Origin of the sequence: Rhizobium sp. B230/85 (genome assembly GCF_019355735.1) — a bacterium.
Classification (GTDB): Bacteria; Pseudomonadota; Alphaproteobacteria; order Rhizobiales; family Rhizobiaceae; genus Rhizobium; species Rhizobium rhododendri.
This window is the reverse complement of the sequence record NZ_CP072157.1, coordinates 519,042-634,384: the sequence shown is the minus strand read 5'-3', so window position 1 is coordinate 634,384 and position 115,343 is coordinate 519,042. Positions and strand designations below refer to the sequence as shown.

The window sequence follows — 115,343 nt, the reverse complement described above, 5'->3', positions numbered from 1 at the left end:
CAGCGCTCTACCGACGTTTTCTGGCGCCCTGAACGACAACGAACCCAAGCCATGGGACGATCTCCGCCTGCCATGGACGCGCTGCCGGTGCAGTTGAACCGCCGTCACCGGACGGCGGTCCGCAGACGGTAGCTCAAAACGCGCTGTCGTCTCCCGCCTCGGCGAGCTTCATCAGGTACTTTCCATAAGTGCTCTTACCGAGGGCGATTGCGAGCTTTGTCAGTTGAGCGTCGTCGATGTGGCCCATCCGGTAGGCAACTTCCTCCGGGCAGGCGACTTTAAAGCCCTGGCGCTTTTCGAGAGTACTGACGAACTCTGCGGCTTCGAGCAGACTGTCGGGTGTCCCGGTGTCGAGCCATGCGTAACCGCGACCCATCAGTTCCACCGAAAGCTGACCGCGTTCCAAATAGATGCGATTGACGTCGGTTATCTCCAACTCTCCGCGCGCAGACGGCTTCAGGTTAGCGGCAATGTCGACCACCTGCTCGTCGTAAAAATAGAGACCTGTCACCGCCCAGTTGCTTTTCGGCTTCTCAGGCTTTTCTTCGATTGAAAGAGCCTTCATGGAGTGGTCAAACTCGACCACGCCGTATCGTTCAGGATCTGTGACATGATAGGCAAAGACGCGAGCGCCGCGGGTGGTGTCTGCGCCCGACTTTAACAGTTGTGGCAGGCCGTGGCCGTAATAGATATTGTCGCCGAGAATAAGCGCCGAGGGATTGCTGCCGACAAAGTCCGCACCGATCACGAAAGCTTGGGCGAGACCATCGGGGCTAGGCTGCACGGCGTAATCGATGGAGATGCCCCAGTTGCTGCCATCGCCTAGCAGGCGCTTGAACGCCTCGTTGTCATGGGGCGTTGTGATGATCAAAATTTCCCTGATACCGGCAAGCATCAGCGTTGTCAGCGGGTAATAGATCATAGGCTTATCGTAGACCGGCATCAGCTGCTTGGACACGGCCATGGTGATCGGATAAAGGCGAGAGCCGGAGCCGCCCGCAAGAATGATGCCCTTCATGCTTCTTTCCTTGTGTCATGAGACGATGGGAGCGTCTTTGTGGAAGCGTTCTCCCAGCCAGCCGCTTGGCAGCAGCCGGAACGCTCCCTATGTCTTAGTTTGTTAAAAGTCTCTCACAAACCGCTCTCGTGGACTGTCGCCAGTCCGGAAGCACTATTGCGTAGACATCATTGAGCTTGCCGTTCGATAGCCGTGAATTGGCCGGTCGGCTGGCTGGCGTCGGATAGTCCGCGGTGGTGATGCGCCCGACGGTTACCGCCTTGCCGGTTTTCTGATGCAGATTGGCAAAAATCTCTTCGGCGAACTCCGCCCAGGTCGCCTCGCCGCTGCCGGTCAGATGAAAGACACCGCGCAACTTCGGATCGGCATCCTTGACCAGCCGCTGAGCGATGGCGATCACCGCATCAGCGATGTCGAGAGCGCTGGTCGGCGTACCCTGCTGATCGGCAACGACGTTTATGGCGTCGCGCGTTTCAGCCAGCCGTAGCATCGTCTTGACGAAATTGGCACCGTAAGGCGAATAGACCCAGGCGGTTCGAAGGATTGCGTGGTTTGCGGTCGCTGCTGCAATCGCCTGCTCGCCTGCCAGCTTGGATTTGCCGTAGACAGAGGTAGGCCCTGTCTCGTCTGTCTCGACATAGAAACCGTTCTTGTCGCCGGGAAACACGTAGTCGGTCGACAGATGCACGACTGGAATGCCGAGTTCCTCGGCGATGGCTGCGATCGCTGCCGGACCGTCAGCATTGATGGCAAAGGCCGCCGCTGCCTCGCTCTCGGCCTTGTCAACCGCCGTGTAGGCGGCGGCCGAAACGATCGCATCGGGTTTAAGGCCGACGAGAGCCGTTCGGATCGAGTCCTTGTCGGCCAAATCCAGTTCCGGGCGGCCGACAGCGACAATCTCGACACTGGCAAACGGCCCGCGCTCGATCAGCGCGCTCACCACCTGTCCACGTTTTCCTGTGACGGCTATCCGCATGTTTCTGTTCCCGAACCTATTTCAGTACGCCGAGACGCTCGCCAGAATAAACACCCTGACGCAGCGGCTGCCACCACCATTCATTGTCAAGATACCAGCGCACGGTGCGCTCGATACCGCTGTCGAAATTCTCTTGCGCTTTCCAGCCCAACTCTCTCTCCAGCTTGGTGGCGTCGATGGCGTAGCGCGCGTCATGGCCGGGGCGGTCGGTAACATACGTGATCAGCTCGGCATGAGGCCTTGCCTTGGGACGCAGCTGGTCCATCAGTTCGCAGACACGGGTGACGACGTCGATGTTGCGGCGCTCGTTGCGACCGCCGACGTTATACTTCTCGCCCAGCCGGCCATGCCCTGCGATCAGATCGAGGGCGCGCGCGTGGTCCTCGACATAAAGCCAGTCGCGAATATTGACGCCCTTTCCATAGACCGGGAGCGGCTTGCCATCCATGGCATTGAGGATGATGAGCGGGATCAGCTTTTCCGGAAAGTGATAGGGACCGTAATTGTTGGAGCAGTTTGACACCACGACGGGCAGGCCATAGGTGCGGTGCCATGCGACCGCCAAGTGGTCGCTTGCTGCCTTCGAAGCGGAATAGGGTGAGGACGGATCGTAAGGCGTGATCTCTTCGAACAAGCCTTCTTCGCCGAGCGAGCCGTAGACCTCATCGGTCGAAACATGGAGGAAACGGAAGGACGCTTTTCGGTCGGCCGGAAGGTCGTTCCAATAATGCCGTGCCGCTTCCAGAAGGCTGAAGGTCCCCATGACATTGGTCTGCACGAAGTCGGCGGCGCCACTGATCGAACGATCGACATGGCTTTCGGCGGCCAGATGCATGATACGATCCGGCTGGAAGGAGGCCATGGCCTCCGACATCTTCTGCAGGTCGCAGATATCGGCCCGAAGGAACCTGTAATTCTGGGCGCCGTCGAAATCCCTGAGCGATGCAAGATTGCCGGCATAGGTCAGTTTGTCGACGTTCAAAACCTCGGCACCGACGTTTTTCACGAGATGCCGGACGAGTGCCGACCCGATAAACCCTGCTCCGCCTGTGACAAGAATGCGCATGTTGTTCTGTCTCCGTGGCTTTATTCGTTGATCATCTGAAAGTACGCGGGCAGCTCCGCCAAAGTCGGTTGTTCCTTGTCCTTGTTGGACAGGATGGCGTCTTGGAGCGGCAGCGGCCACGCGATACCGATGCTTGGATCGTTCCACAGAAGGCCGCGGTCGTTCTGCGCGCTGTAGGGCGCTGTCACCTTGTATGAGATCACGCAATCGGGAACCAGGGTCGCAAAGCCGTGGGCAAATCCTGCCGGGATCCAGAGCTGCTCGCCGTTTTCCGTTGAGAGTTCGAGCCCGTACCATTGTCCGTAGGTTGCCGATCCCACGCGGATATCGACAGCGACATCGAAGATCCTTCCTGCGATACACCGCACCAATTTACCTTGCGCAAATGGCTCCAGCTGGAAGTGCAACCCACGCACCGTTCCGACCGAAGCCGACAGAGACTCGTTTTCCTGTACAAATGTGACGTCGGCCACATTCTCGCGGAACCAACCCTCCTTGAACGTCTCGGAAAAGTACCCGCGATGATCACCAAGTCTGTTAGGGGTAATTTTTGTGAGGCCAGCAAGCGGCAATCGGTCGATCTTCATCATACACCCATCTGTTCCACTCGATCCTTTGTAATTTCCGAGACCGGTTTGCAAGCGACTTCTATCGAATCACAAATCTCCGGTCATCCTTTTTAGACTCAAGGACCGTTCAACACTTAAAAGAGCCGGGTGGAGGAGATACGCCATTGCCAGCTCTAACTGACAGTGAAAGGTTTTCGCAGGCCGGCTCGACAAAAACCCTCCATTCGCCGAGTTTCTATAGCCTGCAGTTCCGCGTCGGCCGCCTTGGTCGGCGCCGGCAGTCTGACGTCGCAGGGCAAGCCACCGCCGCAGCTGACAGTGCGACGATCGACTAAGCTGCATGCGGCGCAGGCAGGTGGCGGGCGCAGTCACCGACACCAATGTCACCAGCCAGGATCCGGCAAGGCCCATCAGGCGCGACCAAATGGACGAGCGTCTCAGCGGGCGGCTGGACTGGACGCTGTCTTCATGCCGAGCGATGAGACGCTGATGCCCGACGCTGCCGAGTCCTGCCCGCCCGTCCGGCCCAGACTGTAGGGCGTGTCCTCATCCTGCGCATGATGTCGGCGTTGTCAGACCATAGTCTACCCGGACAGCGGGTGCCGTGAAGGAGACGCCAGCGCCAACGAGGATTGTTGTCTTATCCCGTGCCGACAATTCCGTGAACGCCCAGAGAGTGACGAAACGCACCGTGAGCGCTTTGAACCAAAAACCTCGCTATTTCTCGCCAGGCGCTGCCTTCCCGCCAAGATCGAATTTCCGGACCGGTCGATCAGGGTTGCAGGACAATTTCTCTCCTCAAACAGCTCGTCGGTTTTCGCATGGCTGCGCTGCAACAAAGTCTATTTAATGTGCGGCGAGATCGGCTATCTTCGTGTTCATGGAAGCGATGCTCCTCCTCCTCCCGCAAAGCTTCGAATTCAGGCGGCCCACTCCTCCTTCCGGGGACGCCTGTCGGAACAACGGCGCTCCTCCTCCCAAGCCGTTGTTCGGTTCTTTTCGAAAAGCCTGCCGCACCTCCTCCCGCGGCAGGCTTTTTCGTTTCAGGACCATCGCGTCAGAGGCCAAGAGCGAGTTGCGGTTCTTGAGCGCGGTCCTCCGTGTTCAGCGATGACAGGGTCACGCCCAGGAGCCGCACAGGACGTTTGAGCGGGAACACCGAGGCAAGCAGGATCTCTGCGGCCTCCAGCACCGTGTCGACATCCGAGACAGGCCCGGACAGGGTTTTGCTGCGGGTCGCCTGGCTGAAGTCCGAATATTTGATTTTCACAGTCACCGTCTTTCCCGTGATGGCATTGGCCTCACAATGGCGCCAGACCTTTTCCGCCAACGGCCTGAGCTCCGCCTTGGCCAGATCGAGATCGTCAATGTCCTCGACGAAGGTATCCTCGGCGCCAACGGATTTTCGGATCCGGTCGGGCCTGACCCGGCGTTCGTCGATGCCGCGAGCGATACCGTAGAAATAGGGCCCGGACTTGCCAAAATTCTGCTGGAGAAAGGCAAGCGACTTCGATTTGAGGTCAAGGCCGGTCTCGATGCCGTGCCGTTTCATGCGCTCGGCAGTTGCCGGCCCGACGCCATGGAATTTCTTGACGGGGAGGGTCTCGACAAAGCCCGGGCCATTCTTCGGGGTTATCACCGCCTGGCCATTGGGCTTGTTCAGGTCGCTTGCCATCTTGGCCAGAAACTTGTTGTAGGAGATGCCGGCAGATGCATTGAGGCCGGTGACAGCCTTGATCTTCGCGCGGATCTCCAGCGCAATGTCGGTGGCAATCTCCATGCCTTTCAGGTTCTCGGTCACGTCGAGATAGGCCTCGTCGAGCGACAGGGGTTCGATAAGGGCTGTGTACTCAGCAAAGATGTCCCGGATCTGCTGCGACACCTGCCGATAGACCTCGAAGCGTGGCGGCACGAAGATCAGCTCCGGACATTTCCGCTTGGCGGTCACCGAAGGCATGGCTGAGTGGACACCGAAGGTTCGCGCTTCGTAGCTTGCCGCCGCCACGACACCCCGGGCAGCCGATCCGCCAACGGCCAGCGGCCGTCCGCGCAGGTCGGGATTGTCGCGCTGCTCGACCGAGGCATAGAAGGCATCCATGTCGACATGAATGATTTTGCGGGTTGGGGATAACGTCACGTCGTTCATGGCGGCCATCTGGGATTGTCGGCGAAACAAAAAGAGAACATAGCAGTGTTTCGACCGATATCCAAGGCGATTGACGGTGACTTGCCCGCTTGAGGCAACCTGTGGGCCTAAGGGACGTTGAGCCAGGTGACATCAGCAACAGGAGATAGCCGCATGGCCGACGACAGCACCCTGAAGATCCGAGCCACCTTCGCGACCCGGGCCGCAGCCGATCTTGCAGTCGAGCATTTGGTTCAGCAGCACGGCATCGCAAGGCCTGACATCTTCATCCAATCGACCACCAATGAAAACACCGTCGGCACGTCGCCATCGGGCGGAGACCTTTCACACAACGAGGGCGCGCGAGACGATGCGCCGCTTGGCGGCGAAATCGAGGTGTCCGCCAATATCGCCTCCAGCCAAGTTGCGGTTGTCCAGCGCAGTCTGGGCGAGGCGGGTGCCATTCGCGTCTCGGGCCAATAGGCGCCCAAGCCTTTGCATGACCGTGGCGAGTGGCTCTTCGAATGGGGAGCGGGCCACATCGAGCCTTTCCCCCGAAAGATCAACCGCCTCCCGGTCGCATCCATGCCGCGACCGGCCGCGCCCGGCGTTTCGTCCAGGCACGCACCCACTGATTTTTTTCCTGAGGCCAAACACGGCGCAAAAGGGGGGTACGGCGCTGATTTGGCTCAAGAATCTTCTCCTTTGCTAAAATTGGAGGAGGATATTCCTATTTTGTACCGGCTTGACTCTCGCCGTTCGCCGGAACAGAACATGAACTTCAATCGATAAAACGGCATGACGTCGTTCTGATGACCCACGAACCGAGAGGATTGCGTGAACGATGACGGCTGCACGCGAGCACGTCATAGCCGATCTGCGCAGCCGCATCGCCGCCCTTGGGCGTGGCCCGGCGAAGCCATTGGAAAGCCTGCCCTTCGGTGTCGGCGAGATCGACGCCGTGCTGCCGGGAGGCGGTCTTGCGCGCGGCGCTCTTCACGAGTTTGCAGGCGGTGGCGCCGGGGCCGTCGATGGCGCAGCCGCCGCCCTGTTCGTTGCCGGGATTGCGGCCCGCACCAAAGGCAAGATCGTCTGGTGTCTGACGCGTCCAGACCTGTTCTTCCCGGCGCTGGCCCAAGCGGGCCTCGATGCCAACCGGGTCATCTTCGTCGAGGGCGATCGGCAGGAGGACGTGCTTGCGTCCATGGAGGAGGCCTTGTCCTATGGCGGCCTCGGCGCGGTCGTGGGGGAGCTCGTTCGGCTGCCGATGCTGGAAAGCCGGCGCCTGCAGCTGGCCGCCGAACAGAAGGGGAGCTTGGCCCTCGTCGTTCGCAGATGGCGCCGGCAGACGGAAGCCAACGACTTCGGTCAGCCGACCGCGTCGACCACGCGGTGGCGCGTCAGCGTGCTGCCGTCGGCGGCCTTGCCGGTACCCGGCGTCGGGCGGGCAACCTGGTTGCTGGAGCTGATGCGATCGCGGGCCGGCGCCTGTGCCGAATTTGTCGTTGGAGCGTGTGATGACCAGGGTCGTATCGATCTACCTTCCGGATCTGTCGACGGATCGCATTCGTCGCGCGGCCGATCCCGCCATTCCGGTTGACCAGGCCATTGCCGTGATTGCAAAAAGCGGATCGAAACGCTGGGTGTCGGCCGCCGACGATCCGGCAAGACGGGCAGGTGTGCGCATCGGCATGGCGGCCGCAAAGGCCCAGGCCCTGTTCCGGGGACTGCTGACGATCGAGGCCGACCCGCGGGCCGGCGCTGCGGCTCTCGAGCGGATCGCGTTGTGGGCATTGACCCAATATTCGCCCATCGTCGCCGTCGATGCCGAAGACGGTATCGTCATGGACACGGAGGGTGCCGACCATCTGAAGGGTGGAGAGCGTGCCATGCTGACGGGCATCGCCAATCGGTTCGCCGCCAGGGGTCTGACGACGCGTGTCGCCATAGCCGACACATGGGGTGCCGCGCACGCCTGCGCACGGGCGATCAAAAGGGAGACGGTCATCATACCCAGAGGCGAGACCCTGCGCGCCGTCGAGCGCTTGCCCGTCTGCCTGTTGCGGCTCCCGGACAAGATCATCGGGGATCTCAGGACCCTCGGCTTTCGCACGATCGGGGAGCTCTCCATGACGCCGCGCGCGCCGCTGACGCTTCGCTTCGGGCCCGAGATCGGGCGACGCCTTGACCAGATGTTCGGTCGTGTCCGCGAGCCGATCGAGCCCATCAGGAGCCCTGGACAGATTGCGGTCGCGCGCTCTTTCCAGGACCCGATCGGTGCGGCAGAGACGATAGACAAATATGTCGGGCGCCTGGTCGTCGAGCTCTGCGCCGAACTTCAAAGACAAGGGCTGGGGGTCCGGCGCGCCGACCTGATCGTCGACACGGTCGACAATGCCCGCCAGGCCATTCGTGCCGGAACGGCAAAGCCCGCAAGGAACGTGGCCTGGCTGACCAAGCTGTTCAAGGACCGCACCGAAAGGATCGATCCCGGTTTTGGCATCGAGAGGCTGACCCTGGTCGCCGTCATGGCGCAGCCGCTCGAGGAGACCCAGACGGCATCGTCGTTTGTCGAGGACGGTGACGGCGATATCACGCCGCTTGTGGACATCTTCGGCAATCGCGGCCAGCGGGTCTACCGTCTGGCACCGGTCGCATCCGACGTCCCGGAGCGCAGCGTCCGGCGTATTGCTGCGACCGCTGACGATATCGACGTCTTCTGGTCGCATCAGTGGCCGCGTCCGGTCCTCTTGCTTGCCCATCCGGAAGAGGTCGAGGTGATCGCGCTGCTGCCCGACCATCCGCCGGTATCGGTGACGTGGCGGGGCAAGCGACGGCGGGTCAAACGCGCCGACGGGCCCGAGCGCATCTTCGGCGAATGGTGGCAGCGCACGTCCGAATGGGCGGCGGTTCGCGACTACTTCACCGTCGAGGACGACGCCGGCGAGCGTCTCTGGATTTTCCGATCCGGCGACGGTGTCGATGGCGGGACCGGATCCCACGCATGGTATGTCCACGGAATTTTCGCATGAGATATGCCGAGCTGCAGGTGACCACGCATTTCAGTTTTCTAAGGGGCGCCAGTTCGGCCCACGAGTTGTTTGCAACCGCCAAGGACCTGGGCATCGATGCGATCGGGGTCGTCGATCGCAACTCGCTTGCCGGCATCGTCCGTGCACTCATAGCCTCGCGCGAAACAGGCGTGCGGCTGGTTGTCGGATGTCGCCTCGATCTGGCGGACGGCATGTCGATCCTCGTCTATCCGACCGACCGCGCCGCCTATGCCCGGCTGACGCGGCTCATCACCCTGGGAAAGGCAAGGGGCGGAAAGAACAACTGCGTTCTGCATCTGGACGACGTCGCGATGTATGCCGATGGCCTGCTCGGTATCCTGGTCCCGGACCTTGCCGACGAGACGTGCGCCGTCCAGCTGCGCAAGATGGGCGACGTCTTTGGGGATGGCGCTTACCTCTCCCTGTCGCTGAGGCGCCGCCCCAACGACCAGCTGCGCCTGCATGAGCTGTCCAACATGGCCGAACGCCTCAAGGTCAAGACCGTCGTTACCAATGACGTGCTGTTCCACGAGCCGGGCAGGCGGCAACTGCAGGATATCGTTACCTGCATCCGCAACAACACCACCATCGACGCGGTCTGGTTCGAGCGGGAGCGTCATGCCGACAGGTTCCTCAAGCCGCCGGAAGAGATGGCGCGTCTGTTCCCGCGCTACCCGCAAGCGCTGCGGCGAACCATGGAGATCGTCGAGCGCTGTCGATTTTCGCTGGAGGAATTGACCTACCAGTATCCGCTGGAAGCCATCGTTCCTGGAAAGTCGGCGCAGCAATCCCTCGAGCACTATGTCTGGCAATGCGTGCCGGATCGCTATCCGGAAGGCCTGCCGCCAAAGACGCTGCAGATCGTCCGCCATGAGCTCGATCTTATTCAGAAGATGGAATACGCGCCGTATTTCCTGACGGTCTTCTCGATCGTGCGGTTTGCACGAAGCAAGGGCATCCTTTGTCAGGGGCGCGGCTCGGCTGCGAATTCGGCCGTCTGCTACATTCTTGGCGTCACCTCCATCGATCCCGAAACCAACGATCTGCTGTTTGAGCGCTTCGTCAGCCAGGAGCGGGACGAACCGCCGGACATCGATGTCGATTTCGAGCACGAGCGGCGCGAGGAGGTCATCCAATGGATCTACAGGACCTATGGCCGGGAGAAGGCGGCCCTCTGCGCGACCGTGACACGCTACCGCGCCAAGGGGGCGATCCGCGATGTCGGCAAGGCGCTGGGCCTGCCGGAAGATCTGATCAAGGCGCTGTCGTCCGGCATGTGGTCGTGGTCGCAAGAGGTGAGCGGCCGAAACGTGAAAGAGCTCAATCTCAATCCGGACGATCGCCGGCTGGTGCTGACCCTGCAGCTGGCTCAGCAGTTGATGGGAGCGCCCCGCCACCTCGGACAGCATCCCGGCGGCTTCGTGCTGACGCGTGACCGCCTCGACGATCTCGTCCCCATCGAGCCGGCCAGCATGAAAGACCGGCAGATCATCGAATGGGACAAGGACGATGTCGAAGCCTTGAAGATGATGAAGGTCGACGTCCTGGCGCTCGGCATGCTGACCTGCATGAGCAAGGCCTTCGATCTCATCCGCAAGCACAAGGACGAAGACCTGGATCTGTCGACGATCCGCCAGGAGGATCCGGCGACCTATGCGATGATCCGCAAGGCCGACACGCTCGGGACGTTTCAGATTGAGTCCAGGGCCCAGATGGCGATGCTGCCGCGTCTGAAGCCGAGGACATTTTACGATTTGGTCGTCCAGGTTGCCATCGTGCGCCCGGGGCCGATCCAGGGCGATATGGTCCATCCCTATCTGCGCCGTCGCGAAGGCAAGGAAAAGGTCGAATATCCCACCCCGGAACTGGAAGCCGTGCTCGGCAAAACGCTGGGCGTGCCGCTGTTTCAAGAATCGGCGATGCGGGTCGCGATGGTCTGTGCCGGGTTTACCGGCGGGGAGGCCGACCAATTGCGCAAGAGCATGGCGACCTTCAAGTTCACCGGGGGCGTGTCGAGGTTCAAGGACAAACTGGTCTCGGGCATGGTGCGAAACGGCTACACCGCCGCGTTCGCCGAAAAGACCTTCAGCCAGCTCGAGGGGTTCGGATCCTATGGCTTTCCGGAATCGCATGCGGCTTCCTTCGCGCTGATCGCCTATGCGTCCAATTTTGTGAAGTGCCACTTCCCGGACGTTTTTTGCGCGGCCCTTTTGAACAGTCAGCCCATGGGCTTTTATGCGCCCGCCCAGATCGTCGGCTGTGCGCGTGCCCATGGCGTCGAGATCCGCCCCGTCTGCATCAACCAGTCGCGCTGGGACTGCACGCTGGAACGGATTGGCGATACGGGTCGCCATGCTGTCCGGCTGGGCATGCGGATCGTGAGAGGCCTGGCTGTCGCCGACGCCGCCCGGATCGTTGCCGCGCGCATGAACGCAGAGTTCGGTTCCGTCGATGACCTGTGGCGCCGGTCTGGCGTACCCGCCGCCTCGCTGGTCGAGCTTGCGCAGGCCGATGCGTTCCGGCCGGCCCTGAAGCTCGAGAGACGCGATGCGCTCTGGGCGATAAAGGCGCTGCGCGACGAGCCGCTACCCTTGTTTGCCGCTGCCGCTGCACGCGACATGCAGGCCATCGCTGAGCAGCGCGAGCCCGAGGTCGCGCTCAGGCAGATGACCGAAGGCCATAACGTGGTGGAGGACTACGGCCATACCGGGCTCACGCTTCGCGACCACCCAATCGCCTTTCTCAGAAACGATCTGGCAAAGCGCAGCATCGTGACCTGCGAGGAGGCCATGACCGCCCGGGACGGACGATGGGTCATGACGGCGGGCCTGGTGCTGGTGCGGCAAAAACCGGGCTCGGCCAAAGGCGTGATGTTCATCACGATCGAGGACGAGACCGGTCCCGCCAACATCGTCGTCTGGCCGAAGCTGTTCGAAAAGCGGCGTCGAGTGGTGCTGGGAGGCTCGATGATGGCGATCAACGGGCGAATCCAGCGGGAAGGCGATGTCGTCCATCTGGTTGCCCAGCAATTGTTCGACCTGACGGGGGATCTTTCCGGCCTTGCAGACCGGGAGATCGAGTTCAAATTGCCGGCGGGTCGTGGAGACGAGTTTGCCCATGGTTCTGCTGGCGGTGGAGATTCACGCGATCGGGCACCGCCACCGAAACCGCGGGACATTTTTGTACGCCCCTTCCGAATTCCGCATGGCCCGGTCCATGCCGAGCCCGATCCTCAGCCGAGCCAAATCCCCAAAGCCCGCATGGAAGGCAAATGACCCGTCCCGGATCGATCCGGTAAGGTGAAGTGTTGGTGTGCGCCCTTGTCCGCCATGCAGGAACGAGGATCTGATCGGTCGATATGATGCGGCGCACCATCACAGATATATGATCGGGGACGATAGCGGCATGCGACGACGTCCCCTATTTGTCGCCGCCCATAGCCCTAGCTTGGAAAGACAAGGGGCGCTGTGTGAGCACTTTTGCGCCCCGATCTTTTCCAACGAAGCGGAGCCGACCATGCCAAGCCCAATCGATCTGGAACTGTCCCGCCGCGACCTCCTCATCTCATCTGCCGCGACCGTGGTGGTGTCCGGGATAGCGGGCAAGGCGGTGGCGACTGAACCGGCGGGGAGCGAAGCGACCTTCACCTCCAAGGTCTCGCTGAGCGTAAACGGAGGCCGTCGCGAACTGGACGTCGACAACAGGACGACCCTCCTCGACGCCCTGCGGGAGCATCTTCATCTGACCGGCACGAAGAAAGGCTGCGACCACGGCCAGTGCGGCGCTTGTACCGTCATCGTCGACGGGCGCAGGATCAATTCCTGCCTGACGCTCGCCCTGATGCACGAGGGCGACCAGGTCGTCACGATCGAAGGCCTCGGCAAGCCCGGCGATCTCCATCCCATGCAGGCCGCCTTTGTCAAGCATGACGGGTTCCAGTGCGGCTACTGCACGCCGGGACAAATCTGTTCCTCCGTGGCGATGTTGGAGGAGATCAAGGCGAATGTCCCGAGCCATGTCACGGGCGATCTGACGGCGGACGGAAAGGCGACGCTCGCCGAGATCCGCGAACGCATGAGCGGCAATATCTGTCGCTGCGGCGCTTACTCCAACATCGTCGATGCCATCAGGGACGTTGCGGGGACAGAAGCATGAGACCCTTTACCTTCGAACGCGCCAACTCTGTCGAGGCCGCCGCCAAGGCTGCAGCCAGCAATCCGAACGCCAAGTTCATCGCCGGTGGCACCAATCTTCTCGACCTGATGAAGCTGCAGATCGAGACACCGGGCCACCTGATCGACGTCAACGGTCTCGGTCTCGATAAAATCGAAGCCACGGGCGAGGGCGGCTTGCGCATAGGGGCGCTTGTGCGCAACACGGACCTTGCCGCCGACCAGACCGTGCGGCGCGACTACGGACTTCTATCCCGCGCGCTGCTGGCCGGTGCCTCCGGGCAATTGCGAAATAAGGCCACGACCGCAGGAAACCTCCTTCAGCGGACACGCTGTCCCTACTTCTATGACACCAACCAGCCCTGCAACAAACGCCAGCCGGGCAGCGGATGCTCGGCCATCGGCGGCGTCACCCGCCAACTGGCGATTGTCGGCGCCAGCGACGCCTGCATCGCCACGCATCCAAGCGACATGGCAATCGCCATGCGCGCCCTGGATGCGGTCGTCGAGACCGTGAAGGAGAGCGGGCAGACCCGCGCCATTCCGATCGCCGATTTCCATCGTCTGCCGGGCGACACGCCCCATATCGAGACCGTGCTCGAGCCCGGCGAGTTCGTCACGGCCGTCACCTTGCCCGCGCCGATCGGGGGTAAGCACATCTACCGCAAGGTTCGCGACCGCGCCTCCTATGCCTTCGCGCTGATCTCCGTCGGAGCGATTATTCAGCCCGATGGGACCGGGCGCGTCGCCGTCGGCGGTGTCGCCCACAAGCCGTGGCGGATGGACACCGCCGAGGTGCAATTGCCGAACGGCGCGCGGGCCACCACTGCGGTCCTCCTCGCAGACGCCCGCCCGTCCGACCAGAACCGTTTCAAGGTGAACCTCGTCGAGCGCGCGCTCGGTGCTGTCATCACCGAAGCCAGGGGTTGAGCCATGCAGTTCGATACGCCAGCAACGACCAATCCAATCGACCAGTTGAAGGTGGTGGGCCAGCCGATCCCGCGCATCGACGGCCAGCTCAAGACCACCGGTCGTGCGATCTATGCCTATGAGTGGCACGATCCCGCGATCCGCTATGCCTATGGCTATCCGGTGGGCGCGGCCATCGCCATGGGTCGCATCAAATCGGTGGACGCGGACGCCGCGAAGGCCGCGCCGGGCGTCATCGCCGTCGTCACTGCGCTTGACGTCGGCAAACGCAAGAAAGGCAAATTCAACATCGCCAATCTATTTGGCGGCGAGGAAATCCAGCATTACCATCAGGCGGTCGCGGTCGTGGTTGCCGAGACCTTCGAACAGGCGCGGTCAGCGGCCGCCTTGATCAAGGTCGATTACACCGAAGGGAAGGGTTCCTTCGACCTGAAGGACGCTATGGCCGGCGCGGTCGAGCCGAAGGAGTCCAAGGACGAGCAGGATACGGCGGTCGGGGACTTCGAGGGGGCCTTCAAGGCGGCCGCCGTCAGTCTCGACGAACGCTATACGACGCCCGACCAGTCGCATTCGATGATGGAGCCATTCGCTTCGATCGCCGCATGGAATGGCGACGAGCTGACGGTCTGGACCTCAAGCCAGATGATCAACTGGTGGCGCACCGACCTTGCAACCACTCTCGGTGTCGACAAGGAGAAAATTCACCTCATGTCGCCCTTCATCGGCGGCGGTTTCGGGGGCAAGCTGTTCCTGCGCGCCGATACCGTTCTTGCGGCTTTTGCAGCGAAGGCTGCGAAGCGCCCGGTGAAGGTGACGTTGCCGAGGCCAATGATGGCCAACAATGCCACGCATCGTCCGGCGACCATCCAGCGCATCCGGATCGGGGCCGGGCGCGACGGCAAGATCACGGCCATCGGCCATGAAAGCTGGTCCGGAAACCTTAAAGATGGGAAGCCGGAGACGGCCGTGATGCAGTCCCGGCTTCTCTACGCCGGCGCCAATCGTATGACTGCCATGCGGCTGGCAACGCTGGACCTGCCGGAAGGCAACGCCATGCGTGCGCCGGGAGAAGCGCCTGGACTGATGGCGCTCGAGATCGCCATCGACGAGATTGCCGAGAAGGTTGGCATGGACCCGATAAACTTTCGGATCGTCAACGACACCCAAGTCGACCCGGAAAAACCCGAACGACCCTTTTCGCACCGCAATCTGATCGGCTGCCTGAAACGGGGGGCAGAACGCTTCGGCTGGGATGCCCGCGCAAGGCCGGGATCGAGGCGCGACGGCAATTGGCTGGTCGGCATGGGCGTTGCTGCGGCATTTCGCAACAACCAGACAGTTCCGTCTGGAGCGAGGGTCCGCCTCGACAAGGACGGGATCGTGACGGTCGAAACGGACATGACCGACATCGGCACCGGCAGCTATACGATCATCGCCCAGACTGCCGCCGAGATGATGGGCGTGACGATGGACAAGGTGGGCGTCCATCTCGGTGACAGCCGTTTTCCCGTCTCGGCCGGTTCGGGCGGTCAGTTCGGGGCCAATTCCGCCACGTCCGGCGTCTATGCGGCCTGCATCAAGCTGCGTGAGGCGATTGCCCAGAAGCTCGGGCTGAATGCCAATGACGTCGCCTTCGAAAACGGTATGGTGCGCTCTGGCGACAGATCGGTTTCGCTGGCCGAGGCCGCAGGCTCCGACGGACTTGTCGGGGAAGACACGATGACGTGGGGCGATCTGTCGAAAACGCATCAGCAATCGACGTTCGGCGCGCATTTTGTCGAAGTCGGCGTCGATGTCGCGACGGGGGAGACCCGTATCCGGCGCATGCTCGCCGTCTGTGCTGCGGGCCGCATCCTCAATCCCATCACCGCACGCAGCCAGGTCATCGGCGCAATGACGATGGGCGCAGGCGGCGCGCTGTCGGAAGAACTGGCTGTGGACACCCGCAAAGGGTTCTTCGTCAATCATGATCTGGCCGGCTACGAAGTGCCGGTCCATGCCGACATCCCGCACCAGGAGGTGATCTTCATGGATGAGACGGATCCTATGTCTTCGCCGATGAAGGCTAAGGGCGTTGGCGAGCTTGGTCTCTGTGGCGTGTCCGCTGCCATCGCCAACGCCGTCTACAACGCAACTGGCATCCGGGTCCGGGACTATCCAATCACGCTCGACAGACTGATCGGCGGTCTTCCGGAGGTCGCCTGACATGCTGGTGGTGGTCGACTGGAGCCGTGGACCTGCGGAGTATAGGTCCTGGGTGAATGTCGCCGAGCTTCAGATGCCGCTGCCTGTAAGCGCGGCACGCACGGATGATCCCGGACAAGCCCTGCGCCTCGCCGAACAGTGGTTCCATGAGGCCGGTGGCGCTGGCAACCCTCCTTGAAATCGGCGGCGGGGCGGCAAAACGATGGTGGTGAGCACGGTGGTCAGATAGGCCAGCCTTAGGCAAGCGTTAAAACCTGGGCGAATGGCCCGCAGCCCAAGGAGAGCCGGCCATGATCGCTGAGCTGCGAACCACGCGCCAAGCGATTTACCAAGGGTCTCAGCCGGCCGGTTGGAACAGGCTGCAAGCGTTCGCGCATCGACAGCGACCTATGTTCCGCGTGCCTGAATGGCGAGCGGTGAAAAAACGGACCACGAGCGGACCCGTCTCGGCATTCTTTTCACTGTGGAAACCTAAGGCTGGGGCATTGAGGTGTCGTGAAGTCCTATCATTCTGTTCAATTCGGACAAGAGCTGACCGTTTGACATCGGGATTTCGTTGGTCTTTCCAGTTGCTGATATCTCGGATTTCAGAACAACGTTCCGCCCGCTTGGTGACGACCGCGCTGCCACGTCAGACATCTCGATGCTGCCTTCTATCCACTGCGAAATGAGGGCGACAAAGACCGGGTCGCGGTCGATCGGCGTCCCCCGAGCACGATACCTGTCGACAACACGCTCATAGGCAGCGCGACGTCTTTCCGTTAGCGAAGGTTCATTTTCCTCGTTCAAACCCATGGCCTTCCCTATGCGATCGTCAACTCGTTCGATAAGTGCCAATAATGGATTTCTCCTAACAGGACATTGCCGACGGCTATCGACGATCACATGCTTTCCGTCTGAACTAAAAAAAGGCGCGCCTCGAGAATTGGTGGCTTCCGAGTGGCGCGTGAATCGTTCCCTAACCTCTCCATCTAGGAGTGGTGCGTATTCTGATACGCCTGGCGAAAGGGTGGTAATGGCAATCGCTGTTCGTCAAGGGCGAGGCATTGTAAACGGCCCAGAATGACCGTGGCAGCGGGCCTGCGCAAATTCACGATGCATCGATGCGGCTTCCGCCGGGGCACTGAGTGTGAAGATCAGGCAGGCCGACTGCTTCACATTCTCCTACGCGATGGTTAGCTCGGTCTGGAGATCGATCCCGACGACCGCTCCTCCCGGAGACTTCGAAGGCGGGCCGACTTCGCCTGTGCTTCCCGTCGCCGCCTTTCCTCCTCCGCGAAGGCAATTTCCGTGGATTTCTCGGCAAGCCTTCGCTTCTGCTCTTTCGTCAATTGAACCCGGCGCTTCTTCTCTTCCATCGTATGTCTCCGCTCGAATAATGGACCGAGGAAAATGCGAAAGGCAGATTATGGTTTCGTCCCTTTTCTGTCTGTCCGGAACTGGACAAAACTCCCTGCGCCGCGCCTCGACAGACTTCCATTTAGCGACTTAGGTTCAAATGCAGCCAAAGCAGAGTTCAGGATAAAATCTTCGTAAAGGTCGATTTTAACGATCGAAGTTTTGTGCCGGAGCTCCCAGGTCTGCTTTCGGACCCGCGTCATTGGAGGAACTGGGATCGAATAGTTGCGCCTTGCGCAGATGATACTTCATCTTCCAAAGTACGAGATCGCGCGGTGACCCAAGCGACACAAGCAGCCATGTAAGTGCAACCGAGCCGACCGTCAGCTTCACCAGCGTCAGGTCTATCGAAGAGAACTCGGAAAGTGCTGCGTCGATATGCGCAGTGAGCTCCAGGTCTGGAACGGCCTCATAGGCGAAAAAGAAGTCCGAAGCCGACATTCGTGTCAGGACGTCGCGAAGATGTCCCGACGAGAAAAGCGCCGATGCGGGATCCGGGCCGACGTGATGGGGCTGTGTCTGCTCGTAGCGCCAGCTTAAAGACTGTGACCGCTGTCTTCCGTTCTCAGCTTGCGACGATCGGGTCTGTACCGCCAGCGATGAACTCCCTCGCAGGATGTCGCAGATTACCGTGGTAGCTGACTTCCAATCGGTTTCGTTTTCGAACATCGCGCACCTAGGTGATGGTTGCTGGATAGGGCAACAGTCTGCGTCCGGATTTGTTCCCGAAGCCTTCCGCCCAATCGAGCAGCTGTCTCAGCCCTCGGAGAATTCCGAACTTAGTTAACAACTGCCACCAGACTCGATGCAATCAACGGGCGAAAACCTCACGGATGGTAATGGACCTTATCTTCGGGAGAGAGTTACAGCGAGAGCATCCAAGGGACACCCCGCTTCTTAATCATGGACAACACTCCATTATATCTTCTTGGCACGATCGAAGCGCTGAACTGGCTCTTCGAGCCGGGATGCGAGGTGATGATCACCGACATGGTGATTGCCGAAGCCATTCGTGAGCCAGGCGAAGGCTGGGATCAGAGACGAAACGCTTGAGCTTACGTGGTTGAGTGGCTGCAAAGCAAGCGAGACAAAATTACGGTTCTCAAAACAGTCGGAGGCCAGCGACACGAACGCGAGATGCTCCTTTGGGAAATGGCTGGGAGGCCGGATGACCTACACCCCGACTGGAGCGACCGCGGGGAACGAAGTGTCTTTTCCGCCGTCCAAGATCTCAAAGCTGAGTTAGCGCAAACGGAGGAAATCGTCGTGACCATGGACGATCGTGACGGTCGTGACGCTGTGAGAGCGATCCGAGCCGATATCGCACTGATGGGCACAAGAACGTTCATCCGTTGGATGGAAGAAGACTTTGGCATCGAGTCAGCGGCGACAGCTTGGCAAGGCATACGTATGGCAATGGCGGGCACCGCCGACGAGGGCGAGGGAGAGGACCCTGTCTACATAAGACGGAGATGATTTGCGTCGCCCAGGAACTTCAAGGAAAGTGGTGGCATCTGCTACCTAATTCCGCGAAACAGGCCCAATCGGCACGCCTCGAACTCGAGATGACCGAAACCTCTCTTATGACAGACAAGAACGCGCGCGTGACGCGCTGCGCCAGATCAAGCAACGCAGCGTCCCGATTGCCATGGCCGATTTTGGCACAGGTAACCAAGGCGAAGGGGCTCAGCGCACCGCTGACCGGGAATGCCGGAACATTCCAGTGAACGTGATCCGCTTGTCTGTCATTGGGTCTCACCCTATCGTGCTGCCATGATAACCGATCCGCCACACGATGCCTTCTGGCACGCCCTAGAGCGATTTGCCGATGGCTATACGGAAGGCATGTTCGAGGGGCGACGATGGGGGGTGACCGTCAACCGCTCCGCCGATCGCAAACGCGTCTGGCTCTATGCCGAAGACCTGGCCGGATCCGACATGGTCAGTTTCAATCTCTATCGTCTGAATGACGCAGGGCTGACACTGAAGCCGTGCGAGATGTCATCCGACAAGGTCGTGATCTTCGTGCTCGGCTTTGTCACGGGACCATCGGCATCGACGGCAGCAGTCTCGTAGCGGATCGCGCCCTGAACCTGCCATTCGACCGGGAGCGACCTCTTCAGTTGCAGGAAGCGGCCCACCAGTCGGCATAGGGTGTGTTCTTGGCGAGCTTGCGATTGTAATCCGGCGCGCCATCCTCCCACCAGACGGGCCCTCGCTCTCCAAGGGCGATTTTGGCCTCATCGACCAGACTGCGCGCGGCAGTCGTTGCGTCCTTTTCCCCTTTGGCATCCCGAACGGCCCGACGGGCCGCCATCAGCTCGCCCAAAAGTTGCACGCGTCTTGTCTCCTCCAGACCCGGATTGCTTTTGCGCCAGAGCCTGCCCCGCACCACGAAATACCGACCATCCGGCGTGTCTGGATAGGCGCGCTCGTTTTTCGCCATTCAAAGGGGCGCCGGCAACAGGTCTGCGGTTTGGCCGGGATGCCCGCCCAGTCCGCCGACTGCCGTGTATCGCGGCAGGACCGTCATTCTCTCTTCCGGAAGCGGTCGCTGGAGTTTCTTGGCCTCTTTCCAGTCTGCCGTCATCCAAATCTCGCATTCTTCTCGTGTCGTCAAAAGCACGGGCATGGCTTTGGGATGGATCGGTTTGACGATATCGTTGGGGTCGGTCGTCAGAAACGCAAAGATGTCGTGCTCGCCTTCGCGCGGCGCTTTGATCGGACCACGGGCACCGGTCCATCGCGTATGAATGCCTGCAAGGGCGAACACCGGCTGGGCCTCGTTCACGGCGAACCAACGCAAGCACTTCCTGCCCGTTTCCGGATCGGCGAGCTGTTCATATTCGCTGAACGCGGTTGCAAGAACAAGACAACGGTTTTCAACGCCAAGCCACTGCTGCCAATGCGGGATCCATGTCTTGCGAACATTGGTCACCCCCTTGTCCGGCTTGCCGCCAAGGTGGACGTCCGGGGTTGGCATGCCCCAGACTGACATGACCAGCTCCCGTTTGCCGTCGGGATCGACACGGATGATCGGGCCGGGACGGTCTGGGTGGACGTTGAGGGACGGAGGCAAATTGCCCTCGCGATATCGGGTGACATCGATAAAATCGCGGATGGCTTGCTGGTTGCTCGTCAGATTGTACAGATTGCACATTATGCTACCCCGGTGTCATCCTGAAGATAGTCCAAGAGTTATGTTCGGCAACCAAGGATGAACAAGCGCGATCCTCTCGTTTTGCCGTCAGCAGATAGGCCCTCCCGTGCTGAGCTTAAATGTCCTTGAGCCGTTTTGGTTCGGCGAGGTTCAATCGGCTCGCTTCCAGATCTTTCTCGGCACTACGGTTTCCATTGACCAATCCGACGGTCATTCCGCTCATCACAGCCGCCCCGCATAGGCAGTGAAATTGCTGGGTCGCCGTTCGCATCCCGTCAAGAGCGTTCGGCCGAAGGCGGATCCGTACTCCTACTTAGGGGTTTGGTCAGGCTTCGGCAGCGAGTTCGCATAATGCGCAGCTTCTCCCGAATAGGGAAAATCGTCACCAACTTGACGGTTGCCGTCATAAATTTTGAAGGACGGTCCGGCGACCTCAACGATCTTATAGCCGTTCACATATTCGATTTCTGGCGTTTTCCAACCCACGGCAAACTCTCCTGACTGGGCACGCTGATCTCCGCAAATCAAGAGGAGCTTGAAGCAGCGTCCACACGCCGCGTTAGGCCCAGCGGGCGTGCACGCCACGACCACAACCTAGGCGCTGTCGCGCTCATTGACAACATCCGCTGGGCAGTGGATTTGCCCCCCTGCCGCCTGGCCGGTCGAACGTATTTCGGACGAACATTCCAGGGGAGGCCGGCGGTCACCTCGAATGGTCTCGAGCAGTTGTGCGAGATGCCATCCACGCTCTGCCTGGCTGGCGACGTGACGATTGAGCGTCTGATCTAGCAACCGGACCGGGACCGCAGTTGCGGTCTATTCCGCCTGCTCCTTGGCTTTGATGCGTTTTGCCATGCGCGCGATCGTCGAACTCGAACAGTGGGTCTTGTGGCGGATGCTTTCCCAACTCTTGCCACCCCGAAGCATCGCCATGATTTCCTCGTTCCTGCGAGTGTTTTCGGGCCTGCCAGGGTATCGTCCTGCAGTCTTTGCATTCACAATGCCCTGCTGCTGCCGCAACCGCCTATGTTCATGCCTCGTGCGGGCGGTCGTGGCCAGAGCATCCAGAACAGTGCTGTTGATAGCGTGGACTACCAGTCCGTGCATTTCGTCCCGCTCTGTCGACACCATCTTCCAAGAGGTCGGCAGGTCGACAGACACGATCAGCACGTCACGGGCGGTAATCTCGGCACGCAAACGATCCCATACCCCCATGTTTAAGCGCGTAAGACTATCGATTTCGCCGATAAGAAGAATGTCGCCCGGCTCGCAACCTGACAAAAGTCGGAAGAGCTCGGGCCGCTGATGTGACACCCCACTTCCATTCTCGATGGATGTGGATGCTATCTTCCATTTTTTTCGGGATGCAAATTCCGTCAGACGTTTGCAGGCGCGCTTTGCATCCTCATCCGTGGTGCTTGCTTGCAGATAGGCGTGAATGACCATGGGAAGCCGCTCGTGAAACTGTGTTGCGACTGGAAATACAGCTTTTCTCGCCTAAGTAAAAGGTGCTGATCAGCCCGTCCAAGCGTGAATGATGTCTATTCCTGAGGCTTTAAAAGCTCTGGTCTCGTGCTCGATGAAGCCAGATTATGAGCAACAGGTAGACATGGATTTTACACGCAAGGACAGCGCCAGATCCAGACACTGTTATCGATGTCCGGAAAGCATGAAAAGCCACTCTTAGGTGTCTAGCAGCACTTTCTTCTCTGAAATAAACTTCTCGATGTCAGACTTGCCTTTGACCGTCCAGAAAGATGCCTCGGCCTCGTAGTTGTAGCCCATAACTTCAGGGGGCATATCAAAGACTTTGAACGCCTCGTTATAGTCAGGCGCAAACGAGCAGGCGTAATAGGGAATGAGCTGATCGATATGATACGAAGGCTTCAGAAGCAGAGTGGACGTGAGGCTGCGAGCGATGGCCGAAGCCAGGCGGCGAGAGCCAGCGTCCGCGCTGTAGAAAACGGCAGATGCCAGCACTCGGTACCAAGGTCTCTTCTTCTGAGGGCGGAAAATAAAGCCACCGTCGCATAGTCTCGAGGAAGAGGTGAACATATCCCATGGAGACTTGTTCATCACCGCATCAACGTCTATCACCAGAAGCCTCTCAATTCCTCTATCAAGAATTAAGGGGGCAACCAAAAACCGAGCCGCTGTGTAGTAGACTTGGCGATGTTGCAGGCCTGCAGCCAGTTCGCAACGGTCTATCGTCACAGTCAGTCTGACCCATTTGAGGCTTGCCCGCAGCTTTTCCGCAGCCGCAATGACGCTTTTAGGGGGCTCGAGGAGATGGATATGAAGAGCCTGGCGTACGCCCAACCTTTCCATTGATCCAATTAAATCGACTGCGAATAAATTGAAGTAATTGCCGTCGCAGGCTGCAAGGATCACGTCCTTGCCCATCGCAGGGTCGGGTAGGTCGCCGTCCACGGCGTCACTGAATCTCGACAAGCTCCCAGCTCCATAATTCGGCAAGCGGAGCGCCTTCCTAACTATCCTGCGTGCTCTGAACTGAAAAATGGCACCATGACTTTTTTCCAATGAAGTAACCAATTGCCTCTGCCTTGCAAATATCGACCTATCTATTCATACGGGTAGGTAGTCCTAGCTTAGGAGAATGTCACCCCTCTCTTCGCAGATGTCAGCCTCAAACCTCGAAGACGGCACGTCGTTGGGGAGGTCAATGGCGCCTGTGCACCGGTGTCGTCATGTGCTTGCCGTTACCACTCGAGCGCCTTTGGGCTGCCATCCGTTCGCCCTTTTAGAATATCTCGAGTCTGTAGGCAGTGATCCATGCTCCAACCTGCTCACGGGCAAAACGGTAGGGCACGAAGTAAAAGTGCTTGTCGATATCGACATGATAATCGAGGCCAGCCCGGCTTATCTACCACTTAGCGAAGACATATCGTTCGACCGGAGCGGTCGCAGGACGGGATAGCCAAACTCTTCAAAGAACTGGCGTCTTGGCCGCCAAGGAGTGGTCCCGGGCATCATCGGTGCGTCCAAGTTATACGCGCCCTCGCTGAGTTCGACTCTTGGGCTTCCCAAAAGGCGATGAATCTGAATCTCTGGCACAAACTGGAGGTTTGCGATGGGAGCGGCGATTTCATTACGTGCAGATTTTGACGCGGAAGGTCTTCGGCGTCTGGCCCGCCAAAGCAAGCATGCGGCTCAAGCACGTCGTCTTTTGGCACTTGCCGCGATCTATGAGGGAGGCTCACGCTCGGATGCGGCGCGGCTGGGCAATGTGACGCTGCAGATCGTGCGCGATTGGGTCTTGCGGTTCAATGCCAATGGCCCCGAGGGGCTGATCGATGGCAAGGCTCCAGGACCCCGGTCACGGTTGAACGATGTTCAGCGGGCCGCACTGGCAAAGGCCATTGAGCGGGGTCCGACGCCCTATCTCGACGGGGTCGTGCGCTGGCGGCTGTGTGATCTGGCCCAATGGCTCTGGGAAGATTTTCGTGTCTCGGTGAGCCAACAGACGCTGAGCCGGGAGGTGCGTGCCCTTGGTTATCGCAAGCTGGCTGCGCGACCGAAACATCATGAGCAGGACCCTCAAGCCATTGAGGAGTTTAAAAAAACTTCCCCGCCGCAGTGGCAGAGATTGCGAGCGGAGTGGCACAAGGAAAACGAATAGAAATTTGGTACCAAGACGAGGCCCGGATAGGGCAAAAGAACAAGATCACCCGTCGCTGGGCAAAGCGAGGCTCAAGGCCGTTCGCGCCGCATGACCAGCGAACCCGCTCCGCCTACATCTTCGGTGCCATCTGCCCCAAGCTCGGCAAGGCCGCCGCTCTCGTCATGCCGTGGTGTGATACCCACGCAATGACCCAGCATCTGGCAGAAATATCCCGTCACATCGCCGATGGCGCACATGCCATCCTCATCATGGACCAGGCCGGTTGGCATATGTCCAACGCACTCGTTGTCCCCACCAACATCACTATTCTGCCGCTGCCGCCGAAATCGCCAGAGCTGAACCCGGTTGAAAATCTCTGGCTCTTCATGCGCGAGAACTGGCTTTCCAACCGCATCTTCAAATCCTACGACGATATCGTTGCCCATTGCTGCGACGCCTGGCGCAAACTCGAGAGCCAGCCTTGGCGGATCATGTCCATCGGACGCAGAGAATGGGCCGATGGGTTCTGATCAATGAGGACGCGTATTACACTACGCGAGCAAGTTTCCGTCTATAATGACATACAGACAAATGAAACGCCGACATCTGACGCTTATGCTTTAGTCTGCCGGCAAGACGCAAGGCTGGTCTCGGTTACCGACCGGATCAATCCGCGAGTCAAGGTGTTTGGCTGCAACTTCGTCGACGCCGCGGTTAGCAGCTTCCGCATTGTTGCCGAACTTCTTAAACCAGAAGCCGGTTAGAATTGGCACGACGATGGACGTCACGATAATGCAGATCGCAACAAGTGCAGTCGCGCTTGGCGCAGCCGGCGCAAATTGCGGCGCGACGGCAACGATTGCGATCGGGTTGGCTGCGGCAGCACCGGCAGTGGAAGAGGCAGCAAGGCCGGCGGTGCCGTTTCCACCCCCTAAATATCTATCTGCGAGGATAAGCGGGATCCCGGTTAGGACAATGACGGCGAGCGCGAGAGCGATACCGAGTCCAGCTAGTGGCGACAGCAGGGTGTGCAAATCAATGGTGTTGCCCAGAGTAAAGGCAAAAAACGGAATCATCAAGACGCTGCCCGGCGCAAACAGCACCCTGAGCTTTGCATCCAGATTGCCCAAAGCGAAACCGACGACAAACGGCAAGATGGCACCGATAAATATCTGCGGCTCAAAGTGTGCGACGCCGGATGCACCGAGAATGATCATGCTCATGAGCGGTCCGGATTCGATGGACGTCAAGACGAAGGCTCCTGCTTCTTCCTTGGTACCGTAGGTCTGCATCAACGAGGCATAAAGACCGCCATTGGTCATATCCATGGCGCAAACAATGGCAAGCACGGACAGTCCCGCAAATATGCCGCTCTGAATACCCCCGGGGGGAAGAATCAGGGATGCGATGAAGGTGACGATCGCCGCGGCAACGAATTTGGTCAGCACGATCGTGCCCGACTTGCGCAAGACCGTTCCGGTCGAGCTTAATTTGATCGATGCCCCCATGCAGAAAAACCAGACCGCCAGAATCGGGATGACACCGGTCATGATGCCTTGCGTAAAGCCCTTGAAATAGCCGGCTGCCTCGGGCGCAAAGGTTTTGCATACCGCGCCCAGCAGCAGGGGTACGAGCATCAGACCGCCGGGTATGCGGTCAACCGCGTCTTTGATCTTCATTTCATCTCCTCCCAGCAGGCGCTGCTCGCCCCGGCCCGATTTTAGTAGCGCGACCTGTCGCGCAGTCTCCTCCCGCGCGATCCGAGTCAATTCGGTAGTACACTACTTTTTCAAGCGCCTCTACCAGTCAGTGAGATCCAACCAGGTGCGAAGACCATCATTGCATCAAATTCGATCTGAGGTTCGGCGGTTGCAGAATTTTTTCTTTCGGATTCAGCATTATAACGCATCTGTCCCAAGTCTTTGAGCGCTCGCGATTGTCGTCACTTTGCCCTCGTCAAGTTCAAGTGTGGCGTATTGGTGGTTTTGGCCACGATGAACGAGAAAAAACGTCGAGGCTCTGGCCGCAAAGTGGAAGCGCCGATCGCGCAAGAAAAGCTGAACCTGCGGTCCTCGGCGAATGCTTCCAATTTCGGTGAACCCTTCATCGATCTACGGTAGCGCGGCGAGCCTCTATACCGGCTCTCCCACGACGGGTGCCTCTTCCGAGATCTTCTTTTTCGGCCTTGGGGCCCCCCGACACCAAGTCGAGCTGTGCTTTGGAAAGTCCAAGTAAGCTACTATACGTTAGAGGTCGACGGTCAGAAAAATGTAGACGCGGCCTGGTTCTATGCGGAACCAAAACCGGCCGGGAAGGAGATCAAACCGCGTGGACTTTTGGAAAAGTGGGAAGATCGGAGCCTGATTCACTTTTCGTCACGACCAAGATCGTCCCTATTGCTCAAGAGTAGGGTAGGGGAAGCGACACAGCTCGCATCCAAAAGCCTGTCTAGCTGAGACCAAATCGGGGAAAATTTACGCTGCGACGCGCAACGTCATCCATTCCATGAGGCTATCGATCGCCATCGGCCTGGCGAATAAATAGCCTTGAAATGTATCGCACCCGATGCCGCGCAGGATGTCAAGCTGGCGAGTGTCTTCGACACCTTCCGCGATACATAGCATCTTCATCGATCGGCATAGCGCAACGACCGCCGCCAGTATTTCGCATCCCGACTCGCTCGCTGTCCCAATCACAAAGCTTCGGTCGATCTTCACCTTATCGATCGGCAGCCTGTGAAGATAGCTCAGGCTGGATTGACCCGTACCGAAGTCGTCGAGCGCGATTTTGATGCCGAGGCCGCGAAGAAGGCGGATTGATTGCTCTGCAGCATCGAAGTCACGCATGACGGCGGTTTCCGTCAGTTCCATGGTGATGCGGGAGGGTTCAGCGCCAGCTTCGAGGATCAATGCGATGATGCCAACCACGGTCTCCGAGGAAGTGAGGTCATGGGCAGACAGGTTGAACGATAACGTTATTCCGGCGGGAAGCCGTGTGAGATGCGCGAGCGCCTTGCGCAGGAGTGTCAAGGTTAGCCGGTGGATGATGCCCGCCCGCTCGGCAAGTGGGATGAAGATATCAGGGGGGATACGGCCAAGGGTGGGACTGGTCCACCTGGCAAGCGCCTCCACGGCCCTCATCTCGAAATTCGGCCCACTGACGATTGGCTGAAGGTTGATCTCCATTTCGGTCTCGAGATCAGCGGCCTGCAGTGCCGCTTCCACGGCGCGTTCCGACCGAATGAGCCGCTCGTGCTCGCTTGAATATAGCACGGCAAAGCCGCGTCGCTCGCTCTTCGCTCTGTAGAGTGCATAATCAGCCCGGTCGTAAAGTGTCATGGCGCTCACGACCTCGGACGTCGATGTAGAAAGACCACAAGATGCTCCGATAGAGATTGCGATATCACCAAGCTTGAAAGGCCTCAACAGAGCTGCGCACGTCTGGTTCGCAAATACCGTCGCTGCTTCGCCGTCCATTTCAAGGAGGAAGGCAAATTCATCGCCTCCAAGACGTGCGACCATTGCTTCAGATCCGAAAGCCACGCGAAGTCGCTCTCCGGCGGCCTCAAGCAATTGGTCTCCGACAATGTGGCCATAGGTGTCATTGACCGCTTTAAAGCGGTCAAGATCAATAATTCCCACGCATATTTTGCCGCCCCTTTTAGCATCTAGTCCGATACGGCCCGACACCTCTGAGAAGAACAGCCGACGGTTTGGAAGTCGAGTAAGAGGATCCGTATGCGCGAGAACCGTCACCTCACGGTTTAACCGTTGCGTCTCGGCCTCCGAGCGGACCAGTCGAACGAAGCCGCGATGACTGTTAAGTAGGACGCGGATCATCACGATGGTCACAAGTAAGATATTCAGGGCGATGGCGATGTACACCGCATCGCCAAGCGAAAAATAGTAAATGAGATAGGGAATAGTCACGATGGCAGTCACGGCCAGAGCTGCCTGGGGAAGGTGGATCAGGCAAAAGATACATCCAATGACAGTAATTGCGATAAAGATCGCAACGTGTGCCTGTTGGTGGTCACCCCCGTAGCTGCCCAATCCCAGAGACCAGGAGATGTAGACCGAGGCCATCACACCGCCAAGGACTGTGGTCCTTCTGAGCGTCTGGATTGCTTCGGCCCCATTTATAGGCGCATCAGGCTTTTTCAGCCAAGCAATAAGGCGCAGAATGCTGGCGGATACCAGAACCAGCGGAATCCATACGGTCATCCAGGCAGGGGCAACGTCAAGATGAGTGTAGGCGACCGCAACTGCGTTCAAGCTTAGCAAAGCATAAAGCAGAGGAATTTGGCCCTGGAGCTCGCGGCATTGGGCGATCGCCAGCTCGGGCTGCTCCTCGCGCAAGGTGAGCCAACGAAATAATCGCAAATAGCTAAGCATGACATCCTCATTTTTTAGATGAAGATGGCAGCTTCGCGTAAAATCATTCCTAATATACTGATGATAATTACAAGAACAACAGGTTTGGAGAGCAATTCATGCGGTATGCAGCTTGTGTGTATGTGGCCGCAATGAGCGAGCAAAGTTGCAGGTGGCACATACCAAGCTCAGCGATTCCAACGCGTTTGTCGTCCCGGCCTATATCGTGCAACAGTACGAAATGCCGTTCGATGCGCACGCTAGGTCAAGGAATTCTGTGCATTTAAGCGCTAAAAGTTCTTGAACATCAAACATGGAAAACCGCTGCCATCGCCAATTTTGCAGGTGTCTTCCGCATCTCTACGCTGTGTCCTTCCTATTGGAGCGGAAGAGCGGGCTCTATATCCAAAACTCCGATCTATCTGACACAGAATTAAACGCGCCTCCGTGTTTTTAGACAACCTCGTTTGGCCGAAAAAGCGACCAAGGACAACGGCGTTCATCTGATACCAAAAATAGTTGCTCGCCGTCGGGTACAAACGCTGAAAAGGCGTTCTTATCGTCACCGAAAATTAGGCAATGTCTTGTATTTGTCAAATTGTTGCGTCTGGAGAAGAATAATGAACCTCGCCCGTGTCATAGCCTGTGTGACTTTAACGTTCATCTGGTTTTCCAGCGCAAACGCAGGATCCCTTCCAGAGGCAAAGAACGAGACGATCCTGACCATCTCCGGAAACATCGAAAACACAAATGCCGGGCTGGATGCTCAATTCGACCGCGATATGCTTGAAACGCTGGGCCTAGAAACTGTCGAAACGTCAACGCCTTGGTATGATGGCAAAGTTCGCTTCGAAGGAGTGTCACTCCAAAAGCTGATGACCCTTGTCGGCGCCAAAGGATCGACTGTAACTGCAATCGCACTTAATGACTATAGCTGCGTAATTCCGCTCGAAGACTTTAAAAAATATCATGTCATTCTCGCCCTGAAACGAGATGGAAAATACATGGCGATTCGAGACAAGGGGCCATTGTTTATCGTGTATCCCTACGACAGTGATTCTCAGCTGCAAAACCAGCTTTATTACACACGGTCGGCCTGGCAGGTCGCCAAGCTTAGAGTCGAATAGAGATTAAGCGTGAGATGGATCCTGGGAGCCGTCATCTGCGGCCTGATAGTAGCAACGTGCTACATCGCCACCATTATCGCTGCGCAGCAAACAGGTTTGCAAAAATTTACCCGGTACAACGATTCTTGGACCGTCAATCAAGCGTCTGTCGAGTATTTGAGGCTCGAACGCAGTCTGGCTGCTTATGCTTTAGATATGACAGATGCAAATAGAGCAGACGCCCGCCTCCGCCTCGAGATTGCGATTGGTCGTGTTCAGCTTCTGCAGCAGGGCAGTCTACGCGTTCTCATTGAAGGCGACCGACACAACAGAGCCGTGTTCGAGGCGTTCAGAGCAACGCTTCTGAGCTTGGATGAACGGTTGGAGCACCTGGACAGGGCAGGTGTGCAAGCTGCTCTTCAGTCGATGGGCAGGCTCGATTCGCCTTTGATGGGCCTTGGCGTTGCGGCAACCGAGTATGGCGCAACCCTTCTTAACGACGCGCAGGCACAAATGCGTCATCTTTATTTCATTCATATCGGACTTGCGTCAGGACTTATTCTATGTGGCGTCGTGCTGGTGATCTTTCTGCTTCGTCAAAACCGGCTGCTCGGTCGCGCCCACACCCGCACGGAGCGATTGGCAACCGATCTTCGCCAGGCAACGGAAGAACTGCAAAATCAGAACCTTCGTCTTGAACACGATGCTCATCACGATGCACTCACCGGTCTTCCCAATCGCGTCCTGCTCAGACAAGACCTGGAGCTACGGCGGGCAACAGCGCATACCGAAGTATCTTCTATTCTTCTTCTTGATCTCGATGGGTTCAAGGATGTCAACGATACGCTCGGGCACGATATGGGTGACGTGCTCCTCCAGGCTGTCGCGGCGAGGTTAAACCGTCTGAGCCATGGCGGCGATACAGCTTGCCGTCTGGGTGGGGATGAGTTTGCCGTCTTGTCCACAGGCTTGACCCGGGAAAAGGCATTTGATCTCGCCAACATCATAATCACAAAGATCGCCGAACCGTATCAGATCGATCAACTGCGAATCAAAATCAATACATGTATCGGTATTGCTTTTTCGGATGATGTGTCGACGACAGAGGAACTGTTGAAGCAAGCAGATCTCGCCCTCTATGAAGCCAAGGCGCTCGGAGCGGGGCATGCATGCCTATTCGATCCTCAGATGCAAGTACGCTTGCAGGAGACGAAATCCTTTGAGATCGACTTGTCACGGGCTCTGGAACAGGGCGAGATGGAGGTCTACTATCAGCCCCAGGTCATAATGGCGACCCGCGACATTTGCGGCTATGAGGCGCTGCTGCGATGGAAACACCCGACACGCGGCTTCGTCTCGCCCACGCTATTCATTCCGGTCGCTGAGAGGATCGGTTTAATCCACGAACTGGGGGCGTGGGTTCTCGAGACAGCTTGTGTTGAAGCTGCGGCGTGGGGACGCCTCTCCAAGATTTCCGTCAACCTTTCTCCGGTTCAGTTTCGTGGGGTGAACCTCATCCAAAAGCTTGCGGCCACCCTCGACCAGACTGGGCTTTCCCCCGACCGGCTGGAATTGGAAATCACAGAATCTGTGATGCTTGACAAAAATGAACAGACGCTTGAAACGCTACGGCAAATAAAGGCGCTCGGGATCCACATCGCAATGGACGATTTCGGTACCGGTTATTCGTCGCTTGGTAGCCTCAGCAGCTTTCCCTTCGACAAGATGAAAATCGATCGATCTTTCGTCCGCGACGTTACGACATCGCCGAGTGCTTTGACGATCGTTGAACTAGCGATAGGGGTAGGCCGCAGCCTGAGCATGACCACAATCGTGGAAGGCATTGAAACGGAGGAACAATTCGAGTTGCTGAGGCGGCTTGGATGTGAACAGGCCCAAGGCTACCTGACTGGACGGCCCATGCCTGCTTCGGAACTTGCGTACCTGCACTCCGATCACGTAGAAGGGCAAAGATTGGTAGGCAAGGCTTTATAGTGGAATTGGGAGTGTGCCGGCATGGAGCTATTGACCATACATGGAATTGACGTGCCGCTGGCACCCTGCGAGGTTTCTCCTGTCATATGGTTGGCGCTTACCAGCGGCAGTTATGAAGCAAAAGAAGCACGGGCGGTTTTCAGGGCTGTTAAACCGGGAGACCGGGTACTTGAACTTGGGTCAGGCATTGGCATCATCACGTCGATCATCGCGAAAATCGAAGGGGTATCGGTGTGGGCGTTTGAAGCCAACCCAACCACTGCACTGCTGGCACAACGGGTCATAAGGGCTAACGGTCTCGACAATGTCATCTTTTCGCAGGGGCTTCTCACAAACGGAGAACCAAAAACCTGCAGGTTTTACGTACGCAAGGACCTTTGGATGTCATCTATGGATGAAAACCAAGGGGCCTACGAACACGAAATAGAGCTTACATCTGCCAACATTGACACATTCATCATGCGCAATCGTATCAACGCCCTCGTTATGGACATAGAAGGAGCAGAACGGGATCTCCTACAGAACGCCGAGCTGCCAGGGATCGAACGCATCTTCTTGGAACTTCATGACCATCTATACGGGTTGTCCGGTATCCGCGACATTACGCATGCGCTGGCGCTCAAGGGCTATGCCTATGATCCAAGGGGTTCGCAGGGTCATTGTGTCCTGTTTTCAACAGACGATAGTCCACGCCAGTATGACCCTGAGATTTGAAATCAGTGAACAAAAGCAAGATGGCCAAGCCACATAGGCCGGCCTTCGCTATAGCCAACCAATAGACTTTACGCTGTATTAACTACGCCGTTGGAAGCAGATGATATTGTCCGGTTGTATCTCCCGCCATTAGCATTTCGTACATTCGACATCCCACATATGAGATTGGTATGTTTCGGGGGTGTTGTGAATGTTCAGGGTATTGACGTGTCTTTCGGGTGAACACGATCTTCGTCTGGTGGTGTCGGCCGGGGTTTTGTGCTTCCTGTCGAGCTATGTCGCGATGATGTTGCTCCAGAGAGCGCAGAAAACCGGCGGTATTGCCCGAGGAATCTGGTTGGCGACTGCTGGCGTCGCCGGTGGTTTTGGCATCTGGTCGACGCATTTTATTGCCATGCTCGCCTATGATCCCGGCGTCGTCGTCGGCTACGAGGCCTACCGCACTTTCCTATCCCTACTGATCGCCGTCGCGACGACTGGAGCCAGCGTCGCCACAGCGACCTACTTGCGCAGTCGTGCCGGTTTTCTGGCTGGAGGCAGCCTTTTTGCGCTCGGTGTCGGCGCAATGCACTTCCTCGGGATGTCGGCGATTGAATTCCCCGGCAAGATCACGTGGGACCGTGACCTCATCGCCGCCTCGCTGCTCTTAGGGTGCCTATTTTCGATGGCCGGCTTCTCCGTCGCCTACCAATGCGGAAATAGCCTTAGAAGCAAGCTGCTCTCGGCAAGCATGCTGACGCTTGGCGTCGTTAGCCTGCATTTCACTGCAATGGGCGGGGTCAATATCGTACCGGCCGCAGTGCAGCTGGATCGTTTCAATCTTCTGTCGCCGATCGTGATGATTGTGACGATCGCCAGTGTCTCACTTTCACTTTTGGCATCCGGCCTTGCAGCAGCTCTTTTTGCTGTTCGTGCGGAGAACGCCGCATCTGCGAGCAACGCGAACTTCAAGATGCTGATTGAGGGCGTTACCGATTACGCTATCTACATGCTCGGTCTTCAGGGTCATGTCAGCAGCTGGAACGCTGGCGCCGAACGCGCCAGCGGATATACCGCCGCGGAGATCGTCGGCAAGCATTTTGCAATTTTCTATTCACAGAAGGATCGGCACAACGGGATCCCGGCGACCGCGCTGGACATCGCAAGAACCAGAGACAAATTCGAGGGAGAGTATTGGTACTATCGCAAGGACGGCACGTGTTTCTGGGCACATGTTGTCATCAATCCAATTTTTGCGGACAATGGCGAACTGGCTGGTTATGCCAAGATTATCAGGGACAAGACTATCCACAAGGCCGACGCAGATCGCCTTGCCGCGGTTATGAGAAACCTTGATGTCGCCCTGCAAAATATGTCCCAGGGAATTTGCCTATTCGATGCGAATGAGTGCCTGGTACTGGCCAATGAGCGCTATAGCGAGATATTCGGCTTCCCTCCCGGTTTTATCGTCCCGGGCCTTCGCTATCGCGACATCGTCGAGCGTGGCTATTCCCTGACCGATGCTTCGCCTGACGTCTACGGTCCGAAAGCGTCGCACCATTACGACCGACATATGGCCGTCGTACGGGGTGGCGAGCACGGCGCCATAATCCATAGACTTTCGAGCGGCACCTCGGTGCAGGCAAATTACAATACTATGGAGAGCGGCGCTTGGGTCGTCACATTCGAGGACATCACTGCGCGGCTATTGTCCGAAGAAAAGATCTCTTTCATGGCCAGCCATGACGGCCTGACCGGTCTGGCCAATCGTGCAGAATTCAACGCATCTCTCGCGCAGGAGCTTGTTCTTGCCCGTCGAACCGCGGCCCAGCTTGCGGTCATCGTTATCGATCTCGACAAGTTCAAGGAAATCAATGACCAGCATGGACATGCGACAGGCGATCAGGTTCTGAGCGTGCTTGCCGACCGCATGACTGCAATGCTCGACGACGACGAATTTGTTGCTCGTTTCGGAGGCGACGAATTTGCAGCGGTCAAGCGCTTTACTGAGATGGTCGAACTGCATGACTTTCTCGCTCGGCTGGAAGCCTGCCTGTGCGCCGAGATCCACGTCGAAGGTTTTGAGATCAAGCCCGGTGCGAGCATGGGGATCGCGCTTTATCCACAGGATGCTGACAGCGCTGAGTTGTTGCTTGGTAATGCCGATCTGGCGATGTACAGGGCGAAAGGCGCTTTGAGGCAGTCGGTCTGCTTCTACGAAACGGCAATGGATGAGGCGGCGCGCGGCCGCCGCGCACTGGCAAATGATCTATGGGCGGCCGTTGAGAAGAAACAGTTCCACCTGCATTATCAAGTGCAGAAATCGGTCATGACAGGCGCCGTTACCGGTTACGAGGCCCTGTTGCGCTGGAACCATCCGGACCGAGGGAACGTGCCGCCGATGGACTTCATTGTTCTGGCTGAGGAGTGCGGTGCAATCCTTCCGATCGGCGAATGGGTGCTGCGCGAAGCTTGCCGTGAAGCGGCTCGTTGGCAGCAGCCGCACAAGATTGCTGTCAACCTCTCGCCGGTGCAACTGATGAATACCGATATCGCCGCACTGGTTCATACTGTTTTGCTCGACACGGGTCTGAACCCGGCACGCCTCGAACTTGAGATCACCGAAACCTCGATTATAACGGACAAGGATCGCGCGCTACACGCGCTTCGACAAATCAAGCAACTCGGTGTCTCAATCGCCATCGACGATTTCGGCACAGGCTATTCGTCGCTTGAAACCCTTCGGGCCTTTCCTTTCGATAAGATCAAGCTTGATCGCAGCTTTATGGACCAAGTGGAGACAAGTCCGCAGGCCAAGGCAATTGTTCGCGCCATTCTTGCCCTAGGTCAGAGCCTCGAAGTACCTGTCCTTGCGGAAGGCGTAGAGACGCGAGTCCAGCTCGACATTCTTTTGTCGGAGGGATGCAACGAAGCACAGGGCTACTTCCTTGGCCGACCAAAGCCAATGCACGAGGACGCGGACGCCGATCAGACAATAACGCCCGAAATGGCGGCCTAGGTTACAAGATGATCGAGGCTGCATTCCTTTGCGCCTCATGAAGCGTCACAACGCGCAGTCCTGAAAGAACTTTGGGGATAATGACCCCCATCCTGCCTCGCGAAGACGGGTTAGTGACATCGATTGACGCAAAACACCAGCTCCAACCAGCGCGTTCGGCGGGCCCATTGTCAGACTTGCTTCCGGTCCCCCAGCTCAGTGTTCCACCTCACCGAAAAGGCGCGCCCCGTCGTCTGTGACAATTCCGACCGTTTCCTGCAGTGCAATCGTGGCGCTCCAGTCGGGTTCGCGCTCATTGAGCAAGTTCAAAACCAAATGACGATCGAGCGGTTCAAGCGTCAATTTGAAAATTGATGTCTCCGGCCAAGGCTCTTCTAAAGAGCCACTTTCGCACAAATCGCGCCGATGTTGACCTGCCTCTTGAAACGCCTTGTCCAGCGTGTCGCAGTACGCGAGGAGCGTAGTATTTGAGGGGCTAATTGGAAATGCCCACACAACCATAGGTTCAGGCACGGCAGATATCCTTTCGGGCGCGAAGCACTCTCAATGCTTGTATCTATAGAACGGATATGGCAATTAGACCAAGAGGAGAAGATAAGCGTCCACTACTTTGCAATCGCCTGTCCTCGCGACCAGAAATGGTTGTATATCCTCTATAAGTAGCCTAGACTAACTGGCGGCGCGAACGGTTTTACTGGAGGCATGAGCGCCGGCAACTATGCAATGATAGCCGGGGCTGCCTCTGACGGCAACCCGCAGCATTTGGTCAAGGGTGTGGTTAAAGCATGTATCAAAGTAGACGCCCCTGGCACGAGCTAGCTGAGCACCGCTAGCACCTGTTGAAATCACCCACCACTTTTTGAGGCAGCCTAAGTAGTGCGGCCGTCTGCGCAAGAAGGCAGTCTCGCGCGACGAGCGGTGGTCGGTGGTGAGATTCCAAGGTTGCCCGCGCGAATTGTGCGACGAGACTTGCGATATGGCGGGTGTTGGGAGAATTCCAGCGTTTCGGCCGCGATGCGTCATAATCGGGCTTCAGGTCCACTCGATACAAAACTAGCTGGCTCGTCCCTTTTTCCTGACATGGGTGAGCAAATCTCGTGCGTGGGCGAGGGGTCCACTGCCGATATGCGTGAAAATGCTTTTGCGTTGCTCAGTTCGACGGGGTCATGTCTGCTTGCTGCATCACACACTAAGTGGCTGGCAGCGCCTAAACGCATGGCACTGCCATTTCAAGGCGCATGATCCAACCTCATCAGGGCGACTAACGAGAGCGTGCCCAGTTTTATATCCGCAGTCAGGTAGCTGGAGACTTCGCGCTCGCTGTTGGTAACTAGGGCAGGTGCAGCCTTCATCTTCTCGGCTATATCGTTCGCCAGTCCTGCTCGTTGACCGCTGTCGATCGCGGTTCTGACCTATTCGTGTGGCGTGGATGGCGAGCAGCCAATCTTGATAACGAAAGATGAAACGGCAGCCCAGCCGGATGGATGCTCGGCTTCGTGGTCGAACACCATCCCACCGGCCCTAGCGCCGACTTCGGATAATTTTGTTTGTTGTCAACTCTTGCGGCAAGTAGCGATCTGAAGTTGACCTGATTGAAATTTTTATTTGACGACATATTTTAATCCACGCAAACGTAGGAGCTGACATGGCCGTAGGGCTTGAAACCAACGCCCTGACGGGCGTGGCCGGATTGGACGATGTACTTTCAGGAGGACTTTCACGCGATCATGTGTTTCTGCTGGAAGGAAATCCCGGCACAGGCAAGACGACAATCGCACTGCAATTTCTTCTCGAAGGCGCCAAACTTGGAGAAAAGTGTCTCTACATCACACTCTCCGAAACGGATTCAGAGCTGCGGGCGAGCGCCGCCTCGCACGGGATGGTTATAGATGATACCATTGAGCTCTTCGAGCTCGTCCCGCCGGAAAGCCTGCTCGATCCGGATCAGCAGCAGAGCCTTTTGTATTCTTCGGATCTCGAACTCGGTGAAACGACTAAGCTAATCTTTGACGCTTTCGAGCGCATCAAGCCGAGCAGAGTTGTCCTTGATAGCCTTTCCGAAATCAGGCTTCTGGCGCAGAGTTCGCTTCGCTATCGTCGTCAGATCCTGGCTCTCAAGCATTTCTTTGCCCGGCAGGGTGCAACGGTGCTGCTGCTCGATGACATGACGACCGAGATGATGGATAAAACTGTCCACAGTGTGGTCCACGGGGTCATCCACCTCGAGGAACTAGCTCCAGATTATGGCTCCGAGCGCCGGCGGCTGCGGATCATCAAATACCGCGGACGGGCATTCCGCGGCGGATATCATGACCTCGCCATCAAGACAGGTGGAGTAGAGGTGTTTCCGCGACTGCGTGCCGCCGAGCATCGAACTGATTTCGCCCGTAATATTTTGCCGACCGGCAATGCCGAGTTTGACAGCCTGCTTGGGGGCGGGATCGAACGCGGATCGAGCACGCTCCTCATTGGTCCTGCCGGCACCGGAAAGAGCACGTTTACCTTCGAGTTCGTCAAGGCCGCCGTCGCCCGTGGTGAAAAGGCTGCAGTTTTCATCTTCGACGAGGAGCTTGGGCTACTTTTTGCACGCATGAAAGCGATGGGCTTGGATCTCGAGGGGTTGAGCGATCAAGGCTTTGTTCACATAGAGCAGCTGGACGCCGCTGAGCTGTCGCCGGGGGAGTTTACTCGTCGGGTTATGGACCGGGTCACAGAAGCCAATGCAAAGACTGTGATTATCGACAGCATCAACGGCTACCAGTCTGCGATGCCCGATGAAAATGCCCTCATCCTTCATTTGCACGAGCTTCTGCAGTACTTGAACAGACAGGGAGCCAATACGTTCATCACGGTTGCCCAGCACGGACTTTTCGGCGACATGAAATCTCCGGTGGATGTCACCTATCTGGCCGATACCGTCATACTGTTGCGTTATTTCGAGGCTGCCGGGCGCGTCCGCCGCGCGGTCTCCGTGATCAAGAAACGGGCCGGTAGGCATGAGGACACGATCCGTGAATATCGGATCGACGATACAGGTCTGAGCCTCGGTGCGCCGCTCTCCGGGTTCCAGGGTGTGTTGCGCGGCGTGCCAGTCCTCACCGATGTTTCCGAGCCTCTCATGGTCATGACCACCGGAGGGCTGGGCAATTCCTGATCGTTTTGCAGACGCGATCATACTTGCCCCTGGCGGGCGGGATGCAGATGTGGCCTCTTCGCTCCTTTCTGCCGCAAAGATTGTGTGCCGGTCGGCTGGAGACCTTCATTCGTTCGTTGCAGCCCTTGGCGACCACGTTGCCTTTGGAGTGCTGACAGAGGAGACCGTACGATCAAGCGACTTGAAGCCGCTCGCCAGCTGGATCGCAGGCCAGCCGAGCTGGTCGGACATGCCGTTCATAGTGTTGACGCAGAGAGGCGGCGGTCCGGAAAAAAATCCGGCTGCGGCGCGGCTTTCGGAAATTCTCGGCAATGTAACCTTTCTGGAAAGGCCGTTTCACGCCACCACCTTTATCAGCGTGGCGCGCACTGCCATGAAGGGCCGGCAAAGGCAATACGAAGCGCGTGCGCGCCTCTACGACCTTGCAGATGGCGAACGACGTTTGCAGGCCGCGCTCGAAGCAGGGCGGTTGGGCTCTTGGGAACTGGAACTCAAGGCAAACCGGCTCATGACTTCTGCATTATTCCGCACAATTTTTGGACAGCCGAAAGACGGCGCGCTTTCTTACGAACAATTGCTGGCGACTATCCACGGGGACGACCTGCCGCGACTGAAACGTGCAATATCTCTGACAGTGGAGACTGGCAGGGATTGCGAGATCGACTTCCGCTGCATCTGGCCCGATGCCACCCAGCACTGGGTCGATGTGCGCGCGCAGCTTTACCGGGACCGGAACGGTGGCGCGCAAAAACTCGTAGGCATTGCGTCCGATATTACCGAACGCCGCGCGGCAGAGGATACGCTGAAGAGCGTCAACGATCTGCTGGAAGAGCGCGTATCTCTGCGAACAGCCGAGTTGAAAGCAGCCAATGCGGGGTTGATCGAAGAGGTGGCCCAACGGGAGAGGGCGGAAGAGCAACTCAGGCAGGCTCAGAAGATGGAGGTCATCGGCCAGCTCACCGGCGGTGTCGCCCACGACTTCAACAACCTCTTGATGGCCGTGCTTGGAAACCTTGATCTCCTTCGCAAGCATTTCCAGCACGATCCGAAGGCATCTCGGCTGATTGACGGTGCTGTCCAGGCGCAAAGCGTGGCGCGGCGCTGACGCAACGCTTGCTTGCCTTTGCGCGGCGTCAGGATCTGAGCGCTGAACCGACGGACCTCGGCAAGCTGGTAACGGGAATGGAGGATCTGCTCAAGCGATCGGTCGGGACGACGATAGCAATCGAGGTCCTGTTGGAAGACAATCTGATGCCTGCAATGATTGATTCAAACCAGGTCGAACTCGCACTCCTCAATCTCGTAGTCAACGCGCGGGACGCGATGCCCTCCGGCGGAGTAATCAAGGTCCGCGTTCGCGGCGAAGAAATACGGGGAGTTTCCAAGGATCTGACGTCAGGACGCTACCTCGTTCTATCGGTGGAAGACAGCGGAACCGGAATGAGCGAACAGACGCTGATGAAGGCAGTCGACCCGTTTTTTTCTACTAAGGAACTCGGGAAGGGAACTGGCCTCGGCTTGTCGATGGTCCACGGTCTGGCTCTTCAGCTGAAGGGAAGCCTGCGTCTCACCAGTGCTGTCGGTCACGGAACTATTGCGGAGCTGTGGCTCCCCGAGACTTTCCGACCGATATCCGTCGATGACGCTGTCGAGCCGGTTGGCATTGGCGTTACTCGGGCTGTCCGTATCCTGATGGTGGACGACGATGCTCTTATCGCTATGGCCTCAGTGGACATGCTTGAAGATCTCGGTCACGAAGTCGTGGAAGCAAATTCTGGTGCGGATGCCCTGAAGTGTCTGGAATCGGGCAACGCGTTCGACCTGGTAATCACCGATTATTCTATGCCTGGCATGACCGGTGCAGAGCTGGCCAAGGCGGTACGAGAAAAGGTGCCGGGGATGCCGATCCTGATAGCGACTGGATACGCCGATCTCCCAGCTGGTAGCGGGATAGATCTTCCGCGCCTCGGCAAGCCTTACACTCAGGCACAGCTCGCGGCGGAAATCGGAAAGGCCTTGCATCGCGGCTGACCGACGCTGTAGCGAGACATTAAGCCGTTTACAAAAATGACCCTATCAACGTGAGGAATACAAGCGTCGATCATGGGTATCGGCATCGGGATGGCTCGTCGATTTACAGCATGTGAGCGTAACAGGCGGATAGGGAAACAGCGGCACTGGACGATTTTTACCTGTTGCACCGCAGGCCATCCATTAACAGACCGATCAGTCGATGGGACCGATCACGCCAATCAGGTGCGTCGGGGATGGAGTAAATGCTTGAGAGAGCATGCAAAAGGTCCGTCGTGTCAATATCACTGCGCACCGCCCGCGATTGGGCTGCGCTCTTCAAGAGATCGTCTAATGCAGATCTCAGAACACCAGAGCCTTCGGCAAACAGCGCCGAGTTCGAGGTCATCAATATCCGCAAGCTGTTAGCCATGCCGCGTTTTGTAGCGATATAGCCCACGAACCTGCGCATCCATTCCTCAAGCGCCGCATCGGGTGCATGGGTTTCTGCCAAGCCGCCGGCAGCAGCAGCCAACATTTCCAATTCGCGTCGGTAAACAACCTCCACCAAGTGCTCACGGGTCGGAAAATGTCGATACAGTGTACCGATCCCAACGCTGGCCCGGCGAGCGATATCCTCAAGTGAGGTCTCGACACCATTCTCGGCGAACGCCTCCGCTGCAACCTCGATCAGCCGCTCCTTGTTCCGGCGCGCGTCTGCCCGCAACGGAGGTTCTCTGGTGGGCTCTTTTTTTGGCTCGGCCGAGGCCAAAGGCTACTCCATCATTTTGCACTTGACGATGACCAGGAAGTCCCTAGATTAAACGGAGGCGCCTCCATTTTACGCGTATCTTCCACTTGTAATGCACGCCGGCCTGTCTGTCAGGTCGAAAGTTCTATCGATTGCTTCACCACGACGACAGTGAGAACCCATTATGGCCGGAACGCTTCAAATTTTATTGGACATCAACGGACAATCACACGAACTCTCCATAGAGCCGCGCGTCACTTTGCTCGACGCGCTTCGCGATCATCTCTGCCTGACAGGCACCAAGAAGGGCTGCGACCAGGGGCAGTGCGGTGCTTGCACGGTTCATGTGGACGGCCAACGGGTGCTCTCCTGTCTGACGCTCGCCGCCCAGGTGGAAAATCGGCAGATCTCAACGATCGAGGGGCTGGCCGGGGAAAATGGTGAACTTCACCCAGTTCAGGCAGCTTTCGTGGATCAGGATGCGTTTCAATGCGGATACTGTACCCCTGGCCAGATCATGTCGGCTGTCGCCTGCATCCGGGAAGGTCGCGCCAGATCCGACGCCGAGATCCGAGAATACATGTCCGGCAATCTCTGTCGATGCGGTGCATATAATAGCATCGTCGCCGCCGTGCGCAAAGCAGCGGAGACTGGCGCATGAGAGACTTTTCCTACGTACGTGCGACCTCCATCGACGAGGCGCAACAGGAAGTCCAAAGCGGTGCGGTCTTCCTTGCAGGGGGCACCACGCTTCTGGACCTCGCCAAGTGCGGTGTGGCCGAGCCGGAGCGCGTGGTCGACATCACGCACCTTGCTGGGCTGGACGGGATCGACGCCGATGACACGGGTGTCAGCATCGGCGCTCTTGCCAGGATGGCGGCCGTCGCAGACCATCCCCATATCCTTTCCCATTTTCCGGCAGTGGCACAGTCTCTCTCGCTTGCCGCCTCCGCCCAGCTCAGAAACATGGCGACGATCGGCGGCAACCTTCTTCAGCGGACCCGCTGTTCATACTTCCGAGAGCCGGGCGCCTTTATCGCGTGCAACAAGCGGAGTCCCGGGTCAGGCTGCTCGGCCATCGGCGGCGTGACCCGCAACCACGCGGTGCTCGGCACGAGCCCAAATTGCATTGCCAGCTATCCGGGCGATCTGGCAATCGCCCTCGTGGCCTTCGACGCTGAGATCAAGATCGGCGAACGAAGCGTGGCGATAGACGAATTCTTTCTGCTGCCGGGCTCGACGCCGCAAAGGGAGACTTTGCTGGAAACCGGCGAGATGATTACGGCCGTGACGATTCCCGCCTCTCCGGCAGCACGAAATTCGACCTATCTGAAAGTCCGCGATCGCCAATCTTACGAGTTTGCCGCAGCGAGCGCGGCCGTCGGTATCGAACTGGAAGCGGACGGCAAGACGGTGCGCGATATTCGTATCGCGCTCGGCGGTGTTGCAACAAGGCCCTGGCGCGCACGCGCGATAGAGGCCACACTCATCGGCAAGGTTCTCGATGTAGCATCCGTGGAAGCCGCCAGCCGACTTACAATGGAGAATGCGCTTCCGCAGGGCGGCAATCAGTACAAGATCAAACTCGCGCCGCGTGTGGTCGCGCGCGCCATTCTGACCGTGGGAGGTCTTCTGTGACGATAATGGAACCCCGCAAGCATGGCGATGCTTCCGACGGCATGATCGGCGGACGGCATTCGCGTTTCGAGGGCACGGTGAAGGTTACCGGAGCCGCCACCTACGCGCTTGAATATCCGTTTGAAAATCTAGCGCATGCAGCACTACTGCAAAGCACAATTCCGGCGGGTCGAGTCCTTGCGGTTGACACTGCACAGGCGAAGGCCATGCCTGGCGTTCTGCTGGTTCTCACGCCTGAGGATGATTTTGGACTGAAGGTCGCCTCCGACTGGTACGGGAATCGCCCGGAAAACCAGAACTACAATCCCCTGCCACGCCAAGTTCGCTTCAATGGCGAGACCATCTGCGCTGTTGTGGCAGAGACGCAGGAGCAAGCGACAGAGGCAGTCAAGCTGATACGGGTTACCTACGAAGAAACGCCCGCAGTGATGGGCCTCGACGACCCCAATGCCGGTCAGGGCAAAGTCATGGACAATCTGACGTCCAAGTGGGGAGATGCGGAGAAGGCGTTCGCCAGCGCACAGGTCAAGATCGACGTCGAGTACCGAACGCCACGCGAATTCCACGTTGCCATGGAGCCGCATGGGCTGACGGCGAAATGGGACGGCGATACGCTGACTGTCTGGGAGCCGAGCCAGTGGGCCCAGGGAATGGCGCGCAGCTATGCCGAGTGGTTCGGCTTGCCGCTTGAAGACGTCCGGATCATATCCCCATTCATTGGCGGCGGGTTCGGTTCGAAAGGTGCAGCGCTTGCCTACGGTGCTGTTGCGGCTGTCGCAGCAAGAAAACTCGGCCGTCCGGTGAAGCTGGCGGTGACCCGACCGCAGAACTTCACAAGCTACGGTGGACGGGCGGCGACGCGCCAGCAGATCTCGCTAGGAGCGACCAGCGACGGACTGCTGCAAGCGATCATCCATCGCGGTGCGAGCGAAACGTCAGTTTATGTCGACTATCCCGAGCAGACGGGCGCAGCAACGGCAGTGCTTTACAAGGTGGCAAACTTCAGCTCCGAACATCGGGTGGTCCCCGTCAACACTGTGACGCCTGGCGCGCTCCGCGGCCCTGGCAAGAACCCCAGCGCATACGGCATCGAATGCGCCGTGGAGGAACTTGCCTATGAGATCGATATGGATCCGCTCGAACTGCGCCTTAAGAACTATGCCGACCACGATTACCAGTCCGGAAAACCCTGGTCGACGCGTCGCCTGCGGGAGGCCCTCACGGAGGGCGCGGACGCTTTCGGCTGGTCGGGACGTAGCCATCAGCCTCGGTCCATGCGGGAGGGCAGGACATTGGTCGGCTGGGGAATCGGGTGCGGCACGTTTCCTGTTATCCGGGCGCCAAGCTCGGCGATGATACGCATCCTTGGCAACGGCCGCGTGGAGGTGATCAGTAGTGCCATCGATATGGGGCAGGGAACCTATACGATCCTTGCCCAGACAGCGTCCGAGGCGCTGGGCGTTCCCGTCAGCCAAATCGATGTCCTGCTTGGCGACTCGCGGATGCCGGGATCGGCGATTGCCGGCGGATCGATGCTTGCTGGGTCGATCACTGGTGCCGTCCACAAAGCAGCGATCGCTGCGCGTGACGAGCTCATCGAACTTGCACTCAATGACGCCAATTCACCCCTTCGCGATACCGGCGCAAACACGTTGACGCTCATCAACGGACGGCTCGGCTCCGCGCGAGGCGGCGAATACACGCTTTCGGAATTGATGTTGGCCCTTGGGAAAGAACATTTGGAAGTTCTCCGCAACACGCTCGACGACGCCGCACAATCGGCCGCCGACCACAAGCGAGCCTGGACGACAATGGCCGGTGTCCAAGGGCCGACGATGGGCGACCATTCCATGCACAGTTGGTGCGCGCATTTTGTCGAGGTGAAAATCGACGAGGATTTCGGCACGGTTCGCGTTTCTCGCATCGTATCGGCCTTCGATTGCGGTCGTCTCTACAATCCACGACTTGTGGAGAGCCAATGGCGCGGCGGGATCATCATGGGCATCGGCCAAGCTTTGCTCGAAGAGGGCCTTGTCGATCGGCGCAACGGCAGGCTCGTCAACAATAATGTTGCCGATTACCTCGTGCCGACCAATTCGGATGTCCCGGATATCCAAGTGATCTCTGTCGGTGTCCCCGATCTGGATGCGTCCGCGTTGGGAGGAAAGGGGGTCGGTGAAGTTGGTATCGTCGGCGTGGCGCCCGCGATTGCAAATGCTGTCTTCCACGCGACGGGAAAACGAGTTCGTGATCTCCCCATCACCTTGGAAAAGTTGCTCTAGCTTCAGATTGTCAGTCCAAGCGATGCCGGACGCAAATCCAGCGGTTGCTCAATTCGATGAAAGGTCTGCAGATGTTGAGCTCATGCAGCGTCACTGCGCCAATCGTGCCTAAAAAGGCTCTTATGACCGATGACGCCATAAAAATAATGGAGTTTGCTGCTCAATCCCTCGATGCTGGACACGAAGTGGCCCTTGCAACGCTTGTTGATATTCGCGGAGGATCCGCGCACCCGCTCGGATCCCACATGGCGATCCGCGATGACGGCTTTTATTGCGGTTTCGTGTCCGGCGGATGTACGGAGGCGGCGGTTGCATCGGAGGCGATGGAGGCGATTTCGAGAGGTTGCGATCGCAACCTTCTGCTGGGGGAAGGATCGCCGTTTTTCGATATCGTCCTTCCCTGCGGTGGCGGCATTACGGTTGCAATCCATGTCCTTCGTGAGAGCGTGGCCTTATGGTCCATTCTCGCCAGGCTTGGAAAGCGGCTAACGGCAAGCCTCTGCTATCAACCTGACACCCAGCGGCTGATTGCGACAGAGACGTTCGAGCCGACAGGCTGGAGGGGACAGACGTTCATCACGCACCATCGCCCGCGTGTCCGGGTAGTTCTCGCCGGCCGGTCGGTCGAGGCCGATGTCACCGCCAGAGTCGCTACGGCTGCAGGGTATGACGTCTATTGCTACGACGGTAGCGGGCCGGCGCTTTCACCAGAAATTATCGATGCCGACACGGCTGTATCGCTCCTCTATCACGATATCGAGTTTGAAATCCCGGTCTTCGAGGCGGTGCTGCGTTCTAGGTCGTTCTACGTCGGTGCGCTCGGGAGTGCGCGCACACATGCCAGACGTGTTCAACGGCTGGAAGAACTCGGGTATAGCCGCGGCGAGATTGCCCGGATCAAATCTCCGATAGGCCTTTTTGATAAGGCCAGAGATTCACAGTCTCTGGCGCTCTCGGTTTTGGCCGATATTGCCGCACGGCGGCTCTCGGAGGAGCAATGAAGCCCTCTAGGCTGATCGAAAGTCACTTAATCGTTAAAGTGGTCGTGCCACCTTACCTGTTCGCCGCGTAGGGTTGTTGTAATAGCGCAATAGCTGGACGCTTGCTGAACGGATCGGTACCTCGACTGCTCCATGGCCTCGGGAAGGGGAACGCCACGATTGGCCGCCTCGGTCAGATAACCCGATCGCAAGCCATGCGCCGAAAACTCTCCAGCCCGGCCAGCGCGGCCCGGTGCTTGACGATATCATTGACGGCCTTCGGATCGAGGGCGCAACGGGACACATTGCCCCACCGAGCACTGGTCTCGGCCGCAAACGACACCGACGATCTCAAGAACGCCACGCCAGCCCAGCCATCAGCGGTTCTGAACGGCCTGAAGGACGCTATCGGCGTGGTCGAGCAGGGCCAGGGGAACGCCACAGGTCTCGAAAACGCGCTGACCGGTTCGGAACCGACCTAACTCCAACTTCTCCAAAGTCTCACCGACGCCATCTCGACGACGGCGGGCACCAACGGGTCTGCGCTCCGGCAGTTTGCAATTCAAAACGCCGCACTCGTCGACGGACTGATGGCAAATACCGCCTTCACGCAATCGGTCGGCAAGCTCATCCAGGTCGAATACATAATCGCGGTCGGAGCCGCCGCAGCGCTTCCAGTGGCGCAAGATCTCGCCGCCATGTGCAGCTTGGGAGTTCAGGCCTGTGCCGCACAGGCTAATGTAATCTTCCAAGACATCGTCGCCTCAATTCCTGAGCTTGGCGGCACTGGCGTCGGACTCGTCGGCATCAGCGCGCTAGATAAGGAGGCTGTTGATCAAGCGTTGACGAAGGCTGCTGCAGAAAATATCGCTGTCGATGTTGGCTTCGACACCTCAAATCTTGAGAGCAAGCTGAAGAGCTACCTGCTCGATTCGACTCATCCGCAAAACCAGGGCAAGGCAAACTGGTTCAATCGGACCCTAGGATTTGATCAAAGCAATTGGCAAGACTTGGCTTCCCAGCTACGGTTCGATCCTGCAACGGCGGTGTCCACCAAGACTACCCCCGTGCGGCCAGACATTCGAGCAAACCATACCGATTACCCTCGCCAACGGAAAAACGATCGACACCAGAATTCTTCATGAAAGTATACGCTTGAACCAGAGATGGCCAGGTAGTTTGCGCACGACTTTGAAGGCGTGCTTGCGGCCAGGAATGCGCTCGTAGGCCTGTTGCCGTAGGCGAAGAATTTTATGACCGCGTTGTCGTCGATGGCCAGTCCATCCGTTGCAACGCTCGAAAACGAATGATTAGGAGCGCATTGTCGGATGCTTGCGACGGCTTAACGCAGACATCAACATCCGCCGATGCTTGGTCGCTCGGATTGTTTGTCTTTTCACGGTTGAAAACTTTGGGAAAGATTACTGACATGCCTATCCACCTCGATGAATGATCCATCTCGAGTTAACAACGATCTGAACGCGGGGTTCCGAGATCGACACATTTTATGCTCGTGGAGAACTGCAACGCAGGGGGTAGCTTTTCTTCGTGTCTTACGTGACGATCGTCGGGAGTAGGAGATATGGTGGCTGTAATAAACCTTAATTCCATTGTTCAGTAGATAATTGCTCAACAGATAATGTCCCGGAACTAATTATTCTAAAAGTTGTTTTGAGAGCAACACAGCGATGAGGGCCAGCAATCGTGGAATGCGTCCGGGTGCTCCGGTCGCGGCTGATGTCTCGGCACTGTAGGATCGTTCGGTCGTATTGCTGGCGCGGCTGCGGCGTTGCCCTCTCCAACCCAATGAAGGAACGGCCAAAATATGAGGCCAAGACGTCTGGTTGTTATAAGTGACTTTCAAAGTGGCGAATATCTCGGTGGATCGGTTGTGCCGGTTTCAGAGTTCTACCAGCAATGGATCTCGGGCAGTCGTGGGAAGAGCCCAAGAGGCACCGGTCGGCCGGATCACGTCGAGGTAAAGGGTGGCTATATCGAGAGGTTGCCGCTCGCTGCCCTGCACAGCGGCCTTGTGGACTGCGCGGAGATCTGGACCCACTGGCGCGGAGAGACGCCGCCGCTTGATCGGGAGGACGCCGACAGCCCCTGGCTTACCCGCCGGTCCTTTCGGCTGGATGGGCCGGATGCGCCTTTCGCCTCGAACGACATGCTTGCCCACATAAAAGCCTTTGGACCGCCGGACATCCTTTGCGTCTGGGGGCTTGGGGTTAGCGAAGACATTCTTCTCGCCTGCCGCGACAGTTTCAAGATCTACAATTCCATCGATGCGCCGGCGCTTCGCATCCCATTTGAGGTCAGTCGCCATTTCGATCTCGTGCTGACCGGCGCCGAATGGCAGTCCGAGGCAGTGCTGGCCCGCCATCCGGAAATGCAGACAGCAATCATGCCGGTCGGCCCCGAATTCGCATCCGATCTGACGTTTCGGCCGCTACCCCTACCAAAGGTCTACGACGTCATTTATGTCGCGGCAGCACAGGCTTACAAGCGTCACGACATCTTGTTCGATGCGCTGGAGAAGATGCCGCGCAGCATCCGGACGCTGTGCGTCTTCGGCTACGGAGAGCTTGCGGACGACCTGCGCCACCGGGCCGACACATCGGGTCTGAACGTCGATTTCGTCGGGCCACCCGGTGTGGACTTTGAGGAGGTCAATCGGCTGATGAACCAGTCCCGCATAGGTGTCGTGTGCGGCATCGATGACGGAGCGCCCGCCATCCTCACGGAATATATGCTGGCCGGCATCCCGGTGCTTGCCAACGATGCGCTAAGCTGCGGACTGCAATACATCACCGATCTGACGGGGGCGACAGCCAGCGGCGACCGATTTCACGAGGGCATTTCCGATATGCTGGCACGCCTGGATACCTTCACTCCGCGCGAGATCGTTCAGGCAAACTGGACATGGCCTCACACCATCAGGAGGCTCGCGCCATTGCTGCAGAATTTCGACAGGGCGGCTTTCCAACGTTGGAACTAAGGGATTACTAGCTGGTTGCAGGTTTCACTACTTGAAGAGGAACCCCATGAACCTGCTGCATCCCCTACCGCGCACCTCGGAATCCCGCATTCTGGACAAGGCCCCCCTTGTCTGTTTCTCTCACCTCCGGTGGGATTTCGTGCTGCAGAGACCGCAGCATCTGATGCAGCGATTTTCACAGCAGCGCCAAGTCTTCTTCTTCGAGGAATACATCCCGACCGACCATCACCTTGCCTATATCGAGATCCATCCGTTTGCCGGCACGACCGTCAAAGCGGTCCGTCCGAGGATCCCCCATTGGTGGACCGAGGCGGATCGGCAGGAAGCGCTTGGCAACCTGCTGGACGAACTGCTCGAGCTGCATGGTGGCGTGAAACCCATCCTCTGGTACTACACGCCGATGATGTACGCCTTTTCCGCGCACATCGACGCTGCGGCGGTGGTTTACGATTGCATGGACGAACTTGCTAATTTCAAGTTCGCACCCATGCAGTTGAAAGACGCTGAGAGGGCGCTGATGGCGCGTGCGGATGCCGTGTTCACTGGCGGCTTGAGCCTTTATGAGGCAAAGCGAGACAAACATGACAACATCCACGCCTTTCCCTCCAGTGTCGATATCGAGCATTTCCGCGCCACGCGCGACGGCATGACGGAACCGGCGGATCAGGCCGCAATCTCGGGGCCGAAGCTCGGCTATTATGGGGTGATTGACGAAAGGCTTGATCTGAGCCTCATTGCTGCTGTCTCCAGGGCACGACCGGATCTCTCGCTCATCTTTCTCGGTCCTGTCGTCAAGATCTCTGATGAAGAACTGCCGCGCGCGGCCAATATCCACTATCTCGGTCTCAAGTCCTATGCCGACCTGCCGGCCTATCTTTCCGGCTGGGACGTCGCTCTCATGCCGTTCGCGCTGAACGAGGCGACACGCTTCATCAGTCCGACAAAGACGCCGGAATATCTCGCAGCAGGACGACCGGTGGTCAGCACCTGGGTAACAGATGTTGCACGTGCCTATGGCAACCTCGAGGGAGTTTTTCTCGCCACGGGCGCGAAAGAGTTCGCTGACGCCTGCGACAGGGCGATTGCGCTGGCCGGCGAGGGCAGCGACTGGCTCGGCGACGTGGATGCGATGCTGGTCCGCTCCTCCTGGGACAAGACCTTCGATCTCATGTCGGAAATCGTGGCACAATCGATCTACTCTAGCGCCAGGAGGCAGGTCCACCCGTTGACGCATCATCCCCTTGCAGATGAGTTCGGCGCGACAGTCGCGGTCGGGGGCAAGTAATGCCCCGCATTCTTCTGGTAACCGACAGTCTCGATCCGTCGGGAATGGGAGAGCACATGCTTGCCCTTGGCCGTGCCCTGGACAAGCAATGGGACGTGACCCTGGCGCTCTTGTCGGGAGAACGAAGCCCGTTACTCACCCGCGCCCTGCGGCACGGTCTGAGCGTAAAACGCCTCAACTCGAAAGATGATTTTGCAACCTGGCTGGGCGGAAAGCCCTTTGATCTCCTGCATGTACACGCTGGTATCGGTTGGGAGGGGCATTGGCTTACCGCTGCGGGAATAAAGCGCGGCATCCCGGTCGTCCGTACCGAGCATCTTCCTTACCTCCTCACCGATGTCGAACAAGTCGACGAATACCGCCGACAGATCGAAGCCATCGGCCACCACATCGTCGTCTCAGACGCCTCCCAGGAGAGCTTTGTCGGTCACATCGCTGGCGACAGGCTGAGCGTCGTCAGGAACGGCATATACCCGCTTCAGCCGCAGGAATCTGCAACTGACGTCAAATCAGAGATGGATCTGGATGGCCGCACTGTTCTCCTCACGGTGGCGCGGTTTTCGACCCAGAAGGATCACGCGACGCTGTTGCGCGCCATGCCGGACGTTATCGCCGCTCATCCGTCGGCCACGCTGCTTCTCGTTGGCTCCGGCGATGAGCAGGAGGCCACCGAGGCGCTCGTCTCGACGCTTGGGATTTCGGGCCATGTACGCTTCCTCGGCCAGAGACAGGATGTCGCAGACATTATGAACATCGCCGATCTCTTCGTGCTTCCATCGCGATTTGAAGGCCTGCCGCTGGCGGTTCTCGAAGCCATGTCGCTCGGCATCCCCGTCGCAGCCACACGCGTCGGCGGCACCGTAGAAGCACTCGGCGAGCATCACGAACTCTTCGCCACGGCGGGTGACCCCATATCCCTCGCGGCGGTCATTAAAGCGGCGCTTTCCGACCCCGACCGGGCAGCACGCACGGGCGGAGCGGGCCGCGCACGCTTCGCGACCAACTTTTCCGCGGCCCGGATGGGAGCGGAAACGGCCGCAATCTACGACCGCGTTCTGCAGGAGCCTGCAATAGCTAAGCAAAAGGATACAGCCATGAAAAAGACGCGTCTCGCCTTCATCGGCGTCGGAGGCATTGCGCAACGGCATCTGGACATTCTCGCCACTTTCGAAGACGTTGAACTGGTGGGCTTTGCCGATCCCGACCTCGAACGCGCCGACCGTGCCGCCATGCGCTTCGGTACACGGTCTTTCCGGCACCACAAGGACATGCTCGACGAGCAGCGCCCCGACGCGGTCTATGTCTGCGTACCGCCTTTTGCGCACGGCGAACCCGAGCATGACCTGATCGCGCGCGGGATTCCCTTCTTCGTCGAAAAACCTGTGTCGCTCGACCTTGAGACGGCAGAGGCGATTTCGGCAGCAGTGGCGGCAAAGGGCATCATCACAGCGGTCGGCTACCACTGGCGCTATCTTGACACCGTTGACGAGGCGCGGACGTTGCTTGAACACAACCCCGCGCAGCTGCTGTCCGGTTACTGGCTCGATTCCACGCCGCCGCCGCAATGGTGGTGGAAGCAGGACAAGTCCGGCGGACAGATCGTCGAGCAAACAACCCATCTCCTCGACCTCATCCGCTTCCTGATCGGCGACGTCAGAGAGGTCTACGGCCGCGTCGGACACACCGACAGGGCCGAATTTCCGGGCCTCGACGTGCCGACGGTGACAACGGCAAGTCTGACCTTCGAGAGCGGCGTGATCGCCAACATCGCCTCGACGTGCTTGCTCGGCTGGAACCACCGTGTCGGCCTGCACATCTTTGCCGACCGGCTCGCCATCGAATTGACCGACCGCGACATCATGATCGACACCGGGCGAGGACGGCCGACCCGCGGCGCCGACGGCGACCCGGTCTGGCGCGAGGACCGCGATTTCATCGATGCTGTCAGCGGCGGTGAAAACCGCATCCGTTGCCCCTATGGCGATGCCGTGGCGACGCACCGTCTGGCACTCGCCGTCATGGCATCTGCCGAGAGCGGCGAACCCGTCCGTCTCGACATGCCGGAGACCACGCGGCCGGCGCCGGCGCCCCTGCAGTTCCAGCCGCGTCCGGAAGCGCATCACGGAATGCCGCCCGGCCACCGCATGATCCGCTCGCTCGGCGTCGAGGGACCAGGGCGGCCCTATTTCTTCGAATACGAGGAGGGACCACCGTCCGATGGCCAGGTGAGGCTGGAGACACTTTTCACCGGCCTGTCCGCAGGGACGGAGCTTACCTTCCTCAAGAACACCAACCCCTATTTTCGGTCGCGCTTCGACAGTGATCGTGGCGTGTTTGTCGGTAACGAAGCAGATCTCCACTATCCGGTCCCGTTCCTCGGCTACATGGAAGTCGCGCGGGTATCCGAATCACGCGCGACGGGTTTTGCCAAGGGCGCCATCGTTGCCTCCGCCTATGCCCACAAGACCGGCCACACGGCCAACCCCTATCACGACGTGTTGATCCCAATGCCTGACGGCATCGATCCTCTCCTCGGCGTCCTCGTCGCCCAGATGGGTCCGATCGCCGCCAATGGCATTCTGCACGCCGACGCATTGTCCTATGGCGCCCATGTCCCGGCGCTCGGGGCAGGCATTAAGGACCGGCCGGTTCTCGTCATCGGTGCTGGCACCGTCGGGTTGATGACGGCCCTCTTTGCGCAAGCGCTCGGGGCGTCCGACGTCGTTATTGCCGATCCCTCCGATTTTCGCCGAAGCAAAGCAGAGGCGATGGGCCTGACGGCGATGACCGAGGACCAGGCCTGGAACCACGCGAAAGCCCGCTGGCATGATGGAACCATGGGGCGCGGTGCCGATATCGTCTTTCAGACGCGTGCCCACTCGGACAGTTTGCACACGGCCCTGAAGGCGCTGCGTCCGCAGGGTACTGTCATCGACCTTGCCTTCTACCAGGGCGGTGCGGATGCTCTGCGGCTCGGCGAAGAGTTCCACCACAACGGCCTCAACATCGTCTGCGCACAGATCAACCGCGTGCCGCGCGGCCTTGCCCCCTTGTGGGACAGACGCCGGCTCGCTCTGGCAACGATCGACCTGCTGAAGGCGAGGGGCGGCGACATCCGTGAGCATATGATCACCCATGTCATCCCTCTGGACGACGCACCGGGCTTTCTGACCGACCTTGTCGAGAACAGGCCAGACTTCCTGCAGGTCGTCTTTCAGGTGGCCCAATGAGTGCGGGCGCCCCCCCAACCAGGATCCTGTTCGTCTTCGCCTGGCTCGTCGTCGGCGGAGAGGAGACGGAAGTGCTTCTCCTTGCCGAGCACCTTGATCGGCGCCGCTATCGCATCGACGTGGTCGCTTGCTTCCGCAAGGAGGGGATGCCAGAGCAGACCCATGACCAGCTGCGCGCCCTCGGTGTGGACGTCGACACCGCGCCTTACCAATTGTCGTTCGATGATACGGTCGGCTACCTCGCCGACAAGGCAGCGGGCTACGACATCGTCGTCTCCTGTCAGAATGTCGCGGACATCTATCCGGCGCTCGAGCGGATGCACCTGCGACCGTTGCTGATCGAACATGGCGGCCTGGTATCGGAGGCGCTGGCCGGACCGAAACACCTGACGAGCCGCTATGTCGGCGTGTGCCGGTCGATCCGAGACGCCGCAGCGTCGAGCATGCCGGGGCGTGAGCAGCACGCCATCGAGATCCCTTCGATGGTGGATCTGACGGCGTTCGAGACGACCCGTCGCGCTCACTTGCGCGCCGGCCTCGGGATTACGGACAGCCAGACGCTGACCGGCTGGGTCGGGCGCCTGGACCCAAAGAAAAATGTCGCCGATTTCATCGAGGCCGCGGCACTGGTCTCGGCCGAAGATTTGAGCGCCCGCTTCGTCATCGTCGGCGGCCCCGATGCGTTCATGCCGGACTATGCCGATGATCTCCGCAACCTGGCGCTTGAGCGCGGTCTCGGCGGCAAGCTCGTTTTTCTCGGCGACCGCAAGGATATCGCCGAGCTACTGTCGGCATTCGATATCTTTGTCTGGCTGTCCAAGGGCGAGGGCATGCCGCACGTGATCGCGGAAGCCGGTGCTGCTTCGCTGCCCGTCATTGCGACGCCCGACAACGGCGCGCTGCAGCAGATCGATGATGGTATATCCGGCCTTTTCGTACCCTACTACGATCCCGCTTCCGTGGCCAAAAAGATCGCCGAGCTGATCGCCAATCCCCAAATCCGCCGCCAGCTCGGCTCGGCTCTTCGCCGTAAAGTCGAGGACACCTACTCCGTCGCAAAGGTACTCCCGCAGTGGGAGCAACTTTTTGCGGAAGTGCGTGCCGAGCGCAGGCCAGCGGAACCCACGAGCCTCTTTAAATCCTTCCTGCAGGGCGGGTTTGAGTGCTCCACTCACAGATTGCGGCCGCGCGGAGGCGAGGTTTCAGGCCGGCGGCTAGACGTGATCCACTCAATCGGACATGACCGATATGCGGAACAGGATTACCAGCAGCTGGCCGGCTTCGGGATACGTACCGTGCGAGACGGCTTTCGCTGGCATCTCATCGACCGTCACGGCCGTTACGATTGGTCAAGCATTCGGCCGATGCTCAAGGCGGCGGCGACAACAAAGACCCAGGTGATCTGGGACCTGCTCCATTACGGCCTGCCGGACGACGTCAACATCTGGTCACCAGCATTCGTAGACCGTTTCGCACGTTTTTCTCGGGAATGCGCGCGCATCGTTCGAGAGGAAACCGACGAAATACCATTTTACTGCCCAGTCAACGAAATCTCGTTTTTTGCGTGGGCCGGCGGTGACGCCGGATACCTTAATCCATTTGGCAATGGTCGAGGGTTCGAGTTGAAAGTACAGCTCGCGCGCGCCGCTATCGCGGCCATGGATGCCATCCTCTCAGTAGATCCTCGAGCACGCTTCGTCCACTGTGATCCGATCATCAACGTCGTCACCGACCCATCGCGCCCTTGGGAAGCCGGTGTGGCGGGCGGTCACCACCAATCACAATTCCAAGGCTGGGACCTGATCTCGGGCCGCATGTGGCCACAGATCGGCGGAACAGAACGCTATCTCGATATCATCGGCGTAAATTATTATTTCAACAACCAGTGGATCCACGGCGGTCTGCCGATTGATCACGGCCATCCTCTTTACAAGCCCCTCAGCAAGCTTTTGGCGGAAACCTACGCCCGCTACGGGCGACCCATCCTGATAGCGGAAACCGGGATCGAGGATGACCGGCGCGCATCGTGGTTCCAGTATGTGTCCGACGAGGGCCAACGCGCACGCCAGTTGGGCGTTCCTCTGGAAGGTCTTTGTCTCTACCCTATTGTCGATCACCCCGGGTGGGACGACGAACGACCCTGCAAGAACGGTCTCCTGTCGTCGAACGTCACGCCGACAGGTCGTGAGGTACATCAACCGCTGTCGGATGAATTGACAGCGTCACAGAAACGAATTGCGACAAGCTCTTGATGATCAGCTCGTACGCTTCGCCCAGAACGCGCCCCGGGTCGCGGAGAATTCCGCGACCCGAGATAGTTCTATGTTTGCCTGGCTGTATTATGGCGGACCGATACGCAGCTATCCGCATTCGTTCCAATCCGCCGAACTTGGCAGTGGCAGTTGATCACCTTCCTACAAAAGTCAGGCTTCGGCTTTCTGGTTCACGACCTTAGTCGCGATCGAGGTCAGAGCGATGTCTGTCGCCTGCTCCTCATCGAGCGTCGTCTGGAGCAATTTCGCCGCGTCCTTCATACCGAGTTCAAGCGCCCAGGTGCGCAGCGTGCCGTAACGCGACATTTCATAATGTTCCACAGCCTGCGCCGCGGCGAGCAAGCCTGCATCGAGTGCCGGAGAGCCTTCGTATTCTTCCATGATCTCGGCACCTTCCTCGGTGATGCCCATCATCGCATCGCATGTCTTTTGCTCCGGCTTCTTGCCGATAATCTTAAAGACTTCCTCAAGGCGCTCGACGTGGACTTTGGTTTCAGCGAGGTGTTTGGTGAAAGCGTCCTTGAGCTGTTTGCTTTTGGCGGCGTCATGCATCTTGGGGAGGGTCTCGACGATCTTGTTCTCGGCGAAATATACGTCCTTCAGTGTGTCGTGAAAGAGAACGTCTAGGGTCTTTGCTGCTTTGGCCATGGTCGGGCTCCTAATACATGGGGTTGTTTCGCCACTGCGGGGTCGCCGGGCGGCTGAGAGGTGCGATTGGATCGGGCGAATATGATACTGTTATCGATGATCTGGTGGCGACTATGCCGGACGTTGTGATCGCAATCACAGGTCCGTAATATTTGAACTTGCGGGAGAGTGGGATGTTCCGCACTGAGCGGAACCTCGAACCATTTTTCTCAGGCGTGACAAGAGGGGCGGATGCCATCACTCATATGCCAGCCAGTTCGTACCGAGATGATCAAACCGGATTGGCGGTAAATTGGGGCAAAAGGTGGCGTGATCCCGAAGCGAGATTGCGAGCCACACGTCCCGATGCCTGGCGAATGGGTTCCGAAACCAACCACAGATCGACATCTTCTTCCTGCACCCAAATCCGATTGTGTGAAAAGTCTTTGCGAGCAAGGTGTTGTTCAGCAATGGCGAGATACAGTCCGGCGTGGCTTGTCAGGTTCTCGACTGTCGCATCGAACTGGTGGGTTACCGCCTCCAGAGCTTCACGTGTTACGACGACAACCCAAAAAAGCTCGCCATCGGTCGCGAGAAGATGACCGTTCTCGCCGACGACGATCGGTTGGTGGCTCAATTCCAGGGTCATCTCGCTTCTCCTTTACGTTAGGCGCGGCGGCCGCTATCGGCGTTGGCCTTGATGCTGTTTCTCAGGGCGTCCATGATGTTAATGACATTGCCGGAAGGGGCAGGGGTCGCCACAGCAGGCTTCGCCTTCACGGTCTTTTTCAACGCCTTCTTCTTGAGCGCGATCAACTCCAAAAGTTTACCCTGCACAGGATCGACGACCATCTTCGGGTCCCATGGTCTGGTCTGCTGCTTGATAAATTGCTGGACGAGCGGCATCATCTCGGGATCGGCGACCTCTTCCCCGACACTCGCGAAATAGAGGTCTTCGTCACGGATTTCGTCTCCGTAGCGTAGCGTCCAAAGCACGATGCCCTTGCCACGGGGCTCGAGCATGACCGTCCGCTCCCTGCGAGAGATCACCAGCTTCGAAATTCCAACCATCTTCTGCGCCGCCATGGCGTCCCTAATCACCGAGAAAGCTTCCTGGCCGACCGGGTCTTCCACCGAAAGGTAGTAGGGCGTCTCCAGCCACACCCACTGGATCGTGTCTCGCTGCGCAAAAACCTTGATGTCGATTGTCTTGGTGCTCTCAAGGGCGACGGCGTCGAGTTCGTCGTCCTCGAGCATGACGTATTCGTTCTCGCCGCGCTCGTATCCCTTCACCTCGTCGCCATCGGCTACTTCCTTGCCCGTGACTGCGTCGACATAGTGGCTGACGACCCGGTTCTGGGTTGTCCTCGACAGGGTATGGAACTTAACCTTCTCACTCTCGGTCGTCGCGGGCATCATCTGCACGGGGCAGGTGACCAGGCTGAGCTTGAGATAGCCTTTCCAGTAGGGATGTATCGATGCCATGGCGGTCTCCTATCAGCCGGCGCGACGTTGTGAGGCCGAAGCAGCTTTGGCTTTCGGTGCGGTGGCACGGGTCGCCGTCTTCGAGCGCTTGGTGCCGACGTTGCCGTTCGCGGCGGTCCGCTTCGGCGCGTTCCCGGCGGCTGCCAGCATACCAGCGCTCTCGCGCAGCGCTTGGAGGAGATCGGTCGGCTCAGATACCTTGACCGCTTTCGGTTTCGGTAGCGTGCGGCCCTCCATCTTGGCCTTTACGAGTTCGGCGAGCGCGCTCTCGTAGCGATCGTCAGCTTCGCTGACGTCAAACGTTCCCTTTTTGGTGCCGATGATGTGGGAGGCTAACTCCAGCATCTCTCCCTTAATCTCCAGCTCCGGCATGTCCTCGAAGGCTTCCTTTGATGAGCGTACTTCGTAATCGAAGTTCAGCGTGGTCGCGATCAGTCCTTTGCCGTGCGCGCGGATAAGGACTGTGCGCATCCGGCGGAAGAGGACAGTCTGCGCGATTGCGGCGACCTTGGCCTCTTTCATCCCGTCGCGCAGCAGGACGAACGCGTCCGCTCCCATCTTGTCGGGGGCGAGATAGTAAGGCTTGTCGAAATAGACGTCGTCGATCTCCTGGCACGGGATGAACGAGGTTATCTTCAGCGTCTTGTCGCTCTCGGGGACAGCAGCGGCCACTTCCTCGGGCTCAAGCACTATGTACTGGCCGTTATCGATTTCGTAGCCTTTGACCTGGTCGTCGCGCTCAACGGTTTGGCCAGTCTCGCTGTCGATGAACTCGCGCCGAACGCGGTTGCCCGTCTTCCTGTTCAACGTATTGAAGGCGATCCGGTCGGAAGCAGAGGCGGCGGTATAAAGCGCCACCCCGCATGCGACTTCGCCGAATTTGAGAAAGCCCTTCCAGTTAGCTCTAGGTGCTGCCATGACGCGATACTCCAACTCACAACTTCCGCGAGTCAATCGAATCCGGGATGATTCGTTCCGCGTCAAAACGAATCAATTTCAGCGATTTGCAGCATGTCCAGCGAAGAATTCAACGTCCACAACTTAGACCCATGAATCCAATGCATCTTTTCGGCTCGACGTGCGTTTGCCTCGACTACAACCACAGTGGAGTCCTCATGCTCAAAGCGCGATCTGATCAAAACCGGAACCGACAAGCGAAACGTCTGCTGCGATGAAGACCGTTGATTCAAGGAGAGCCTCGACGTCGGCCAATCATTGTCTGCAGACGGGTGGCACAAGGCAAAGGGGGACGCCCAACTTGGACAGGGAGACTAAGGTGACCATAAAGTCAGCAAGTGAAGATCGCGACTTACAACGTGAACGGCGTCAACGGTCGACCCGACGTGCTCCTCGATGGCTGGAGACGGCGTCGCCCGATGTCGTTTGCCTGCAGAAACCCAAGGCATCGATAGGCTGACATAGAAGATGAGCGTCTCATTAGCATCATCCCAGCAGCGGCTCGTCATCCTACTGCATGGGATGGGTCGAAGCGGTTCCTCCATTATGCCCATTGCGGGCCCGTGGCGACGGACATTGCCCAATACGCGGTTCGCCGCTCCCGACGCTCCGTTTCCTGGGGCACAGGGTGGACATCAGTGGTTTCGAGTGGATGGACAGGAGTTGCGCCCGGATCATGTCGATTTCGTCCGTGAGGCTTTCGACGAGCTGATCTCGGAAGTGGTAACACGCGAAGGCTTCGAAAACGCGCTTGACCGCGTTGCCTTCGTGAGCGTCTCGCAGGGGTCCCTTATGGCGCTAGACGCGGTGGCCTCCGGCCGGTGGCAGATCGGAGCGCTCGTGTCCTTTGCGGGGTTACTACCAATTCGTCCGGCGGTGATGTCGAACCGTATGCCTATCCTTCTGATCCACGGACAAGACGATTCCAGCATACCAGCCCGGGCCTCGAAGGCAGCCGCCGGACAGTTGCGGACTGCTGGCTTCGACGTTGAAATTGAAGTTTTGCCAGGGGTCGGCCACACGATATCCCCTGAGGGTGCGGAGATGGCCCTTGCCTTCCTCAGGAAGCAGTTCGCTTAGGACCATCGACCGCGCCCCAGCTCGTCTCATCTCCTGTTTTCATTTTCAAGCGAACAGGTCTGCTGTCTTAGGTGGCAGTCCTCCAAGGCCTCCCACGGCTGTGTACGGCGGCAAAACCATCATGCTTTCCTCGGGGAGGGGCCGCTGGAGCTTCTTTGCCTCCCACCACGGCGCGGTCAGCCAGAGTTTGCACTCTTCTCGCGTCGTCAGCATGACTGGCATAGCCTTCGGATGTATCGGCTTAACGAGCGCATTCGGTCTGGTCGTCAGGAATGCGTAGATGTCATGTTCGCCGTGCCGGGGCGCCTTGATCGGCCCTCTGGCACCTTTCCATCGCGTGTGAATGCCAGCTAACGCAAAGACGGGTTGATCCTCGTTGACAACGAACCAGCGCAGCGGCTTCTTGCCCGTGGTCGGATCGGCAACCTGTTCATATTCCGAGAACGCCGTCGCAGGAACCAGGCAGCGGTTGCCAATGCCCAGCCACTGCTGCCAATGCGGTATCCATGTCTTGCGAATATTGGTCACGCCTCTGTCGGGTTTGTCCTCACGATGGATCTCCGGTGTCGGCATGCCCCATGTGCTCATGGCCAGCTCGCGCTCGCCACTGGCGTCGAGGCGGGCGATTGGGCCAGGACGGTCGGGGTGTATGTTTAGCGACGGCTCGAGGTTGCCCGCACGGAAGTGTGTAATCGAGATGAGGTCGCGGATGGCCGCCTGGTTGGTGGTAAGGTTGTAGAGGTTACACATCGCGACATTCTCCCATTCTCTTGGGAGCTAGCTCCGGACGGCTATTGATCAAGCGCGACGCGTCGGCCTCCACCCGGCGGCTCGACCCCAATTGATGCAGCCGTAAATGCAGAGCTTCCGAGGTCGGCCGGACCATGACCCGGATCGCCGTCTATTCTCTGGAATCCAAAGTGGGTCCTCGGACGGTGAAACGAGTTGTGCGATCCATGGTCGTTCTGGGAGAGGCGCAGCGAAAGGCAGAGCGAAGGAAACAAATGGCAGCTGTCACGTTGAGCTGAGGTAGTCATAATAAATGGTGTCATATTGACCAACGACGAGAAGCCCGCGGGCGACATAACCGTCTCCAGCTTGAGTGCATTGTCGCCGAGCGCTGACCTAAAAGACCTCTACTCGATCGCGTTCGAGCGCTCGCGGACACCCATGGTGATGGCCGATGCTGGCCAGGGGCAAAACCCGATATTATTCGCCAATAAGGCTTTCCTCGAGCTCACGGGTTACGCCTTGTCTGAAGTCGTCGGCAGGGACTGCCGGTTTCTCCAGGGTCCAGCGACATCCAAAAGCGTGACCTCTACTATAGGCGCGTCCATCCGGTCGGGTGTCGACGTTGCAGCGAATCTGTTGAATTACCGAAAAGACGGCAGCGAATTTTGGAACGAGCTTCACATTAGCCCGATCCGCAATGACAAAGGCGAGATCGCATACTTCTTCGCTTCCCAGATGGATGTCACTGAGTTGCGTCGAGTGGCTGGCCTGGAGGCCTCTGAGCGGCGTCTGCTTAGAGAGGTGGATCACCGCGCGAAAAACGTTCTCGCTGTCGTCAATAGCATTGTTCGCCTGAGCAAGGCGACCGACCCAAGTCGTTATGCAAGCGCGGTCCGTGATCGCATTCAAGCGTTGGCGGACGTCCACACCCTGCTCGCCGAGAAGGGATGGGATTCTATTTCACTCGAGGAAGTTGTTCGTCAGCAGTTCACGGCATTCGGACCACATACGGTCCAGCTTGAGGGACCCGGCATAGGAGTTGAAGCGACTGATGCGCAGCCCCTTGCGCTTGTCCTCCACGAGCTGGTGGCAAATGCGACCCACCACGGCGCGCTGGCCAACGAAGCTGGCAATGTGGAAGTTCACTGGAGAAACGTTGAGTCAGGTGGTCTTGAAATTGCTTGGCGGGAAAGAGGACCCGTTGTTCCTGCTGCCACCAGAGCGGCTGGATTTGGCACAGCCTTGATTGATGCTTTGGTGGAAAAGCAGCTGCGAGGAAGCATCAGCCGCGACTGGAGGACTGAGGGCCTGTCGCTGGTAATCCGTCTGCCCAGCGAGCGACCGCTCGATACCGCGCCGACTGTTGGGTGAGTGGTCGTGCTGCGATCTTTTTTGGAGGGTTTGCGATTGGGCGAATTGAACACCAGCGGCTTATCTCGTAGCACTAAATGGTATGGAACTCGACATTGCAACGAGAGGTGGCCATTATCGAAACTGACACTGCGTTTCATCATCAATGGGATACCGACGAACTTCTCCGAGCCGTCGAAGCCGCTGGCGTAACGCTATGGTCCTGGAACGTTGACGACGACACCTTGATTATGGATATCTCCGGCTAGGCACTCTGAGGAGTCGACAACAACAAGCCCGTAACCTTTGAGAGATTATCAGAAAAAATTCACCCCGCGGACCGTGATCGTGTGAGAGCTGCATTCGGCGACGAGGGCCGTCGTGGGGCCCTATGAAATCGATTTCCGCATAATGCTCGATGCTGACATTCGCTGGATATCGGCGCGCGGACAAGGCAACGATGCAGGCATAGTGAAACGTCGGATGGCGGGCATCTTCCTGGATGTCACGGGGCGCAAGCAAGCCGAAGAAGGACATGAGTTGCTGGCGGGAGTAATGAGCCACCGTGTAAAAAACCTACTAGCGGTAGCGTCGGGACTGACACAGATTACCTCCAGGTCCTCCTCATCCATCGAAGATATGTCCAGGCAATTGACACAACGGCTGACCGCGCTTGATCGCGCCCACGATCTTGTCCGTCCTTTGCCGAACTCCCAGGGTAAGGCGGCGCGACTTGGCGATCTCATCACGGTGCTTCTAGCGCCTTACGAGGAGACTAGCGCTTTTGCGGACGTATCGGCGTCTCGGTTCCACGTATGGGGGTTGGCGAGAACGCGGCAAACGCCTTGGCGCTCATTGTTCATGAACTGTCGACCAATTCGTTGAAGTATGGTGCGCTCTCTACATCCACCGGGACCTTGGACGTTTCTGGAGCGACAGCAGATGAGAAGGTGGAGATAACGTGGTCCGAGCAGGGAGGTCCCGAGGTAAAAATATTGATGGGCGCAGGTGGCTACGGCAGCAGGCTCCTACAGCGCACGATCTCCGTAACACTCGGCAACAAGCTTATCTACGATTGGAGTGCTGACGGGCTGTTGGGGAAAATGACTATCGACGGGAACAAAATGGCCCGCTAGGCTGCCTGGCACGACGAAACCCAATCCAGATCCTAAAAAAGACGTTCGTTTTTCTGACGGGCGATCTCCAGCGCTTGTCTGAGATGAAGTTATACGGTTCAGCCTATGCGATGACGAGTGCGAGATCTCGTTCCGACAAGCAGGACAGCAATCGGTCTTGAAATGGAACTGCCTGCGCCAAAGTTCATCAATTCCTCCTTTTTTCTGGGGCGAAAACACAAGGAATTCACAGGCGAAGGAGCCCTTGCGTGACCGTTGTCAAGTATACTATGCCGTTCGATATTGATTTAAATCAAACACATTCGTCCGACTTTTCAAAAGCAGACAGTTTAAAGCGGGGATTGTAGTTTAAAATAAAATTTTCGTCGCATATTTGCGACAGCAGATAAATACAGTCTTATTCAATACTGAGACAATTAACCTTCGCGGGCCACGCTAAAACTCCCAGGCGCGCAATGCGCCAAGACAGAGGAGTAACGGACTGTGCGTATACGATCAATCCAGCTTAAAATTGCCCTGCTCGCGGGCGTCTGCGTCGTTGCGGCAAGCGGCGCATTGGTAGGGTATAGCATCATATCGGCCGCCAACAGTAAGGCATTCGTGGGTGAACACGTCGATACTCTGACGGAAGACAGCACCAAGAACCATCTCAAAACATTGGCTCTTGCGCAGGCCGCGTTGATCAAGTCGCCGCTCGACATGGCATTCGACTCGGCGCGTAACATGGCCCGGATGTTCGAGATATCGGCGAGCAACGACAATGGAGCAGCGACGCCGGTCGGCAAACGCCGCACAGAGTTCAATGCGATCCTTCTCAACGTGCTGAAGGACAACCCACGCTTCAATGGAACGTACAGCGCCTGGGAGCCCGATGCGCTGGATGGGCAGGATCAACTCTTTCGCGACAAGCAGGATGTCGGATCGGATGCGACCGGGCGATTCCTGCCTTACTGGACACGGAGCGCCGATGGCAAATTGGCTGTCCAACCCCTTGTCGAATACGACAGCACAGCGCTTCACCCCAACGGCGTCATGAAAGGTGGATGGTATCTCGGGCCGAAAGGCGGCGGTGGCGAAAGCGTCCTGGACCCATTGCCCTATGTCGTTCAGGGCAATAACGTCTATCTGGCGACGATGTCGGTTCCCATGACCATCGACGGCAAGTTCGTCGGCGTCGCCGGAGCCGATTTCGATCTCACCTTCGTCCAGAAGCTTGCGCAAGATGTAAAGGCATCGATCTACGGCGGCAAAGCCGCTGTCGATATTGTCAGCTACAAGGGCCTTGTCGTCGCATCCAGTGACCATCCGGATGCGATCGGCCGCCCGTTTGACCAGATAAGCTCAGCGGCGACGTCGCAACTCCCATCGATACAAGCCGGCCGCGATACCGTCGAGGGAAATGCCGAAACCTTTACGGCTCTGTCACCCATCGTCATCGGCCGGACGAAAACGCCGTGGTCCGTTATTATTCAAGTCCCGAGATCGGTAGCAATGGCGCAGGCCAAGGCCCTCACATCATCGCTGGCAGACCGTAACAATACCGACACTCTGTTCCAGATTATCGTCGGCGTCATCATTGCAGCCGGCGGCATCGCGGCGATGTGGTTCGTGGCCCGCAGCATTGCGTCTCCCATCAAGCAGATGACGACCGCCATGGGCCGATTGGCGCAGAGCGATGTCTCCATCGAAGTCCCCGGCCTCGACCGGGTCGACGAAATCGGTGCAATGGCTGCCGCGGTCTCTGTCTTCCGAGAAAACGCGATACAAAAAACAGCAATGGAAGAAGAAGCACTGGCCAATCGCTCGATGAGCGAACGGGAGCGCCTGGAACGTGAAGCGGAAAAGGCACGTGAAGCGGCACAATCCCAGTTCGTCGTCGATTCCTTGGCAACCGGGCTCCAGCGGCTGGCCGACGGTGATGTCGCCTATCGGATTTCGACACCCTTCGCCGCCCATCTCGACACGTTGCGTCTCGACTTCAATAACTCGCTGACCAAACTGCATGAGGCGCTACAGGCGGTCATGGAGAATGCTCGCGGCATCGACGGCGGTGCGAATGAGATTCGATCCGCTGCAGATGACCTGGCGAGGCGGACCGAGCAACAGGCGGCCTCCGTCGAAGAAACAGCGGCTGCCCTGGAACAGATCACGACGACGATGCGTGATTCCACCAAGAGGGCGGAAGAGGCAGGGGTTCTTGTCTCGCGCACCAGACTAGGTGCGGAGAAGGCCGGGGAAGTCGTGCGCAACGCGGTGCATGCCATGCATCAGATTGAGAAATCCTCCGGCGAGATCAGCAATATCATTAGCGTCATCGATGAAATCGCCTTCCAGACCAATCTGCTCGCGCTGAATGCGGGCGTGGAAGCCGCGCGCGCTGGAGATGCCGGCAAGGGCTTTGCGGTCGTCGCCCAGGAAGTGCGTGAACTTGCCCAGCGCTCTGCCGCTGCCGCCAAGGAGATCAAAGCGCTCATCGTCACATCCGGAGAGCAGGTGCGTGCCGGTGTCGCCCTGGTCGGGGAAACGGGGAAATCCTTGGAAGTCATGGTCGGCGAGGTTCAGAAGATCAACAGTCACGTCAGTGCCATCGTGGAATCGGCGCGCGAGCAGTCGGTCGGTATTCAGGAGATCAACACGGCCGTCAACACGATTGACCAGGGCACGCAGCAGAACGCCGCCATGGTCGAGGAGTCCACGGCTGCCAGTCACAGTCTGGCCGGCGAAGCCGACGCTCTGAACAAGCTGATCTCGCAGTTCAATCTTGGTGGTCATGGGCTGATCCATCAACCGGTGCGGTTGGCTTCGAACAACCCACGCCCGGTAGCGTCGCCCGCAAAAGTGCTCGGACGCAAGATTGCCAATGCGTTCGGGGCGTCTGCGGAACAGTCCTGGAAGGAGTTCTGAGACCACTGCCGCTGGGCATCTCGTCTGCTCAGCGGTGTCCGCCCGCACCAGGCAGCGGCCACGCATTTTCAATAAGGGTGGCGCGCTGTTCTCATCCCAAGGTGAAGAAAATTCACCGATAGCCCTCGAAGGCAAAACGGATTTGGTGAATGGCGCTGGAGGCGGCGTCGGACATCTGGCGGTTCAGTTGGCGAAGTGGAAAGGCGCGCGCGTGCTTGCTGTCGCGTCCGGCAAGCATGAGGCACTGCTGCGTGACCTGGGTGCGGATCAGATCATTGACTACACCAAGACGACTGCTGAAACGGTCGCCGAGGATGCCGATCTGGTTGTCGATGCCGTCGGCGGTCCGAACATGGAACGCTGATTGACGGTCTTGAAGCAGGGCGGCGCGCTCTATCTCGTCAATCCTCTGGGGTTTTCAGGCTATGACGAAGCGGCACGGCGCGCGATTAGGGTTTCGTCGACACAGGTTCGCTCCAGCGGCACACAACTGGCCGAGGCCGGTCGCTTGCTGGACGGTGGTACCATTCGCGTTATTGTGGACAGCACCTATCCGCTGGCGGACGCATGTGCCGCACATGAGCGCGCCTCTCGCGGCAACGTCCAAGGCAAGATCGTGCTTGTCGCTGCCTGATCGAGACGAACCCGATTGCCATCACGCCGAGGATCTAGCCAGCAGTGAAAGGAACACATCGTGCTTATCGTAACAGGATACGTTCAGGTCGAGGCCTCCCAGCTCGCGCAATTTTGCAACGAGTTCCGGCTTCTCGCGAAGGCTGCGCGGCGCCGGACCGGCAACTCTCCTATCGCGCCGCCATAGACGATCTGCAGAACGATTATTTGCTTGTCGTAGAGCGGTGGGAAGATCAGGCGTCACTAAGTGCTCATTTGGAGGCGGCCGATACGGTGGCGTTCGTCAACCGATGGCGAGGTCGAATGCGAAGCAACATTGAAAAGTATGACGTTTCTAACAAACGTGGCCTTATGGACTGATGGACGGAGAACCTGCCTGTCTCAGCCGCAGCGTTCTTCACAAGTACCTGGGTTCAATTCGTCCAGCTCTGCGCAGCGGGCGGAGTTGGACGCGAAACACTTTTGCCCCTTACCCGTTTCCTTTAAAATCAACGGAAGGAGGCCGCAGATTGCCGAGATATTTTTTCGACCTCTATCGTGTCGACAGCGAGCTTTTCGACGATAAAGGCACAGAGTTTGGAGAGCCTGATGATGCCGTGATTGAGGCTGAAGGAGCTATCCTGGAGTTCTTCGTCGAAAGCTTCAAAATGAGCAAAGAGTTTGATCTTGTGGGTATCCGTATCTGCGACGCCGCCAGCGTTTTGGTTCGAGAGGTTTTGAGCCGGGACATTCTCGCGAACCTAATCTCTCCCGAGGTAATTAGCATTTAAGGCTAGGGAAATTTAGTCGTTGTGTTGGGAGCTGCGGAAAATGCGCGTTGAACCGCCTCGGGTTGGCTAGACGTATCGGCTCGTCACCATCAAACGCTCATACTCACGCTCTGGCACGCCGTAGCAGCCACCTGCGATTTTAAGGATTCTTTCCCGATCGAGAATACGTAGATGCCCTCGTGTCGCTTTTATCAAGCGATCACCCTCCAGGATTTGAATTGCCTCGGTTACGCTGGTGCGGCGTACCCCGAGCATCATCGCGAGAAATTCGTGTGTCAGCACGAGATTATCGCCATCGGTGCGATCGTGGCACATCAGAAGCCACCGGGCCAGACGCTCTCTGACGGAATAGCGGCCGTGTGCCAAGGCCGACTGGGCGATTTGAATTTCGCAGTACTGAACATACCGCAGGAGGAACCAGTGAAGGCTCGGCACATCCTCCAATGATCGAAGGAATTGACTTGCGTCCATTTGAAGCGCTGTTCCGCCCGCCAGCATGAGCGCGCCATTTGGCGTACGAAATGAACCCAGAATGACGTGCGCCGCCGTCATGCCCTCCCAGCCAATATGCCCGACCTCGATGCCCTCATGTTCAATATCTGCGGTCGTTACAATGGAAGCGATGCCACTTTCCAAAAAGTGGACATGTGTGGTCTCCGTGTTTGGCCGCACAATGATATCTCGAAAAGCGAGACCGACCGTCTTAAGATGCGGCCGAATGCGCTCGAAGCCCTCGGCAGGCATCATCTTCAGGAGACGGTTTGTCATTGCATCTTGGGCGAAATCGGACATGGAGGACCTTCCGCAGGGAACAAACTCCCGTCAGCCTCTAATTGCGTCAGCGCGACGGCGGTAATCGCAATAGGGGTGCCGCCATATTCATCTTCTCACCGCCAATAGCGATCCGATTTTCGCAAATCGCAGTTTTTTGTTTACTCCATCGATTGGGAGATCCGCTAATATCAGAGGTGGCTTAAATTTCCATTTGAGAGCGATCCCCAAACCTCCGCAGCCGTTGAGACCGGAAGCTTTGACTTCAAGACCACGCAAGGCTAGTCCCGGCCAGCCCCTTAGCATTTACTCTATTTTACTACGAAAATATCGGCGACGGCCGGGTATGAACAACGCCAACATTAAGTACTTTGCTGGCCGTCGCCCCACAAACGGTGTCGGAGAAAGGCGTGACAATCCAATCTCAGATGGATACATATCTTTGCTCGAGACTGCGGCGTGAAGTCCACTGATCATCGGATATATGTATCGCCTGCGCGTTATTTTGACTGGTATCGTCACAAAGCACTATGGCCTTCTAAAAATATTCTTACAGGACGCAATTGATGCCCCGAGCTGTATCGACCGCTGCTTGTACGGCAGCTCTTGTAGGCTTGTCGGCTTGTGTTAACCCCTCACCGGAGCTGGCGAAAAGCGCAACTGCGGTTCCGTCGTCTGCGCGCGTCATCAGTGGAACTGCCGTACGGGAACGCCTGCGTGGTGCCAAAACCCGCAATGACATGGAGGTTTCAAAGGCTGGCTTCTACGAGCCGAGCATCACCTACGAGATGGCCAATCTTTTGCAGGCGCGGGCGCGGCTGTTCGGAAACCGCCGCGGAAGTGAACGTGCAGCAAATCTGCCCACTTACACCATATGTCCGCGCAACTGTGTATGAAGCGATATAAGCGTGTTCGCCGCAATATTGTCGGCTGCAAGATTCACCCATGTTGCCCCGCGCAACCGTTCAGGCCTTGCAAATAATCGGCGCTGTTGCATGTTCGCTCTGACTGGAGGAAATCATGGCCCAGCTTGCGCACCCCGTTCCCGAACCATGCCTGCCCGGGCAGGAGAGTGTCTGGTCTTTCCCAAGGCCCAGCATCGCCCAGCCGGCGCGCAATCACCTGAAGATCATTTACAACGGCCACGTTCTTGCAGAGACCACTGCCGCCGTGCGCACAATTGAAACAAGTCATCCGCCAACCTATTATTTTCCGGCTGCGGACGTCGATCTCTCGTTGCTTCGCGAAAGCAGCAGCAGGTCGATCTGCGAGTGGAAAGGACAGGCACGCTATTTTGATATCGTTTCTGGCGACAGAATAAGCCGGAACGCCGCTTGGGCCTATTCGCATCCCACGACATCCTTTGGCTTGATCAAGGATTATATTGCCTTTTATCCGCGACCCATGGACCTATGCCTGGTAGACGGCGAGGCCGTCGTGTCCCAGGACGGGATGTTCTACGGCGGATGGATCACTTCAGCCGTGGCCGGCCCGTTTAAAGGCCCCCCTGGGACCGAGCGCTGGTAAATGAGTTCAGATTTCGTCAAGGATTTGGATTTTTGCTATCCACCCATTTTAAGCCGAGACCTTGTATGCTCTGTCGGGCAGCTTCTATCAAACTCGGGATTGAAAGGCAGTCCCTAGAAATGGAAGCACCTATGTAGCCGCCAGTAAAAGGGCGTTGTCATTTCGAACAGTGCGGCGCAATATGTTGTCTTCCCGTGTCGAAGGTCATGAACATGAGGGTTTGTATCTACAAGACCGATGAAGCTCCCGACCTTACGATGTTTCTTCGTGAGGGATACGCGATGCCCTGCACAGAAGAGAGCAGCTGGACGCAGTTAAAGACCATCACAAGGGGCGAAGTCAGTGATGAATTTCTGGCCCAGATGCAGCGCACCGGTCACTGTGTAGTAAGGCTTAGTCAAGTCTCGTCAAGCGATCGCACCGGTCTGACGCCAAACAAGAACCAGAGGAAGGCTAGCATCTATCATCTGGGCAGCCTTCCATCGTTTTTCCGTAGGATGCTGCATAGCTGAGGATTCAACTCCCGTTGCACATGTTCCTGGCTTCTCAGGCCACTTGTCCGAATCTGGTCAAGACCACTCAACAGGCTATGTTTCAGCGGACAAACCTTCCGCGCAGATTACCAGTCTTCGGTGCCGCAATATGTGAAAGCGCTTCGCACCAGCATTTTTAGCAAGCCTCCAACGATCCCTCATTCCGAAAGGGCAGTTGTGCGCTTCGGCGTTTCGCGAGTAAGTGAGGATGCGCTACCGATTCCTAAGTTGCCGCGTTTATGGAGGCATAGTCGGCGCTGAACTTCTGGTCAAAGCAGCGTTTCCCCGTCATGGAGACTTTGAAGCTGTCATGCGGGACACGAGACGTCTGTGCAGCAGCTAACCTTCCGCGCAGTGAGAATGATCGCTGGCACTCCCAGTCAGAGAGTGCTACGCCCTTTTCAAGGGGCAGCCATTTGGCGACGATCCCGGTGAAGGAATCCAAAAATGGCTGATACGAATTTTCGTCCGCTGCACGACCGCGTCGTTGTGCGCCGTGTTGAGGCTAAAGCCAAGACAAAGGGCGGCATCATCATTCCTGACACCGCCAAGGAAAAGCCGCAGGAAGGCGAAATCGTCGCTGTCGGCACCGGCGTTCGTGACGACAAGGGCACGATCATTCCTTTGGACGTCAAGGCTGGCGACCGCATCCTGTTCGGCAAGTGGTCGGGCACTGAAGTCAAGCTCGACGGCGAAGACCTTCTCATCATGAAGGAAGCCGACATCATGGGGATCATCGGCTGATCTGAGCCGCTTTCTTTTTTCATTTCCTTTTCAAAGACCATTGAGCGATACGCTCGGGAGTTTCTTCCTATGGCTGCTAAACAAATCAAATTCGGTCGCGACGCACGCGAAAAGCTCCTGCGCGGCGTCGACATCCTCGCTGACGCAGTAAAGGTCACGCTCGGTCCTAAGGGCCGCAACGTCATCATCGACAAGTCCTTCGGCGCTCCGCGCATCACCAAGGACGGCGTTTCTGTCGCCAAGGAAATCGAACTCGAAGACGAGTTCGAAAACATGGGCGCCCAGATGGTCCGCGAAGTTGCTTCGAAGACCAATGACATCGCCGGTGACGGCACCACGACGGCAACCGTTCTGGCCCAGGCCATCGTTCGCGAAGGCGGCAAGGCTGTTGCTGCCGGCATGAACCCGATGGACCTGAAGCGCGGCATCGATCTCGCCGTTGCCGAAGTCGTCAAGGACATCGTATCCAAGGCAAAGAAGATCAGCACTTCGGATGAAGTGGCCCAGGTCGGCACGATCTCTGCCAACGGCGAAAAGGAAATCGGCCAGTACATCGCTGAAGCGATGCAGAAGGTCGGCAATGAAGGCGTCATCACGGTTGAAGAAGCCAAGACCGCCGAAACCGAACTCGAAGTCGTCGAAGGCATGCAGTTCGACCGCGGCTACCTCTCGCCTTACTTCGTGACCAACCCTGAAAAGATGGTTGCCGAACTGGAAGACGCTTACATTCTCTTTCACGAGAAGAAGCTTTCCAACCTTCAGGCAATGCTGCCGGTTCTCGAAGCTGTCGTCCAGACCGGCAAGCCGCTCCTCATCATCTCTGAAGACGTCGAAGGCGAAGCTCTTGCAACGCTCGTCGTCAACAAGCTGCGCGGCGGCCTGAAGATTGCTGCTGTCAAGGCTCCTGGCTTCGGCGATCGCCGCAAGGCAATGCTCGAAGACATCGCCATCCTGACGGGCGGCACTGTGATCTCCGAAGACATCGGCATCAAGCTCGAGTCGGTTACGCTCGAAATGCTCGGCCGCGCCAAGAAGATCTCGATCACCAAGGAAAACACGACGATCGTCGATGGTTCGGGCCAGAAGTCCGACATCGAAGGCCGCGTCGCGCAGATCAAGGCCCAGATCGAAGAAACCACGTCTGACTACGACCGCGAAAAGCTGCAGGAACGTCTTGCCAAGCTCGCTGGCGGCGTTGCCGTCATCCGCGTTGGCGGTGCGACCGAAGTTGAAGTCAAGGAAAAGAAGGACCGTATCGACGACGCGCTGAACGCAACGCGCGCTGCCGTACAGGAAGGCATCGTCCCCGGCGGCGGTACCGCACTTCTGCGCGCCTCTGTCGTCCTCAACATCAAGGGCGCCAACGACGACCAGACGGCCGGCATCAATATCATCCGCAAGGCTCTGCAGTCGCTGGTTCGCCAGATCGCAGAAAATGCTGGTGACGAAGGCTCGATCATCGTCGGCAAGATCCTCGAAAGCAACACCGACAACTACGGCTATAACGCCCAGACCGGCGAATATGGCGACATGATCGCCATGGGTATCGTCGACCCGGTCAAGGTTGTCCGTACGGCTCTGCAGAACGCAGCCTCGGTTGCCTCGCTGCTGATCACCACCGAAGCCATGATTGCTGAAGCACCGAAGAAGGATTCTGCCAGCGGCAGCATGCCAGATATGGGCGGAATGATGTAGTCATTCGATCGGTTAGATAGTGGGACCCCAAGGGAGAGACATGGAGACATGCTCTCTCCCTTTATTTTGAGCGATACAGGTCGATGTGTGAGACGCCGCTGAATAGCCAAGCCTGTTGAAACGGGAGAAGTGAGATTGCACTGCGTGCCCCTTCGACATGGTCAGAAGGTTTAAACCCGCAACCGGGCGAACCCAGATCAATTCGGATGTCATAATGGCGGGGTCCATCGCGCCCCTGACGCTCGAATTCACGCGAGTCAGATCACTCGCCGAGGTACTTGGCCTGGAATGCCTCGGCGGGCGCCGAGAGAAGGCCACCAAGATTACAAGCTTTAACAGTCGTGAATATCAAGGCGCGACCTGATCGGGGGATTTAACCGCCACTCCGAACGACAAGAAGTGTTTCAAGTTCTTAGTGATGATCGTCAAATTATGAACGCTTGCAGTGCCAGCAATGATCGCGTCTGCAGCGCCAGGCCCATATCCTGCGGATATGGCTTTTGCTTCCAACCTGCCCGACTCAAGTGCGACATCATTGTCGATAGGCAGTATGTGATCGCCGTTTCCAGAGATTAGCCCCAGCAGCCAGCTTCTTATCCCCGCCGCCTTCGCTGTCGCGCCTTTCGCCTCTCACAGCCGAATGCCTATTTCGATCTCGTAAACTGTCATTGCGGACATATAAATAGCGTCTAGCTGGTCTTGCTCATCAGCCCACTTTGAAAAGCTCTCGGACGCGTCGGCATTATATGGCGAAAACAGTGAGATGGCGTTTGAATCGAGGAGGAACCTCACAGGTCAACGTCACGCGAGTTGGTTGGATTGCGAGCGAATACGTCCTCGTCGAGATCGACCGGAAATGTTTTCAGGTATTGAACAAGACTAGGGCGCTCCTTCCGGAGCGCCTTTTTTGCCGCCTCAGCGGCTCTCACGCTGACGAGGACCGCGGTGGCGCGCCCATGACGCGTAATGGTCACGAACTCGCCGCCAGCAGCTTGGTCAATTTGATGCGAGAAAGACGCTTTCGCGACCTTTAAACTAACCGTCGACACTATGGCCTCCTCTAAATCGGGTCACAAGTGACCTATTTACTCATCGGCCCGCATAAAATCAAGATGGTAGTGGACGAGGCAACTGGGGTGCTGCCCTGCGAACACGAGAGATCAGACGTTCAGGCCGAAGGTTCTATCGAAATGATCTTCGGAAATGTCTCCAAGGGGTGCGTATTCCGATAGGCCTGCATTGACGACGAGCACGTCGATCCGGCCTCGGTCAGACCGGATCTGCTCAAAGACGCGCTGAAGATCGGCGTCGTTGCTGGCGTTTGCCTGGATCGTGGTGATGCTAGCTATTCCGCCTGGGTCTGGTTCGCTTTCCGCGCCCTTGCGGCTGTCGCGTAGACTTGTGCTCCCTCTCTGGCGAACCTCTCAGAAACGGCTCCGCCGATGCCACCGACACCGCCCGCAACCAGCACCGAAGATGATCTGCAAAGGATGCCTAATGGTGATTACCAGAGCGTGCGCAATGCGCGATCGATGAGCAGGGGCCGGTAGTCGGGAGAAAGCCAAAATTGAACTGCTAGCCCAAGATGCCCTCCCATCAAGCTCGTCTCCCAATTTTTCTTGACGACAGTGATCTAACATGATTGCTTATTGCCTGCAAAAGTCATTATTTGAAACTGTTTCTAGAAGGCAGCCATGCCCCTTTCGAACTCACCGGTGATCCTTCTCAACGCCCTTGACGACGTAGGCGTGGCGCGTGCCATGGTGAGGGCTGGCGCAGCGACTGGCATTGACGGCCTTGTCGCAGCAGATCAGATCCCGCGTGGTCACAAGATCGCAGTACGTGACATCCCGGCCGGTCAAGAAATCCGAAAGTTCGGCCAGTCGATAGGGATTGCGACGCAATTCATTCCAGCCGGCGGTCATGTGCACCTCCACAATCTTGCCGTCATCGAATCCGAGCATCAGCACCAGTTCAGCGTCGATATCGAGGAAAGGGGCATGCTGCCCGAGACGGCGCGCCGCACGTTCTTGGGCTTTGATCGTGGCGTAGGCGGCATCGGCACACGCAACTTCATCGGCATCATCACAACGGTGAACTGTTCTGCTACGGTTTCCAAGGCGATTGCAGAGCACTTCAACCGGACTGGTGGGCTTGAAGGTTACGACAATGTCGATGGTGTCGTTGCGCTAACCCATGGCGGCGGCTGTGCGATCAATACCAAGGCAGAAGGCTACCTCATGCTGATCCGCACTCTGCAAGGTTATGCGCGGCACCCCAATTTCGGCGGAATCCTGATGATCGGACTTGGCTGCGAAACCAACCAGATCGGCCCGATCCTCGAACACTTCAAGCTGGAGGAAGGCAAGCGCTTGCGCACCATGACGATCCAGCACCTCGGCGGCACACGCAAGACGATCGCGGCGGCCAGCGAGATGATACACGACATGCTGCCGGAGGTGAACGCTGCGAAACGCACGCAACAACCCCTTTCCGGCCTGAAAGTGGCGCTGGAATGCGGTGGTTCTGACGGTTATTCCGGCATTTCCGCAAACCCGGCGCTGGGGTACGCATCCGACCTAATCGTGCGCAATGGCGGCACTTCGGTCCTCGCTGAAACGCCGGAAATCTATGGCGCCGAGCATCTGCTGACCAGTCGTGCTGCAACCCCGGCCGTCGCAGAAAAGCTGCTGTCGCGGATTGATTGGTGGCGTGATTACACAAAGCGAAACGGCGCTGAACTCAACAATAATCCATCGCACGGCAACAAACTGGGCGGATTGACAACAATCCTCGAAAAGTCATTGGGCGCCGTTGCTAAGGGCGGCACCATGCCGTTGAAGGCCGTCTACGAGTATGCCGAAATCGTCACTGAACCCGGCTTAGTCTTCATGGATACGCCCGGATACGATCCCGTCGCGGTAACGGGCCAGGTGGCCGGCGGCTGCAATGTCATTTGTTTCACGACCGGCCGCGGTTCCGTCTCCGGCTTCAAGCCTGCTCCCTGCATCAAGATTGCCACCGACAGCGAAATGTATGAACATATGCAGGAGGATATGGATATCAACTGCGGTGGCATTGTTACCGGCGAGGATACGATTGAGGCTGCGGGAGAGCGGATATTCGAAGACATCATTGCCGTCGCATCGGGCAAGAAGACACGGAGCGAAATCTACGATTACGGCGACAACGAATTTGTTCCGTGGCAGGTCGGCGCGGTGACCTGACCAGCGAATAGATCAAACGATGAAGCTGCAATCGTCCGGCTGACAAGTTTGCCGCACGGTCGCGGCTCGCTCGACAACCTTAGATTTGGACCCGTGGATATGGCTGCGCATGGCCAGCATCAGCCCATCCTTGTCGCGACGGCGCATCATGCGGAAAACGGTGATATGCTCGGCCAGAAAGGGTTCGTATTCTGGCATCTCCATCTGGATACCGAGCACGTGCTTGCTCAGCGTGAGAATGCAGTGGGTGCGCTGCAGGATACTGAGAAGCTCCTTGTTCGGGCAGGGCTGGATGCTGCGAACATGCAAATCCAGTTCAAGATCATACATAATCGCGGACGAAACATTGGGATAGGTCTCGAGCGTCTGCGAAAGGCGCGTTAGCATCCTGTCGATATGATCGTCCGGCACCGCATCCATGGCGCGTGCAAGCGCCAATGGCTCGACTTGCTCGCGGACTTCGTAAAGATCGGTGATGCGGCGGCTGTCCAGGGGAACAATAGACCAACGGAAGCTGTCATCCTTTTCCGTGATACCCAGGGTTTCCAGTTTGAGAAGCACATCTCGAGCGACGGTGCGACCGACCCCGTAGCAACGGGCCAGCTCCAACTCGTTGATACGAAAACGCCCGAAAAAAGATCGATGGACAACGATTCGCTCCACATCCTCGTAAAGTGCCTGCCATGCAAACAAAGGCCTGTCCTGCGCATCAACGAGGTGTCCGAGGCTTTCTGAGATATTGACGCGCTTTATCTTGGTTCCAGCCGGGCCGACGACAAAACCGCGGCCTTCGAAGCGGTTAATGAGGCCATCTGCTGCAAGGAGCCTTAGAGCTTGGCGGACAGGAGCTCGGCTGCTGCCCAGAAGTTCGGCGAGAGGGCCTTCCAGCAAGACGGTACCAGTGGAGACGCGTCCGCCTAAGATGTCATCTTTCAATTGGTTGTAAAGTTCCTCGTAAAGGCTCCGCTTGCGCATGGCGTTGAAGGGTTCAAGATCTGAAACGGTCATTCCGGCCGAGATCCTCCTTCCCTCGTTCTTTTAACGTCAGATGAAAAGACGGCAAATACTCGAAAATCGACAGAGCGATAATCAATGAGAATTTTTAGCAGTCTACGCATTTCTTCCAAGAGGAGCAATAAATTCCAAATTGTTAGATCAAGGAACCGATAACAGCGGCGAAGTAAGAAGACCGCCGAGAGTTCCAGTGGTAGACAAGGCGTGTGAGTTTTCCGGCATCAGACTTCAAAAAACACCTGCTCGCTATTTGATGTCCAGTCCTGATCAACGCCCGCAGAGTTACGCGCCGCCAGATGCAGATCGCCGGATCGAAAACGCTCAGCGCATTTCTGAGGACGAGCGCGGAGCTGATGCTTGCGACGTTTCGGGATATCCGGGCGGGGGGTGCGGCTGACGGTGTGGAGTTTCACGTCGATGCGCGTCGTGTCGATCGTATCCGCGAAGGGGTGGAGTATGGCGGTCTACGACGGCAGCAATCGGCGGCGCCCGGATTAGTCTGGCGATCGACATCGACTTTGGTGATGCGGTGGAACCTGGTGCCGAAGAGTTGGACTATCCATCGATGCTGGACTTCCCCATGCCCCGGCTGCTTGGCTACGCGCGCGAAACCGCCATTGCCGAGAAATTCCAGGCGATATTGGCGCTGGGGCGGGCGAATAGCCGGATGAAGGACGTCTACGACATTTTGGATTCTCAGCTCACCACCCGCGTGATCGCCGATGCGCTGGAAAAAGAGGGCTATTTTTTCTCCTCCTCACGCGGCAGTCCCGTCATCTGCGTCGTCGGCATGACGGTGCTCGATATCATGCGGGACGAAGGGTTGCAGGAGAATGCGCGCATGGTCGGCGACCATCTGAGGCGACCGCTGGAGGCACTTGGCCAGCGCTTCCCCTGGCTCGGCGCCGTGCATGGCATGCGCCTCTATCTGGGGCTGGAATTCGTGCGCTATCGCGAGACCCTGGCGCCGGCCACGGGCGAAACGGCGGCCATATGCGACCGGCTGCTGCAGCTCGGCGTGATCCTGCAGCCAACCGGCGATGACCTCAACGTGCTGAAGATCAACCCGCCGCTCTGCCTTGCGTGCCAGGTGCCTATTTCTTCGACGACATGCTGGAGCGGGGGCTGGACGAAGGGTGGTAAAAGCGTCACCGCACGGCCGACGACCCGGTTGAACTCCGGGGCCGGATCAGATTAGCTGGGCCTCCCGCCCACTCGGATCAATGAGACATATCCCATGACCCAGGCAGATATCATCATCGTCAACGCACGCGTGCTGACGCTCGACGAGAGCAGTCCGCATGCCGAGGCAGTGGCATTGGCGGACGGGCGCATCGTCGCGGTGGGCAGTCAGGCTGAGATCGAGGAACTGCGGGGCGAGGACACCGAGGTGATCGACGCCCTGAGCAATACCGTGCTTCCCGGTTTCTCGGAGAATCACATGCACTTGTTTTCAGGTGCGGCGGAGCTGGATCATCTCCAGCTCTCCGGCGTCGCAGGCTTGGCCGCGCTGACGAAGGCGGTCCAAGCCTATGCCGCGACCCGAACGGAAGAGACGGTGCTCTTTGGACAGGGGGCTGACTACACGATCCTCGGCCCGAAAGAGCGACTGACGCGGCACCATCTCGACGCCATACTGGCAGACCAGCCGCTCGTGCTGTTTGCGCCGGATCATCACACGGCATGGGCCAATACGAGCGCTCTGCAACTGGTCGGCATCCTCCATGGTGCCAAGCTCGGTCCCGGCAACGAGGTTGTCATGGACCCAGACGGCATGGCGACCGGGGAGCTGCGCGAGATGGAGGCCTTCAGTCCGCTACAAAAGGCCGGTGGCTTCGACCGCTGTCGCTTGGGGCTCAGCACCGGCGGCGAACCGGACCCTTATCCGAACCAGACAGAATGGGAGAAGGACCTCGCGGTGATGCGACGCGGGCTCTGTTACTGTGCGCAGCATGGCATCACCACGATCCAGAACATGGACGGCAATCTTTACCAGCTGGAAGTGCTCGCAGCGATCGAGGCGCAGGACGGCAGTCTGCCATGCCGGGTGGTCATTCCGTTCCATTTCAAGAATTTCATGTCGATCGACATGCTGGAAAAGGCCTCAGAACTTGCCCGGCGCTTCAATAGTGACTGGCTGTCTTCCGGTGTCGTCAAGGTTTTTTTTGATGGCGTGCTGGACAGCTGGACCGCGGTGATGGTCGAACCCTATGCCGACAGGCCTGGCGATTGCGGGGAAGGCCTGTTCACTCGGGAGCAATTCCGTGAGGTGGCAATCGAGGCCGATCGCCGTGGGCTGCAGATTGCCGTGCATGCCATTGGCGATGGCGCGGTGCGCGCCGTGCTCGACGGCTACGCGGCTGCTCGAGAGCAGAACGGCCCGCGTGACAGCCGCCACCGCGTTGAACATATCGAAGTGGTGCATGCCGACGACGTTCCTCGTTTCGCGGAGCTTGGCGTCATTGCCTCCATGCAGCCGCCGCATCCGCCGGGCTGTGCCGGGGTACCGCTGGAGCCTACGGTCTCTCGCATTGGGCGGGAGCGCTGGCCGTTAAGCTATGCCTGGCGGACGTTAAAAGAGGCTTGCGCGCCTGTCTGTTTTGCATCCGACTGGCCGGTCTCGCCGATCAGCCCGCTGATTGGCATTGAGGCAGCCGTCACCCGCAAGCCCTGGGCCGAGGACGATCCCGATCAATCCTTCTCGCTCATGGAGGCCTTGTCGGCCTATTGCGTGGAAGGCGCCTATGCCGAATTTAAGGATGATCGAAAAGGCAGGATCAGGGTTGGTTATCTGGCAGATATCGTGGTGCTCGACGGGGACATCGAAAATGTGACGCCGGATAAGCTGCACAGCCTGGGCGCGTTGAAAACCATATGTGGCGGACGTTTGACGTTCTCGGCCGACGAAAAAAAAGTGCTGCTCAAATAGAAACATATTGTTAATCCGCAGGCGCTGTGGTCACCTACCACAAAGCCAAAAAGGCAGGGAACAGCAACTTAATAGCAACGGTGAGTGTGCCGCAGATGGCGGAATCGAATGCGGTGGAAATCCGGGACGTCGTGAAAGTATTCGGGTTCGGTGAATTTGCCTTCTCGGCCGTTGACCATGCATCCATATCGATCCGGAAGAACGAGTTCTTCACCCTTCTGGGACCGTCCGGATGCGGCAAGACCACGCTGCTGCGGCTGATCGCAGGCTTCGAGTTTCCGACATCAGGCGAGATCGTCTTGAACGGGGAAGACATCGCCAGCATGCCACCGTTCAAGCGTCCGATCAACACGGTGTTTCAGAGCTACGCGCTCTTCCCGCACATGACGGTGGCCGAGAATATCGGCTTCGGCCTCACCATGCTGGGCCGGCCGAAGCAGGAGGTGCGCGACCGCGTCGCCACCATGCTGAAGCTGGTGCGCATGGAAAAGCTTGCCGACCGGCGGACGAGCCAGATTTCCGGCGGGCAGCAGCAGCGCGTGGCACTCGCGCGTGCGCTGGCGCCGCAGCCGAAAGTGCTCCTGCTGGACGAGCCGCTTTCGGCCCTCGACTTCAAGCTGCGCAAGGACATGCAGATTGAGCTCAAGCGCCTGCAGGCCGAGACCGGCATCACCTTCATCTTCGTCACGCATGATCAGGAGGAGGCGCTCACCATGTCGGATCGCATCGCCGTCATGTCGGCGGGCAAGATCCTGCAGGTGGATACGCCGCGCGCGATCTATGATGCGCCGACGGACCGGTTCGTGGCGGACTTCATCGGCGAGACAAATTTTCTGCGCGGCCGGATCAGCAGCGTCGAGGGCGGCATTGCACAGGTCGAAACCGCCATGGCAGGCGTGATTTCAGCGACCCTGCCGGCGGACATCGCGCAGGAGGGTGAAGTGACCGTCGTCTTGCGACCGGAACATGCCTGCCTCTCGCCAGCCGATGATCCTGCGCCATGCCAAACCACAGGCACGCTGGAGAACATCGTCTATTTCGGCACCGACACGCATTATCACGTCCGCCTCCAGGACGGAGAGACGCAGTTCATGCTCCGGGAACAGAACAAGCCGCTGCAGCGGCAGCGCTTTGCCATCGGGGACAAGGTCCGCATACTGCTCGAAGCGAACGCCGCCCGCGTCCTGAGGAACTGAGATGACGCAACCGGGCACCCAGGCGGGCACCAACGACGCCGAACGAAGGCGGGAGATCCGCAAGCGATGGCTGCTTTCGCTACCGGCGCTGTTGATCGTGCTCGCTGCGGCAACCGGCCCCCTGCTGATCGTGGTGCTCTATTCCTTTCTGAGCCCCGGTCCCTATGGCGACGTGCTATGGCAACCTTCCGTGGACGGCTGGATCGGCGTCTTCTTGGAACGGGACATGTTCACCGAGACGCTGTCGATCGCGGATGCTCATGTCTCGATCCTGATGCGTTCGGTGATGCTGTCGCTGGTAACAACAGTCGTCACACTGCTTGTCGGCTTTCCGACCGCATATTTCATTGCGACGCGGCCGGAGCGGACACGGGAAATGTGGTTGTTGCTGATTACCATTCCGTTCTGGACCAACCTGCTCATCCGTACCTTCGCGGTGCTGCAGATCATCCGCAATGATGGGCTGATCAACGGCGTTTTGATGAGGCTCAGGGTGATCTCGGCTCCCATCCAGATGCTGTTCACCGATGGCGCTATCCTCACCGGCATGGTCTATGTCTATTTGCCGCTCATGGTGCTGCCAGTCTACGCAAACCTCGAAAAGCTCGATTTCCGGCTGGTCGAGGCGGCTTACGACCTCTACGCAACCCCGTTCAGGGTGCTGACGAAGATCATCATTCCCCTCGCCAAGCCCGGCCTGATCGCAGGCTCGATCCTTGTGTTCATCCCCGCCCTCGGCGCCTATGTGACGCCAAGCATCCTCGGCGGCGGCAAGAACCTCATGCTCGGAAACCTGATCGAGCTGCAATTCGGCCAGGGCCGAAACTGGCCGCTCGGCTCGGCGCTGTCCATCACACTGATGCTGATCGTCACCGCGGCGCTGCTCGTCTATGTCCGCAATGTCGGGTCGCAGGGGAGCCGCCATGGCTAGAAGATTTTCCGTCCAGCGCCAGCGCGGCTTCACGACGATCGCGATCGCCTGCTTCTTCGCTCTCTATCTGCCGATCGTCGTCCTCGTTTTCTATGCATTCAACTCGGCGGATTCGCTGTCGTCCTTCCAGGGCGTATCGCTCCGCTGGTTCTGGAAGGCGTTCGACAACCAGCAGGTCGTCGATGCCTCACTCCGCTCGCTGCAGATTGCCGCGATCGCCGCCACTGCAGCAACGGTCGCCGCCACCATGGCAGCCATTGCGACAACACGAACCGATCCCTATCGCGGCCTGACGCTGAAATACGCCTTCATCAACCAGCCGCTGATGGTCCCGGAAATCGTCACGGCGGTGGCGCTGCTGATTTTCTTTGCCCGCATCAAGATCTGGACCGGCTATACCGGCCTCGGCTACCTGATTGCCGCCCACACCGCCTTCTGCGTTCCCTTCGCCTATCTACCAATTCGGGCCCGGCTCGAAAACATGGATAGCACGTTGGAGAAGGCTGCCGCCGATCTTTACGCGACGCCATGGAATGCTTTCCGCTACATCACGCTGCCATTGCTGTGGCAGGGTATTCTTGCGGGCTTCATGCTCGCCTTCGTGATTTCGCTGGACGATGTCGTCATTACCGAATTCGTCAAATCGGCCGGGCAGGATACGCTGCCGACCTATATGCTTGGCCAGATCCGCCGCACCATCACCCCTGAAATGAATGCAATCTCGGCGCTATTTCTCCTCATGTCCATCTGCGTCGTCATCGTCTTCTTCGTCGTGAGCCGAAAACGTGTCTAACAACAAGGAAGGGAACAGCACCATGAAACATATTCTTGCAAGCCTGGCCATAACGGTCGCAGTCTTTGCGCAGTCCGGCCTGGCGTGGGCGGATGGCCAGCTCAACATCTACAACTGGGGCAATTACACCAGTCCCGAAATGATCAAGAAGTTTGAGGACACCTACAAGGTCAAGGTGACGATCACCGACTATGATTCCAACGACACGGCGCTCGCCAAGGTTCGTCAGGGCGGCTCCGGTTTCGACATGGTGGTGCCGTCGCAGAACTATATCCCGATCTGGATTTCGGAAGGTCTCCTGCTCGAGACCGACCCAGGCAAGATGGAGAACTTCAAGAACGTCGCCAAGGAATGGACAAATCCAGATTTCGACCCCGGCCGCAAATACACAGTGCCTTGGGCAATGGGCGTTGTCGGCACCGTCGTGAACACGGACGTCTACAAGGGTGACATCAATACCTGGGGCATCATCTTCGATACCCCTGCCGAACTGAAGGGCAAGGTAAATGTGGTGCCGGAAATGACTGACGTCATCGATGCCGCCGTGCTTTACAATGGCGGCAAGAAGTGCACCGGCGATCTCACCATCCTCAAAAAAGTGCGCGACACGCTGATCAAGGCGAAACCTGACTGGGTGGCGATGGAATACGGAACCATCGAGAAGATGGGCTCCGGCGACTTCGCCGCATCGAGCGACTGGAATGGCTCTGCCTTTCGCCAACGGCTGAAAAACCCGGCCATCAAGTTCGGCTATCCGAAGGAAGGTTTCGTCAACTGGAGCGACAATTTGGCCGTGCTGAAGGACGCCAAGAATGCCGAGAATGCCAAGCTCTTCCAGAACTTCATGATGGACCCGCAGAATGCCGGTATGAACTCCGGTTTCCACCGCTATGCCAACGGCATCGCCGGCTCGGAAAATTATATGCCGGCCGATATGAAGGGCGCGCCGGAAATTGAAATGCCCGCGCAATTCGCCTCTGTCGGTGTGCCGTCGCAGACGTGCCCCCCTGACGTCCAGGCCCTCTATACCAAGATCTGGACCGAGCTGCAGAAGTAGGCTTCGCATTAACCCATGCCGACGGATCTCTCATGAAAACCGTATTCTCTCCTCGCCATCGCGGGCATGCCGAGCAACTGGAGCTGGTTGCCGGTGCCATCGTGCCCGGCTTTGAACTCGTCTCGCGCGCCGAATATGTCTGGGCCCAAGTGCAGGCGGTTGCCCTTGGTCCAGTCATACCGCCCGAGGAGCATGACCTGACGACTGCGCGCCGCGTCCATCGCAGCGACTATCTCGACTTCCTACCAACCATCTGGAGCCGCTGGACGTCGGAAGGACGGGATGGAACAGCTTTGCCCTTCACCTGGCCAACCCGCGGCCTGCGCGGCGACGTGCCGCCGGAATCCATCGACGGGCTGCTCGGATACTATTCCTTCGACGCCGGCTGCGGCATCGTTGAAGGCTCCTGGGATGCCATTAAGTCGTCGCATGATGTCGCTCTGACGGCAGCAGGCCTCGTCCATGCTGGCGAAAGGGCAGCCTTCGCCCTCTGCCGCCCGCCCGGCCACCATGCGGGCGCGGGCTTCATGGGCGGCTATTGCTATATTAACAACGCCGCTGTTGCAGCACAGTCCTTGCGCGACAAGGGAGCCAGGCGCGTGTCGATCCTCGACGTGGATTACCACCACGGCAACGGCACGCAGGAGATCTTCTACGCCTGTGCCGATATGCAGGTCATCAGCCTGCATGCAGACCCATTGCAGGAATATCCTTACTTTCTCGGTCATGCCGACGAGCGAGGGGCGGGCGATGGGGAAGGCTACAATCTCAATTATCCCATGCGTTTCGGTACCGACTGGGCGCGTTGGAGCCAGTCGCTTGATGACGCCTGCAAGAGGCTTGCAGACTACGCGCCCGATGCCGTGGTGATTTCTCTCGGCGTAGATACGTTCGAGAAGGACCCGATCAGCAAGTTCAAGCTGAAGACGGAGGACTATCCAAAAATCGGCAAGCGGATTGCTCAGCTTGGCCTGCCGACACTTTTCGTGATGGAAGGCGGCTATGCGGTTGCTGAAATTGGCACCAACGCCGTCGGCGTATTGACCGGTTTCGAAAGTGATTAGGATGCAGTTCAAGCGCTCCGATGTGACACTGGCAAACTGGCGGAACGCGCCGCACTCGCGCTGGTCTTTCCAGAATGTCAGCGAGATCGTGCCCTCCGCTACGATTATCGCCAACAGGCACCGAGAGGACAGCGCTTTATCTCTCGGGGAGCTGTCAGACCTTAATTTCGGCGAAGCGGACGCTGACGCGCGATCGCTAGAAGCCTTTCTTCAGAAGAGCGAAACGGACCAACTTGTCGTCATGCGGGGGGGCCGGATCGTCGCGGAATGGTTGGCTCCGCATCGAAACCCGGCGCAGCCGCACATCATCTTCTCCGTGTCCAAGTCGCTAACGGGCCTATTGGCAGGGGTTTTGGCCGGCAAGGGCCTCCTCTCCTTCGACAGGCCGATCGTCGACTACATGCCGGAGGTCGCTGGCTCGGCCTATGCGGACGCCACCGTTCAACAATTGTTCGACATGGAGATCAGCACCGATTTCATCGAGGATTATCTCGACAGCAGCGGCGGCTTCGACCGCTACCGACGGTCGACTGGCTGGAACCCGGACAAGGTGGAAGACCCCGCATTGGACCTCAAGAGTTTCATCTGCACCATAGGCAAGGGAGAGGGCGAACACGGCGAAAAGCATGCCTACCGCTCCCCAGATACCGACCTTGCCGGCATCGTACTGGAGCGCGCCGGCGGCGACCGCTTTGCCACCTTGATGGGCGGGCACCTGTGGCGGCCGATGGGCGCAAGATCGGATGCCATGGTCACCGTCGATCGCATCGGTACGGCACGGGCCGCCGGCGGCATCTCGGCCACGGCTCGAGATCTCGCCCGCCTGGGCGAGCTGGTGCGAACCGGAGGCAGCGGCATTGTCGCCGAGGCTTTCATTGCCGGCCTCTGGACCGACGGCAACCGCATGGCCTGGAAGAACGGCGACCAGGCGGATCTGTTTCCCGAAGGTAGCTACCGCAACTGTTGGTACGAAACAGGCGGCGGCGAAATTGCCGCCATCGGCATACACGGCCAATGGATATGGGTCGATCCGGCGCACGAAACAGTCATCGTCAAGCTCTCCTCGCAAACGCTGCCCGTTGATCCGCCGCTGGACCAGACGATCATCCGGATGTTGCGGGCACTTTCGCATGTGGCTTGATCATCTTCGAACTAGCTCCTCCTGATGACCGCGTAGGCCAACATTTTCGAGAATTAAGCTATGCCCTTTCCTTGGTCCCGTATTCCCGCGCTTGGCCTTTTCCAGTTGATACTGGCGCGCTTCTGCCAGCGACGCCTTTGCCTGCCGCAGCTCGTTCTGCTCCTGCAGAGATTCGACTTCGGCGATCAGATCTCCTTCCTTGACTTCTTCTCCAAGCGAGGCGTGGACGGCCTATAATTACCCCGTGACCTGTGCACCAACCTTTGCCGATCGGGACGGTTCCAGAATGCCGTTGGCGTTGACTGTTTCGGTAAGCGCTCCAGGAGAGCACCAACTCTGACAGCTCGATTGACATCCCGATCGCTGAAGACCATTTGATTAGCAATGCATGAGTCTCTGGACGCAGTTCCTTAACCACAAGGCCGCCGCCCGGATTATCGAGGCGGCGCAAGTCTCATTCGATTGAATAGACGTAAATTAATTCACGCGAGGCATGTGAAAACTCTCACTTATTAAAGTGGAGTTTAATGTAAGATTTATAATGTTTGCGTCGCGTCAGGTTGGTGATCATTGCGCGTTTCGCGCGGGGAAAGCAACAATCATGAGATTGGCTGCCTGCAGATTAGGATTGGATAGGATAGGATAGGATGTCTATGGCTACGAGACGATACCAATCTGTTTTGAACATCCAGGAGGCCGCCGCGCTTCTCGATGCTATGGCGAACGCCAACAGACTCCATATTCTCGATATACTTTGCCGAACCGAGATGTCTGTGGGGGATCTCGCCAAAACCATCGGCCTCAGCCAGTCTGTTCTGTCACAACATCTCGCAAAGCTTCGGAGCGCCAATCTCGTCCAGAGGCGCCGTGATGCGCGAAATGTCTATTACTCATGCAATTCTGAGCCGGTCTTAAAAATTCTCGACATACTTGCCGAGGTCTTCGACGACGACATTAACGAAGCTCGCCGCATCGCCTAAGAGGCTGCGGACCCTGAAGCAGTTCGACGCCGAACTGACGAGCCTTGGTTATGAAGGCCAGTACAATCCAGTGCAGCGTTCGCTTGCAAGTGGAGCGCCGCTTTGCAGATCGAGCTGCAGGCGATTGGCTGGAACGTTCGCGCCTGGCGAAGCATTTCAGTTCGTTTTGTCGGAGGACTGGGCGATCATTGGAAGCGAGCGAACAGAGCTGCAGGTGGCGCATGCCAACCTTGGCTATTCCAGAGCGTTGGTCGCCCGGTCATATCCCGTGCAAACGCACGAGATGCTGTTCGTTGCGCACGCTAGCTCAGGATTTCTACGCGTTCATGCATTAAAAGTTCTTGAACACCAAACATGGAAAACCGGCGCGCTCCACAATTTTGCAGGCGTCTTCCGCATCTCTACGCTGCGTCCTTCCTATTCGAGCAGAATAGCGCGGTTTATATCCAAAATCCCGATCTATCTTGCGCAGAATCAAAGGTGCCTCCGTGTTTAAAGGGGCCGGCAACCTGGCAGAGATCCGTGTAAATAACGCCCGCGCAGTCACACTATTTGGTGCTGCTGCCAATTGTGCTCCCCACGGCATCCAAACACCTTCAGATTGATCTGCTGGCTCCACGAGACGTCGTGTGGCAGCAAGCGCGACGCAGGCATCCATGAACGCGCGGTGTTCGTCAAGTGGCGGAAGGATCAGGTCGCTCGGCGAGCGCCTCCACTCGTCTGCGGTGTGCCCCGTGATCCCAAAAACATAGTTCCTGGATTCCAACGGTAAGCCTCCGACAAGCAGGAATGTCGAAACACGCTGCTCTCCAGCATTATAGGCTGCAGCTGCGAGTCCAAGATTACCGAAGCGGGTCCGAAGCTTCATCAAATATTGGGATGAAGCCCGGAGGGCCTCCAACACATCAAAGCTGTCCTTCAGACCACGAAGCGCTGCGGTAGCCGGCATGAACTGCGCTATGCCCTGAGCACCCTTTGGGCTGATTGCTTCCGCCCTAAAACGGCTTTCGCGCCATATTAGACGTGCAAAGAAGTCAGGCGGTAGCTGGCTTCTCGTCGCAAAGGTTTCCATCGCGCTGCAAATGTCGCGGTTCAAGCTTCCGGCATGAATGCAAAGTACCCGACCTGGGGCGTCAACCATCGAATAAAGACAAGCCGGGCTAGCTCTACCTCCCCACGCAGCGACTGTAGATAACTGAATGAAAAGGCAGATGGTAAGGGTTACGAGACCGGCTGGGGCGATGCACGATCGTGCCCCTGGACGTGGTGTAGGTCGCGGCTGATTGCCGTGCTTTCCGACTGAGGTCGGAGGGGATATCAGCGAGCCACTGCTGGCAAACTGATTTGGGGATCATCGCTCATTTGGGCCATGGTCTCAAGGGTCATGTACCGGGCGCGCTGCACGGCCCATTCATCGTTCTGTTCGAGCAGCAGCGCCCCGACAAGACGGACGATTGCCTCGTCGTTGGGAAAGATACCGACCACATCAGTGCGGCGCTTGATTTCGCCGTTGAGACGCTCGATCGGATTGGTCGAGTGTAGCTTTGCCCGGTGCTCTCTCGGGAAGGTCATGTAGGCCAGAACATCGTCTTCGGCATCGTCCATGATGGTGGCAAGTTTTGGCACTTTCGGCCTGATCTGGTCGGCGACACTACGCCATTGAGCGCTGGCCGCCTCCGGTGTTTCCTGGGCAAAGGCCGTTGCGATGAAGGCGGAGACGACCCGCCGACCGCTCTTTCCGGCATGCGCCAAGACGTTCCGCATAAAGTGAACCCGGCACCTCTGCCAGGTGGCATTGAGAACCTTGGTCACGGCCGCTTTGAGACCTTCATGGGCATCGGAGATGACAAGCTTGACGCCGCGCAATCCTCGGCGTTTCAACTTGCGCAGAAATTCCGTCCAGATCGGTTCGGCTTCTGACGTGCCAACCTCCATACCCAGGACCTCGCGCCGGCCATCACTGTTGACGCCGACGGCGATGATGACAGCGACAGAGACAACCCGTCCGCCGCGTCGGACTTTGAGGTAGGTCGCATCGACCCATAGATATGGCCAGTCGCCTTCGATCGGTCTGTCGAGGAACGCTTTCACCTTAACGTCGATTTCTTCGCAGAGACGGCTCACCTGGCTTTTGGATATGCCACTCATCCCCATGGCCTTGACCAGGTCGTCAACTGAACGGGTCGAGATGCCCTGGATATAAGCTTCCTGGATGACCGCCGTCAGAGCCTTCTCTGCCATGCGGCGGGGTTCGAGGAAGCTCGGAAAGTAGCTGCCCTTGCGCAGCTTCGGAATGCGAAGCTCCACGGTCCCAGCTCGGGTTTCCCAATCACGGTCACGGTAGCCGTTGCGCTGAGCAAGCCGCAACGGGTTCTTGTCGCCGAAATCGGCACCTGTGGCTGAGCCGACCTCCAGCTCCATGAGCCGCTCGGCGGCAAAACCGATCATCTCACGCAATAAATCTGCATCCGCGCTCTTCTCAACAAGCGAGCGCACGTCCATCATGTCTTTGGTCATCGGTGATCTTTCCGTCAGGTTGGTCTTCAACAACCCGACCCTAACGGAAAACACTGGTGGCCGCCCGCAAAGCCGATCACCCGCTACAGCGCTATGGAAGCGCGCGGGCACTCGCCTTTGCTACCCTCCACAACCTACACCACCCGGCGGGACACGATCCGATGCACCTTATCAAGGGAAGCTCCCCGAACCTTGCACCGCTTTTCGAAGGTGGATCTGCGGTTGAAACCTAGGCCTTATCTCACTGCCACAGTCGACGCATTCGCGAAATAATGCAAAGGGAAAATACGACGTAAGCGTCTAGAAGGCTCTCACCGCGCTAGCTTTTTCTTTCCCTAAATGGGACAACGGAACTCGCGCTTGACGCCTGTCAGTCTGATAGATGACTGGTTCTATGGGGCTTCCTGAAGGGCAGAACATTGCTCTCCTCGAAGTCGTCAACCAATGGTGCCAGTCTCGGCGCAAAAACCGCTAGCAGAACAAACATCGACGACGCTGCGGCGGGAATACAAAGTAGTGCGATCATCGCTAACCCTAAAAGTGTTCTACAACACGGAAGAGCAGACCGTACGTCTTGAAACTTGCGCCAAGCCGCACGAGGAGACATCTTGTGCGATGTCTGCTCGATCGACGTCCCATAAAAGGCGACGGCATTGAAAATGCCAACAGTATGAGATCTGGCATGCCCCTCGTGCAGAACGAAACTCCATCTCGCTACGTCCTCCAAGAGCTGCGAGAGTAAGCACCTATTGCGGCCCACAGAGATCGCGTCGTTCTGCGCGGCGCGCGGACACCGTCCCTGTCAGAGATTGGCCGACCACCCGCCGCTCGCATCATCTGGCAAAAGCAAATATTTCCGATAGAAGAGAGTATTGGGTTTCGATGGGGTGGCTGGAAGATATCTCGGCCAGAATAACAGGCATCACTTGACATTTCGCAATATTTTTGGAGTAAAGTTATTCCGGTATGGTTGACTCCATGAGTAATTAATCTTACCCGATTAAAATAATGACACTGACATGCTTATGTGTAGCCAAAACTAGTTCCCAGTGAACGCGGCTAAAATGTCTGAAAAGCTATCCATCTGTTTTTATGCAGGAATGTGTTGTGGATGAATTGACGCAGGAGTTGTATATCGCGTCGCGCAAATTGCAGGAAAGCCCAGTGGCAATCCGGGTTTTTGCGTTTACACAGGGAGCCACCAGTTGGGACGCATTCGCTCAAAGATGCGAAGCGTCTTTCCGTTGCGCCTTTCATGCATCCCGGATGTGGCAGATTGACTACAACCCGTTGATGAGACTGGTGCGGCTGGACATTATATTGTGTACCGCCGATGATCAGGTGAAAATCGGTCAATGTGCGGTCGGAATTCGTAAGAGCGACCATGTGTTCTGCGATGCCATTCAGGTGCTCCCGGACTATCGGCATCTTTGGTCGTTGTCGATGCGGGCGGTGCTTAGCCATCTGGGAGATGGATACTATCGCTATGGATCTGACTGGTGTCTGGATAAATGCCGATCTGCGGAGCTCCACGCGCTCCCTGGAGTGTCCGTCATATCGACAGCGGCAGTCGATATGATTGCGATTGATTTCAAGCGGTGGGAGAGTTTTGATGCTTTTTACAAGGAGGTCAGCAAAAATGCCCGGCGAAATGTCCAGAAAGCCGAACGGTCCTATCCAGGCCTTGATTTTGCAATCCGCCGCCAATGGCAGATTTTCTGGGACCTCGTTCCACTTGAGCTTTCTAGACTTCGCCTTTTTAAAAAAAAGCGTATTTTGACGTCACGAGCAAGCCTGGTCATTCGGTCGTTGAGCCGGGTCCTTACCACCTCAAAGTTTAGCTTCACCGCCCGGAACGTCAGCGGTGACAAGACGCTGGCTCGCTTTATGGGCATTACGTTTGGACCGATCATGTTCTTCATGGAGGCCGCAGCGGCAGAGGATCACGGCGGTGGTGCCGCGTCGCACCTTCTAAAGTGCATGATAGAAACAGCTTACATGCAGACGACTGGTCGCGGCATGTTCGTGTTTGGACCTGACAATCACGAAAACGATGCGGACCCCGTGTGGCAGGGACTTGCGCGTTCGAGGCTGCAATGGCAAGCCAAGTCGTATCCGATCTCGGTCGTTCAGTGTCTGTTCAAGAATGGCGTTACGGATGCGGGGTTGAGTGAAGGGCGGCAATCAGATTCTTTGTATTTTGCGACAAAAACGGAGATATTGAATGGCCTGGACACCCTTCACCCTGCGTCATCATGACAGAGGCCGCATGCGGTAAGGCTTGCTGGTTATCTGCTTTCCTTCGTGGATTATAAGAAGGTATACAAAATCACTACCTTAAGCTTATATCTTGCAAGGGAGTAGCAATTGAAAGATTGCCGACGGTGCTGCCCTCAGAATGGTGCCGGATTACTAGGGGGGTATCGGAAAATGCGCATTCTTCATTTGGCCAATCATTGTCATCATGGACATGGAAACGTTCACCTTGCTGTTGATCTAGCCTGCATTCAGGCGGCGAGTGGTGACTTTGTGGGCTACGCAAGCCATGGGGGCGAGTACGAACAGGGTCTAAGCGCGATGGGGGCGCATCATATTAAACTTATGCAGCGCGGCAAAAATCCATTTAAATTGGCGGCTTCGCTTGTTTCTCTTTCGCTTCTGGTAAGGCGGAGTAAGTATGACATTGTCCATGCGCACATGATGGCCGGCGCGATCTTTGGTTATTTCGCGACTAGATTTTCAAACGCTAGGCTGGTCACGACCGTTCACAATTCCTTCGACAAACATTCGTCGATCATGAAACTTGGCGATAGGATCGTTGCGGTCAGCAATTCAGATACGGCCCGCCTTCGTGAAATGGGCTTCAAGAAAAGTAAGGTTGATGTGGTACTAAACGCAACACTGGGCGGCTTCAGGACAAGCCTTCTACCGGATAAGGCCGTATTCGAAAAACCGCCAGGAATACTGATAACGACGGTATGCGGCCTTCATGCGCGAAAAGGTGTGAACTTTCTAATCAGCGCTTTCGCTGTGTTGGCGGCGAAATATGACATCACACTTTGCGTTGTGGGCGATGGTCCCGACAAAGACGAGTTAGAAAGGCAAGCTGAAAATCTTGGGCTAAGCGGTCGCGTTAGATTTTTGGGTCAGATCAACAATCCAACCACCGTGCTAGCTAAAACGGATATATTTGTGCTGGCGTCCCTTGCTGAACCATTAGGGCTCGTAAATATCGAAGCCCGTAGCGCTGGATGCGCAATCGTTGCGACAGAGGTCGGAGGTATTCCCGAAGCTCTCGATGAAGGGCGGGCCGGGTTTCTGGTTCGGCCAGGCGATCCAAAAGATCTGACGGAAAAATTGGAAATCCTTTTGAGAGACCCTGAGTTGCTGTCGCAGATGAAAGGGCGCGCCTCATCGAATTTGGATCGGTTTTCCATAACCAACCTATATTTAAACTATAGCGCGGTCTATGGCAGAGCCCGCACGCGCTCAACAGGTTCTTTGGGCACTTTGCGATAACAATATGAGGCTTCGAGAAAGCAGCATAGCCATCGTCCCGATCACTCAAACCTCCACCGAGGTGGTCGATGCTGCCGGGATGGCGATGGATCTCTGCGTTACCGCTCATGATCGCGACGGATGCACCCACCTGCGCCCCAGCCCAATCTTGAATAGACACGCACTTCTCGGTCGAGAGCCAAGCCCAGGAAAATGCCCGATGGCTGCAAAGCTCGCCTGAAGATGGGCTGCGTCGACAACCGTCGAACTGCCGAGCGTTGTGAAGGAGCGCGCTCGCAAACTGCACCCGGCAACGGAATTAAATTCTGTAAAAGTGCATTACCAAGTCTACTATATAGCGATTTAAACCGACTTTGCATTCCCGCCAATGGAATAAAACAAGTAAGCGCCCCTGAGGTACAGGGGCCCCAAAAAAGCAAGCTTCCAGCTAGGCCATAAAAATACAAACTGAAATAAAGGAAAAAGAAGGTACAGGATGCAATACACGTTCTCATTATGATCGCGCCAGGGTCTCCACCACACCTGCTAATGAGGTCGTCAGTCTGCATCTCTGAGTAATTGTGCATTTTCATAAGGCTATCTATTCTGCGTTGCTTGGGATTTCTGTCTTGAATGCTCAACTTTCCGCAATTGCAGGACTTACGCTTCTAAATGAATTGGTGGAGTTCGCCATTTCATCAGATAAGCGTTTATAGTTGGGTTTGTGACCGCTATCGCTGCTCTATCCGAACAACAAAAGCGCAACGTAAGCTTCCTTTTACGATTATTCCTGTCCATCGTGTAGACTAATATACGAGGGAGAGTGAATTATGTCAATTTTAATCGGAAATTAAGCTTGAAATATTAAAACTGTGCGATAGTGTGATCTCCAACGTTGTGCCAATATTATTCGGTCGGAGGTTTGCGTGGCTCCTGTATTGGCACCCACATTGGCGGTAGTGCGCTGCGGAGACCAAAGTCTTCATGGCAGTTGGTGCGGAGAAGGACGGCAGTTCGATGTGGCGGTAAGTTACTTCGGATCGGACGAAACAAAGCTATTTCCTGAAGCAAATTACGTGCATCGCGGCAAGGGCGGGAAGTGGGACGGGATCTATGGCTTTTTTAAAGAGCATCCTGAGACGCTGACAAATTATGAGTACTTCTGGTTTCCAGACGACGATATCAGGGCCACGACCAGTGATGTAAATAGACTGTTCGCTGCGGGTCGGAGTCATGGCCTCTTGGTGTATCAGCCGTCTTTGGATCGCAATTCCTATTATTCTCATCTGATCACGCTTCAGCATCCGAGCTTTGACCTGCGGTATAGCAACTTCGTTGAGATTATGGTGCCGGTGCTCAGTCGAGCGATTTTGGCAGAGACCCTGGAAAGTCTAAAGGATTCCAAGAGCGGTTTCGGAATGGATTTCGTTTGGCCAAAACTGGCGGTTGAACTCAGCGGAAAGCTCGAATCTGTTGCTATTCTTGACAGCGTGACCGTCTGCCATACACGTCCTGTTGGCGGAAAGTTGCACCAGCTCATCAAAAAGGTCGGGGGCAACACCGCAAACGATGATCTGGTCTCCACCCTCGGGCGGACACGCATGAAGCGTGACTCGTTGATCAATGGCGTCGCCGTGCCTCGCATACGTGTCTTATCTGGTGTGGATATCAGCGGAGTTCATCTGTCTGGTCCACGACTTTCGATGCGAATTGCGGGCGATCTCATCGGACGGTACCGCAACGCGGTCCAACCCGTCTATCTGACGGCAGCCGTCAGGCACGCGTTGAAGTCGCTTACCTTGCCGATCGCCGCGCCAGGTCAGCCGATGGCATCTGAACCGTCATGATGCGCAAATGGTCAAGGAAAGACCGAGCTTCTGACGCTGTAACAGTCCTCGACACCTTCGGCGGTTATCGTGGCGTGGCTTCACTGAAAAGGACAGGCAATGGCCATAATTCGTCCTAGCAGATCGATAACCCTGAGCACTGCCGTCTTTGAACAAAATGATCCAGTTTTGGTAGGGGCCACGCACCCCGGTGAGATCGTCATTTATTGCGGTTCCTATAGAGAACTATGGCGATCTGTGATTGTGTGCGCGGTGCTCGTCGCCTTTTACACAGCCAATATTTCGGCTCAGCAGCGTGGTTTTTTTCGCGAGAGCGATATGCTAAACCATTGGGTGACAGGTCTATTTTGTGTGTTCCTCAGCATCCTGGGGTGGTCTGTGGGCAAACGAAATCCGTGGAAGCCACTCTTCACAGTGAGGACCGACGGTATCGTCTACCACCGTTTCTCCGGTCAGATTATTTATTGGTCGTCAATCAAGCAGGTCACGCTGCGCGCAGCAGGGGTCGCCTCACAGGCCTCCATGATCGACATCCTCATTAAAGATGAGGCTGACCCGATCCTTGTGCGAAGAGCGACTGTGAAAAGCGCGTTGTTTTCTCATGTGCCGGGAAAGCCGAATATAAGTATTCCAGACCAGCCGATAGGTGGTTTGCCTTGCACGGATTTGAAAAGCGTGTTGCTTCGGGCACACTATCAGCATTCGCATCCACAGGTCGACGCCACCAATGTCGTATCGCTTTGCGCGTTTCGATCGAAGAAAAGCCAACTGAAATCTCTGCCGGAGTAAGCCACGTGTCCATCATCGTTCGAGTTGCATTTCGTTTCTGTTCACATCGTGGTCCGCTGCGACGTCTCGATCATGGCATAGGTGCTCAGCGACAGCGTGGCCATCGTGGTTAGTTTGTGTGCCTGGAGTGAGATCAATGATCGTCGACGGCAAGCCGCGTTTTAGTGTCATTATTACCTGCTACAACTATAAAGATTATGTGGCCATTGCTATCGAGAGTGTCCTCAATCAGCCGATTGCTGATTTTGAGCTCATTGTGGTCAATGACGGATCGACCGACACATCGTGGAGTGTCATCAGCCGCTATTCAGACAGAATAATAGGAATTAATACCGAAAACCGCGGCTTTATTTCCGCGTGCCTGACCGGTCTCGCGGCGTCCCGAGGTCAATACGTCCTCTTCCTTGATGCCGACGATATCTTGGACGAAAAAGCTCTTCTGACTGTGTCCCCTTATCTGGAGCCCGATGTCACGAAAATTCAGTACATGCTGCAGCCCATAGATGCACAGGGACAAGAGATAGGGGACGCCTTCCCGCGTTTGACTCCCGATTACGACAATCAAAAGATGATCGAGAGTATCAATCGTCACGGATATTATCCTACGCCGCCAACCTCGGGCAATATTTACCGTCGCGATGTGTACCTGACGATTGGCGCCATCGACTACGATTTCGGAATTGATGGCATTGCTTATTTAGCAGCCCCTTTCAAGGGCCGGGTGGTGCACATTGATCAAGCTCTGGGAAAATACAGGATCCACAATAACAATATGTCTGGGTTTGGTTCAAGTTCTCACCTCGGGATGGAGAAGACGATGCGGGTATTTCGATTGCGCCTTGCACATCTTGAAAGGCTGAGCAGGGACGGAAAACTCTTGGACGGCGCGATGTTTGAGATGAAGCCTGATTATTTGTATCTGGTGGAGCATGAGGTTTTTGCGCAAATCCTCAAGGGACAACGTATCGATCTCCCCCTAATTCGTCGGTATTGTCAGCAGATTGCGCAATCATTTTCGAGCGTCGAGACCCTGTCTCGATATCTGGTCGCCGTAGTGTTATTTCTGTTGCCCAACAGTGCTGCGCGAGCCATTGTTGAGTTCAGGATAAATCCTAAAAAAAATTCGCCGCTACGCACGATGATCAAACGGCTGTTTCGGCGATGATCCCTGTTTTTACAGGCAACTTCGACTACTCGTTAGAAACGCCGAGTTTTGCAACATGCTTTTCGGCTGCGGGACGCGACTGACCCTTGCTATCCGTCTGTAAGATAAACCCGGCGCCAATGGCGACATTTAAAGCTGCGTAGTCGGTTGCAAGTTGCTGGACTGCAGCAGCCAGATTTTGCTGGGCATTGGTAACGGAGCGTTGTGCGTCAAGAACATCTAGTAATGAGGAAGCTCCGTCCTTATAGCTTGCCGTCGACAGCGATACAGCGTCGCGATAAGACCTAACCTGGGCACGCAGTGCTGCTATTGTTTGCGGGTCGCGGTTGACGGCCACCAAACCATTTTCGACTTCTTCGACGGCGGTAAGCACAGTTCCTTTCCATGTCAGGTAGGCAACCTTGGCGTTGGATTCGGCGATTTTTACGTTTGCCCGCAGCAGGCCACCATCGAGAATTGGCAGGTTTAAGGCCGGGCCGAAAGACCAGGTGGTCAAGCCTCCGCCGCGACCGGCCGTATGGATGTAAGAGGGGGAGATACTGCCATTGAGTGTGATGCTAGGTAGCAGCTGGGCTTGAGCGATTCCTATCTGTGCGACAGCGGCGGCGAGTTGTCTTTCATCACGACGTACATCCGGACGATTGCGGATCAAATCCGCTGGGACACCCGCAGAGACGCCACCTTTGTATACTGGCTGCGTTTCGCCGCGTTTCATCAGCTCAAGAATTTCGGCTGCTGGCGCGTCAAGCAAGGCCGCGATGTGGTGAACCTCGCGGCGATAGTTTACTTCCAAACCGGGAACTTCCGAAAGTGTCGAGTTGACCAGTCCCTCCGCCTGAACAACATCCAACCTCGAAGCAGCGCCGGCAGTGAGCTGGAACTTTGTAAGGTTAAGCGTGTCTCGTCGAGATTTTAGGTTTTCCCGGGCGATCGAAATACGAATCTGATAGTAGCGCGCATTTATGTATCCGGTGACCACGTCCTGCACGTAAGCCAGGCGGGCGACATCGACAGTCGCAAAGGCAGCATCGAGCGAGTCCAACGCCCCCTCACGGGCTCGACGGTACTGCCCAAAGAAATCGAGTAGCCATGAAGACGTTGCTCCCCCGCGAGACGTACTGGTGCTGCTCGCCGCTGTGCGGAGATTTCCCGTTTCACCGCTTATGGTTTGGTCCGCGCCAACTGCGATGTTTGGCAACCCACCAGATCCAGCGACGACGACATCACCTTGGGCTGCGTTGATCGCCTCAATCGCAGATAGAATGGTAATATTCTGAGAGAGTCCCCTGGCGACAAGCGCCTCCAGTGTCTCGTCGCTATAGGCGCGCCACCATTCCCTGGAGACGATACCATCAGAAGATCCGGCGCTCGGCTCTGAAAAAGTGGCCGGCAAAGGCATGATTGGCGGCTTATAATCAGGGCCACTGACGCAGCCCGAAAGAACCAGGAGGATGGCAGGAGCGCACCTTGAAATAAAAACCACGCCAGATCCCCCAAAAGCTTGTTTCAGCGAGGAGATCGCACCGTTCTGGTTATCACCACCTGAATCGTGTTGCTGCGCCTCGAATCGAAATTCACAAAACCATTCGCTCCGTCGATGAAGCCATTAATGGGTTAATAAAACGTATCATTCAAGTATGGAATCACAGAATGAAAGTTGTAATTCAAAAAAACCTTTGACGGAATTACACAGTCGTAGCTGTATATAGCATATGGTGAGTACAGATAGTCTAGAAGATGGAATCTAGCCCTATTTCTAAACATGAGATATTTTGAATATTGTAAATCGTGTTGCGGGCATGCATAAAAGCGGAAGGCGCTGCAAGCTGCGTTTCGCATATACCCATGGTGCACGCGTTACAAAACGGTAAGCTGGACGATATTTTATGCCAATGATTTCTCGTGGTGTGACCGAAGACGGCGCTTAAACTGTCATGAGCAGGTCACGGACACCATTATTCGCACCCCGCCTCTTTGGAATTTGATCAGTCATATTTCGCAGTCATTCTGTTTCGAATGAAATAAGAATTCAATTGCCCGTTGATTTGCACTAGGGGTAGATAAGATAATAGCTCTGGAACTTGCGGAGGCACTCCCCCTCAAGGTGCTGAGTTAGACGTTATTTTGTGAAAAATGGCCTGAAAGAACATTCTATTACGGTATTTTATCTTTAGGCGGAGTTTTATGTCGCTAATGTCGTCAATCGTCGCAAATAAGAAAATAAAAATATTATATATACAACAAAATACTAAATCATTTGCCGGCGTGGAACACGTTGTGGATACAGTTTGCTCTGAGATTAGTCGCAAGTTTGGTGCTTCGATCGAATTGGATGTCCTCTACACATCCGAGCACAAGAATAGACCGAAATCCCGTCCCGCTTATAATGAGATCACCCGCATCAGTCGAAATACTCTTCATATGATGAAAATTTGCCGGCGCACCGTGGCATGCAAGGACTACCAGCTCGTCGTCGTGCCTCAGATAGAACCTGCAGTTCTAGTGATGATCGCGTGTCTTGGTATCCCTCAACGTATCGCCGTCTATTTGCATGGAAATCCGCATAGGGAATGCAGTCACTGGAAGGCGAAGGTGTTATTCTTCCTCATGAAGTTCTATTTTTTGCGGCACGTGTCCGACGTTTTTGGAACTTCGCCGCGGCAGCTGGAAAGCTTTAGAAAGATGTTTGGCAGTGAGGTGCGCCAGACCTGGCTGCCAAATCCCGTCAGACGGTTCGACGATCGATCGAATTGTGCCATCGATCAGGACTTTGTGACCTTTGTCAATGTGGGGCGCTTTACCCACCAGAAGGGGCAGGATATTCTGATATCTGCATTCTCGGAGTTGGCAAGAATACGAAAAAACGTAAGGCTGAGGATCGTCGGATACGGAGAAGACGAGGCCGCCTTGCGCCAGCAAGTTTTGCAACTGAACATGCAATCTGTGATTACTTTTGACAATCTTCCAGACAATCCAGCTCCCGCGTTGTCAGCGAGCGATGTTTTTGTTTCAACATCGCGCTGGGAAGGATGGTCGTTGGCGATTTGCGAAGCTCTGCGATTTGGCATGCCGGTGGTCTCCACTGATTGTCAGTTCGGTCCTAGCGACATCCTCACCGACGAAAAGCTGGGACGCCTGGTTCAGGCTGATAAGATTGAACAACTGGTGGCCGCTATGGCTTATTACGTCGACAATCTCCGCTATGAGAAAACGTATTCAGATTATCGGAAAGCTTATGTTTCTCGCTTTGACGTCGATCAGATCGTTGATGTCCATGCAGCGGCGATACTGACAGCCGCGGGCAGGGCACCAGTGAAAATGGGAGACGTACCGGCGTTCGAGGCTCGGTGATCGGTTAGAAAGTGTGAAAGCCGGTGGCGCAGGTTTGGCCGTCCCTCGAACCAATCGGCAGAGCAAGGCTATCGAGCCCTCTAGCCGGCCATCACATGAAACCGGTGAGAACCGATAATGAGGTAGCTAAGACGGTTGGCTGACCGTAGTCCAATCGTTGACGGGGACTTTGACATTGGCAAGTCAATTCACGGTGGGAACGTCGTCCGAACGCTCCGACTTCCAGGAAATCTAATCCTTTTTAGGCGAACAAAATGTTCATTATTTCAAAAGTCATTTGGATACTTCTGCAACCTTTTTCTCTTTCTCTCATTTTTTGCGTCTTCGCACTTGTTGCCATCTGGTTCCGCAGACGGCGGCTCAGCTTGTTGCTTGTCCTGGTGCCGGCTTCCATTCTTCTTGTCGCTTTGTTCACAACGACCGGGGTTGTCATGGTTGAAGCTTTGGAGGATCGCTTTCCGCGCCCTTCTGCTGATCCACTCGATGTTCAGTGCGCCATCATATTGGGGGGTGGTTTTACCAACGACGTTGATACAGTCCGAGGGGGATACGAAATGACGGATGCGGGAGACCGGTTTGTGGAAGCACTCCGACTGGCCAACAAGTTTTCTGCTATGCGCATTATCGTATCAGGAGGGGACGGTTTTATTACCGGCGGTTACCTGGGAGATGGAATTATCGCCGAGAGGATGTTCACTGTCTTTGGAATCAAACATGACAGGCTACTGCAAGACAGCACATCCCGCACGACCTTCGAGAACGCCATCAATACCAAGAAACTCCTCGATGCCAATGGTTTGTCCCACTGCCTTCTCGTTACCTCTGGCTTCCATATGCCGCGGTCTGTTGGTATATTCCGTAAACTGGGTATCGATGTGATACCATGGGTTACCGATTATCGCACAATTGGAACGGAGAGCTTGCGATTTGACATATCTCAGCCGGAGGCAAACGCATCACTCCTTGGCGTCGCTGCGAAGGAATGGATAGGCATGGTTGGCTATTATATGAGTGGTCGAACCTCTTCGCTCTACCCAGGCCCTAGTCAAAATCAGTAAGAGCGGCACCACACCAACAACGGTCTCAGTTCAGGTGTAGACCCGGACATAGTCGACGCGCATGTGGGCCTCATAATCGTTTGGATCTAGCTGAGTGGGATAGGGAACGTCGGCCCGCAGCGCCAATGTTAGTATCGGCCAGTACACATCGTTGTTAGACTGCATCTCAGCTGCTCTTCCAATCGTCCAGTTTACAGGTTCGAGGGTTTTGGGGTCGATAACTGGCTTGCGCTCGAAATAGAGCCTGAACTTTGCGTCTTTCACAAGAAGTCCGTAGCGGAAATATCCCTTGGTGATGTCGACGTCGGTCGGAACGCCAACGCCTTGGTGATGCTCGTTCGGTTGTCCCCATTCGTGCAGGTAAGCCCCGTATAGATCACTTTCCGATCCCTTTTGCTCGACGATGTCGAGCTCGACAGTGGTCTGTGGGTGAAGAATGCTCCTGCCGTTCATCAGCCAGAATGCGGGGAACGTCAGGAAATGTGCCGGAAACCACATTCTTGCTTCGAAATATCCCTCTCGCCAGCCCTGCAGGATTGTCCCATCGGGCTTGGCTGTCTGAATGTTCCCAGATACCCACTGATATTCTGGATTATCGTTGCCATAATAATTTGGCACATTCATTTTGCGACCCAGATGACGGACCGACATTTGCAATGCCTTGCCATTTTCTGTCGAGGGGTCGTCAATGATCGCATATGGATTGTAGCCATCTTCGCCGTTGATCCGACTGAACGCTGATCGTCCATAAAAGCCTGTATCAGATGTGCTTGGTTTTGCGCCGGCGTACCATATGGCGGGATCCAACATGGCAAAGTTCTCATCAAATGTCAGCGACATGTCCTTGGTGGGGTCTTCGGTTTCATCAGCTTGCACATCAGTGCCTATCATGATCAAGGTGCCTGCCGCTGCAAGCGCTGCCGATCCAATCAACACGTCGCGCCGGGATTTCAAAACTGCCATCGTATCCTCCAGGTCTATCAGTTTCATTTTGTTGCCGGGTGCGTGGAGCCGCTTACGATCGGCGACTTGTCACGCAGGGCGCTCTTGTAAACGTCGAGCGTTTCGGCAGCCACGCGCTTTATAGTCATGCGCTCAATGTTGAACTGGCTCTTGCGTTGCCATTCCTCAACCAGCGACGGGCTTTCAAACAAACATCTAAGTACTCTTGCCCAACCGACGATATCTCTCGGCTCGACAAGCAATCCTGCCGCACCGAACTCAATCAACTGCGGTATGCCATCGACGTTCGCTCCGATGATTGCACACCCGGCCTCCCGCGCTTCCGAAAGCACAAGGGGCGCGGGGTCGGCATGCGAAGGCAACGCGAAAATGTCCGCACTTGCCATCCAACTGAAAGGATCATCTTGTGGACCCATAAAAAGGATGGCGCTGGCGCACTCCATCCTTGAAGCCATGTCGCGATATTTGTGCTCGAACGGCCCGCCGCCAATCACATACAGCCTCGAGTTCGGGACATCCCGGTGCGCTATTTGGAACGCCTCGAGCAGATCTGGGAGCCCCTTCCTGGGGTGCAGGCCGCCGACGAAAAGGACGCTGGGAGATTGCAATGCCAATTCAACATGTGTTCGGTTCCCGGAACGGGCACAACCGATTGTTCCGTTCAAAACCACACGCAGGCGTCGAGCACTGATGCCACGCTTGATCATGGAAGCGCCAACCGCGTCGCTCACCGCTATGACGCGTGAACCCAACCCCATCAAGATAGCACTTTTCTCAAACTCATTGTGGACAGTTGTGATGAGGGGAACGCCCACGATCTTGCACACCGGCCATGCGAGCACTGCGCTCGTCATCATATGGGCGTGAACGATATCAGGTTGCCAATTTCGGACAAAAGCGCGCAAGGCAGCAATTGACCTGAGTGCGGACAGGGGCGAGCGCTGATGGGAGAGAGTGGTCTGAGAAACCGAGTTATTAGATAGCAGCTCATCGAAATCTCCGCCCCCGCTGGCCAAACAGACATTATGTCCCAGCTTGGCCTGAGCGCAAGCAAGATCCACTGCTGCATGGACATGGCCGTTGGAGCGATTTGTGTGATTGAGAATATGCAATATGCGCAAATACGCCTCCGGGCATTTTGTGGTGATTGCTGGACTTTCAAGCCACGTTCGGACTGCCGCCACGTCAGGTGAGAGAACCGGGCGTAAATTGAAGCAAACGGTTAAGCTGCTGATGGACGGAGCGCTTCTTCGGCCTCCACAGTTGAAGATCGTGCAGTGGGTTGATAATTGAACCCGCCTTGTCGACCGAAAGATTCAATGCCGAATACGCGCAGTTTTTCTATTGCCTCTGCGGCATGTTGGGCGGCTCCCCGTCTGTAGATAGGATAGGCATGGCTAAGCACGCGGGCGCCTTCCAATCTAAGCTCGCCTTTGAAAAGGCCGTTTTCAGAGACGTGTTCACGAAAATCTGCTTCAGCGCTCTCAATCGTACCGCCTGCGTGATGGGCGATGACCTCGGCACCAAAATACTCTCGAGCGTCAACCAGGCCGTAAAAATCCGAATGCATAGTCAGCCGCTTCCAAGCGCCTTTGTACGAGAAATTGTAGATAATTGGCTGGCGGAAACCGCGGTCGCCTTTGAAACTGAAAAACAATCCGATCAGCGTGATTGTTTCGAGAGGAGGGCCGGGGTCCAAGCCGCATAGTGCGACCGTCCGTTCGATCGGAGTGGTAGATATAAGTCTGCTGGTGACGACGATCCGATCTTTCGTGCGCAACCGAAACTGACTTCCGGCTTTCTCAATGCTTCTCATTTGCGCCGACAAACTGACAGCGACCCCCTCGGTCTCAAGCTTGTCAACAGCCACTTTATACAAAGCGCTGAAGCCGGCTTTCGGCCTGGCCAATTGCCGATTTGGTTTGCCCGAAGGTCGTCGCGGGAGCAACCGCGATAGTAGCTTTCGCAACGACGCGTGCTCGCTGATCCACATCATGCGCTTTTTGGCCAAATCGATATCGATCTCTGTGGTCGAGATGCCGTAGAAGCGCTGCATGTACGACTCCAGCCCAGAACGTCCCAGCAGGTATTCCCCTATCCAGAAGCGCGCAAAGTCGTGCGCATTGTCCATTCGCCGCCTGAAGAGACGAGAAAAGATGACCGATGCGAATATCCTGACGGTGCCCACGGGGCCACTACCAAAGATGTCATCGCGGATCGAGATTGGATAGCTCGTCACCATTCCCTGTGGGTTCAATCGCGCCCACTCCGGCTCAATTGGTAGATACAGAGGTAGCAATTCTGGGAAATAGAACAGGAGCGGTGAATCATCCTGGAAAACTAAGCTGCCAATATCAAAAGTATAACCATTTGAAGACCAGTCCAGGTGATTTCCACCAACGTGCTCATAGTCGTCAATGATGAGAATGTTACGATGTCCTTGACGCGATAAAATGGCCGCCGATACGAGCCCCGATATTCCAGCACCAAGTACAACTGCGTCAAATTCTTCCTCAAGGAAATAGGATGCGCGGTCCTGATGAATAAGGTTGTCGGTCATAAAACGTCCCCGCTCCACCGCTATATTTATGATATCTCAAAAAAAAGAATTTTAAAGTCTAATTGGCAGAACAGGCGAGATATCTGCATCGTTGTTGAATTTGGTTCTGATCGTAGCGCACTATTTGTCCAAATATCCGAGATTTTCTTTGACTATGGCTGAGCGGACCGATTTTATATCCGGTAGCCTATATGTAGGAAAACGTGGTACGTCTTGGTGATGCATTTCCAGTGTTCTTCGACGTCTCCGTTCGTACTTGGCTGATATTTTCGCGATCAAAGGATGGATAAGTGCAGCGCCAACGCCTTGATGCCCCCAAGTCCAAAGCTCGATTGTGGGTGACGGCCGATTTTCTGCCGGTAGGATACTCTCTAGAAAGGTCGCGTTCGAAGATTCGCCCTGCTTGCTGTTTTTCGCTCAGCATTGGCCGACGCTCTTTTGTGAAAGTAACGTTGCGTGGCTGCGTTTTGTCACGTGCCAACCAAGTGAGCCACAATGCTTGCCTTTAAAGCGGTTCAGGGTGCTAGCTGGCTAATCGTCTCGCGGTTCGCAGGAAAAATAGTCGACTTCTTTACATTGCTAGTTTTGGCACGGATTTTAACACCGTCGGACTTCGGGCTAGCCGCCTTGGGTATGTCTCTTGTTGCAGTGGTGGACACTGTGCTCGAGATGCCCGTGACCCAAGCGCTATTGCGCTTAGACGTAATCGATAAGACGCATCTCGATACGGGTTTTACGTTGAGCATCCTGAGAAGCGTACTGATTGCGATCATCATCTTTTGCGCTGCATGGCCCTTTTCATTCTTCAATGATAACAGCGCGCTTGTACCCCTTGTCGCAGTTTTGACGGTTGGCCCCTTCGTCAAAGGTTTCAACAGCCCCGCGATGGTTCATTTCGCGCGTGATTTGGACTTTAGACGGGCCTTCATGATGGAGTTCAGCGGCAAATTTTTCTCATTCTTTTTGACGATCTCGATCGTCTTATTGGGCGGTGGATACTGGGCGATTGCTGCGAATTTTGTGTCAAACTGCATCATTTCGGCAATCGTATCCTATGTACTGGCACCCTACAGGCCGGCATTCTCACTGGCACGCTTCTCAGACTTCTCGAGTTTTATAGGTTGGTTCAGTGGGTCTCAGCTTGTCTCCGCATTGAATTGGCAATTCGACCGCGTCTTCATCGGAGCGGCCACAGATAATGCAACACTTGGCCGATACGCGATTGCAAGCGATTTGGCTGGGTTGCCATCGCAGAGTGTGATTGGACCTGCCATGCAGTCTGTCATGTCAGCATTTTCGCGTATTTCCGGGGATGTGGAGCGTCTCAGGCTCGCATTTTTAAAGACTGCCCGTTTTGCGATGTTGATATCGTTGCCGATCTGCGTGGGGATTTCCCTGACGGCAGATCTGCTGACGGAGATATTGCTTGGTGCAAAATGGCAAGGTGCTGCGCCGGCACTGAGTATCCTCGCCCTGTCAGTGATCACGACGCCGTATTTCCAAACCCTTTATTCGGTGGGTTTGGCGGTGAATCGCCCAAATATTCTCTTCAAACTAAATGCCATAGACCTGATGTTGCGGATTATTCTAATTTCGACGGGTATCTTGCTCTACTCCTACATAGGCGCGAGCGTAGCGAGAGTGCTCCTGTCTGTCATCATGTTCGGCTTCTACGTTTTGGAGGCTCGCCGATTGCTGTCGCTCAACATAGGTGTTCAGTTAAAAAATCTCTGGAAAGTGGGGGCAGCCAACGGGTGCATGGCGGTCATCGTTCTAGCATTGCGTTACCAACTTGTCGGGTATCCGTTGAACCATACCGTTGAGTTGGTGATGGTGTCTGCGGCTGGAGCAGTCGCCTATACGCTTTCCCTTCTGGCACTGGGGATGAGACTTTCCGTCGGCCGCGGCAGGTTCGAAATCATTGACCAGGCATGAAGCCCTGCTTGACCGCGAAACCGGTTGACGTGACCGCTAGTGTGGTCGGCCAGTTCGTCCGTCGGCGCTGATCGTTTCACCCTAGCGGGGACCGGGATTCATTGGGTTGAAGCCGCCAAAACGCTTCATCACTTTTCCGTTGCCCGAATTTTGATGGTGAAGTAACGCGCTAACAAGCATAGGACAAGGAATAGTTAGGGTCGATTTGAAAGCCCCGGAATTTCCTCAACTTGAAACAGCACTGTTCAGGGCGCTGCATCAACAAGCACACCGCGCTGGTAGTTGGTTGTAAGCATAATCTGACGGGCAGTGGACGCGGGACGTCGCGGGCTGCGTCTTGAAGCGGTCGAGCGAGACAGCACTCCTTCGATCAAGGTTTCGTCATTCATCTGGTCGAGCGCCACCACCGCATCATTTTGCTGGTTCTCAGGTGGCGGTGGCTCGCCTTTACTACGCCTTGGCACGGTTAAGGACGGTGCCAATTACATTTGCTCCGGCCCTGCGCAGTTGTTGAATTGTGTCAATGGCCTCATCGATTGTCGTGCGTCCCTCAGTAACGACCACCACAACAGCATCAGCATGTATGGCCAACGCCAACGCGTCTGTCGATCCTGTCAGCGGTGGCAGATCTAACAAGACATCGCTGGAGATGCGAGCTGTTTCAATGAGACGAGAGACTCGACGATCTCTGAAGTCGGCGAATAGATTTGATTCCGCATTCTTCGAGTGAATAGGGAGGACGGCGATGTCATCACAGTCGCCATGTGTAAATATGACTTCCTCGGGCTTCACGTCTGCGATCAAGATGTCCGCGAGATTCGTCGCCATGGATGTCTCTTGCGAGGCATTGTCAGGCAATTCGTTCACATCAGCTTTGAACAGTGTGACATGGCGGCCGCTATGGCTGATTAATTGGGCCAAACTCAAGCAAAGTGTGGACGCTCCGCTCGGTGCGTCCCAGCTGGCTATGGCAACGACGACGCTTCGTTCGCTGCGGACCGACGAGCAAGCAATCTCGATGGACGTTCGAAGATTGCGGACTGCAGCAGCGTATGGACTGCGGGGTTGACCAACAACCATGGCAGCTCTGTAGCCATCTGACCGCCAAGTTGCATTGCTGCGGCTACCTGCATCCGGAAGGATGCCGAGGCAGACTACACCCGTCTCTCGTGCCAACTCCTTGGCACTGCGAATTTTGCGGTTGAAGGCCAGGTTAAGTGCAAGGCTGAACAACCCGATCAATAGACCCAGCACTCCTCCCAAAGCGATGATGAGTGAGGTCCTGGGGCCGGACGGGCTCAACGGCGCCAAGGCTGCGCCAATGACGCGGGCATCCGCGTCCGGCGTTCCGATCGCTGGTAACGCTCCGTTTTTGATCGCTGTTGTGGCAGCGTCAACCTGCGCGTTGAGTGCATCGAGACGCCATTGCAAGGCCTCGGTACCGGAGATTGCCATCTGCAATTTAAAGGCGACGGATTGCAAGATGTAGGCTGAGACGGCCGCATTCGCTACAACTGCCGGCAAATCTCTCTCAGAGGATGAAAAGTCTATTTCTATGACATAGGATTGGCCAAGACGGCGAGCCTCGATGTGTCTGGTAAAGTTCAAAAATGCCGCCTGGCGAGCATCGGTTGTCTTTCTAAGCTCTTCCTCTACCCCCAGGCCGACAGGGGTGGGAGTGGCCTCTGCCATGTCGAGTGCCGTGGAAGTCCAGGGAAACGCGGACCTCAACCGGCTTTCCGCCACAGCCCTTAAACTGGAGAGCATTACGCTCACCTTGGATGGAGGGCGCGGACCGAATTCCGGATTTTTCTGCAGTTCGAGCGTGTCGAACACGGTACTCAAAAGACGCTCGGAACGAATGATTTGCAATTCACTGTCGGCGCGGTTCAAATCGAGCCCCTGTGCACCGCCGTCCTGACCAGACACGGCAGCTTGGCGCCGAGGTTCCAGGAGAAGGGTCGCCGTCGCTGTGTAAACCTTCGGAAGCGAGTGCGCATAGACCACTCCGAACGCAAGACCGACTGTGGTAAAGACGACAAGTTTATATTTATGACGAGTTGCAAGCACCCCAGCTGAGCGTAGAAGTGCAAGTGGTCCTTCGTTGACAGTTTCTGCGGGGGTAGTGTCAAAGCGCCATAGTCGCGAAGCGCGCTCCCAAGGTTGCGGACTGTTATTCGTCATCTCGACTTCGCTCCTACATTGACTTTAAGCGTACGGCTTGCAGAGGACAGCATTCCGGCCTTCTCAGGCGTGATTTTCCCACACACCACATCTGCGATGGCAATCAAGTTGCCCTTGGCTCGCCCGCGTCGGTCAATAAACGGCTCCGGCTTCAGGGCTTTTACGAAATTGCTCAGCATGTTTGCACCGATGTGCGTAAAGACCCGCTTTGACGACATGGTACCCTTCAATAGGAGATAAATGGGATTGGCGATCTGAGAGTAGCCGAGGCGGTCTCCTGCGACGCGGCCGCTTTTGACTCCCATATGGACGCCGAAAGCATCAGCGCCCTTGACGAGCCGACCGCCCGGTTTTGCAATGGCTGCTGCAAAATCCCGGTCCTCAAGCCAGCCATACAGTACCAACCGCTCATCGAAGCGCGTGTCGCCAATGGCGCTGACGCGAAACGCCATATTGCAGCCGTAAGGACTGTAGGGCTCTATCCATGTCCAATCGCAAGGCGGGGCGGAATCGATGAGACGGAGGCCCTCGTCGAAGGAGACGGCATCTCCAGTGATGCCATCTTTGAGGACGCGACCGGTAAAGCCAATGACCTGGCTTTCGTCGCGAAACGTCGCGGCGGCCTTCCTAAGCCATTCTTTATCTGCGATGAAATCGTCGTCGAAAAAAGCCACGATCTCGGCAGTCGGCGGCAATGCGCCAAGCGCGGTGTTTCGCTGTGCGGCAAGACCCGGAGGGCCCGTCAACACGGTCACCGCCGGGTTGTCAACAAGATCGCCGGCATCTGCAAGATTGACGCATGAGACGATCAATGCCTCAGGCGCAAATGTTTGCGTACCAAGCAGATATTGAACAGTCGCCTTCACAACCTCAGGCCGTCCCCTTGTCGCGACAACCACGGCCGTGCGGGGAAGGCGTGGCTGCGGTGGATTATAGGATTGTGCCTGCGACGAGGGTCTCTCGAGCAAATCGAGATAAACTGCAGCTGCGTCGCACCATCGAAAGCGGTGCGCTTGCTCGTGACCGCGCCCGACAAGATCGGTACGCAATTCGGGCGAAAGCACCAGGGCCCGAATGCTGTCGACCCAAGCCTTAGCATCGTTCGGCGACGCCATTAGAGCTGCATCTCCACAGACTTCGGGCATGCTGGCACAGTCGGACGCGACAACCGGGCAGCCGCGCGCCATAGCTTCGATAATCGGAAGGCCGAAGCCCTCCGTAAACGATGGAAAAGCTAAGCAGAGGGCATTGTCGAGTAGATAGGCTAGATCGTCGTCTGTCACGCGCCCGATAAATTTTACGTTGGGCCGACTTTGAAGAATGTCAGCCGCGTAGATTCCATCTCCGCCACCGGCAACCACAAGATTGATTCCAATCGCATCCAGATCTGGCGCCGCATTGACGAGCAACGACAGATTTTTGTGGCGCGCCCGTGATCCCAGAACCAGTACAAACGGACGTCCTGTCGTTGCTTCCAGGACTTGAATGAAGTCAGGTGCAATCTGGGCTTTTGCCGGATCCCATTTCAAGGCGTGTTCATGTCCATTGGGAATAACGGCAATATCTTTGAGGGAGACGGGCAAATGCCGTGCGATTTGGCGGGCTGCAGCGTGAGACACGGCGGTGACGCGGGCTGATCGTTGCGCCAGCACCGGCTGCAGCGTCTGATAGGCTGCGCGGAACGTGCGCCCGTAGCTCTCAGGGGACGCAAAGACATTTGCGTCGTGAATACAAAGGATTTGATCGGTCTTTAAAAGCGGCGCCGTGTTGCACAGGTTCAAAAGACGCCCCTGGCATCGCGCTGGCAGTATGATTTGCTCCCAGGAGTGGCCAGCGAGTGGGCCAGCCTCAATGAGGCTCAGATTCGCCAAGCCGAGATCGCGAGCGCCCCGTGGCGATACAATCTGCACGCGCTTCGCAGATGTTGCCAACAACTCATCCAACGCTTTGACAACATTTGTCGCGTACCGCTGCACGCCAGTTGCCTTCTGGACAAGGAAGCGACCGTTGATCGTGAAGGATGCCGTCTCACTCATGACTTAACTCCTAGGAAAGGATAGGGTATTGCGGCTGTCCGTGTCGCGCGCTCTGGCTCTGCTGTGGCTAAGGCTGCCAGCAGATAGAAGAACAAGCCTTGGTCAATTGCCGAAGACACCAAGAGATCTCCGAACATCAATCCTAGACAGCCATTACGGGCCGAAAGCCGGACATCTGCGGTAAAACTTCCAGGAAGGCCGCGGCGCTTCAGCAAAGCACCATAGGTAAAAGCGCAATAGAAAAATAACCCCGGTAGCCCGACATTTGACAGCAATGCGAGCAGCAGGCTCGAAGTACGCGCGGTCCCCAGACCAACACCCATGTAATAGCTATCTACAAAATTCTTAATGCCGAGCGCGTTCCAAGAATTGCGTTCAATCCCTGAATCGGTTGACGCTTTACCAAGAACAACGAGGTCGGCGTAATTGTAAACGACCTTCGACAAAACAGGGTCGATAGCGACCCAGAGGCAAACCGCCAGCATGATGATGGGAAGGAAAATAATTGCCGCTGTTGTTAAACTGCGAGTCTTCTGACGACCGCTCAACGACAGGGCGGTCACATAAAGAAGAACGAGGATCACAGGAGCGCCGGCCAGGCCTGTCGATGACGTGGACAAAACGACAAGGATAAGCGAGATCAAACCGGTAAGTCCGGTCAAAAAAGGGCGTCTGCCACACAGCCAAAGCGTTGTGCAGAAAGCAAACGTACCAAGCGCCGTGCGTGCGAACGATGACGTTTCGGTAAATGATCCGACGATGCGCTTGACACCTGCAACCTGTTCATCCGTGTGAAGCGTGTATCGTGCGTTTCTCATGAAGCTCAGAACCGCTTGAGTTCCCGTGCTAAAGGTTGCGATATCGAGAAAGGCGAATACGACAATGAGCACCGAGCAAGCCAGCAAGCCCGCGACAAGAGAATTGAAGCCTCGATGAGTTGATGCAACGGCAACGGTGATGGTAAAACAAATAAAATTACCAACCATGTAAACGCTTTGCGTCAAATTGCTGGACACAGTGGTCAGGGGAACGGTGGATCGAGTTTCGCCATAGACTGTGCTGCCAAGCGGCACGATCTGTGTAGCGCCTTCCAACAGGCGCGGTAAAAAGTAGGCGCTGATCAGTCCGTAGATGACCAGACCAGCAAGCCAAAAGCCAGGCTCGGAGGGGCGCAATGCCTGGACAAGGGCGCGCGCCTCCTCGCGCCGGGTCATGACACCCAATGCCAGAAAGCCAAGAATAACGTGGCCTGGTTGGATATTCGCTGCGCCAACGAGCATTGCCGCAGATGCGCCGAAAATTGAAGCGATGGCCGCCGCGATAATTGTTGTGTTACTTCCCCGAAGGAGGCAATAAAATCCTATCAAGATCGTTGCAATGCCGATCGGCTCGACACTCATGCCAGCACACGCAACGGTGTCGCCACACACTGATGGCGAAGCCAGAAATATCTGCTGAAATGGTTTCGAACCACCGCCATCAACTGTACTCTATTAAACACGATATTTCAGGGGTTCGGTGAGCCTCACGTCGACGCGTCCATGTCTGGTGAGACATGCCTGTCAGAGGTCGACATCGGTTCACCTCTATCGGTAGTCTTTAGGCTGCGACCACGCGCCGGCCGTAGCGTTTATTTATTGGTCGTCGTACCGACCGCATGGCACGACAGCGTTGGTCTTTGACAGCACTTGTTCTTGAGAGCGAAGAGGCGGGAAATGGTTGTCATCTCCCATGCTCAATAGCTGCCACGCGTACTGAGAACGGCCGGAATAGTTTTTGCCATAATGACGAAATCGCCAACTAAACTTCGCTCTGCCACGTAGCGAACGTCAATTTCGACACGCTCGGAATAGCTTGTCTCGCTTCTGCCGCTCACCTGCCAGAGACCCGTCAATCCCGGTCGAACGGCTATGTAGTCAGCAATGTGAGGTCCGTAGAATAAAGTCTCGCTTTGTGTGATAGGGCGAGGACCCACCAAACTCATATCCCCACGAAGCACATTCAATAGCTGTGGAAGCTCGTCGATGCTGCTGCGACGCAAACTGCGCCCAAACGCCGTTACCCTAGGGTCTTTCTTGAGCTTTCGACTCGCATTCCATTCTGCTTGTATCTCCGGATTATCCTTCAGGTGTTTCTCCAGGACCTCATCGCTGTTTTTCACCATAGTGCGGAACTTGAAGCAGTGAAACGGCACGCCGCGCTTTCCGATGCGGCGATGGGCTATCAGGATAGGCGCCCCCTGGGTCGCCAGTAAAATCAGGGACACCATTGTGATCAATGGCAGCAACGCCACTAGAGCGATTAAGGCTAAAAAGGCATCTATCAGGTATTTGAAGAAACTTCCAAATCTATCCTCTGCTTTTCGGTGATCTACAGTTACCGGCGGCGGGATAGATGCAATATTCGCAGTAGGCTCCTCCGATGCGTCAAAGCCAGTGATCAGATCGACGCTTTTCATTCGATACTCCTCAATGAGACAACGCTAACCACCTACGGAGGCTCGGCTTTACACTCTGAAGATAGGTTAACAAGTAGTAAAGGGTTTGACAATAACATAATTAAACAGCATCATTTCCTCGCGACATTTAAACGTAGGTATGCAGTTAATCAAAATTCGGAGTCGTCCGATATATTTAGGTGAAGCAAACTGAATATGTTCTTGGATGAAGTATGGTTTATGGTCCTTTTGCTTCATATTCGCGAAGCACAATTCAATAACATAATCAATGGGGTTGCGTTTGCGTGTAGCTATAATACATTACTGGCTTGTTGGAATGCGTGGTGGCGAAAAGGTCCTCGAAACACTCTGCAGGATGTATCCATCTGCTGATATCTACACACATGCATATGACCCAACGGTCATATCAGAAGTAATAAAGAGTCATAAAATTATCACTACATTTATAAATCGACTGCCATATTCTACTAAGCTATATAAAAAATACCTTCCATTGATGCCAATGGCCTTAGAGCAACTTGATCTAAGTGAGTATGACCTTGTGATAAGCAGTGAATCGGGGCCAGCAAAAGGAGTTCTGCCTATGCCGGGCGCGGTTCACGTCTGTTACTGTCATTCCCCCATGAGATACATCTGGAATATGTATAATAAATATTATGAGAGCTCTGGATTGGTCACGCGAATGCTAATGCCTCCGCTTGCTCACTACTTGCGCAACTGGGATGTTGCGACATCTAACAGGGTCGATCACTTCTCTGCTAATTCCGCAACCGTTGCTCAGCGTATCAAAACTTACTACCGGCGCGACGCCCAGGTAATCCATCCTCCTGTTGATACCAATGCATTCAAGGCGGCCGCCATGCATGATGTCGGCGATTATTATCTGATGGTCGGAGAACTGGTCAGTTACAAGAGGCCGGATTTGGCCGTGATTGCCTGCAACCTCCTGAAAGCCAAGCTTGTCGTGATTGGCGGCGGAGAGATGCTCGAGCGAATAAGAAAACTTGCTGGACCGACTGTGACGATCTTGGGGCCGCAACCGTTTGACGTATTGAGGCACCACTATGCCCATTGCCGCGCGCTCATCTTTCCAGGGGAGGAAGATTTTGGGATTGTTCCTGTGGAGGCCATGGCCAGCGGTCGTCCTGTTATCGCCTACGGGAGAGGAGGGGCGACAGAAACGGTTATCGCGGATGAAAGCGGGGTCTTTTTCGATGTCCAGACCACGGAGGCGCTTATAGACGCTATCGAGAGGCTCGAAAAGATTGATTTCAATCCCGCCGCTGCTGTCAGGCGTGCCGGAGACTTCACCACCAATGCCTTCGTGGAGAGGTTTGGCGCTTTTGTCGATGAGGCGATCAGTCCCGCTCGTGCGATGAGGACGGCATAAAGATGCTGATTGCGAAGATTGCCAAACATCAAAGTTCAATTGGGGTGTAACCATGCGTTCAGCAGTTTGGGAGAGAGCCACGTCTAACGTCTTGTTGTTGTGCCAGCCATTGCGACGACTGCGTATAACCCCAACCTGGCGCCTGCTGCTTGGATCGATTTTCGGCCTGGCGATCCTAAGTGGGTATTCTGCCCTCGCGGAAGATTACATCCTCGGTCCTCAAGATAAATTGAAG

89 protein-coding genes and 10 pseudogenes (2 of these 99 cut by a window edge) are annotated in these 115,343 nt (G+C 56.8%); 61 read left to right on the top strand and 38 right to left on the bottom strand.

The window, feature by feature from the left end:
• On the top strand, nt 1-32 hold the final stretch of the coding sequence (locus tag J5289_RS20990) for a glycosyltransferase family 4 protein (protein WP_209207361.1). Its footprint begins 1,105 nt before the window's first position; the window shows 32 of its 1,137 coding nt (coding positions 1,106-1,137); its start codon lies beyond the left edge, outside the window; it ends in the stop codon at nt 30-32.
• Nucleotides 33-133: 101 nt separating this feature from the next.
• Here J5289_RS20990 and rfbA read toward each other — a convergent pair whose 3' ends face one another.
• The 5 genes from rfbA to dinB all read right to left on the bottom strand — a co-directional run bounded on the left by rfbA (nt 134) and on the right by dinB (nt 5,775).
• A complete protein-coding gene (gene rfbA, locus J5289_RS20985; RefSeq protein ID WP_209207362.1) occupies nt 134-1,018 on the bottom strand; it encodes a glucose-1-phosphate thymidylyltransferase RfbA in 885 nt (294 codons plus the stop codon).
• A gap of 94 nt (nt 1,019-1,112) precedes the next feature.
• A complete protein-coding gene (gene rfbD, locus J5289_RS20980) occupies nt 1,113-1,994 on the bottom strand; it encodes a dTDP-4-dehydrorhamnose reductase (protein WP_209207363.1) in 882 nt (293 codons plus the stop codon).
• A 16-nt stretch (nt 1,995-2,010) separates the two neighbouring features.
• Complete coding sequence (gene rfbB / locus J5289_RS20975) at nt 2,011-3,060, bottom strand: dTDP-glucose 4,6-dehydratase (protein WP_209207364.1); 1,050 nt, start codon at nt 3,058-3,060, stop codon at nt 2,011-2,013.
• 20 nt (nt 3,061-3,080) lie between these two features.
• Nucleotides 3,081-3,647, bottom strand: a complete 567-nt coding sequence (gene rfbC / locus J5289_RS20970; RefSeq protein ID WP_209207380.1) for a dTDP-4-dehydrorhamnose 3,5-epimerase — start codon at nt 3,645-3,647, stop codon at nt 3,081-3,083.
• 1,039 nt (nt 3,648-4,686) lie between these two features.
• The gene (gene dinB, locus J5289_RS20965) at nt 4,687-5,775 is read right to left on the bottom strand and encodes a DNA polymerase IV (protein WP_209207381.1); all 1,089 of its coding nucleotides are present in this window, start codon (nt 5,773-5,775) and stop codon (nt 4,687-4,689) included.
• Nucleotides 5,776-5,928: 153 nt separating this feature from the next.
• Here dinB and J5289_RS20960 point away from each other — a divergent pair, with 153 nt between their 5' ends.
• From J5289_RS20960 to paoC, 7 genes are all read left to right on the top strand, one after another.
• Nucleotides 5,929-6,237 carry a hypothetical protein gene (locus tag J5289_RS20960; protein WP_142831029.1) on the top strand — a complete coding sequence of 103 codons (309 nt, stop codon included), beginning with the start codon at nt 5,929-5,931 and terminating at the stop codon, nt 6,235-6,237.
• 361 nt (nt 6,238-6,598) lie between these two features.
• Nucleotides 6,599-7,354 (top strand): ImuA family protein, encoded by a 756-nt coding sequence (locus J5289_RS20955; RefSeq protein ID WP_209207365.1) that lies wholly within the window; start codon nt 6,599-6,601, stop codon nt 7,352-7,354.
• A complete protein-coding gene (locus J5289_RS20950) occupies nt 7,272-8,786 on the top strand; it encodes a DNA polymerase Y family protein (protein ID WP_209207366.1) in 1,515 nt (504 codons plus the stop codon). The genes J5289_RS20955 and J5289_RS20950 overlap by 83 nt, the downstream gene beginning before the upstream one ends.
• Nucleotides 8,783-12,082 (top strand): error-prone DNA polymerase, encoded by a 3,300-nt coding sequence (locus J5289_RS20945; protein ID WP_209207367.1) that lies wholly within the window; start codon nt 8,783-8,785, stop codon nt 12,080-12,082. Before J5289_RS20950 ends, J5289_RS20945 begins: the two co-directional genes overlap by 4 nt.
• Before the next feature lie 241 nt (nt 12,083-12,323).
• Nucleotides 12,324-12,962, top strand: coding sequence for an aldehyde dehydrogenase iron-sulfur subunit PaoA (gene paoA, locus J5289_RS20940; RefSeq protein WP_209186569.1), 639 nt, complete (start codon nt 12,324-12,326; stop codon nt 12,960-12,962).
• Nucleotides 12,959-13,909: a xanthine dehydrogenase family protein subunit M gene (locus tag J5289_RS20935; RefSeq protein ID WP_209207368.1), complete on the top strand. Its 951-nt coding sequence runs from the start codon at nt 12,959-12,961 to the stop codon at nt 13,907-13,909. The genes paoA and J5289_RS20935 overlap by 4 nt, the downstream gene beginning before the upstream one ends.
• A 3-nt stretch (nt 13,910-13,912) precedes the next feature.
• The gene (gene paoC / locus J5289_RS20930; protein WP_209207369.1) at nt 13,913-16,114 is read left to right on the top strand and encodes an aldehyde oxidoreductase molybdenum-binding subunit PaoC; all 2,202 of its coding nucleotides are present in this window, start codon (nt 13,913-13,915) and stop codon (nt 16,112-16,114) included.
• Nucleotides 16,115-16,585: 471 nt separating this feature from the next.
• On the opposite strand, the gene J5289_RS20925 is transcribed toward paoC, so the two are convergent.
• Together J5289_RS20925 and J5289_RS20920 are read right to left on the bottom strand one after the other, a co-directional pair.
• A complete protein-coding gene (locus J5289_RS20925; RefSeq protein ID WP_209207370.1) occupies nt 16,586-16,951 on the bottom strand; it encodes a hypothetical protein in 366 nt (121 codons plus the stop codon).
• A gap of 708 nt (nt 16,952-17,659) precedes the next feature.
• The gene (locus J5289_RS20920) at nt 17,660-18,181 is read right to left on the bottom strand and encodes a hypothetical protein (protein WP_209207371.1); all 522 of its coding nucleotides are present in this window, start codon (nt 18,179-18,181) and stop codon (nt 17,660-17,662) included.
• 234 nt (nt 18,182-18,415) lie between these two features.
• On the opposite strand from J5289_RS20920, the gene J5289_RS20915 reads away from it, so the two are divergent.
• Complete coding sequence (locus J5289_RS20915; protein ID WP_209207372.1) at nt 18,416-18,565, top strand: hypothetical protein; 150 nt, start codon at nt 18,416-18,418, stop codon at nt 18,563-18,565.
• A gap of 720 nt (nt 18,566-19,285) precedes the next feature.
• Entirely contained in the window at nt 19,286-19,588 is a 303-nt protein-coding gene (locus tag J5289_RS20910) for a hypothetical protein (protein WP_209207373.1), read from the top strand.
• 43 nt (nt 19,589-19,631) lie between these two features.
• Here the strand turns inward: J5289_RS20910 and J5289_RS20905 are convergent, their stop codons facing one another.
• The 6 genes and pseudogenes from J5289_RS20905 to J5289_RS20880 form a co-directional block, all read right to left on the bottom strand.
• Nucleotides 19,632-19,958, bottom strand: coding sequence for a hypothetical protein (locus tag J5289_RS20905; RefSeq protein ID WP_209207374.1), 327 nt, complete (start codon nt 19,956-19,958; stop codon nt 19,632-19,634).
• Complete coding sequence (locus J5289_RS20900; RefSeq protein WP_209207375.1) at nt 19,959-20,672, bottom strand: SOS response-associated peptidase; 714 nt, start codon at nt 20,670-20,672, stop codon at nt 19,959-19,961.
• 309 nt (nt 20,673-20,981) lie between these two features.
• Complete coding sequence (locus J5289_RS20895) at nt 20,982-21,158, bottom strand: hypothetical protein (protein WP_209207376.1); 177 nt, start codon at nt 21,156-21,158, stop codon at nt 20,982-20,984.
• 330 nt (nt 21,159-21,488) lie between these two features.
• Entirely contained in the window at nt 21,489-22,118 is a 630-nt protein-coding gene (locus J5289_RS20890; protein WP_209207377.1) for a recombinase family protein, read from the bottom strand.
• Between the two features lie 237 nt (nt 22,119-22,355).
• Entirely contained in the window at nt 22,356-23,123 is a 768-nt protein-coding gene (locus J5289_RS20885; protein WP_247750737.1) for a hypothetical protein, read from the bottom strand.
• A 241-nt stretch (nt 23,124-23,364) separates the two neighbouring features.
• Nucleotides 23,365-23,642: pseudogene (locus tag J5289_RS20880) on the bottom strand (IS21 family transposase); the annotation flags it as partial.
• 121 nt (nt 23,643-23,763) lie between these two features.
• Here J5289_RS20880 and J5289_RS20875 point away from each other — a divergent pair.
• A protein-coding gene (locus J5289_RS20875) for an IS630 family transposase (protein WP_374108560.1) occupies nt 23,764-24,824 on the top strand; the annotation gives its coding sequence in 2 pieces (ribosomal slippage) (nt 23,764-24,291 and nt 24,294-24,824; 1,059 coding nt in all).
• 90 nt (nt 24,825-24,914) lie between these two features.
• Here the strand turns inward: J5289_RS20875 and J5289_RS20870 are convergent.
• The gene (locus tag J5289_RS20870; RefSeq protein WP_209207382.1) at nt 24,915-25,973 is read right to left on the bottom strand and encodes a 2-keto-3-deoxygluconate permease; all 1,059 of its coding nucleotides are present in this window, start codon (nt 25,971-25,973) and stop codon (nt 24,915-24,917) included.
• 534 nt (nt 25,974-26,507) lie between these two features.
• Here J5289_RS20870 and J5289_RS29410 point away from each other — a divergent pair.
• On the top strand, nt 26,508-26,750 hold the full coding sequence (locus tag J5289_RS29410) for a DUF427 domain-containing protein (protein WP_257625514.1): 243 nt from the start codon (nt 26,508-26,510) through the stop codon (nt 26,748-26,750).
• A gap of 18 nt (nt 26,751-26,768) precedes the next feature.
• On the opposite strand, the gene J5289_RS20860 is transcribed toward J5289_RS29410, so the two are convergent.
• A complete protein-coding gene (locus J5289_RS20860; protein ID WP_209207383.1) occupies nt 26,769-28,688 on the bottom strand; it encodes a bifunctional diguanylate cyclase/phosphodiesterase in 1,920 nt (639 codons plus the stop codon).
• 599 nt (nt 28,689-29,287) lie between these two features.
• Here J5289_RS20860 and J5289_RS20855 point away from each other — a divergent pair.
• The 4 genes from J5289_RS20855 (at nt 29,288) to J5289_RS20840 (ending at nt 35,480) form a co-directional block, all read left to right on the top strand.
• Nucleotides 29,288-29,794, top strand: a complete 507-nt coding sequence (locus J5289_RS20855) for an oxidoreductase (protein ID WP_142831047.1) — start codon at nt 29,288-29,290, stop codon at nt 29,792-29,794.
• Between the two features lie 9 nt (nt 29,795-29,803).
• Nucleotides 29,804-31,768, top strand: a complete 1,965-nt coding sequence (locus J5289_RS20850) for a bifunctional diguanylate cyclase/phosphodiesterase (RefSeq protein ID WP_209207384.1) — start codon at nt 29,804-29,806, stop codon at nt 31,766-31,768.
• Nucleotides 31,769-31,789: 21 nt separating this feature from the next.
• On the top strand, nt 31,790-32,482 hold the full coding sequence (locus J5289_RS20845) for an FkbM family methyltransferase (protein WP_142831049.1): 693 nt from the start codon (nt 31,790-31,792) through the stop codon (nt 32,480-32,482).
• 190 nt (nt 32,483-32,672) lie between these two features.
• Nucleotides 32,673-35,480: an EAL domain-containing protein gene (locus J5289_RS20840; protein ID WP_209207385.1), complete on the top strand. Its 2,808-nt coding sequence runs from the start codon at nt 32,673-32,675 to the stop codon at nt 35,478-35,480.
• 195 nt (nt 35,481-35,675) lie between these two features.
• On the opposite strand, the gene J5289_RS20835 is transcribed toward J5289_RS20840, so the two are convergent.
• Together J5289_RS20835 and J5289_RS29405 are read right to left on the bottom strand one after the other, a co-directional pair.
• Nucleotides 35,676-35,993, bottom strand: a complete 318-nt coding sequence (locus tag J5289_RS20835) for a hypothetical protein (protein WP_209207386.1) — start codon at nt 35,991-35,993, stop codon at nt 35,676-35,678.
• An 830-nt stretch (nt 35,994-36,823) separates the two neighbouring features.
• Nucleotides 36,824-36,991, bottom strand: a pseudogene (locus J5289_RS29405) (IS3 family transposase); the annotation flags it as partial.
• Nucleotides 36,992-37,125: 134 nt separating this feature from the next.
• Between J5289_RS29405 and J5289_RS20830 the strand changes: the two are divergent.
• On the top strand, nt 37,126-38,634 hold the full coding sequence (locus J5289_RS20830; RefSeq protein ID WP_209207387.1) for an ATPase domain-containing protein: 1,509 nt from the start codon (nt 37,126-37,128) through the stop codon (nt 38,632-38,634).
• Nucleotides 38,627-40,665 (top strand): annotated as a pseudogene (locus J5289_RS20825) (ATP-binding protein). The gene J5289_RS20830 and the pseudogene J5289_RS20825 overlap by 8 nt, the downstream one beginning before the upstream one ends.
• A 157-nt stretch (nt 40,666-40,822) precedes the next feature.
• On the opposite strand, the gene J5289_RS20820 reads toward J5289_RS20825, so the two are convergent.
• Nucleotides 40,823-41,416, bottom strand: coding sequence for a TetR/AcrR family transcriptional regulator (locus J5289_RS20820; RefSeq protein ID WP_209207388.1), 594 nt, complete (start codon nt 41,414-41,416; stop codon nt 40,823-40,825).
• A gap of 163 nt (nt 41,417-41,579) precedes the next feature.
• Here J5289_RS20820 and J5289_RS20815 point away from each other — a divergent pair, with 163 nt between their 5' ends.
• Genes J5289_RS20815 through J5289_RS20800 form a run of 4 tightly spaced genes read left to right on the top strand, consistent with a single transcriptional unit; the run spans nt 41,580 to nt 46,316 of the window.
• Nucleotides 41,580-42,056, top strand: a complete 477-nt coding sequence (locus tag J5289_RS20815; protein ID WP_209207389.1) for a (2Fe-2S)-binding protein — start codon at nt 41,580-41,582, stop codon at nt 42,054-42,056.
• Nucleotides 42,053-43,033 (top strand): xanthine dehydrogenase family protein subunit M, encoded by a 981-nt coding sequence (locus tag J5289_RS20810; RefSeq protein ID WP_209207390.1) that lies wholly within the window; start codon nt 42,053-42,055, stop codon nt 43,031-43,033. The genes J5289_RS20815 and J5289_RS20810 overlap by 4 nt, the downstream gene beginning before the upstream one ends.
• Nucleotides 43,030-45,315: a xanthine dehydrogenase family protein molybdopterin-binding subunit gene (locus tag J5289_RS20805; RefSeq protein WP_209207391.1), complete on the top strand. Its 2,286-nt coding sequence runs from the start codon at nt 43,030-43,032 to the stop codon at nt 45,313-45,315. The genes J5289_RS20810 and J5289_RS20805 overlap by 4 nt, the downstream gene beginning before the upstream one ends.
• A gap of 56 nt (nt 45,316-45,371) precedes the next feature.
• Nucleotides 45,372-46,316 (top strand): XdhC family protein, encoded by a 945-nt coding sequence (locus J5289_RS20800; protein ID WP_257625513.1) that lies wholly within the window; start codon nt 45,372-45,374, stop codon nt 46,314-46,316.
• Nucleotides 46,317-46,349: 33 nt separating this feature from the next.
• On the opposite strand, the pseudogene J5289_RS29400 reads toward J5289_RS20800, so the two are convergent.
• A pseudogene (locus J5289_RS29400) lies at nt 46,350-46,614 on the bottom strand (integrase); the annotation flags it as partial.
• On the opposite strand from J5289_RS29400, the gene J5289_RS20795 reads away from it, so the two are divergent.
• The 6 genes and pseudogenes from J5289_RS20795 to J5289_RS20770 all read left to right on the top strand — a co-directional run bounded on the left by J5289_RS20795 (nt 46,601) and on the right by J5289_RS20770 (nt 56,060).
• Nucleotides 46,601-46,777: a hypothetical protein gene (locus tag J5289_RS20795; RefSeq protein ID WP_209207393.1), complete on the top strand. Its 177-nt coding sequence runs from the start codon at nt 46,601-46,603 to the stop codon at nt 46,775-46,777. The pseudogene J5289_RS29400 and the gene J5289_RS20795 sit on opposite strands and share 14 nt — an antisense overlap.
• A 108-nt stretch (nt 46,778-46,885) precedes the next feature.
• Nucleotides 46,886-47,440, top strand: coding sequence for a DUF6883 domain-containing protein (locus J5289_RS20790; RefSeq protein WP_209207394.1), 555 nt, complete (start codon nt 46,886-46,888; stop codon nt 47,438-47,440).
• 680 nt (nt 47,441-48,120) lie between these two features.
• Nucleotides 48,121-49,293, top strand: coding sequence for a glycosyltransferase (locus J5289_RS20785; RefSeq protein WP_209207395.1), 1,173 nt, complete (start codon nt 48,121-48,123; stop codon nt 49,291-49,293).
• Between the two features lie 163 nt (nt 49,294-49,456).
• A pseudogene (locus J5289_RS20780) lies at nt 49,457-50,500 on the top strand (glycosyltransferase); the annotation flags it as partial.
• A 77-nt stretch (nt 50,501-50,577) separates the two neighbouring features.
• On the top strand, nt 50,578-53,808 hold the full coding sequence (locus J5289_RS20775; RefSeq protein WP_247750739.1) for a glycosyltransferase: 3,231 nt from the start codon (nt 50,578-50,580) through the stop codon (nt 53,806-53,808).
• Nucleotides 53,805-56,060, top strand: coding sequence for a glycosyltransferase family 4 protein (locus tag J5289_RS20770; protein WP_209207397.1), 2,256 nt, complete (start codon nt 53,805-53,807; stop codon nt 56,058-56,060). The genes J5289_RS20775 and J5289_RS20770 overlap by 4 nt, the downstream gene beginning before the upstream one ends.
• 171 nt (nt 56,061-56,231) lie before the next feature.
• Here J5289_RS20770 and J5289_RS20765 read toward each other — a convergent pair whose 3' ends face one another.
• The 4 genes from J5289_RS20765 to J5289_RS20750 form a co-directional block, all read right to left on the bottom strand.
• A complete protein-coding gene (locus tag J5289_RS20765; protein WP_209185738.1) occupies nt 56,232-56,729 on the bottom strand; it encodes a ferritin-like domain-containing protein in 498 nt (165 codons plus the stop codon).
• 271 nt (nt 56,730-57,000) lie between these two features.
• Nucleotides 57,001-57,357: a hypothetical protein gene (locus tag J5289_RS20760; RefSeq protein WP_209207398.1), complete on the bottom strand. Its 357-nt coding sequence runs from the start codon at nt 57,355-57,357 to the stop codon at nt 57,001-57,003.
• Nucleotides 57,358-57,374: 17 nt separating this feature from the next.
• A complete protein-coding gene (locus J5289_RS20755; protein WP_209207399.1) occupies nt 57,375-58,193 on the bottom strand; it encodes a Ku protein in 819 nt (272 codons plus the stop codon).
• Between the two features lie 12 nt (nt 58,194-58,205).
• A complete protein-coding gene (locus J5289_RS20750; RefSeq protein WP_209207400.1) occupies nt 58,206-59,111 on the bottom strand; it encodes a Ku protein in 906 nt (301 codons plus the stop codon).
• A 377-nt stretch (nt 59,112-59,488) separates the two neighbouring features.
• On the opposite strand from J5289_RS20750, the pseudogene J5289_RS29750 reads away from it, so the two are divergent.
• Together J5289_RS29750 and J5289_RS20745 are read left to right on the top strand one after the other, a co-directional pair.
• Nucleotides 59,489-59,598 (top strand): annotated as a pseudogene (locus tag J5289_RS29750) (exodeoxyribonuclease III); the annotation flags it as partial.
• Nucleotides 59,599-59,618: 20 nt separating this feature from the next.
• On the top strand, nt 59,619-60,230 hold the full coding sequence (locus J5289_RS20745; protein WP_209207401.1) for an alpha/beta hydrolase: 612 nt from the start codon (nt 59,619-59,621) through the stop codon (nt 60,228-60,230).
• Nucleotides 60,231-60,275: 45 nt separating this feature from the next.
• Here the strand turns inward: J5289_RS20745 and J5289_RS20740 are convergent, their stop codons facing one another.
• A complete protein-coding gene (locus J5289_RS20740; RefSeq protein WP_209207402.1) occupies nt 60,276-60,980 on the bottom strand; it encodes an SOS response-associated peptidase in 705 nt (234 codons plus the stop codon).
• A gap of 303 nt (nt 60,981-61,283) precedes the next feature.
• On the opposite strand from J5289_RS20740, the gene J5289_RS20735 reads away from it, so the two are divergent.
• From J5289_RS20735 to J5289_RS20715, 6 genes and pseudogenes are all read left to right on the top strand, one after another.
• Complete coding sequence (locus tag J5289_RS20735) at nt 61,284-62,333, top strand: HWE histidine kinase domain-containing protein (RefSeq protein WP_209207403.1); 1,050 nt, start codon at nt 61,284-61,286, stop codon at nt 62,331-62,333.
• Between the two features lie 390 nt (nt 62,334-62,723).
• Complete coding sequence (locus tag J5289_RS29745) at nt 62,724-63,197, top strand: HWE histidine kinase domain-containing protein (RefSeq protein ID WP_307877443.1); 474 nt, start codon at nt 62,724-62,726, stop codon at nt 63,195-63,197.
• Nucleotides 63,158-63,448, top strand: a complete 291-nt coding sequence (locus tag J5289_RS29740; RefSeq protein ID WP_307877445.1) for a hypothetical protein — start codon at nt 63,158-63,160, stop codon at nt 63,446-63,448. The genes J5289_RS29745 and J5289_RS29740 overlap by 40 nt, the downstream gene beginning before the upstream one ends.
• Nucleotides 63,449-63,931: 483 nt before the next feature.
• Nucleotides 63,932-66,352, top strand: a complete 2,421-nt coding sequence (locus J5289_RS20725; RefSeq protein WP_209207404.1) for a methyl-accepting chemotaxis protein — start codon at nt 63,932-63,934, stop codon at nt 66,350-66,352.
• 115 nt (nt 66,353-66,467) lie between these two features.
• Nucleotides 66,468-66,986 (top strand): annotated as a pseudogene (locus tag J5289_RS20720) (zinc-binding dehydrogenase); the annotation flags it as partial.
• A 508-nt stretch (nt 66,987-67,494) separates the two neighbouring features.
• Nucleotides 67,495-67,755, top strand: coding sequence for a hypothetical protein (locus J5289_RS20715; protein ID WP_209207405.1), 261 nt, complete (start codon nt 67,495-67,497; stop codon nt 67,753-67,755).
• 66 nt (nt 67,756-67,821) lie between these two features.
• Here the strand turns inward: J5289_RS20715 and J5289_RS20710 are convergent, their stop codons facing one another.
• On the bottom strand, nt 67,822-68,547 hold the full coding sequence (locus tag J5289_RS20710; RefSeq protein ID WP_209207406.1) for a Crp/Fnr family transcriptional regulator: 726 nt from the start codon (nt 68,545-68,547) through the stop codon (nt 67,822-67,824).
• A 999-nt stretch (nt 68,548-69,546) separates the two neighbouring features.
• On the opposite strand from J5289_RS20710, the gene J5289_RS20705 reads away from it, so the two are divergent.
• The 3 genes from J5289_RS20705 to groL all read left to right on the top strand — a co-directional run bounded on the left by J5289_RS20705 (nt 69,547) and on the right by groL (nt 73,025).
• A complete protein-coding gene (locus J5289_RS20705) occupies nt 69,547-70,053 on the top strand; it encodes a DUF427 domain-containing protein (RefSeq protein WP_209207407.1) in 507 nt (168 codons plus the stop codon).
• A 980-nt stretch (nt 70,054-71,033) separates the two neighbouring features.
• Nucleotides 71,034-71,330 (top strand): co-chaperone GroES, encoded by a 297-nt coding sequence (groES, locus tag J5289_RS20700; protein ID WP_219276622.1) that lies wholly within the window; start codon nt 71,034-71,036, stop codon nt 71,328-71,330.
• Between the two features lie 69 nt (nt 71,331-71,399).
• Nucleotides 71,400-73,025 (top strand): chaperonin GroEL, encoded by a 1,626-nt coding sequence (groL, locus tag J5289_RS20695; RefSeq protein ID WP_219276620.1) that lies wholly within the window; start codon nt 71,400-71,402, stop codon nt 73,023-73,025.
• A gap of 788 nt (nt 73,026-73,813) precedes the next feature.
• Here the strand turns inward: groL and J5289_RS20690 are convergent.
• Nucleotides 73,814-74,074 (bottom strand): type II toxin-antitoxin system Phd/YefM family antitoxin, encoded by a 261-nt coding sequence (locus tag J5289_RS20690; RefSeq protein ID WP_209207410.1) that lies wholly within the window; start codon nt 74,072-74,074, stop codon nt 73,814-73,816.
• Nucleotides 74,075-74,185: 111 nt separating this feature from the next.
• Nucleotides 74,186-74,356: an SDR family oxidoreductase gene (locus J5289_RS29395; protein ID WP_257625536.1), complete on the bottom strand. Its 171-nt coding sequence runs from the start codon at nt 74,354-74,356 to the stop codon at nt 74,186-74,188.
• Between the two features lie 363 nt (nt 74,357-74,719).
• Here J5289_RS29395 and J5289_RS20680 point away from each other — a divergent pair, with 363 nt between their 5' ends.
• Entirely contained in the window at nt 74,720-76,252 is a 1,533-nt protein-coding gene (locus J5289_RS20680; protein ID WP_209207411.1) for a UxaA family hydrolase, read from the top strand.
• A 12-nt stretch (nt 76,253-76,264) separates the two neighbouring features.
• Here J5289_RS20680 and J5289_RS20675 read toward each other — a convergent pair whose 3' ends face one another.
• Nucleotides 76,265-77,260, bottom strand: a complete 996-nt coding sequence (locus tag J5289_RS20675; protein ID WP_209207412.1) for a GntR family transcriptional regulator — start codon at nt 77,258-77,260, stop codon at nt 76,265-76,267.
• Between the two features lie 484 nt (nt 77,261-77,744).
• Between J5289_RS20675 and J5289_RS29935 the strand changes: the two are divergent.
• The 11 genes and pseudogenes from J5289_RS29935 to J5289_RS29930 all read left to right on the top strand — a co-directional run.
• A pseudogene (locus J5289_RS29935) lies at nt 77,745-77,897 on the top strand (nucleotidyl transferase AbiEii/AbiGii toxin family protein); the annotation flags it as partial.
• Between the two features lie 72 nt (nt 77,898-77,969).
• Nucleotides 77,970-78,409, top strand: a pseudogene (locus J5289_RS20670) (aminotransferase class III-fold pyridoxal phosphate-dependent enzyme); the annotation flags it as partial.
• Nucleotides 78,410-78,503: 94 nt separating this feature from the next.
• Nucleotides 78,504-80,195, top strand: a complete 1,692-nt coding sequence (locus J5289_RS20665) for an amidohydrolase (protein WP_209207413.1) — start codon at nt 78,504-78,506, stop codon at nt 80,193-80,195.
• Between the two features lie 86 nt (nt 80,196-80,281).
• The gene (locus J5289_RS20660) at nt 80,282-81,391 is read left to right on the top strand and encodes an ABC transporter ATP-binding protein (protein ID WP_374108612.1); all 1,110 of its coding nucleotides are present in this window, start codon (nt 80,282-80,284) and stop codon (nt 81,389-81,391) included.
• 1 nt (nt 81,392) lies between these two features.
• On the top strand, nt 81,393-82,322 hold the full coding sequence (locus J5289_RS20655; protein WP_209207415.1) for an ABC transporter permease: 930 nt from the start codon (nt 81,393-81,395) through the stop codon (nt 82,320-82,322).
• Entirely contained in the window at nt 82,315-83,115 is an 801-nt protein-coding gene (locus J5289_RS20650; protein ID WP_209207416.1) for an ABC transporter permease, read from the top strand. The genes J5289_RS20655 and J5289_RS20650 overlap by 8 nt, the downstream gene beginning before the upstream one ends.
• A gap of 22 nt (nt 83,116-83,137) precedes the next feature.
• A complete protein-coding gene (locus J5289_RS20645; RefSeq protein WP_209207417.1) occupies nt 83,138-84,172 on the top strand; it encodes an extracellular solute-binding protein in 1,035 nt (344 codons plus the stop codon).
• Nucleotides 84,173-84,204: 32 nt separating this feature from the next.
• Nucleotides 84,205-85,236 carry a histone deacetylase family protein gene (locus tag J5289_RS20640; RefSeq protein WP_209207418.1) on the top strand — a complete coding sequence of 344 codons (1,032 nt, stop codon included), beginning with the start codon at nt 84,205-84,207 and terminating at the stop codon, nt 85,234-85,236.
• Between the two features lies 1 nt (nt 85,237).
• A complete protein-coding gene (locus J5289_RS20635) occupies nt 85,238-86,377 on the top strand; it encodes a serine hydrolase (RefSeq protein WP_209207419.1) in 1,140 nt (379 codons plus the stop codon).
• Nucleotides 86,378-87,030: 653 nt separating this feature from the next.
• Complete coding sequence (locus J5289_RS20625; RefSeq protein ID WP_209207421.1) at nt 87,031-87,357, top strand: helix-turn-helix transcriptional regulator; 327 nt, start codon at nt 87,031-87,033, stop codon at nt 87,355-87,357.
• A 133-nt stretch (nt 87,358-87,490) separates the two neighbouring features.
• Nucleotides 87,491-87,658: pseudogene (locus J5289_RS29930) on the top strand (IS21 family transposase); the annotation flags it as partial.
• A 30-nt stretch (nt 87,659-87,688) separates the two neighbouring features.
• Here J5289_RS29930 and J5289_RS20620 read toward each other — a convergent pair.
• Both J5289_RS20620 and J5289_RS20615 read right to left on the bottom strand, forming a co-directional pair.
• The gene (locus J5289_RS20620) at nt 87,689-88,453 is read right to left on the bottom strand and encodes a lytic transglycosylase domain-containing protein (RefSeq protein ID WP_244615416.1); all 765 of its coding nucleotides are present in this window, start codon (nt 88,451-88,453) and stop codon (nt 87,689-87,691) included.
• 221 nt (nt 88,454-88,674) lie between these two features.
• Nucleotides 88,675-89,874: an IS256 family transposase gene (locus J5289_RS20615; protein WP_209207809.1), complete on the bottom strand. Its 1,200-nt coding sequence runs from the start codon at nt 89,872-89,874 to the stop codon at nt 88,675-88,677.
• Nucleotides 89,875-90,981: 1,107 nt separating this feature from the next.
• Between J5289_RS20615 and J5289_RS20610 the strand changes: the two genes are divergently transcribed.
• From J5289_RS20610 to J5289_RS20590, 5 genes are all read left to right on the top strand, one after another.
• On the top strand, nt 90,982-92,133 hold the full coding sequence (locus J5289_RS20610) for a hypothetical protein (protein ID WP_209207422.1): 1,152 nt from the start codon (nt 90,982-90,984) through the stop codon (nt 92,131-92,133).
• Nucleotides 92,134-92,304: 171 nt separating this feature from the next.
• Nucleotides 92,305-93,393, top strand: a complete 1,089-nt coding sequence (locus J5289_RS20605) for a glycosyltransferase (protein ID WP_209186109.1) — start codon at nt 92,305-92,307, stop codon at nt 93,391-93,393.
• Nucleotides 93,394-94,298: 905 nt separating this feature from the next.
• Nucleotides 94,299-95,219 (top strand): DUF707 domain-containing protein, encoded by a 921-nt coding sequence (locus tag J5289_RS20600; RefSeq protein WP_209186110.1) that lies wholly within the window; start codon nt 94,299-94,301, stop codon nt 95,217-95,219.
• 99 nt (nt 95,220-95,318) lie between these two features.
• On the top strand, nt 95,319-96,008 hold the full coding sequence (locus J5289_RS20595; protein ID WP_209186111.1) for a hypothetical protein: 690 nt from the start codon (nt 95,319-95,321) through the stop codon (nt 96,006-96,008).
• A gap of 136 nt (nt 96,009-96,144) precedes the next feature.
• The gene (locus J5289_RS20590; protein ID WP_209186112.1) at nt 96,145-97,173 is read left to right on the top strand and encodes a glycosyltransferase family 2 protein; all 1,029 of its coding nucleotides are present in this window, start codon (nt 96,145-96,147) and stop codon (nt 97,171-97,173) included.
• A 25-nt stretch (nt 97,174-97,198) separates the two neighbouring features.
• Here J5289_RS20590 and J5289_RS20585 read toward each other — a convergent pair whose 3' ends face one another.
• Nucleotides 97,199-98,656 carry an efflux transporter outer membrane subunit gene (locus J5289_RS20585; protein ID WP_209186113.1) on the bottom strand — a complete coding sequence of 486 codons (1,458 nt, stop codon included), beginning with the start codon at nt 98,654-98,656 and terminating at the stop codon, nt 97,199-97,201.
• 710 nt (nt 98,657-99,366) lie between these two features.
• On the opposite strand from J5289_RS20585, the gene J5289_RS20580 reads away from it, so the two are divergent.
• Together J5289_RS20580 and J5289_RS20575 are read left to right on the top strand one after the other, a co-directional pair.
• Nucleotides 99,367-100,524 carry a glycosyltransferase gene (locus J5289_RS20580; RefSeq protein WP_247750745.1) on the top strand — a complete coding sequence of 386 codons (1,158 nt, stop codon included), beginning with the start codon at nt 99,367-99,369 and terminating at the stop codon, nt 100,522-100,524.
• 254 nt (nt 100,525-100,778) lie between these two features.
• Entirely contained in the window at nt 100,779-101,582 is an 804-nt protein-coding gene (locus J5289_RS20575) for a YdcF family protein (protein WP_209207424.1), read from the top strand.
• A 30-nt stretch (nt 101,583-101,612) separates the two neighbouring features.
• Here the strand turns inward: J5289_RS20575 and J5289_RS20570 are convergent, their stop codons facing one another.
• The 3 genes from J5289_RS20570 to J5289_RS20560 all read right to left on the bottom strand — a co-directional run bounded on the left by J5289_RS20570 (nt 101,613) and on the right by J5289_RS20560 (nt 105,105).
• Complete coding sequence (locus J5289_RS20570; protein WP_142831101.1) at nt 101,613-102,545, bottom strand: 1,3-beta-glucanase; 933 nt, start codon at nt 102,543-102,545, stop codon at nt 101,613-101,615.
• 23 nt (nt 102,546-102,568) lie between these two features.
• Entirely contained in the window at nt 102,569-103,666 is a 1,098-nt protein-coding gene (locus tag J5289_RS20565; protein WP_209188079.1) for a glycosyltransferase family 4 protein, read from the bottom strand.
• Nucleotides 103,667-103,767: 101 nt separating this feature from the next.
• Nucleotides 103,768-105,105 carry an NAD(P)-binding protein gene (locus tag J5289_RS20560; RefSeq protein ID WP_209207425.1) on the bottom strand — a complete coding sequence of 446 codons (1,338 nt, stop codon included), beginning with the start codon at nt 105,103-105,105 and terminating at the stop codon, nt 103,768-103,770.
• 495 nt (nt 105,106-105,600) lie between these two features.
• Between J5289_RS20560 and J5289_RS20555 the strand changes: the two genes are divergently transcribed.
• Nucleotides 105,601-107,040: a lipopolysaccharide biosynthesis protein gene (locus J5289_RS20555; protein WP_209186118.1), complete on the top strand. Its 1,440-nt coding sequence runs from the start codon at nt 105,601-105,603 to the stop codon at nt 107,038-107,040.
• A gap of 450 nt (nt 107,041-107,490) precedes the next feature.
• Here the strand turns inward: J5289_RS20555 and J5289_RS20550 are convergent, their stop codons facing one another.
• From J5289_RS20550 to J5289_RS20535, 4 genes are all read right to left on the bottom strand, one after another.
• Nucleotides 107,491-109,224, bottom strand: coding sequence for a Wzz/FepE/Etk N-terminal domain-containing protein (locus J5289_RS20550; RefSeq protein ID WP_142831105.1), 1,734 nt, complete (start codon nt 109,222-109,224; stop codon nt 107,491-107,493).
• Complete coding sequence (locus J5289_RS20545) at nt 109,221-111,260, bottom strand: glycosyltransferase (RefSeq protein ID WP_209207426.1); 2,040 nt, start codon at nt 111,258-111,260, stop codon at nt 109,221-109,223. The genes J5289_RS20550 and J5289_RS20545 overlap by 4 nt, the downstream gene beginning before the upstream one ends.
• Entirely contained in the window at nt 111,257-112,660 is a 1,404-nt protein-coding gene (locus J5289_RS20540) for a hypothetical protein (RefSeq protein ID WP_209186121.1), read from the bottom strand. Before J5289_RS20540 ends, J5289_RS20545 begins: the two co-directional genes overlap by 4 nt.
• A gap of 335 nt (nt 112,661-112,995) precedes the next feature.
• Nucleotides 112,996-113,718 carry a sugar transferase gene (locus tag J5289_RS20535; RefSeq protein ID WP_142831108.1) on the bottom strand — a complete coding sequence of 241 codons (723 nt, stop codon included), beginning with the start codon at nt 113,716-113,718 and terminating at the stop codon, nt 112,996-112,998.
• A gap of 316 nt (nt 113,719-114,034) precedes the next feature.
• On the opposite strand from J5289_RS20535, the gene J5289_RS20530 reads away from it, so the two are divergent.
• On the top strand, nt 114,035-115,108 hold the full coding sequence (locus J5289_RS20530; RefSeq protein WP_209188154.1) for a glycosyltransferase: 1,074 nt from the start codon (nt 114,035-114,037) through the stop codon (nt 115,106-115,108).
• A gap of 52 nt (nt 115,109-115,160) precedes the next feature.
• Nucleotides 115,161-115,343, top strand: the 5' end (the start) of a protein-coding gene (locus tag J5289_RS20525) for a polysaccharide biosynthesis/export family protein (protein WP_142831109.1). Its footprint extends 1,200 nt past the window's final position; 183 of the gene's 1,383 nt are visible here — the first part of the coding sequence; its start codon is at nt 115,161-115,163; the stop codon falls past the right edge of the window.

Bases quoted from the DNA above. Each gene is read 5' to 3' on its own strand.
- rfbA (WP_209207362.1), bottom strand. From the start codon at position 1,018: ATGAAGGGCATCATTCTTGCGGGCGGCTCCGGCTCTCGCCTTTATCCG.
- rfbD (WP_209207363.1), bottom strand. From the start codon at position 1,994: ATGCGGATAGCCGTCACAGGAAAACGTGGACAGGTGGTGAGCGCGCTG.
- rfbB (WP_209207364.1), bottom strand. From the start codon at position 3,060: ATGCGCATTCTTGTCACAGGCGGAGCAGGGTTTATCGGGTCGGCACTC.
- rfbC (WP_209207380.1), bottom strand. From the start codon at position 3,647: ATGAAGATCGACCGATTGCCGCTTGCTGGCCTCACAAAAATTACCCCT.
- dinB (WP_209207381.1), bottom strand. From the start codon at position 5,775: ATGAACGACGTGACGTTATCCCCAACCCGCAAAATCATTCATGTCGAC.
- J5289_RS20960 (WP_142831029.1), top strand. From the start codon at position 5,929: ATGGCCGACGACAGCACCCTGAAGATCCGAGCCACCTTCGCGACCCGG.
- J5289_RS20955 (WP_209207365.1), top strand. From the start codon at position 6,599: ATGACGGCTGCACGCGAGCACGTCATAGCCGATCTGCGCAGCCGCATC.
- J5289_RS20950 (WP_209207366.1), top strand. From the start codon at position 7,272: ATGACCAGGGTCGTATCGATCTACCTTCCGGATCTGTCGACGGATCGC.
- J5289_RS20945 (WP_209207367.1), top strand. From the start codon at position 8,783: ATGAGATATGCCGAGCTGCAGGTGACCACGCATTTCAGTTTTCTAAGG.
- paoA (WP_209186569.1), top strand. From the start codon at position 12,324: ATGCCAAGCCCAATCGATCTGGAACTGTCCCGCCGCGACCTCCTCATC.
- J5289_RS20935 (WP_209207368.1), top strand. From the start codon at position 12,959: ATGAGACCCTTTACCTTCGAACGCGCCAACTCTGTCGAGGCCGCCGCC.
- paoC (WP_209207369.1), top strand. From the start codon at position 13,913: ATGCAGTTCGATACGCCAGCAACGACCAATCCAATCGACCAGTTGAAG.
- J5289_RS20920 (WP_209207371.1), bottom strand. From the start codon at position 18,181: ATGTTCGAAAACGAAACCGATTGGAAGTCAGCTACCACGGTAATCTGC.
- J5289_RS20915 (WP_209207372.1), top strand. From the start codon at position 18,416: ATGGACAACACTCCATTATATCTTCTTGGCACGATCGAAGCGCTGAAC.
- J5289_RS20910 (WP_209207373.1), top strand. From the start codon at position 19,286: ATGATAACCGATCCGCCACACGATGCCTTCTGGCACGCCCTAGAGCGA.
- J5289_RS20905 (WP_209207374.1), bottom strand. From the start codon at position 19,958: ATGGCGAAAAACGAGCGCGCCTATCCAGACACGCCGGATGGTCGGTAT.
- J5289_RS20900 (WP_209207375.1), bottom strand. From the start codon at position 20,672: ATGTGCAATCTGTACAATCTGACGAGCAACCAGCAAGCCATCCGCGAT.
- J5289_RS20890 (WP_209207377.1), bottom strand. From the start codon at position 22,118: ATGGTCATTCACGCCTATCTGCAAGCAAGCACCACGGATGAGGATGCA.
- J5289_RS20870 (WP_209207382.1), bottom strand. From the start codon at position 25,973: ATGAAGATCAAAGACGCGGTTGACCGCATACCCGGCGGTCTGATGCTC.
- J5289_RS20860 (WP_209207383.1), bottom strand. From the start codon at position 28,688: ATGCTTAGCTATTTGCGATTATTTCGTTGGCTCACCTTGCGCGAGGAG.
- J5289_RS20855 (WP_142831047.1), top strand. From the start codon at position 29,288: ATGAACCTCGCCCGTGTCATAGCCTGTGTGACTTTAACGTTCATCTGG.
- J5289_RS20845 (WP_142831049.1), top strand. From the start codon at position 31,790: ATGGAGCTATTGACCATACATGGAATTGACGTGCCGCTGGCACCCTGC.
- J5289_RS20840 (WP_209207385.1), top strand. From the start codon at position 32,673: ATGTTCAGGGTATTGACGTGTCTTTCGGGTGAACACGATCTTCGTCTG.
- J5289_RS20830 (WP_209207387.1), top strand. From the start codon at position 37,126: ATGGCCGTAGGGCTTGAAACCAACGCCCTGACGGGCGTGGCCGGATTG.
- J5289_RS20815 (WP_209207389.1), top strand. From the start codon at position 41,580: ATGGCCGGAACGCTTCAAATTTTATTGGACATCAACGGACAATCACAC.
- J5289_RS20810 (WP_209207390.1), top strand. From the start codon at position 42,053: ATGAGAGACTTTTCCTACGTACGTGCGACCTCCATCGACGAGGCGCAA.
- J5289_RS20800 (WP_257625513.1), top strand. From the start codon at position 45,372: ATGAAAGGTCTGCAGATGTTGAGCTCATGCAGCGTCACTGCGCCAATC.
- J5289_RS20790 (WP_209207394.1), top strand. From the start codon at position 46,886: ATGGCAAATACCGCCTTCACGCAATCGGTCGGCAAGCTCATCCAGGTC.
- J5289_RS20785 (WP_209207395.1), top strand. From the start codon at position 48,121: ATGAGGCCAAGACGTCTGGTTGTTATAAGTGACTTTCAAAGTGGCGAA.
- J5289_RS20775 (WP_247750739.1), top strand. From the start codon at position 50,578: ATGCCCCGCATTCTTCTGGTAACCGACAGTCTCGATCCGTCGGGAATG.
- J5289_RS20770 (WP_209207397.1), top strand. From the start codon at position 53,805: ATGAGTGCGGGCGCCCCCCCAACCAGGATCCTGTTCGTCTTCGCCTGG.
- J5289_RS20765 (WP_209185738.1), bottom strand. From the start codon at position 56,729: ATGGCCAAAGCAGCAAAGACCCTAGACGTTCTCTTTCACGACACACTG.
- J5289_RS20760 (WP_209207398.1), bottom strand. From the start codon at position 57,357: ATGACCCTGGAATTGAGCCACCAACCGATCGTCGTCGGCGAGAACGGT.
- J5289_RS20755 (WP_209207399.1), bottom strand. From the start codon at position 58,193: ATGGCATCGATACATCCCTACTGGAAAGGCTATCTCAAGCTCAGCCTG.
- J5289_RS20750 (WP_209207400.1), bottom strand. From the start codon at position 59,111: ATGGCAGCACCTAGAGCTAACTGGAAGGGCTTTCTCAAATTCGGCGAA.
- J5289_RS20745 (WP_209207401.1), top strand. From the start codon at position 59,619: ATGAGCGTCTCATTAGCATCATCCCAGCAGCGGCTCGTCATCCTACTG.
- J5289_RS20740 (WP_209207402.1), bottom strand. From the start codon at position 60,980: ATGTGTAACCTCTACAACCTTACCACCAACCAGGCGGCCATCCGCGAC.
- J5289_RS29745 (WP_307877443.1), top strand. From the start codon at position 62,724: ATGCTCGATGCTGACATTCGCTGGATATCGGCGCGCGGACAAGGCAAC.
- J5289_RS20710 (WP_209207406.1), bottom strand. From the start codon at position 68,547: ATGTCCGATTTCGCCCAAGATGCAATGACAAACCGTCTCCTGAAGATG.
- J5289_RS20705 (WP_209207407.1), top strand. From the start codon at position 69,547: ATGGCCCAGCTTGCGCACCCCGTTCCCGAACCATGCCTGCCCGGGCAG.
- groES (WP_219276622.1), top strand. From the start codon at position 71,034: ATGGCTGATACGAATTTTCGTCCGCTGCACGACCGCGTCGTTGTGCGC.
- groL (WP_219276620.1), top strand. From the start codon at position 71,400: ATGGCTGCTAAACAAATCAAATTCGGTCGCGACGCACGCGAAAAGCTC.
- J5289_RS20680 (WP_209207411.1), top strand. From the start codon at position 74,720: ATGCCCCTTTCGAACTCACCGGTGATCCTTCTCAACGCCCTTGACGAC.
- J5289_RS20675 (WP_209207412.1), bottom strand. From the start codon at position 77,260: ATGACCGTTTCAGATCTTGAACCCTTCAACGCCATGCGCAAGCGGAGC.
- J5289_RS20665 (WP_209207413.1), top strand. From the start codon at position 78,504: ATGACCCAGGCAGATATCATCATCGTCAACGCACGCGTGCTGACGCTC.
- J5289_RS20655 (WP_209207415.1), top strand. From the start codon at position 81,393: ATGACGCAACCGGGCACCCAGGCGGGCACCAACGACGCCGAACGAAGG.
- J5289_RS20650 (WP_209207416.1), top strand. From the start codon at position 82,315: ATGGCTAGAAGATTTTCCGTCCAGCGCCAGCGCGGCTTCACGACGATC.
- J5289_RS20645 (WP_209207417.1), top strand. From the start codon at position 83,138: ATGAAACATATTCTTGCAAGCCTGGCCATAACGGTCGCAGTCTTTGCG.
- J5289_RS20640 (WP_209207418.1), top strand. From the start codon at position 84,205: ATGAAAACCGTATTCTCTCCTCGCCATCGCGGGCATGCCGAGCAACTG.
- J5289_RS20635 (WP_209207419.1), top strand. From the start codon at position 85,238: ATGCAGTTCAAGCGCTCCGATGTGACACTGGCAAACTGGCGGAACGCG.
- J5289_RS20625 (WP_209207421.1), top strand. From the start codon at position 87,031: ATGGCTACGAGACGATACCAATCTGTTTTGAACATCCAGGAGGCCGCC.
- J5289_RS20615 (WP_209207809.1), bottom strand. From the start codon at position 89,874: ATGACCAAAGACATGATGGACGTGCGCTCGCTTGTTGAGAAGAGCGCG.
- J5289_RS20605 (WP_209186109.1), top strand. From the start codon at position 92,305: ATGCGCATTCTTCATTTGGCCAATCATTGTCATCATGGACATGGAAAC.
- J5289_RS20595 (WP_209186111.1), top strand. From the start codon at position 95,319: ATGGCCATAATTCGTCCTAGCAGATCGATAACCCTGAGCACTGCCGTC.
- J5289_RS20590 (WP_209186112.1), top strand. From the start codon at position 96,145: ATGATCGTCGACGGCAAGCCGCGTTTTAGTGTCATTATTACCTGCTAC.
- J5289_RS20580 (WP_247750745.1), top strand. From the start codon at position 99,367: ATGTCGTCAATCGTCGCAAATAAGAAAATAAAAATATTATATATACAA.
- J5289_RS20575 (WP_209207424.1), top strand. From the start codon at position 100,779: ATGTTCATTATTTCAAAAGTCATTTGGATACTTCTGCAACCTTTTTCT.
- J5289_RS20570 (WP_142831101.1), bottom strand. From the start codon at position 102,545: ATGGCAGTTTTGAAATCCCGGCGCGACGTGTTGATTGGATCGGCAGCG.
- J5289_RS20560 (WP_209207425.1), bottom strand. From the start codon at position 105,105: ATGACCGACAACCTTATTCATCAGGACCGCGCATCCTATTTCCTTGAG.
- J5289_RS20555 (WP_209186118.1), top strand. From the start codon at position 105,601: ATGCTTGCCTTTAAAGCGGTTCAGGGTGCTAGCTGGCTAATCGTCTCG.
- J5289_RS20550 (WP_142831105.1), bottom strand. From the start codon at position 109,224: ATGACGAATAACAGTCCGCAACCTTGGGAGCGCGCTTCGCGACTATGG.
- J5289_RS20545 (WP_209207426.1), bottom strand. From the start codon at position 111,260: ATGAGTGAGACGGCATCCTTCACGATCAACGGTCGCTTCCTTGTCCAG.
- J5289_RS20540 (WP_209186121.1), bottom strand. From the start codon at position 112,660: ATGAGTGTCGAGCCGATCGGCATTGCAACGATCTTGATAGGATTTTAT.
- J5289_RS20535 (WP_142831108.1), bottom strand. From the start codon at position 113,718: ATGAAAAGCGTCGATCTGATCACTGGCTTTGACGCATCGGAGGAGCCT.
- J5289_RS20530 (WP_209188154.1), top strand. From the start codon at position 114,035: ATGCGTGGTGGCGAAAAGGTCCTCGAAACACTCTGCAGGATGTATCCA.